Origin of the sequence: Actinoplanes sp. NPDC023801 (assembly GCF_040639655.1) — a bacterium.
Taxonomy (GTDB): domain Bacteria; phylum Actinomycetota; class Actinomycetes; order Mycobacteriales; family Micromonosporaceae; genus Actinoplanes.
This window is the reverse complement of sequence record NZ_JBFAAI010000019.1, coordinates 57,672-163,271: the sequence shown is the minus strand read 5'-3', so window position 1 is coordinate 163,271 and position 105,600 is coordinate 57,672. Positions and strand designations below refer to the sequence as shown.

Below are 105,600 nucleotides of genomic sequence, written 5' to 3'. Positions count from 1 at the left end.
TTCTCCGGCTTCTTCCCCAGGGCGTTGGTCGTGACCCCGCACGACCCGCTGAACCCCCGGGGGGGGGCTACCGCCGTCTCAGCGCCGCTGAGACAGCGGTAGCGCCCAGCCCCGAAGATCCGGCTGTTCGTCAGGCCCGGCGACGGGTCCAGGAGAAGCCGATCAGGCCGGCGACCGCGGCCAGCACACCGCCGCCCGCCGTCCAGATCCAGCGGGACGAGAAGTCCGGCAGCCACGCCGTCGCGACCATGTCCTCGCCGTCCCCGGGCGCAGCCGGCGCCGTGGGGACCGGCGTCGTCAGGACCTTGCCGGGCTGGTTGACCGGCACCAGCGGGGCGGCCAGTTCGCCCTGGTCGGCGCCGGTGTCACCGGTAGGCGCGGTCAGCGCGAGCGACACCTCGACCGGCAGGCCCAGGTCCTTCTCCGGTAGTCGGGTGCTGGACAGCCGCACGTAATAGGTGCCCGGCAGCGGGTCACCGTCCCACGGCTCGGCCCACGATCGGACCTGCCGCAGCCGGCAACCGATCCGTACCTCGGAGACCGTGGTGGAAGCGACGGGGCTCTGCTCGCCGCCCACGCAGGCCTGGCGCCGGCGCAGGCCGTCGAAGACCTCGACCGTCCAGGACTGGTCTCCGGTCCGGCCCTCGTCCGGAAGGGCGACGTCGATCGCCAGCTCCGGTCGCTGTCCGGCGGTGGCCGGGAACTGCCAGTAGAGGTAGTCGCCGATTGCAGCGCCGACCTTGACCGGCTGCTCCGGAGCGATCGTGACCGCGTTGAGGAAGCTGGTGCCGGCGCTGCCGCCACCGGCGGGCTCCGGACCCGCGGAGGGGTCGGCCCAGGCGGGCACGGCGGGAAGGAGAGTGAGGCCGAGGGCGGCCCCCGCCAACAGGATCCGCATGATCAGTTCTCCTTCCACTTGGCGACCCACCAGCGGGTCAGCCAGCCGGCCAGCACACCGGCGATCAGCCCGGCGATCGCGAGTACGAACAGCAGCAGGAAGCCGCGGCCGAGCCCGGGGGCGTCCGGGGCCTGTGAGGCGGGTGCCAGGCCGATGGTCAGCTCGACCGGCATGCCCGGTGCGCCGGCCGCGGTGGCCGAGGCGAGCGAGTTGCTGACGATCAGGCAGATCTCGGAGATCGCGGAGAGCGCCGGTTCCTCGTCGCCGGACCAGCGCAGCCCGGCCGAGATGACGTCGGCCCGGCCACTGCCCGCGTCCAGGCCGCGGACCAGTTCACGGCCGTCCACGGTGGCCGCCTTGATCAGGACGCCGTAGTCCCGGTTCAGCGGGCGGTCCAGCGCGATGCTGACCGAGGCCCGCAGCTCGTCGCCCTCGGAGACGGCGACCCGGTAGAAGCGGTGCTCGCCGATCAGTTCCCGGTCGCTGTAGACGCCGGCGGCCAGCAGTGGCGCACCCGCGCAGTCCTTGGCACCGGCCACCACGGCCGGGGTGACCGGCGGCGGCAGCGCGGCCCGGTCGACCAGTTGCTTGATCCGGTCGGTCAGTTCCTCCTCGCTCTGCGCCGCGGCGTACGTGCCTCCGGTCGCCTGCGAGATGCAGACCAGTTGCTTGCGGGTCTTCTCGTCGGGTGCCAGGCCGAGCGTGTCAACGACCAGGTCGGTGCCCTGCGCGGCGAGTTCGCGGGCCACGTCGCACGGGTCGGGCGGGGTGCAGGTGTCCTCGCCGTCGGTGATCAGGACGATCCGGCGGGCGGTTCCGGCGCCGTCGAGGTCCTTCGCCGCCTCGCGCAGGGCCAGGCCGATCGGGGTGAATCCGGTCGGCTTCAGGGTGGCGATGGCGTTCTTGGCGGCGACCCGGTTGACCGGGCCGACCTCGACGATCTGCTGGGTGTCCCGGCAGCCCTGCCGCTTGCTCTTACCGCCGTAGGTCGCGCCGAGCACCCGGATGCCGAGTCTGGTGGTCTCCGGCAGCGCGTCGACGACGTCGTTGAAGGCGCGTTTGGCGACCGCCATCCGGGTCTCGCCGTCGATGTCGGCGGCCTTCATCGATCCGCTGACGTCGAGGACGAGCTCCACCACGGGTGGTTCGGTCCCCGTCCCGGGTTCGGCGTGCGCGGGGGAGACGCCGGGAACGGCGACCGCGATCAATCCTGCTGCTGCCACAATGGACAGCCTTTTGTGGATCACGCGGCAAGATCATAAACATGCTTCGCCGGTACGGAGCAGACGGGCACCCCTCCGGGCGGTGCGACCCATGGATGAACGTGTGATGAACAGCTCGCTCCGTGGTGCGCTTTGGCACTGTTTTCGGCGGAAATCTGACAGGCCCGGCGGTCGTACGATCCGGTCCCGAGCACCTCGATGCCGTCCGGAGTGGAAATGCCCGAGCAGAGCGGCCGCTATCAGAAGATCACGCTGCTGGGAAAGGGCGGCATGGGTGAGGTGTGGGAGGCGGTCGACGGCCACACCGGCCGCACCGTGGCCCTCAAGCTGCTCACCCCCGCCGCGCTGCTCGACCCGGAGCTGCGCGAACGCTTCCTGCGGGAGATGCGTCTGGCCGCCGAGATCGAGAACCCGTACGTGGTGGCCGTCTACGACTTCGCGGCGACGCCGCAGCCGTACATCGCGATGCGCCTGATCCGCGGCATCACCCTGGCCGAGGAGATCCGTACCGCCCCGCTGAACCCGGCCCGCGCCGTCGACATCGTGCAGCAGATCGCGTCCGCGCTGGCCGCCGCGCACGCCAAGGGCCTGCGGCACCGGGACGTCAAACCGTCCAACATCATGCTGGAGCGCGGGCACCGGCAGGGACACGACCACGCGTACCTCTTCGACTGGGGCATCGCGCACCGCATCGACACCGCCGACCCGGAGATCACCCGTGGCGGCCAGATCGTCGGCACGCCGTCCTACATCGCCCCGGAACGCCTGCTCGGCACCCAGTCCGACCACCGTGCCGACATCTACTCGCTGGCCGTCGTCCTCTACCAGGCGCTGACCGGCAAACTGCCGTTCGGCGACACCGGCATGCCGTTCCCGCTGCGGGCGCACCTCTTCGACCCGCCGCGGGCGTTGCCGCCGTCAATTCCGCCGGAGCTGCGCCGGGTGGTCGAGAGGGGCCTGGCCAAAGAACCCGATCAGCGGTACGCCAGCGCGGCCGAATTCGGTGAGGACGCGTGGGCGGCGCTGAACCCGGTGGCCGGGAAGCCGCTCCGGCTGTCGCGGGACGTGGCCTGGCCGGCCGGCGGCGGAGTGCTTGGCGCGGGAGCCGGAGCGGCGCTGGCCTCGGCCGGTCTCCTCGACGCGACGTCGGTGCTGTGGGCACTGCCGGCCCTCGCCGCGGCCGGCGCGTTCCTGAGCTGGGGTGTCCGGCCGGGCGCCGGTGGCGTGGACGACACCACCCGTGTGATCGGCCGGGGAGCCACCCGATGAGACTCCGCCTGGTCGCCGTCGCAGTCGCGGTGCTGCTCATCCTGGTCGTCGTCCGGCAGGTGACCAGCGGGGGCGAGACGGTCGCCGCCGGGGCGTGCGCCACGACGCGGACCGAGGTGAACGGCATCGTGGGCTCGGAGAAGGAGGCGTTCCTGAAGGACGCCCGGGTCGTCGAGGTGCTCGGATGTGCCGGCCTCACGCTGCGGATCGACGCGGACGGCTCGCGCGACATGGTGAGCCGGGTGGCGACCGGGTACGACTTCGCCTTCCCGTCCAGCACCCCGACCGCCGAGAAGATCATGCAGGCTCGCGGTGTCACCGAGTCGTACAAGCCGTTCTCGTCGGTGATGGGTGTGGCCACGTTCAAGCCGACGGTCGAGGTGCTGCGCGAGGCGAAGGCGGTGCGGACGGTCAAGGGCCGTGACGTCGTCTCGATCGCGAAGCTGATCGAGATGAGCCGGGCCGGCACGACCTGGAAGGCCGTCAACGACGGCTCACCGAACGGCAACGTGGTGATGTTGCGTACCACCGACCCGGCGGACTCCAACTCGGCGATCATGTTCCTCTCCATCGCCTCGGCGGTGCTCAACGACGGCCGGCCGGTCGGCGGGGCGGACACGCTGCCGGAGCTGCTGCCCGACCTGTGCCGGCTCGTCCTCGATCAGGGCACCAAGCCGAACACCAGCGGTGTGCTGTTCGAGGAGTACCTGACGGGCGGCCCGGAACGCATCCCGATGGCGCTGGTCTACGAGTCGCAGTTCCTGGACTCGGTCTCCGGGCAGAAGGTGCCGGCGGGCGGCGACCACGTGCTGCTGTTCCCCGATCCGACCGTCTACGCCTGGCACACCCTGGTGCCGCTGACCCCGGCCGGCAGCGACGTCGGCAAGCTGCTGCGCGACGACGCCACCCTCAAGGACATCGCCGCCGAGTACGGGTTCCGCCCGCAGGGCCGCACCCTCGTCGACCGCCCGAACCCGCCGGTGGTCGTCGAACCGCCCGACTACCAGGTGCTCGAAGCGATGCTCGACGCGCTGGCCGAACAGCGGAAGGCCGCCCGGTGCCCGAAGTGAGACGCGTCGCCGCCGCACTGGCCGCCATGGCACTGCTCACCGGCTGTACGGAACCGGCCGTCCCCCGGACACCGCCACCCAGCCCCGCCCCGGTGCTCTCCGGGCCGCCCGCCACGCTGCGGGTGCTGGCCGGCAGTGAGCTGGCCGACATGCAGCCGATCCTCGACGAGGCGGCGAAGGCGACCGGCGTCACCGTCCGGATGGACCTGATCGGCAGCCTGGAGGGCGCGGAACGGGTCGCCACCGGCGGTGCCGACGGCAGGTACGACGCGCTGTGGTTCTCCTCCAACCGTTACCTGGAGACGCTGCCCGAGGCGAAACAGCGGCTCGGCAACGCCACCCGGATCATGGGCTCGCCCGTGGTGCTCGGCGTCCGCCCGGCCACCACACAGCGCCTCGGCTGGACCGGTGGCACAGCGACCTGGAAGGACATCGCGGCCGCCGCCGGCCGGGGCGAGCTCACCTTCGCGATGACCGACCCGGCCAGCTCCAACACCGGCTTCTCGGCGCTCGTGGCGGTCGCCTCGGCCCTGGACGGCACCGGCCGGGCCCTCGACGCGGCCGCGATCGACCGGGTCGCGGCCCCGCTCACCGGCTTCTTCAGCGGGCAGCGGATCACCGCGGGGTCGTCCGGCTGGCTCACCGACGCGTTCGCCGGGCGGATGACCGGCGCCGATCCCGGCCCGGCGGTCGACGGGCTGATCACCTACGAGGCGTCGCTGCTGGAGCTGAATTCGTCCGGCAGACTGCCTGAGCAGCTCACGGTGATCCGGCCCGCCGACGGTGTGGTCAGCGCCGACTATCCGCTTACCCTGCTGACCGCGGCGTCGGCCGGGGCCCGCGACGCACACGAGCGCCTCGCCGCCCACCTGCGCGGGCGTGCGGCACAGGAGCGGATCGTGACGCGGACCTGGCGGCGTCCGGGCACCACCGGGGTCGTACTGCCGCCCGGCCTGCCTGCCGCACCGGTGGAACTGTCCTTTCCGGACACCCGCGAGGCGATCGAGGGGCTGCTCACCGCGTACCAGGACCGGCTCCGCCGGCCGTCGCGGACCGTCTACGTGCTTGACGTGTCCGGCTCGATGAAGGGCGCGCGGCTGGAACAGCTCAAGGCCGCACTCCAGGGCCTGACCGGGGTGAACACGTCACTGACCGGCGAACACTGCCGGTTCCGCAGCCGTGAGGAGGTGACCCTGCTGCCGTTCAGCTCGAAGCCGGCCGCACCGCAGCGGTACACCGTCGACGCGGCCGGGCCGCAGCCGTCCCGCGATCGGCTGCGCGACGCGGCCGGCCGGCTGCGGGCCGGTGGTGACACCGCGGTGTACGACTCCCTGATCGCCGCCTACCGGGAGATCGACCGGAGCGCCGGCGCCGGCCGGTTCACCAGCATCGTGCTGATGACCGACGGGGAGAGCAACCGCGGACGGGCCCTCGCCGACTTCGAGGAACACGTCCGGCGGCGCCCGGCCGGCGCCGAGCCGGTACCGGTCTTCCCGGTGCTGTTCGGTGAGGCGGCCGAGGAGCAGATGCGGCGCGTCGCCACGGTCAGCGGCGGTGAGCTGTGGGACGCCCGGGGCGGGGACCTCACGAAGGTGTTCTGTCAGATCCGCGGCTACCAGTAGCTGGGGTTCAGCGGTAGGCGGCGTGGCCGGTGAGGGCCTGACCGATCACCAGGGTGTGGATCTCCGAGGTGCCCTCGTAGGTGAGCACCGACTCCAGGTTGTTGGCGTGCCGCAGTGGCGAGTACTCCAGGGTGATGCCGCTGCCACCGAGGATGGTCCGGCACTCGCGGGCGATGGCCAGCGCCCGGCGCACGTTGTTCAGCTTGCCGACGCTGATCTGGTGCGGCTTCACGCCCCCGGCGTCCTTGAGCCGGCCCAGGTGCAGGGCGAGCAGGGCCGCCGTGTTCAGGTCGACCGCCATGTCTGCGAGTTTCTGCTGGGTGAGCTGGAAGGCGGCGATCGGCCGGCCGAACTGGACGCGGGCGTTCGCGTAGTCGATCGCGGTCCGCAGGCTGTCGAGGGCGGCACCGGTGGAGCCGAAGACGATGCCGAACCGGGCCTCGCTCAGGCAGCTCAGCGGCGCCCCGAGCCCCTGCGCGCCGGGCAGCTGCGCGGACGCCGGCAGCCGCACGTCGTCGAGGGACAGCTCACCGGTGATCGAGGCACGCAGCGACAGTTTGCGCTTGATGGTGCGGGTGGTGAACCCGGGCGTGTCCTTCGGGATCAGGAAACCGCGGACCCCTTCCTCGGTACGGGCCCAGACGGTCGCCACGTCGGCGATGCTGCCGTTGGTGATCCACATCTTGGAGCCGTTCAGGATCCAGTCGTTGCCGTCGCGTACCGCCCGGGTGCGCATGTTCGCCGGGTCACTGCCGAAGTCGGGCTCGGTGAGTCCGAAGCACCCGATCGCCTCGCCGGCCGCCATCCGCGGCAACCATTCCTGTTTCTGCTCCTCCGACCCGTACTTCCAGATCGAGAACATCGCGAGTGAGCCCTGCACGGACACGAAGCTGCGCAGCCCGGAGTCGCCGGCCTCCAGTTCCAGGCAGGCCAGGCCGTACGCCACCGCGCTGGTGCCGGCGCAGCCGTAGCCCTCCAGGTGCATCCCGAGGACGCCGAGCTTGCCCAGCTCGGGGGCGAGTTCGCGGGGGAAGGTGCCGGCCTCGAACCAGTCCGCGACGTGTGGCCGCACATGCTCGGACACGAACCGTGCCACCGTCTCGCGGATCTGCCGCTCCTCGTCGCTGAGCAGGCTGTCGAAGTCGAGGAGATCGAGCGGATCGGTGATGGTCATGCCCTCGATTCTGCACCGCCGGGCTCGTCAGCGTTCTCTCAGAGGCCATGATCTAGCCTTTTGATCATGGCGGCCTCGATACCTGGACTCAGCGACCTCGTCGATCCCGGCGTCCGCGATGCGGTCGCGGCTTTCCTGACAGACGTGGAGGACGAGTTGCGGGCCGCCGTGACGAGCCCCGACCCGCTGATCGACGAGGCCGCCGCGCACCTGGTGCGGGCCGGCGGCAAGCGCTTCCGGCCACTGACCGTCTCGCTCTGTGCCCAGCTCGGCGATCCCACCCGGCCCGAGCTGCTGCCGTCCGCGGTGCTCATGGAACTCACCCACCTGGCCACGCTGTACCACGACGACGTGATGGACGAGGCGCCGTTGCGCCGGGGTGCCGCAAGCGCGAACTCGCGGTGGAGCAACCGGATCGCCGTGTACGTGGGTGACTTCCTGCTGGCCCGTGCCGCGCAGATGGCCGCCGGTCTGGGCGACGAGGCGGTCCGGCTGCAGGCGCGCACTCTCGCTCAGCTGGTGCGGGGGCAGCTGGCGGAGACCGTCGGCCCGCGCGGCGGCGACCCGATCCGGCATCACCTGCGCGCGGTCGAGGACAAGACCGCCTCGCTGATCGCCACTTCGGCCCGGTTCGGTGGCCTCTTCTCCGGTCTGCCGGCACACCACGTCGAGACGCTCGCCGAGTACGGCACCGCGATCGGCATCGCTTTCCAGCTCTCCGACGACCTGCTCGACATCGCCTCGGAGACCGCCCAGTCCGGCAAGACGCCCGGCACCGACCTGCGGGAGGGCGTGCCCACCCTGCCGGTGCTCTACGCGCTGTCCGATCCGTCGGCCGGCAATCCCCGTCTGCGGGAACTCCTCTCGAAGGGCCCCCTCACCGACGATGAGGAGCACGCCGAGGCGCTCGGCCTGCTGCGGGAGTCGGCGGCGCTGAAACAGGCCCGGGAGACGGTGCACGGCTATGCCGGGGCGGCAGTTCGCAGCGCCGGCACCCTGCCCGCCGGGGCGGCCCGCCGGGCACTGGAGCAGCTCTGCGAGTACATCGCGGATCGCACAGGCTGAAACTCTCCACTCCCGCGGCCCCCTGCCGATGGAGCCCGTAGGCAGATTCATGCCTTCGGACCAGCGGGGGAGTCAGATGCGCGGCGAACGTGTCGGCAAGCATGGCGATGAGGGCTTCAGCCTCATCGAGATGCTGATGGCGCTGACTGTGCTCAGCGTCACCATGACCGGGCTCGGCACGGTCTTCGTGAACGGCTCGCTGGCCGTCGCCCAGCAGCGTGACCAGCGCAACGCCTCAGTGATCGCCAGCAACGTACTCGAGCAGATCCGCGCCCTCGAAGAGTCCGCGCTGCTCGACGGCCGCGGCCAGACGCTTGTCGACAAACAGTTCCAGGACGCTTCCACCGGCCCCTTCAAGGACAAGCTGAAGCCGTACTTCGACAACATGAAGGCCGATGGGATCGCCGGTGTCACCGGCGGCGAGAACGCGGCTCTGCCGACCGAACGGAAGACGTCGTTCGTCAGCGGCACCGAGTTCGGGAGGACGGTCTTCGTCGGCCCGTGCGAGGTCTACCTGGACCTCGACGACGACAGCTGTGTCCGGCCACTGGAGGCCGGCAACCCGAAGCGGCCGGACGACCTGTGGATCCTGCAGTACTTCCGGGTGGTCGTGCTGATCGACTGGAAGAACAACGGCTGCACGGCGAACGCCGAGCGGACCTGCGTTCACATCGCCTCGACGCTCATCTCCCGCAAGGCGGACGAAGGGGCGTTCAGCAACAAGCGCAGCTGGCCGGACATCTGGCCGCCGTACATGAAGACCTTCTACCGGAACTTCGACAAGATCAACGTCAAGATGAACGTGCGTGGTGGCAACCTGCCCAACCACTGGACTGCCGTCAACCTGCCCGACGGTCTGAAGATCGACGAGCTGACCGGCAACATCACCGGGACTCCGACGAAGGTCGGCACCTGGTCGTACGCCACCACCGGCACCTACCTCAGGGTGGTCGAGAACGAGGCACCCGCCGGTTCGGTGTCCCCCCGGGCCGACCAGGACACCACGTTGACGTGGAAGGTTGTCGACCTGCCTGCCCTCACCCTCGCCACGGCGCCGACGAACAAGGTCGGCGACGCGGTGAACCTGAAACTGCTGACCGGTGGGGTGGGACCGTTCACGCTCGCCGCCGAGCCGGCGCTGCCGGCCGGGCTGACACTGAACCCCGACGGCTCGATCACCGGCACCGCGACCCAGACCTACACCACCACCGTCACGGTGGCCGACTTCAACGACATGACGGCGTCCCTGACCTTCACCCACACCGTTCAGCAGCAGCAGCAACAGCCGCCGCTGGCCCTCACCCCGGTCCCGGACAAGCAGGTTCCGGTTCTCTCGACGGTCAACATCCCGGTGGTCGCCACGGGCGGGGACGGCACGTACACGTACAGCGCCACCGGTCTTCCGGCGGAGCTCGCGATCAACCCGGCCACCGGCGTGATCACCGGGCTGCCGGTGCTCACACCGGGCCGGTACCTGCCGGTCGTCACGGTCAAGGACGGGCAGGGCGTGACGGCCACCGGCACCTTCGTCCTGGAGGTCACCTCGGCGGGCGGTCTGAAGTTCACCGCGCCGACGGGCAACGTGACCACGCCCCGGAACCAGCCGGTCGATCTGACGGTCGCCACCAACGCCATGGAGATCGGCGCGTATGCCACCCAGGTCGACGTGGTCAGCCTGTTGACACTGCCGCCGGGCGTGACGTGGAACAGGGGCACGAAGACCTTCACCGGCACACCGACCGTTCCCGGTGCCTACGTCGTCACGTTGACGGCGAACAGTGTGGCCCCGGTCACGGCGAACGCCCTCTACACCTTCGTCTGGACAGTCAGTTGAGCGGGGAGGAGACCCGGATGCGGCAGTGGACACGCCGGCGGCCGTCCGGCGACGAGGGTTACTCGCTGACGGAGATCGTGGCCGCGATGGCCGTCATGTCCGTGGTGATGGCCGTGGTCACGACCTCGCTCGTCCGGATGTTCGCCGACGTCAAGCGGACCGAGCAGATCTCGTTCGCCGCCGACCAGCTGGATGTCAGCATGGGCCGGCTCGACCGGGAGCTGCGGTACGCGATCCACGTGTCCGCCCCGGCGCTCGGACTGGACGGGACCCGCTGGTACATCGAGTACGCGATCCCCGGGCAGAAGCTGCCCAACGGCACCGTCAGCCAGGCACGTTGCCGGCAGCTCCAGCTCGACACCACGAGGAACGTCCTGCGGCTGGCGACGTGGGACCTGCCCAGCCTGACGCCGACCGCACCGGCCACCCTCGCCACCGGGATCTCCCTCGACAACGGCGCGCGACCGTTCACCGTCTACCAGCCGCCGAGTGACAAGGTCAAGACGCCTGCGGACGGAGTGATCACCGCGAGCGGCAACAAGTACTCGTCGGTCCAGCTCCGTTTCAAGGCGACGAACGGCACCGTGGAGCAGCCGGTCGACATGACCTTCACCTCCCAGAACATCACCAGCGAAAACCTCGACGGCGAGACGACGGAGAAGCGATGCACCGGAGCAGCGAGGCCGTGACCATGACGAAGCGGCATGGAATCGACGACGACCGTGGATCGCTGACCATGGCGATGCTGGCGGTCTCCATCGGACTGGTCCTGTCGGTGGCCCTGCTGCCGGTGGTGGTCCGGCAGGTCCAGAGCTCACGAGTGGTGAAGGACCGCGCCGTCGCTCTCGCCGGTGCCCGGATCGGCCTGGACGTCGTGATGGCCCAGGTCGCGGCCGCATCGTACGGCGAGCCCGACGAGAAGACCGGCCTGCTGGAAAACCTTCCCGACTGCCGCAAGCCCATCGAGGGCGACGCCGGCGTGAGCGGGGAGAAGCTTCCGTACAAGGTCACCGTCACGTACTTCGCGGAGGACGACCGGAAGCTGGAATGCCCGCTCAAGGAGGCCCCGAAGCGGGCGGAACTGCACTCGGAGGGTCTGGGAACCCTCAACATGGCACCCGCGGGCACCGACCCGAGCAAGCCCTACTACATCACCCGCGGCCTGGACGCCAAGTACACGTTCAAGCTCGACAACCGGAACCTGCAGAGCACCGGCGGTGTGATCCGGATCGACTCCTCCACCACCGGCTTCCTCTGCATGGACGCGGTCACGAACTACCCCTTGCCGGGCGCGCCGCTCAAGATGCGGACCTGCAACGGCTCCACCACACAGCAGTTCGAATACACCAAAGAGCTCTACATCAAGCTCGTCAACTCCGCCTCGACCAACTACCCGAACGGCATGTGCGTGTTCGCGGCGACCGCTCACGCCGTCGGCAGTCAGCTGGGCTTCCAGCATTGCCCGAGCCCGAGCGCGACCATCAACCCGCTCTACCAGTGGAGCCTCGACAACAGCAGCTTCCTCAAGTCGACGAGCGCCGACCGGAAGGTGGAGAACTACTGTGCCAGCCTGACCACGCCCAACAACGTCGACTCCAACGTCCAGCTGGGCACCTGCAGTTCCAACGGCGCGGTGAACGTGTGGCGCTTCGACGCCGGGGTCGGCGCCGGCATGGCCGGTGAGGAGACGTACCAGCTGGTCAACTACGCCCAGTTCAGTCGCTGCCTGGACGTCACCAGCCGGAGCACGAGCTCCTCGTACATGATCGCGTGGTTCTGCAAGCAGGACCCCAACGGTGTCGTCGACTGGAACCAGACCTGGCTGCACCCGGTCCCGGTCCTCCCGGCGGTCGAGAAGAAGGGCGTCATCTACATCATCACCGACGGCTCCCGGTTCTGCCTGAGGTCGCCGAGGGTGGCCACCTCCACCAGCTGGGTGACGGTGACGAAGACCGGATGCCCGCAGGCGAACGCCACCAGCCTCACCGGGATCCCCAGCGAGCTGATCTGGAACGTGCGCCGCAAGACCAACAGCTACACCACCAGCTACCGCATCGAGGACAGCGCGGGTCTCTGCCTCCAGCCGACCGACTTGAAGGGCGGGGTCAAGGGCGTCGACCTGCACGGCGACGGCACCAGCAGGGTCAAGGTCGCCACGTGCAGCAGCTCCGAGCTGCAGAAGTGGAACGCCCCGCCGAACATCAGCAACTCCAGCCCGATCACCGACATCATCGAGAACTGATCCGGGTCCACCACACGCGAGCCTGACGTCAGTGCTGTCTTCCACCGCGGGAGACAGCACTGACGCGTGGTGGGGCGTATGGCGAAGGTCAGCCGGTGGGTGGGAAATCGCCCTGGACGGCCACGTTTCCGCCGGCGGCCGTGGCGACGGCCCGGTAGGTGTCGCCGCCGGCGTCGCGGCCGCCGGACGGGTACGTGTACCTGGCCGTGAACGTGTATGTGCCGGGGTCGAGGGTGTCGGCCGAGGAGAGCGTGAACCGGTAGAGGTAGGCGCCCGCCTCCTCGGTGACCGTGGCGGTGACGCTCGCCCCGGGGGTCTGCTTCGTGCCGCCCCGGGAGGTCAGTCCGTCGGTCCGGGCCACCCGGATCACCACGTCCAGAGCGGTCAGCTCCTGGGTCGTCTTCAGGGTGACGACGCTTGCGCCCGTCGTGTCGCCGCTGTCCGGGTCGATCGAGCCGTCGGACCACAGCGGGCCCTGGCTGACCCCGGTCCTGGGGGGCCGCTCACGCGTGGGGCTGGATGACGGCGTCGCGGTCGCCGGTGTGCCGGGCCGCTCCGAGGGGGTACCGCGGGACGGGACCGGCTTCGTCGGGGCGGCTGACGGCGTGGCACCGGCGGGGGTCGTGCCGCCGGGACTCGGCGTGGTCGCGGTCGTGGTCACCGGGAGGGCCGGGTTCACCGGGCCGCGGTCCCCGGCCCCGGTGAGCGCCCACGTGCCGACCCCGCCGCCACCGAAGATCGCCACGACGGTGGCCACGACGGCGCCCGTCCGGCCGCGCAGGCTCAGCATGCGGCGGGCGTGACCGGTGTCCCGCATCGCGGCCATGGTGATGCGATCGAGCATGGCGTCACGGTCGGGGCGGTGCGAGGCCGCCTCGGCCCGCAGTGCGGCCCGCAGCCGGTCGTCGGAGAACTTCATCGTGCCGCCTCCCAGCCGTCGATGCGGACGTGTTCCCCCAATAGTCCGGCAAGCTGTTTCGCGCCGCGGGACGTCGCGCTCTTGACCGCGCCCACGGAGATCCCGAGTATCGCCGCCACCTCGCGTTCCGGCAGGTCGAACGCATAACGCAGGACCACGCAGGCGCGCCGGCGATGCGGCAGCCGGCGCAGCGCCCCGCGTACGTCGAGGACGGCCGGCACGTCGGTGTCACGGCCCCGGCGCAGCGGCTCGAACGACAGCAGCCTCTCCCGGCTGCGGCGGCGCACCCAGTTCCGGGCCAGGTTCATCACGATGCCGTGCCCGTAGGCGGCCGGGTCATCGGCCGCGGTCACCCGGTCCCAGTGCCGCCACACCTCGGTCAGCGCGTCGGCCGCCAGGTCGTCGGCGATTTCCGACTCGCCGGTCATCAGGTAGGCAAGACGGGACAGCGAGGCATGATGCCGCTCGAAATACGCGCGGAACGCGTCGTCGCGCACGGTTGCCCCCTCCTCGTTCCCCTCGGACCGGACGACGTTAGAGATCTTGCCAGGTCAGCGGCAAGGGCTGTTCAGGCGATACCTACCTTCCCCATGGGTCATATTGACGTCGCTCCGGAGTGGATGATCAGATGCGACATGGCCCGGAAATCGCTCCCCTTCCATGTCCTGACCGCCGTCCTCGCCGCATTCGTCCTGTTCATTCCCGCCGTACCGGCCGCTGCCGCGCTGCCTTCCGCAGCCGTGGCGCTCGGCGACAGCTTCATCAGCGGCGAGGGGGCCGGCGCCTACCAGCCGGTCCCCGACGCCAACGGCGTCGCCCAGGGATTCCCCGGTTGGTCCGCCGCCAACTCCAACGCCTACTTCTGTCACCGATCGGCGAACGCGTCGATCTTCCGGGCCGAACTGCCCGGCATCGCGGCCCGGTTCAACCTCGCCTGTTCGGGTGGCCGCCCGTACGACATCGCCTCAGCCTCCGGCACCCGGACCGGCGGCCGGCAGGTCGCCTCGCAGATCGAGCAGTTGCGGGCCGTCGCGCAGACCCACGACATCGACCTGGTGCTGCTCGGGATCGGGTCGAACAACAGCTCGTTCACCTTCGGCGACGTCGCGATCGAGTGCGCCAACCGGTTCATCGCCGACGCCTGGACCGGCTGGTGGGAGTTCTGGGCCTACATCAACGGGCCCGTACCGCAGCAGCCGTGCGCGCCGGACGACCTGGCCACGGCGGCGCAGCTGCAGTCGGCCGCGGCCGAGACCACCGCCGCGGTCCGTGAGCTGCTGACCGTCCTGGACCAGATCGACCCGGACGGGCAGCACCGGGTGGTGCTGCAGGACTACACCAATCCGCTCGCCACGGACGTGCTGCCGGGCCTCGTCGAGGAGGACGGCCGCGCCGACGACCGGGACAAGTTCCGGGCCCTCGGTGCCGAGCGTTACCGGGCCGGCTGCCCCATCCACCGGGCCAGCCTGCCGGCCGGGCACGCGTTCTCCACCTCCCTCGGCGGGCTGGTGACCTCGGTTCACGAGTCGCTCAAGGCCGACTTCCCGCAGCTGGTGAAGCTGAACGTGCAGAGGGCGTTCGACGGCGCCCGGCTCTGCGAGGCGAGCACCGACCCGGCCGCGACCCTGGCCACCCCGATCCGGGTGCAGGACGGCACGACCGGGGTCTTCGTCACCGACCTGGGCGGCTACGACAAGCTCGCCATCCAGCGGTTCGCCAACACCTGTGTCACCTACTACCAGACCTGCCAGGAGTCGTGGCATCCGAACGCGGCCGGCCACGGTGTGCTGGCCCGCTGCCTGACCGGTGCCGCCGCCACCGCGGCACGGGAGGTGAGCTGCGTCCGCGCGGCCGGCGGAGCGATCACCGTAGGCTAGTTTATCGATCATGGAAATAGGAATTACCGGCTTGCTGGCCGGCTTCCTCATCTCGATCGTGACCGCGCCGGTGGGAGTCTCCGGCGCGGTCTTCCTGCTGCCGGTCCAACTCAGCGTCCTGCACGTGCCCAACCCGGCGGTCACCCCGACCAATCTGCTCTACAACGTCGTGGCCGGGCCCGGCGCGCTCCTGCGATACCTTCGGCAGGGCGGCTTTGATCGTACGCTGACCAGGCTCTTGATCCTCGGAACGCTCCCCGGCGTGATCATCGGTGCGTTCGTCAGGGTCTTCGCCCTGCCCGGACCGAGAGTGTTCCGCATCGTCGTCGCCGCGGTGCTGCTTCCCCTCGGACTGTGGCTGTGCCTCCGCGCGTGGCGTCCGGCCCGGCCCCGGCAGCGGAACATCCCGGTCATCCCGCTCGGGGTGGGAGTGGGCGTCATCGGCGGGATCTACGGCATCGGCGGCGGTTCGCTGCTCGGCCCCGTCCTCGCCGGCGGCGGCATCCCGATGGCCACGGTCGCCCCCGCCGCACTGGCGTCCACCTTCGTCACCTCGATCGCCGGCGCCGCGACGTTCGGGCTGATCGCCCTGATCACCGGTGAGGGTCAGATCGCCCCGCACTGGGCGCTCGGTCTGCTGTGCGGCCTCGGCGGTCTGATCGGCGGCTACCTCGGCGCACGGCTGCAACGGCACATCCCGGAGGCCGCGCTACGTTTCCTGCTCGGCGCCCTCGCCGTGGCGCTCGCCATCTCCTACGTGTCCCCCTGGCAGATCCGGTGATCTTGCGCCAGGCATGACTCTCGCCGTTCCGACCGCTGGTGGGCGCGTGATCAGGCGAGGCGACCCAGGAAGCGGGCCGGGTCGGTCAGGAAGGCGCGGGTCATGGCGACCGGCTCGGCCTGGTCGAATGCGACCGGTTCGATGCCGCCACCGGCGCCGATCTCCAGGATTGTCGCACCCGGACAGGCCAGCAGGATGGGCGAGTGGGTGGCGATCACGAACTGACTGCCGTCCGCCACCAGGTCGGCGATCCGCAGCAGCAGTGCGAGACAACCCTGCACCGACAGGGCGGCCTCCGGCTCGTCGAGCAGGTAGAGACCGCCCGGCCCGAACCGGTGCGCGACCAGGTCGAGGAACGACTCACCGTGCGACCGCTGGTGCGGGGAGACGCCGCCGTACGAGCCGGTGACGCCCAGACGTTCGATCTCGGTCGCCACGTTGTAGTAGGACTCGGCGCGCAGGAAGAAGCCGGTACGCGGTTTACGCCCGGCGGTCCGGACCAGGGTGAGATGACCGCCGAGCGACGACTCGGTGGGCCGGGTCGCGAAGTTGAAGGCGGTGGTGCCGCCCTCCGGGTTGAACCCGGCCGCCACCGCGATCGCCTCGATCAGCGTCGACTTGCCGCTCCCGTTGTCACCGCACAGCAGCGTCACCGGCGTGGGAAACCGCAGCTCCCCGCCGTCCGCGAGCGCGCGGACGGCAGGGAGCTCGAACGGATAGCCGTCCCGTGGTGCCCCGTCCAGCCGGATCGCCTTGATGAACAGCGTCAGTCCTCGTGCGGGACCGGGACCGGGGCGACCCGCCAGATCCGGGCCGCGTAGTCGGAGATGGTGCGGTCCGCGCTGAAGAAGCCACTGTGTGCGGTGTTCAGGATGGACATCCGGGTCCAGCGGGCCGGTTCGCGCCAGGCCCGTTCGACCTCCTCCTGTGCCTCGATGTATCCGCGGTAGTCGGCGAGGGTCAGGTATTCGTCCCAGCCGAGAAGACTGCCGGCGACCCGGTGGCCGACTTCGCCGAAGATGCCGGAGGCGAGCGTGTCGAGGGCGGCCCGCAGTTCCGCGTCGTGCTCGTAGAAGTGCCGCGGGTCGTACCCGTTGATGCGGGTCTGTGCGGCCTGGTAGGCGTCCATGCCGAAGAGGAAGAAGTTCTCGGCGCCGACCCGGGCGCGGATCTCGATGTTGGCACCGTCGAGGGTGCCGATCGTGATGGCACCGTTGAGGGCGAGTTTCATGTTGCCGGTGCCGGAGGCCTCCTTGCCGGCGAGCGAGATCTGCTCGGACAGGTCGGCGGCCGGGATGATCCGCTCGGCCAGGGTGACGTTGTAGTTCGAGGGGAAGACCACCTTGAGGTACGGCGAGACGACCGGATCCGCCTCGATCCGGGCCGCGACCGTGGCGATGAGCCGGATGATGTCCTTCGCCGCGTGGTAGGCGGGCGCGGCTTTCCCGGCGAACAGGATGGTCCGCGGGATCCAGTCGCCGCCCGGGTTCGCCCGGATCCGGTGGTAGAGGGTGATGACGTGGAGCAGTTTGAGCTGCTGCCGCTTGTACTCGTGGAAACGCTTGATCATCACGTCGGTCAGCGAGTCGGGGTCGCCGAGGGCCAGGTCGACCTTGTTGGCCCGCTTGATCGACCGCCAGCGTTCGGTGAACGAGGCGTCACCGGCGAGGTATTCGAGTTCGGTGAGCCGGTCCAGGTCGCGCAGCCAGCCCTCGTCCCCGAGGCCCTCGGTGATCAGGTCGGACAGACGCGGGTTGGCGAGCTTGATGAAGCGGCGCGGTGAGATGCCGTTCGTGACGTTCTGGAACTTGGCCGGCCACAGTTCGGCGAAGTCGTCGAGCACGGTCTCGCGCAGCAGCTTGGAGTGCAGCTCGGCGACGCCGTTGACGGCCTCGGTGCCGACCACCGCGAGGTGTGCCATCCGGACCCGGCGCTCGCCCTCCTCGCCGATGATCGACATCCGGCGGAGCCGGTCGTGGTCGCCCGGGAAGCGTTCCTCGACCTCACGCAGGAACAGCATGTTGATCAGGTAGATGATCTCCAGGTGGCGGGGCAGGAGCCGCTCGAACATCTTTACCGGCCAGGTCTCCAGCGCCTCCGGCAGCAGGGTGTGGCAGGTGTAGGCGAACGTCTTGCGGGTGATCTCCCAGGCCCGGTCCCAGTCCACCTCGTACTCGTCGACGAGCAGCCGCATCAGCTCGGGGATCGCGATCGTCGGGTGCGTGTCGTTGAGCTGGATGACCGTCTTCTCGGCGAACGTGTCCCAGCCCTCGTTACGCAGCCGGAAGCGCCGCACGATGTCCCGCAGTGAGCAGGAGACCAGGAAGTACTGCTGCTTGAGTCGCAGTTCCCGGCCGAGTTCGGTGCTGTCGTCGGGGTAGAGCACCTTGCTGATGTTCTCGGCGCGGACCGCCTCCTGGACGGCTTCGGCGTACTGCCCGGCGGAGAAGCGGCTCAGGTCGAAGGACGCCTCGCTGGCCTTGGCGCTCCACAGTCGCACGATGTTGACCGTCTCGGTGCCGTAGCCGGGGACCAGCATGTGGCTCGGCTCGCCGAGGACGATCTCGCCGGGTACCCAAATCTTGCGGGTCTGCGAGCCGGGGATCGGCTCGGTGTGGCCGTAGAAGCCGACGGTCTGCCGGTCGTCGGGCGCCGGGAACTCCCACGGGTTGCCATGGAAGGCCCAGTCGTCGGGCAGTTCGGTCTGCCCGTTCTCGGTGATGACCTGACGGAAGATGCCCAGGTCGTAGCGGATGCCGTAACCTACCGCCGGGATGTCGCGGGTCGCCAGCGAATCGACGAGGCAGGCGGCCAGCCGGCCCAGGCCGCCGTTGCCCAGACCAGGCTCGACGTCGAGGTCCTCGAGGTCCTCGAGGCTGAAGCCGAGGGCCTTGACCGCCTCGGCGGCGAGGTCGCCGGTGCCGGAGTAGAGCAGATTCTGTTCGAGCTGGGCGCCGAGCAGATACTCCGCGGAGAGGTAGTAGACCCAGCGCGGGTTGCTGGCGTAGTGCGCGGCGGCGGTCCGCGCCCGCCGCTCGGCGAGACGGTCGCGGACAGTGAGGGACAGCGTCTCGTACGCGTCGCGCGCACTCGCCGATTCCACGGTCGTACCGCGCCGGTAGAAGAGGTTGCTCAACAGGTCCTGCTGGAACTCATCGGCGGTCTTGCCCAGTTTGCGCAGTCCGATGCCCTGTCGAAGATCCATGCCGCCATTGTGCCTCTCCGACGTTTCGGATGACCCCCCTTCCTTCAACGCCGGATCCGCGCAAGTGCGGCGCATCCCCCGGGTCGGTTCGCCGGCCCGGTGCGGGAGTGGATCTCCGCTTCCGGTACGCGTGCGCCAGCGGTGATCGACAGCCGGGGAACCCGTGCCGGAGCGCGCGGGGGCGGGTGGGAGACTTCTGCGGTGCTGGGATCGCTGCTGCCGCCGCCGACCGTCACCGCCGAGGCCTTCACCGACGACCCGGACGAGTCGTGTTTCCCCGGCGAGGAGGACCTGATGGCCACCGCCGTCGCCAGCCGCCGCCGGGAGTTCGTCACCGCTCGCCGCTGCGCCCGCGAGGCCCTGGCCGGGCTCGGATTCGCGCCGGTGCCGATCCGGACCGGCCCGCGCCGCCAACCGCTCTGGCCGCGCGGGGTGGCCGGCAGCATCACCCACTGTGCCGGTTACCGGGCGGCCGCCGTGGTACGCACCACGGACGTCGCGAGCATCGGCATCGACGCCGAGACGCACGCCCCGCTGCCGCCGCGGGTGATCCCGGCGGTCACCGCCCCCGGCGACGTCGAACATCTCGCCGAACTGGCCGGGCGCGACCCGTCCGTGCACTGGGACCGGCTGCTGTTCTCCGCCAAGGAGTCCGTCTACAAGGCGTGGTTCCCGGTGACCGGCCGCTGGCTCGGTTTCGAGGAGGCGGCACTGACGATCGACCCGGTGGAACGGACGTTCCGGGCCCGGTTGCGGGTGGACGCGCCGTGGGAGGCCCTGCACGGCCGGTACCTGGTCACGGACGGGCTGGTGCTGACCGCGGTGGCGATTCAGGAGTAGTGCCGCAACCGCGGCCAGATCGTGGACCACGGCTCGGACAACCGGCACACGTAGACGCGTACGCCGTTCTCCTCGTTCTCGACGCCGGCCGCGTTGCGCAGCACCGCCTTCGGTGTGCAGCTGCCGAGCAGCTCGTCGGCCCGTTCCGGCGGGGCGTCCAGCACCGCCACGGCGACGGTCATGGCGTCCGGCGGCGGACCGTACCGGTGCAGTTCGTTGTGTCCGCTGTAGACCGCCGGCAGGCGCAGCGACGGCCCGTACCGGTCGAGTGCGCCGGCCTCGCCGTAGTTGCCGGTGAACAGCACGGACCGGCCCTGGTCGGCGAGCGGCAGATCGGCGTACACCATGCCGACCTGCCAGACGTACCCGCGCCAGCCGACCTGCTCGGGAATCGTCTGGTTCAGCTCGGCCGGCAGCGACCCGGCCAGTTCCTCCTCCGGGATCACCGGCAGCGCGGACGCCACCGCGGCGACCGAGGTGATCACCACCGCGCCGCCGAGCAGCGCCAGCCGCGCACCGCGGCCGACGACCCAGCGTTCCACCGGCACGGTGCCGATCGCGTACAGGCCGAGGAGCAGACCGACGGTGTAGTACGGCTGCCCGGCGGTCACCAGGACCAGAACCAGCATCATCGGGTACGCCACGGCGAGCGCCCGGATCCGCCGCAGCCGCGGGTCGCGTACCAGCGCCACGAGCCCCGCGATCCACACCGGAGGCAGCGCCAGCAGGGCGAACTGCAGTGGCAGCATCATGGTCCGGGACTCGGCACCCTTGTCCGCCGCGATCGCCGCCGCCATCTCGGCCTGCGGGAACCCGTTCACCACCTGGTAGATCAGGTTCGGTGCGCCGATCACCACGGCCAGTCCGGCGCCGATCCACAGGTGCCGTGAACGCAGCTCGGCCCGTGGCCCGGCCAGGAGCAGTGCCACCGCGAGACACAGCAGCAGGATCAGCACCAGATGTTTGTTGTAGAACCCGAGCCCGGCCACGACACCCGCGCCGAGCCACGCCCGCGGCCGCCGCCACAGCAGCGCCCGGGTGGCGAAGAAGAGCACACCCAGCCAGATCGGCAGGTCGGTCGCCGTGGTCGATGTGACGTGTGCCGAGGACAGCGGGAAGGCGCCGAGCACCCCGGCGGCGGCCAGCGACTGGGCGATCGAGCCGCCGCCGGCCTCGCGGGCCAGGGCCGCGGCCAGGATCGCGGTGAGTCCGAGCAGGACGGCGGCCGGAACCCGGATCGCCCACAGGGTGTCGCCGAACGTCTCGATGCCGAGCCGGACGAGCAGCGGCGTGAACGGTGGCTGGTCGGCGTACCCCCATTGCAGGTGCTGGCTCAGCAGGCGGAAGTACAACTCGTCGCGGTGGTAGCCGTACCCGTTCGCGGTGATCAGAAGCAGTAGCGTGGTGCCGGCAGCGATCAGGCCGACCGGCCACCAGGCGATCGGTTGGCGGGCTGAATCCATACGCTGTGTTTCGCTGACATCACTGAGCGCATCGACCACGGTCCCACCGTAGCAACGTCACCGCGTCCAGTCCGACCCCAGAATGCACGTTCCGCAGCCGCGGCAGGCACCGTCGCCGTCGACCGTCCCGTCCGTACGCAGCGAGTATGGGCAGGGCTCCCCGGTGGGTGTCGGATAACGGCGATCCGGCTCGACCCTGCGTTGCTGTTCCGGAACGGTCGTGGTGGTCATACCTCCATTGGCACACGGCACCCCGTCCCCGGTCGCGTGCCGAAAGTCCCGCCGCCCCGGGAATGCCGGCCCCCGGACGGGCTGTGCGGCACCGCTGTCTCCGGGCCCCGGAGGCAGCGGCTGCGCACAGCCGGGAACTGCCGTCGGCCGGGAGTGACCGTCAGATCTGGCGGTTCCGGCCCGCGGCCATGCCGGCGGCGATCTGCGGGACCATCAGAGCGGCCATCAGGGCCAGCGGGAGCCGCCAGCCGCCCGAGGCGTCGTGGAGGGCGCCGACCAGGATGGGACCGGGAATGGCGAACAGGTAGCCGACGCTCTGGGCGAACGCGGACAACCGGACGACCGTGCCCGCGTTGCGGCCGCGGAGAGCGATCATGGTGAGGGCCAGCGGGAACGCGGCGTTGACGACACCCAGCAGGATCGCCCACAACCACGGCGCGGCGGCGGGGGAAGCCCACAGGCCGGCCCACCCGGCTATCCCGAACAGTCCCAGGACCAGGGCGATGCCGCTCTGCGAACGGAGCCTGCCGGCGTAGGCGGAGAGCAGGAACGACAGCGGCACACCGAGCAGGGACGTGACCGCGAAGAGAACACCGGCGAGCGACGGGGAGAGGCCGGCGTCGCGGTAGATCTCCGGGAGCCAGCCGATGATCACGTAGGCGGAGGTGGACTGCATGCCGAAGTACACGGCCAGGGCCCACGCCACCGGGTGGCGGCTCACCCGTACCGGATCGGGGTCCGAGGCCGCCGGACCACCGGTGACGCCGCGCGATCGGGCCAGCAGCAACCACGGCGGAAGGGCGAGAACCGCCGCCAGGGACCAGCAGGCCAGGCCGAGCCGCCAGTCGCCGTCGAAGGTCTCGGTGATCGGAACGGTCGCGGCGGCGGCCGTAGTGGCGCCGATGTTGAGCGCCACCGAGTAGAGGCCGGTCACGGTGCCGACCCGGTCCGGGAAGCGGTCCTTGACGATCGACGGCAGCAGCACGTTGACAAGCGCGATACCGGCCAGGGCGACCGCGCTGAACAGCAGGAACGGCGCCGAGCCGCCGGTGTAGGGCCGGATCGCCAGGCCCGCGGTCAGCAGCGCCAGGCCGATCAGGATGACGCGAGCGGTGCCGAGACGCTGGGCGAGCCGGGGCGCGGCCAGGCCGATCGAGGCGAAACACAGCACCGGCACCGAGGTGAGCAGACCGGCGACGGTGGCGCTCATGCCGAGACCGGCCCGGATCTCGGTGAGAACCGGGCCGATGCTGGTGACCGCGAGCCGGAGGTTGACCGCGGCCAGCAGGAGGCCGGTCAGCGCCAGCAGCCCGCCGGCGCGCGTCTTCTCGTCGATCACCACAGCACCCATGGTATTGGGTGATCGGCGTTACACCCCTTACACCGTCGTTCCGGCCGCGGTGGCGGACTCCTGCTCACGCTCGGTCTGCTCGTTCCACTCGCGCTTGCTCGACTGCCAGCCGTCCTCGTTCATGCCCCGCCGCCAGTAACCAGAGATGGAAAGCTGACTCATCGGGAGCCCCAGCTCGACACGGAGAAACGCGCGCAACGACTTGACCAGGTTGGCCTCGCCGTGAACGAACGCCTGAACCGGCCCCTCCGGGAACTCCAGCCCACGGACGGCAGCGACAAGCAGTTCGCCGACCGGCCGGTCACCGCGGTGCAGCCAGGTGATCTCCGCGTCGGTCTCGATCTTCTGCTCCTCGTCGGGCCCGGAGACCTCGACGAACGCCCGGACGGTAGCGCCCTCGGGCATCCGCTCGAGCGCGGCGGCAATGGCCGGCAGCGCACTCTCGTCCCCGGCCAGCAGATGCCAGCCCGCGTCGGCGCTCGGCGCGTAGGCGCCACCGGGACCCATGAACCGGAACGGGTCACCGGGCCGGGCCCGCGCCGCCCACGGACCGGCGACGCCTTCGTCACCGTGCACCACGAAGTCGACCCACATCTCGCCGGCCTCGGGCAGCCACTTACGGACCGTATAGGTGCGGGTGCAGGGCCACTGATCGCGCGGCAGACTCTCGCGGATCGCGGCCTGATCGAACGGCTCCGGATAGACGACTCCCGGCGGCGGGAACAGCACCTTGATGTAATGGTCGGTGAACTGCCCCGCCTCGATACGGGTGAGAGCCTCACCGCCGACCACGACGCGCACCATGTGCGGGGTCAGCTGCTCCACGCGGGTGACCACACCCTCGTGGGCCGGTCGCGCGGGTCTGTTCGCCATGGAGTGCACCTCACTGCCGGTGGGACGATCTCGCTAAGTAAGGCTACCCTTATTTCTGGCGATCTACCGTCCCGCCTCTGCTTTCGCGCAAATTCCCCAACCTACGGCCGACTCTGGCCCCCGAGCAGCGGATACGCAGCGTATTCGGCCCCCGGGGGCCGGTAAAGACGCCCATGCCCCTTCGCCATTGCTCCGGTCCCACGACGCCTTGGATTTCGCTCCGCTCCTCAGCCGTCGCCCGCCGCGATGCACTCCCGCGATCCGGCCCACCGCTTCCCCATGCGGTACGGCTACGCGTGCCGCCGCCCGCGGATCCCACCCGTCCGCCCGTGTGCGCTGAGAGTTGCCGCCGCGGGCGACCGGGATGGCGAAACGAGCGGTGTGACGTTAGCCGGAGAGTCGCGGGATCTGGCCGGGCTTCAGGGAATGCGCGCCGGCGGAGGCCGCCATGGGGGAAGCGCGGCGGAACACGCGAGGGACACGAAGGGCGGGCGGTGGGGCAGGGAAAGGCGGACGGCCCCCGGTGAAAAGGCAGGCATGGCGAAGGCGGCAAGGCGAAAGGGCGGAGCGGCACGAACGGCAATGCGGGCCGGTCGCCGGCGGGGAGGAGAAAGGCCGCTTGGAGACGTGAAAGGCCGGCGGGGAGGTGAAAGGCCGGCCGGGAGGCGAAAGTGCGGCCGGGAGGCGAAGGGGCGGCGGGAACGCGAAAGCGGGCAGGACCGTCAGGTCCTGCCCGCTCAAGCGGAGCGCGTCAGCGCCAGTTGTTCCGAGGCCGTGTCCGGAGGAACGCCGCGATCAGGAGGCCGATCAGGACCGTCACCGCACCGCCGCCGATCCAGGCGAGGTTGCTGCTGATCAGGTTGGTCGAGACTTCCTGGGTGGCGGGCGGTTCGGCGAGGGTGTCGCCGGTGCTCTCCGGGTTGTCGGGTGCGCCGTTGCCGGGGTCGTTGGCGAGCGCGGGGCCGTCGGTGTCGGTGGCTTCGGGGTCGGCCTGGTCGAACTCGGTGTTCGCGGCCGGTTTCTTCGTCGTCTTGGTGGTCGGCGCCTTGGTCTCCGACTCGGTGGCCGATTCTTCAGAGTCTGAGGAATCGGACGTTTTGGTCGGCCGCGCTGTGGCCGTCGGCTTCGCGGTCGAGGTCTGGCCGGAGGTGGTCGCCTCCTCCTCGTCCTCGCGGTCCGTCGTGGTCACGTTGGTACGCGGGGTCGCGGTCACCGTGGTGTTGTTCGGCTTGGCAGTCGCCGGCTTCGTCGAGGCGGGCTTGCCGGTAGCGGTCGCTGTGGGCGTCGGCGCCGTGGGCTCGACCTCACCACCGTTGCCGCCGCCGGTCTGACCGCCGCCGGTCTGACCGCCGCCGGTCTGGCCGCCGCCGGTCTGGCCGCCGCCGGTGTTGCCGCCGCCGGTCTGGCCGCCACCGGTGTTGCCGCCCCCGTTCTGACCACCGCCGTTGTTCCCGCCACCGCCGTTGTTGTCGGCCGCGCGCACGGTGATGCGGACCGAGTCGAGGGCCGGTGTCTGGTTGGCGCGCTCCATCATCGGGATGCGGTGCGAGCCGTCACCCGCCCACGACGAGCACTGGGCGGTGCCCTCCTGGGGCAGGCCGGGCACCTGGATGGTGACGGTGTCCGGGTCGGCGCCACCGCGGCTGTCCTCGGTGGCGACGAAGAACGCCGGCACCGGTGCGGACTCGGGCGCCTCGTCGGTGCTGGTCAGCATCCGGCAGGCGGTGTGGAAGTGGCCGCGGACCAGGCCGTTCTGCAGAACGCTGCTCTCCACGTAGTAGCCGCCCTGCCCGGCCGCGAGGAAGCGGTCCCGGATCAGGTTGCGGGTGCTGATCCGCAGCGTGAACGGCGTGGCCACGGTGACGTCGCGTGGCGCCTGCGTGATCAGCAGGGTGGGGTTGTTGGCCGCCGCCCCGACCTCACCGAACTCGGTGGACACGCATCGCTCGCCACGCTGGAAGCCGTCGTGTGCGGGGAGATCGCTGTCCACGCAGGTGTCCGTGAGGATGGTCAGGTTGTTGCCGACCACCTTGCCGGCCCCGCTCTCGCCGGCCTTGGTGCTGTTGTCGGTGTCCGCCGCTGAGGCGAACTGGGTGAACCCGATCACTCCGCCTAGGGCGGTGAGCACGGCGCCGGCGGCTAGCAGCCGGGTACGTCGTTGACCCGAGCTTCGCATGACGAGACCTTCTTTTCCCAAAATTCCGGTCGCTTCGGCGCCGCATCCGGCGCCGACGTCCAGACGTTAGGTGCGGGTCTCACAGAAAGCAATTCCGGAACTTTGTTTGAAGATTTACTGCGGCGCGCCTAAAGAAAAAATATGGAAGAGACCTCGAACCCCAAGCATCCTCCGAACGGCTGATGTCCGGGGTTCATGCGATCTTGGACGCGCGTCGCTGAGCAGGGAGAGTAGCTTACGGTCCGGTGGGCGGCCAGATGCTCAGAGCGACCACAAACCGCGGGCCGTATAGACGTCGCGGAGTACTTCAATGCGGTCGGTCATGATGCCGTCGACGCCCATGTCGAGAAGGCGATTCATTTCATCGGGATCGTCGACCGTCCACACGTGGACCGCTAATCCGAGCCGGTGCAGATAGGCGATGAATCGCGGCGTGAGCACGGTGAGGCGCCCGTGCCGGACCGGGATCTGGGCGGCCGCCACCGACTCCGGCAGCGGGAGCCGGATGCCGGCGGTGCCGGCGACCCACAGCCGGGCGACGGCGCGCATCCCGAGGGAGGTGGCTACCCGCGGGCCGGCCAGCGCACGGATCCGGGCCAGCCGCCGGTCGCTGAACGAGGCGAGCAGTACCCGGTCCTCGGCGCCGGCCGCGCGCACCGATCCGACGGCGGGCTCGGCGGCCTGGTCGGACTTGACGTCGATGTTGAAGCGGATCTTCGGCCAGGCGTCGAGGACGTCGTCGAGGCGGGGGACCGCGGCGGCACCGCCGACCCGTACCGTCGACAGGTCCGCCCAGTTCAGGTCGGCGACCCGGGCGGACTGCCCGGCCAGCCGGTCGAGGTGGGCGTCGTGGATGACGACCGGCACTCCGTCGCTGGTGGCGTGCACGTCGGTCTCGACGTACCGATAGCCCATGTCGATCGCCCGCCGGAACGCCTCGGCCGTGTTCTCGTCGCCGTCTGCCGCGCCGCCGCGGTGGGCGAAGGCCAGCGGTCCCGGATGATCCAGGAAGCGGTGAATCGGGGAATCTTTTTCTGCCTGGCTCCGAGCCGGGCGCCGTGGCCTGTACCAGGCCCGATGACCCTCGCCACGGGGAAAAAGATTCACCAGGGCAGTATGCCGGGCTTGTTGCACTGAAGTAAAAGAAGTCCGAAGGCATTGACCGTGGCCGCAGCGATGAAGATCATTGTCCGCGCAGTGTGACCGCGGCCTCACGGAAGGGGCGCGAAGCTGGAGACTTTTGAGTACGACGTGGTGATCATCGGTGGTGGCACCGCCGGATCGGTGGTGGCAGCACGGCTCTCGGCTGACCCTGACCTGCGGGTCTGTGTCATCGAGGGCGGACCTTCGGACGTCGGTGACGAGCGCGTCCTGAAGCTGCGCAACTGGCTCAACCTGCTCGAGACCGAGTACGACTACGACTACCCGATCGTGGAACAGCCGCGCGGTAATTCGCACATCCGCCATTCCCGTGCGCGGGTGCTCGGCGGTTGTTCCTCGCACAACACCATGATCAGTTTCCTGCCGCCACCGGAGGACTTCGCCGACTGGGTGGCCGCCGGGGCGACCGGCTGGTCGTACGACGAGATGCTGCCCTACTGGAAACGGCTCGCGATCAATATCAGTCCGGTGGGGGAGGCCGATCGCAATCCACTGACCGCGGACTTCGTGGCCGCCTGCCACACCGCGCTCGGGGTGCCGGTGCACGAGGACTTCAACGCCGGCCCGTTCGCTGACGGGACCGGGTTCTTCCCGGTGGGCTACCACCCGGAGACCGGCATCCGTTCGTCCGCCTCGGTCGCGTACCTGCATCCGCACCTGGACCGTCCGAATCTGACCATCAGGACCGAGACTTGGGCGTACCATCTCGATCCTGATCGTGGGGTGACCGTGCGCGACGCCGAAGGTGTCAAGCTGATCCGGGCCGCCCGCGAGTACGTGCTGGCCGCGGGCGCGATCGACACCCCCCGGCTGCTGCTGCTCTCCGGCATCGGACCGGCCGCCCACCTGGCGGAGCTCGGCATCGGGGTGCGCGCCGACCTGCCGGTGGGCGAGCACCTGCTCGATCACCCGGAGTCGCTGATCCTGTGGGAGGCGAGCCGGCCGATCCCGCCGATGTCGGCGATGGATTCCGACGCGGGACTCTTCGTGCGGCGGGATCCGGCCGCCACCCGGCCGGATCTGATGTTCCACCTCTACCAGATCCCGTTCACGTTCAACACCGAGCGCCTCGGCTACGACGTGCCGGAACACGGCTTCGGCATGACGCCGAACGTGCCCCGGCCGCGCAGCACCGGCCGCCTCAAGCTGGCCTCCGCCGACCCGTCGGTCAAACCGTTGCTCGACTTCGGCTACTTCACCGACCCGGAGGGGTACGACGAGCGCACCATCGTGGACGGCTTGCGGCTGGCCCGCGAGGTGGCCGCCACCGAGCCGTTCGCCTCGTGGATCAAACGGGAGATCGCCCCCGGCCCGGCGCTGCGCACCGACGAGGAGCTGTCGGCGTACGGCCGCGCCGCCCACCACACCGTCTACCATCCGGCCGGGACCTGCCGGATGGGCGCGGCCGGCAGCCCGGAGTCGGTGGTCGACCCGGAGCTGCGGCTGATCGGCTTCCCGAACGTGCGGATCGCCGACGCCTCGGTCCTGCCCACGATGACGTCGGTGAACCCGATGGTCGCGGTGCTGATGATCGGCGAACGGGCGGCCGATCTGATCGGACGGGGGCCCACCGGGTGAGCGGCGACCCAACCCCGGGCGACCGGCCTGATCCCGCGGGAGCCGGCCGGGTGAGCGGCGACCAGGCTCCGACGATCGCGGTCGATCGGCTGTGGAAGGTGTTCGGGCCGCGGGCCGGGAGGGTTCCCGGCTCTCCGCTGGCCGAGCTGTCCGCGGCCGAGCTGCGGGAGCGGACCGGCTGCCTGGTCGCGTTGCGGGACATCAGCTTCGCCGTGCCCCGCAACGAGGTCTTCGTCGTGATGGGGCTGTCCGGCAGCGGCAAGTCGACCCTGGTCCGCTGCCTGACCCGGCTGATCGAGCCGACCAGCGGCGAGGTCCGGATCGACGGCGAGCCGGTCGGTGCCATGTCCCCGAAACGGCTGCGCGACCTGCGCCGCCACCGGGTGGCCATGGTCTTCCAGCACTTCGGCCTGCTGCCGCACCGCCGGGTGCTGGACAACGTCGGCTACGGACTGGAGATCCAGGGTGTCGGGCGGGCCGAACGGCACCGGCGGGCGGCCGAGATGCTGGAGCTGGTCGGCCTCACCGGGCATGAGCGGCAGCTGCCCGAGCAGTTGTCCGGCGGCATGCAGCAGCGGGTGGGGCTGGCCCGGGCGCTGGCCACCGACCCCGAGGTGCTGCTCTTCGACGAGCCGTTCAGCGCGCTCGACCCGCTGATCCGCCGGGACATGCAGGCCGAGGTGCGCAGGCTGCACGCCGAGGTCGGTAAGACGATGCTCTTCATCACCCACGACCTGGCCGAGGCGCTGACCCTGGGCGACCGGATCGCGGTGCTCCGCGACGGCCGACTGGTCCAGGTCGGTACCCCGGAGGAGCTGGTCGGGGCGCCGGCCGACGACTACGTGGCCGACTTCGTCCGGGACGTGCCGAGAGCCGATGTGCTGACGCTGCGCTGGATCGTCCGGCCCGCGGTGGACGGCGAGGAGCACGAGGACGCGCCGCTGCCGCACGACACGGTGATCCGGGACGCGGTGTCCCGGGTGCTGCGGGCCGGACGACCGATTCTGGTCACCGAGGGTGGTGCGCCGATCGGCGTGGTCGACGCGGAGCGGCTGCTGCCCGCGTTGCTCGGGCACCGGCGTCAGGTGCCGGTGTGACCGCGGTCGTGACCCGGGTGCCGGTCCGTCCCGGTGGGACGGACGCGGGGCGCCGCGGGGTCACGGGGCCGTGGTTCTCCCGTACCCTCGCGGCGGGTTTGATCGTCGTGGTGACCGTGGCCTATCTGGTGTTCCGCGGCGAGCCGGCCGCGGAGAACACGGATGCCGCGGCGTTCCGGTTCTTCACCGGGGTGCGGGACTGGGTGGACGAGAACCGGGACAGCCATCCGGCGTTCCTGTTCGGGGTGAACTACCTGCGGCTCGGGGTGCGGCTGCTGACCGGCTCGGTGGGCGCGGCACTGACCGGGCTCGGGTTCGCCGGGCTGGTCGCGGTGGCCGGGGCGGTGGCGTTCGTGCTGGCCGGCTGGCGGTACGCGGTTCTCGCGGTGGCCGGTTTCCTGAGTTTCGCGGTGCTCGGGCTGTGGACCGAGAGTGTGGAGACGCTGTCGCTGACGTTGTCGGCGGTGCTGCTGTCGGTGCTGCTCGGCGTGCCGCTGGGGGTGCTGGCCGCGCGGGTCCGGTGGTTCGGCGCGGCGATCCGGCCGGTGCTCGACGTGATGCAGATCCTTCCGGCGTTCGCCTACCTGGCGCCGATGACCTTGCTCTTCCTGATCGGTTCGCCGGCCGCGGTGGTCGCGACCCTGATCTACGCGGTGCCGGTGACCATCCGGATCACCGAGCTGGGCATCGCCGGGGTGCCGCCGGTGGTGGTCGAGGCGGCGACCGCGCAGGGCTCGACCCGGTGGCAGCTGCTCGCGAAGGTGCGGCTGCCGATGGCCCGGCCGGTGCTGGTCCTCGCGGTCAACCAGACGATCATGATGGCGCTCTCCATGGTGGTGGTGACCGCCCTGATCGACGCGCCGGGACTCGGCGAGAACATCATCCGGGCGCTGGAGCGGGTCAACGTGGGCGCGGCCTTCGACGCCGGTCTGGCCATCGTGATCATGGCGGTGGTGCTGGACCGGGTGACCACGGCCGCGTCCCGCCGCCGCCCGGCCGGCTGGCGGGTGTCGGTGCCGGTGCTGGCCGCCGCCGCGGTGGTCGCCCTGCTGCCGATCGGCGACGCGGTTCCCCGGGTGAGTACCGCGGAACCGGTCAACCGGATCACCGCCTGGGTGGAGCTGCACTGGTACGACGCGACGGAATGGCTGCGCAACACCGTCAGCACCGTACTGCTGAATCCCCTCGAGACCCTTCTGACGACCACCCCGTGGTGGCTGTTCGCGCTGGTCGTGCTGGCGGTGGGGTTCCTCGCGGCGGGCTGGCGGGCCGCGCTGATCGCCGGGACCGCGGCCGCCGGGGTGGCCGGGCTCGGACTGTGGGTGCACGCCATGCAGACCCTCGCCACGGTCCTGGTCGCCACGGTCCTGACGCTGCTGATCGGCGCCTGGGCGGGGGTGCTGTGCGCCCGCCACGACCGGCTGGCCACGGCGGTCCGCCCGCTGCTGGACGCGGCGCAGACCATGCCGTCGTTCGTCTATCTGCTCCCGGCTGTCGCCCTCTTCGGCGCGAGCCGGTTCACGGCGATCGTTGCGGCCGTCATCTTCGCGGTCCCACCGGTGGTCCGGCTCGTCGAGCGAGGCGTCCGCGACGTGCCGGCCGCCGTCGTGGAGGCCGCGGTCTCGGCCGGTTCCACCCCGCGCCAGCTGCTGTGGAAGGTGCAACTGCCGCTCGCCCGGCCGGGCCTGCTGCTCGCCGCCAATCAGGGGATCGTCATGGTCCTCGGCATGGTCGTGGTCGGTGGCCTGGTCGGGGCCGGCGCGCTCGGTTACGACGTGGTCGCCGGCTTCTCGCAACGCGAGGACTTCGGCCGTGGCCTGGCGGCCGGCTTCGCCATCGTTTTGCTCGGCATCCTGCTCGACCGTCTAACCCCCCGGAAGGCTGAAGTATGAAGAAGATTCCCGTCATTGCGGTGTTCGGGCTGCTCCTGGCAGGTTGCCAGGGAGCGACCTCTGATGCGGGCGGTACACCGCCGCCGAGCGCCGCCGCGAACAAGGGCACCGTCAACCTCGCGATCAACCCCTGGGTGGGGTACGAGGCGAACGCCGCGGTGATCGAGTATCTGCTCGAGAAGAAGCTCGGGTACACGGTCGAGACCAAGAACCTCAAGGAGGAGATCTCCTGGCAGGGCTTCGAGACCGGTGAGGTCGACGCGATCGTGGAGAACTGGGGCCACGACGACCTGAAGAAGACCTACATCGAGGAGAAGAAGGTCGCCGTCGACGCCGGGCCGACCGGCAACACCGGTGTGATCGGCTGGTATGTCCCGCAGTGGATGGCCGACCAGTACCCGGACATCACCGACTGGAACAACCTGAACAAGTACGCCGGCCTGTTCAAGACCTCCGAGTCCGGCGGCAAGGGACAGTTCCTGGCCGGTGACCCGTCCTTCGTCACCAACGACGAGGCACTGGTCGCCAACCTCAAACTGAACTACAAGGTCGTCTATTCGGGCAGTGAGGCGGCGATCATCAAGGCCGCGCAGCAGGCGAACGCGCAGAAGAAGCCGCTTCTCTTCTACTTCTACGAGCCGCAGTGGCTGTTCGCGAAGGAGAAGTACGCGCGGGTCAAGCTTCCGGCGTACAAAGCCGGCTGTGACGCCGACCCGAAGAAGGTCGCCTGCGACTACCCGGACTACGTGCTCGACAAGGTGGTGAGCAAGAAGTTCGCCGACACCGGCGGGGCCGCGTACGAGCTGGTCAAGAACTTCAAGTGGACCAACGACGACCAGAACCTGGTGTCCGACTACATCACCAACCAGGGCCTGAGCGCCGAGAAGGCCGCCGAGAAGTGGGTGGCCGAGCACGAGGCCACCTGGAAGCCCTGGATCCCGGCCGGGAGCTGACGATGCCCGGACCCGCGGTCGTGATCATCGGCGCCGGGATCGTCGGCTGCGCGCTCGCCGACGAACTCACCGGACGCGGCTGGACCGACGTCACCGTCCTGGAACAGGGGCCACTGTTCGAGACCGGCGGGTCCAGCTCGCATGCGCCCGGACTGGTCTTCCAGACCAATCCGTCGCGAACCATGGCCAGGCTCGCCCGCTACACCGTCGAGAAGTACTCCGAGCTGGGCTGCTTCTCGGCGGTGGGCAGTCTCGAGGTGGCGACCACCCCGGCTCGTCTCGCCGAACTGCACCGGCGATTCGGGTACGGACAGTCCTGGGGAGTGCCGTCATCGGTCCTGGATCCGGACGCCTGCTTCGCGCTATTCCCATTACTGAACAAATCATTAATTACGGGCGGGCTTCATGTGCCGTCCGACGGGCTGGCCTCAGCGGTGCGTGCCGCTGAGGTCCAGGCGGCTCGGGCGATGTCACGCGGGGCGCGTTTCCTGGGTGACATGCCGGTCTCGGCGGTGTTGCGGGCGGCCGGCCGGGTCACCGGGGTCCGCGCCGGGGAGACCGATTTCCGCGCGGACATGGTCGTCAGCTGCGCGGGCTTCTGGGGCCCGGCGATCGGCGCGATGGCCGGAGTCGCGATCCCGCTGCTGCCGATGGCCCACCAGTACGTCCGCAGCACCCCGGCCGGCGCGGCGGACACATTGCCGATCCTGCGCCACCAGGACCGGGACCTCTACTTCCGGGCGCACGGCGACCGTCTCGGCATCGGCTCCTACCTGCACGAGCCGATGCCCGTCGACCTGGCGGACCTGCCCGGCGACGCGCACCCGTCGAAGCTGCCGTTCACTCCGGCCGCCTTCAAGACGTCCTGGTCGGCCGCGTCGGAGCTGATCCCGGCGCTGCGCGGCGCCACCGTCGAGGACGCGTTCGACGGTGTCTTCTCGTTCACCGCCGACGGCTTCCCGCTGCTCGGCGAGTCCGCCGGCCTGCGCGGCTTCTGGACCGCGGAGGCCGTCTGGGTGACCCATTCGGCCGGCGCCGCGAAGGCCGTCGCCGAGTGGATGATCGACGGCCGGCCCGCGATCGACCTGCACGAGTGCGACCTCAACCGGTTCGACGCGGCCCAGCTGGCCCCCGACTACGTGCGTAGACGCGCGATCCGCAGCTTCGTCGAGGTCTACGACATCATCCACCCGGCCGATCCGCCGTCGGTGCGCAATGTCCGGGTCAGCCCGTTCCACCCCCGCCAGGTCGAGCTGGGCGCGGTCTTCGGCGAGGCGGCCGGCTGGGAACGACCCCTCTGGTACGCCACCAACCCGCCCCCGGACGCGCCCCGGCCTCGCGACGAGTGGTCGGCCCGGCACTACTCACCGATCGCCGAGACCGAGGCCCGGCTCACCCGCCGCCGGGTCGCCCTCTACGACATGACCCCGCTGACCCGGATCGAGGTGACCGGCCCGGTCTCGTTCCTGGCCGGCCTGGTCGCGGGCAACATCGACCGCAAGGTCGGCGCGGTGGTCTACACCTTCCTGCTCGACTCGGCCGGCGGGGTGCGCAGCGACATCACCGTCGCCCGGCTCGCCGAGAACCGCTGGCAGATCGGCGGCAACGGCCCGCTCGACGTCGACTGGCTGCGCCGGCACGCGCCGCCCGGCGTGTCGGTTCGCGACATCACCGGCGGCACCTGCGGCGTCGGGCTGTGGGGGCCGGCCGCCCGGGAACTGGTCGCCCCGCTCACCGACGTCGACGTGTCGGCCGAGGCGTTCAAGTACTTCCAGTGCCGGCGCGGGCACATCGGCACGGTTCCGGTCACCATGCTGCGGCTCTCCTACGTCGGCGAGCTGGGCTGGGAGATCTACACCGAGGCGCAGTACGGGCTGCGCCTGTGGGACACCCTCTGGGAGGCTGGGCGGGAGCACCAGCTGATCGCGGCCGGGCGGATCGCCTTCGACAGCCTGCGCCTGGAGAAGGGCTACCGCGCCTGGGGCCGCGACATGACGGCTGAGGACGACCCGTACCAGGCCGGGCTGCTGCCGGCCGGCGACCACGAGCCGGACCGCCGGCTCACCTGCCTGATCCTCGCCGACACCCCTGACCTGCCGCGCGGCCGGGAACCGGTGTACGCCGGTGGGTTCCCGGTCGGGCACGTGACCAGCGCGGCGTACGGCTGGTCGGTCGGTGCCCCGATCGCGTACGCCTGGCTGCCGTCCGCGCTGTCCGAGCCCGGCACGCAGGTGGAGATCGGATACTTCGACCGGCTGCTCCTGGCCACGGTGGCGGCCGAACCGCTGTTCGATCCGAAGCACGAGCGCCTCCGGCGCTGACAGACGCGAGGGAGCCGGCATGGCCGCATTCGATGTGATCGTCGTCGGACTCGGTGGCATGGGCAGCGCCACGGTCCACCAGCTGGCCGCCCGCGGGCACCGGGTCCTCGGGCTGGAGCGGTTCGGGCCCGGTCATGACCGGGGAGCCAGCCACGGCGGGTCCCGGATCACCCGGCAGTCCTACTTCGAGGGCCCGGAGTACGTTCCGCTGCTGCTCCGGGCATACGAGCTGTTCGACCGGCTGGCCGCCGACTCCGGGCAGGACGTGATCACTCTGACCGGCGGCGTGATGGTCGGGCGGCCGGAGTGCCGTACCGTCTCCGGCGCGCTCGAGAGTGCTCGCCTGCACGGCCTGGAGCACGAGTTGCTCGACGCGGCCGAGCTCCGGCGGCGGTTCCCGACCATGGCGCCGCGCGACGACGAGGTCGCCCTCTTCGAGGCGAAGGCCGGTTTCGTACGCCCCGAGCGCACCGTCCTGGCGCAACTCGGCCTGGCCGCCCGGCACGGTGCCGAGCTGCACTTCGACGAGCCGATGCAGGCGTGGAAGCCGGACACCGGTGGCGGCGTGCGGGTGCGGACCGCGACGGGCGAGTACACGGCCGGCCAGCTGGTGATCACTCCCGGACCGTGGGCGCCCGGGCTGCTGGCCGACCTGGGCGTGCCGTTCCGGATCGAGCGTCAGGTGCAGCACTGGTTCGCCCCGCGCGGCGGGGTGGAGCCGTTCCTCGCCGACCGGCACCCGATCTACATCTGGGAGCCGGCCGAGGGGCACCAGATGTACGGCTTCCCGGCGATCGACGGCCCGGACGGCGGCGCCAAGATCGCGTTCTTCCGGCGCGGCACCGAGACGACTCCCGAGGCCCTGGACACCGGCGTGCACCCCGGCGAGATCGCCGAGATGGCGGCGGGCGCCGGCCGGATCCTGCCCGGCCTGCCGGGGCAGTGGCTGCGCGGTGAGCCCTGCCTGTACAGCACCACCCCGGACGAGCACTTCGTGATCAGCCGGCACCCGGCCCACGAGGCGGTCACCGTGGCCTGCGGCTTCTCCGGGCACGGCTTCAAGTTCGTACCGGTGGTCGGCGAGATCGTCGCGGACCTGGCGACCACCGGCTCCACCCGTCACCCGATCGACCTGTTCCACCCCTCACGCCGGTAGAGCGCCTGTTGGAGTGATGAAGATGTCGTCGCTGCTGCCCACCCTTCCCGGTCACTACTACACCGACCCGGCGGTCTTCGCTGCCGAGCAGGAAATGATCTTCGAGCGGATGTGGTTCTGCGTCGTCCGGGGCTCGGACGTGGCGAATCCCGGCCAGTACCGCACGGTGACCGTGGGGCGGGAGAGCGTCCTGGTCACGCGGGCCCGTGACGGTGCGGCGCGGGCGTTCCTCAACGTGTGCCGGCATCGGGGGGCCCGGCTGTGCGGCGACGAGGCGGGTGCGGTCAAGCGGACCTTCCGCTGCATGTACCACGCGTGGTCGTACGACCTGGACGGTCGTCTCGTGGCGGCGCCGAACCTGGTCAAGATGCCGGACGTCGACCGGGTGGAGTTCGGTCTGCGGCCGCTCGCCGTACGCGAATGGCTCGGCTATGTCTGGGTGTGCCTGGCCGATGATCCACCCTCCTTCGAGGAGGACGTGATGGGGGCCTTCGTGGAGCGACTCGGCGACCTGGCGGCGATCGACCGGTACCGGGTGTCCGACCTGCACGTCGGCCGCCGGATCCGGTACGAGGTCCGGGCCAACTGGAAGCTGATCGTCGAGAACTTCATGGAGTGCTATCACTGTTCGACCATCCATCCCGAACTGGTCCACGTGCTGCCGGAGTTCGCCGGCGGGTACGCGGCCCAGTACTACGTGGGCCACGGCGCCGAATTCGGGTCGGACATCTCGGGATTCACCGTCGACGGGGGACCCGGTGTGACTACCATCGAGACGATCAGCACCGATCAGGACCGGCGCTACTACGCGATCACCGTGAAGCCACAGGTCTTCGTCAACCTGGTCCCGGACCACGTCATCCTGCACCGGATGTTCCCGCTGGCCGCTGATCACACCGTCGTCGAGTGCGACTGGTTGTTCCGCCCGGACGTCATCGACTCCGGCGCGGATCTCGGTCCGTCGGTGGAGCTCTTCGACCGGGTGAACCGGCAGGACTTCGAGGCCTGCGAGGCGTGCCAGCCGGGGATGGCGTCCCGGTCGTACGCCGGCGGCGGAGTGCTGGTGCCGAGCGAGCACCACATCTCCGCATTCCACGGGTGGGTCCGGGATCGCCTCGGAAACGAAACCGTCGGGGGTAAATAACGGGACTCGCTCACACGGCTTCGCGGACTGCCCTAGCTTAGGCCAGGTCTAAGTCGGGCAAATCCGTATGAAGTGGAGTTAGTCGTGCGCTGTTTCCGCTCGTCCAGAGTCGCGAGGGGCGGTCTCTGGGCCTCAGCCCTGCTCTCCGTAGTGGCCGCGGTGAACTCGCCAGGAGCATTTGCGGCCGACACCGAGCCCCCGTACAACCCGCCGCTGTCCCTCAACGGCACCGCCTCGCTGATGTGGCGCGCCGGCGACGACGAGCGGGTCATCCGCCTCACCGACGGTGGTTACCGGCAGGCCGGCTCCGCGTGGAGCACCCAGCCGGTCGACCTGACCGAGTCGTTCGAGACCCGGTTCACCGCCCACCTGCGCAGCGGGAAGACCGGCGCCGACGGCATCGCCTTCGTGGCGCAGGGCCAGGGCCCCCGCGCGCTCGGCGGCTGGGGCGGTGGCCTCGGTTACCGCGGGATCCGCAACAGCGTGGCCGTCGAGTTCGACATCTACCAGAACCAGCCCGACCCGAGCGGCAACCACCTCGCGGTCTCGTTCTCCGGCAACCCCGACCGGCACTCCTCGGCCGCCGAGTCGTCCATCCCGCTGTACGGCAAGCCGTTCCAGGTCCGGGTCAGGTACGACGCCGACAACTGGCGGCTGCAGGTCCACGTGCGCGCCCTCACCCCCGGCGCGACCGAGGAACTGATGCTCGACCAGGAGGTCAGCCTCAGCGACCGCATCGGCACGACCAGTGGCTGGATCGGCTTCACCGGCTCCACCGGGCACCTCACCGCGCGCCAGGACATCTACGAGTGGACGGTCGCCACGCCGCAGGAGTGAGCACCACCTCCCGGCCGGGGCCAGTGTCCCGGCACCTTCCCACGTTCCGGCCCGGACCGGGCCGACTCATGCCCGATCGGAGAACGACATGCCCACGGTCGACCGTGTGCTCCCCGGCGAGACCGACGCCGTCATCGACATCCCGGCCATCCCGGCTGTCCCGGCGATCCCCGACCTGCCGGACGACCCGGACGACGGCGCCGAACCGGAACCCCGGATCAGCGTCATCGTCCCGGCGCTGAACGAGGCCCAGAACCTGCCGCACGTCTTCGCACGACTCCCGCAAGTGGACGAGATCGTCCTGGTCGACGGTGGCTCCACCGACGACACCGTGGCGGTGGCCCGGCGGCTGCGCCCCGACATCCGCGTGGTCAGGCAGAACCGCAAAGGCAAGGGCAACGCTCTGGCCTGTGGTTTCGCTGAGGCGACCGGAGACATCATCGTCATGATCGACGCCGACGGTTCGACCGACCCGATGGAGATCCCCCGTTTCGTCGAGGCACTGCGCGAGGGCGCCGACTTCGCCAAGGGGTCCCGGTTCCGGCCCAACGGCGGCAGCGCCGACATCACCCGGCTGCGGCGGGCCGGCAACAAATGCCTGAGCATGCTGGTCAACGTCATGTTCCGGACCCGGTACAGCGACCTCTGCTACGGCTACAACGCCTTCTGGGCGCACTGCCTGGACGTCTTCGACCTGGACAGCACCTCGCCGGCCCCGGACAACGCGGACGGGCGCCTCTGGGGAGACGGGTTCGAGATCGAGACCCTGCTCAACCTGCGCGCGGCCCGCGCCGACCTGAAGATCACCGAGGTCGCCAGCTTCGAGCACAACCGGATCCACGGCGTCAGCAACCTCAACGCCCTCACCGACGGCGTACGCGTGCTGCGTACCATCGCCCGCGAATGGCGACCCCGGCAAGCCGGCGGCCGACGGGTTGCGGAACGGCAGGCCCGATGAGGATCGGCATCGTCTCGAACGCCTACCACCCCGACATCGGCGGGGTGGAGACCCACGTGAAGCGCCTCTGCGCCGGCCTCGCCGCGGCCGGGGACGAGGTCGAGGTGATCACCCAGCACGCCGTCCGGTCCGTGGAGACCGTGGACGGCGTGCTCGTCCGCCGTTTCCCGCTCACCGTCCCGGCCGGCAACTACCGCCTGTCCGTCCCGCTCTGGCGCTGGCTGCGCGCCCACGCCGGTGAGTACGACGTCCTGCACGCACACAGCTACCACGCCCTCGCCGCGCTCTGCGCCGCACTGGGCAACCGCGCTCCGCTGGTGTTCACGCCGCACTACCACGGCACCGGGCACACCCGTTTCCGCGCCGCGTTGCACCCGCTCTACCGGCCGCTCGGCCGGACCATCATGACCCGGGCCTCGGCCGTCGTGTGCGTCACCTCGGCCGAACGTGAGCTCGTACTGCGTGATTTCCCCGAGGTCGGTACCCGGGCCGTGGTCATCCCGAACGGCACCGACCCGCGTCCGGCCCGCGGCGCCTCGTCGCCCCGGACCCGCCGCATCCTCTGCGTCGGACGCCTGGAGCAGTACAAGCGCGTCGACCGGGTGATCCGGGCGATGACCCGGCTCGGCCCCGAACACCGTCTCGACGTGGTTGGCACCGGCCCGGCCGGGGACCGCCTGCGCCAGCTCGCCGCCAACCTCGGGCTGGCCGGGCGGGTCGTCTTCCACGGCCGCCTCGACGACGCCGCGTTCGACACGTGCATCGCGCACGCATCGGCGGCCGTCTCCGCCTCCGAGCACGAGGCCTTCGGCATGGCCGTGGCGGACGCGCTCGCCGCGGGACTGCCCACCGTGGCCACCCCGATCCCGGCACACCGCGAGGTCGCCGGGCTGGCCGGGGACAGCGCGTGGCTGCGGTTCGCCGACCCGGACGACGAGAACGCCCTCGCGGCCGCTCTCAAGGACGCCGCCGCGCTCGGGCGGACCCGCCCGGCCATGCTGCCGACCTGGCCGGACGTGGTCAGCGCGACGCGCAACGTCTACGCCGCGGTCGCCCGCCGCACCGTCGGTGCCGGCGCCGTCGCCCGATGAGCGCTGCCACGACCAGTCCCATGATCGAGCAGCAGGACGGCCGGGACCCGGCGCCGGCGCCGCGCGCCTGGACCGGGCCGGTCGTCGCCGGCATCACCCTCACGGTCACCGGCGCCGCCGGAGCCGCCGCCCTGGCGGTCGGCTACCGGCGCGCCGAATGGGGACAGGACGGCGCGTTCACCTGGTTCTGGGCCGGCATGCTGGTGTTCAGCCTGCCGGCGGCGTACTGGGCGATCCGTCGTTCCTCCAGCGCCCGGCTGCGCCTCGCCGTCCTGATCGGCTACGCCTGCTTCACCTACCTGCCGAAACTGCTGCGTAACCCGACCGGCCCGCTGTACCACGACGAGTACGCCCACTGGGGACAGAGCCGGGACATCGTCCTCGACGGACTGCTTTTCCAGCAGAATCCGATCATCCGGGTGATCGGCGACTACCCCGGACTGCACGCGTGCGTCGCCTCGCTGGCGACGCTCACCGGCGTCACCGTCTGGCACGCCGCACTGTTCGTGCTGATCCTCGCGCACGTACTGCTTACCCTCGGCGTCGCCGTACTGGCCGGGCAGCTCTGGCCGGACCCGCGGATCGCTGCCGCGGCCGCCGTCATCTACAGCCTGAACAGCTCGTTCCTCTACTTCGACACCCAATTCGGCTACGAGTCGCTGGCCATCGGTGTGATGGTGTGGGCGCTGGCCGCCGCGCTGTGCGCCGTCCGGGCCACCGGTGCCCGCACCCGGGCCGGCTGGTCGGCACTCATGCTCCTGCTCACCGTGGCGATCACCGCGACACATCACCTGACCGCGCTCTGGCTCACCGGGACGCTCGGACTCGTCGCGCTGACCTGCACCGTCCTCAGAGCGCCGGCCCGTACCGCATGGGTGCTGACCGCGCTGGCCGGCACCTCGGTCGCGACCTGGATGGCCGCCGTCTCGCCGCGCACCGGCGGCTACCTGGAGCCGTACCTGGGCCGGGCGCTCGGCCAGTTCAGCGGTCTGGCCGGCGGCGGCTCCGGTGGCCGTACCCTGTTCAGCCAGTCGGTCGCCCCGTGGTGGGAGCAGTACGCCGCCTTCGCCGCACCCGGCGCCGCCCTGGTCGCCATCACCGGCGCGGCCGTCCTGTGGTGGCGCCGCCGCGCCGTCACCGACCCGGTCACCCGGGCCTGCTCGGGCGCGATGCTGCTGCTCGGCGCCCTGTACTTCCCGGCGACCCTGCTGATCCTCACCCCGAGCGGAGCCGAGGGCGCACGCCGGTCGTGGGCGTTCAGCTACCTCGGTATCGCCGTGGCGACCGCCCCGTTGATCATCGCACTGCTGGAGCGGTCGCGTCGCCGGATCAGCGGATCCGGTGTACTACTTCTCGCCGCATGCGCGCTTGTCATGGTCGGTAACACGGCAGCCGGCATGAACCCGTCCTACCGGTTCCCCGGTCCGCCGGTCTTCGGCGCCGACACCCGGGCCGCCACCCCGGAGCTGCTGGCCGCCTCGGACTGGCTCCGCGAGACCCACGGTCGCGGGGCCCGCCTGGTCGCCGACCGCTACTCCGGACTGATCTTCGGGTCCTACGGGGAGCAGGAGCCGACCACCGGATCGGAGAGCTTCCCGACCTACCAGCTCTACCTGGCCCGCCCCGGCCGTCCGATGCCACCGGCACTGCTCGAACAGCTGCGCGCCTGGCGCTTCGAATATCTCGTGGTGGACCGCCGGATGGCCGAACAGGTACCGGAGATCAAGATTTACTTCGAGACGAACGAGCCGATCCCGCACGACGGCCGGCCCGGCTTCACCCGGGCCCAGCTGACCAAGTTCGACACCCTGCCCTGGCTGATCAAGGTCTACGACGGACCGCACATCGCGATCTACCGCTTCGACTTCGACAGTCTCGGGCAGCGCATCCGCATGGGGGCCCGATGACCTACCGGCTGCTGCTCGTCGCGTACCTCGGACTCGCCGGCCTCCTCCTCGCCGAGGACCGCCCCTGGCTCGCCCTACCCCTGTGTCTCGCCGCGACCTTCGCCACCGGCGCCCTCTGGACCCGGGCCATCCCCGTCAGCTTCACCGGGACCGGTATCCCCGCGGTCCGCGGTGGCCTCGCGGCCGTCGCCGGGCTCGTCACCTGGCCGCTGCTCGCCCTCGTGCTGCATGCGGCCGGGCAGCCGGTGCGGCCGGTGCCGCTGATCGCCGGGTGCGCGATCCTGATCACCGTGCTCGGCGGGGCCGCCGTCCTGCGGGCCCGCCGCCGCACCATGCGCCGGGCCGACGCCCGCGTCGGCCTGCCGGTCCAGCGCCGGCACGCTCCCGCTCCTTCCCCGGCCGATCGCCCTTCGTCCGCAGACATCCCTGCGTCTCCCGGTGATCCCTTGCCTGCCGGCGGTGGTTCGCCTGCCGGCGGTGCTTTGGTTGCCGGCGGTGCGCTGCCCGCTGGCGGTCCTCTGGCTGCCGGCAATCCTTCGCCCGTCGGCGGCCCGCCATTCTCCGGCGACTTGCCGGTCTCGTCCTCCGGCGGCGGGTTCGCGGACGGCGGCGTCACTTCCCGAACCCCGCGGCGGTACGCCCGGACGACCGCGGCAGTGACGATCCCGGTGGTCCTGGCGGTGGGCGTGGGAGGCGTGACGGTTCGCGGCTATCTGGGCGCGTCCCGCCCGGCCGAGCCCGGCTACCTGAGCATCGCCCTCAACGGCTGGGCCGCCGCCATCGACCGCCCGGTGACCGTCCCGGCCGGAGGCATCGTCGTCCCCGTCCGGGTCACCAGCGCCGGCATCGGCACCACCACGCGCCTGCTGCGGTTGCGGGTCGGCGGACAGGTCGTGGCGAGCCGCCCGATGACGGTGGCCGCCGACTCGGTGCGGTCCCTCACCGTCTACGTGCCGGCGCTCCCGGCCGACGGCTGCCTCCGCCCGGTCGACATCAGCGTCGGCGACACCAGCACCGGGTTCTACGCCCGCGGCCAACTGGGCGCGGCCCCGGGCCGGCGTACCACTGCGGGCGCTGCGATCACCGGTCCCGGTATCCGCCCGCGCAGCGCCGCCGGTTCCGTTACCGGTCCCGGTATCGCCGGTCCCGGTGTCGGCGGTTCCGGTGTCGCACGTTCCGGTATCGCTGGTGTCGGCGGTTCCGGTGTTGGCGTTTCTGGTGTCGCACGTTCCGGTATCGCTGGTGTCGGCGGTTCCGGTGTTGGCGTTTCTGGTGTCGCCGGCTCCGGTATCGCTGGTGTCGGCGGTTCCGGTATCGGCCGCCGCGCCGCCACTGAGACCACGGCGCCGGCACCGGCCGGTGGCCGGGGCTCGGCGGTGCGGCGTGGTGCGGCGGCAGCGGAGCCGGCCGCGTGCTGATCAACGCGGTTCGCCGGCTGTCCGGGGACTCGCTGGCCCGCAACAGCCTGCTGATCATGGCGACCACCGTGAGCAACGGCGGGCTCGGCTACGTCTACTGGATGCTGGCGGCCCGGTCCGTCCCGCCGGAGCGGATCGGGACCGCGACCGCCGTCATCTCCGCGGCCACCGCGGTCAGCATGATCGCGAACCTCGGTGCCGGACACATGTTCATCCAGCGCCTGCCCGGCAGCGACACCGTGACCTGGTCCCGGATCGTCGGTGCCGGTCTGCTCCTCAGTTCGGCCGCCACCGCTGCCGCCGCCACCGCCGCCGCTCTGGTGGTCCCGATCCTCTCCGGCAACTTCGGATTCCTCACCGGCCCGGGCGGTACGGCCGCACTGGTCGCCGCCGCGATCGCGGTCACCCTGACCACGCTGCTGGACAACCTCTACGTCGCCCACCGGGCCGGCCACGGCATGCTGATCCGCAACCTGGCGGTGGCCGCCAGCAAGATCATCACCCTGTTCGCGGTGCTGGCCGCCGGGATGGGCGGCGCCGGCGCGGTCCTCGTCTCCTTCGTCCTGCCCACCCTGTTGATCAGCTTCGCCACCATGGCGATCGGCCCGCGCCGCCTGCGGCCGGCGATGTCACCGAGCGACCCGGGACCGCAGGCCACCCGACCCGGATCGCAGGCCACTGAGCCCGGATCGCGGGCTACCGAGCCCGGACTGCGGGCCACCGAGTCCGGACCGGGCTTCTCGTGGCGGGTGACAGCGCGCGGCCTCCGGGCCGAACTCCCGCACGTGCGAGCCGCCATCACCGGCCACCACCTGATCAATCTGACCCAGGCCGGGCCGGCCGCACTGCTGCCGGTGCTGGTCACCGCCCGTCTGGGGCCGGACGCGAACGCCCACTTCTATCTGGCCTGGATGACCGCGTCGATGCTGTTCATGGTGTCCCCGGCGGTGGCCTCGGCGCTGTACGCGGAACGCACCAACGCCGCCACGGTCAGCGTGACCCGGGCCGCGGTCGTGGTGCTGGCCGTCGTCGGTGTGCCGGCCGCTGTCCTGTTGCTCGCCGGGGAGAGGATCCTCGGTCTGTTCAGTGCCGGGTACGCGATCGAGGGTGCCCCGCTGCTGCGGATCCTGGTGCTGGCCGCGCTGCCCGACGCGGTGGCGAACCTGGCGGTCGCGCACTGGCGTTCACAGGGCAAGTTCCGCCTCTGCCGCCGGCTCAACCTGGTCCGCGCGGTCACCTGCATGGTCCTGGCCTGGCTGCTGCTGCCCACCGCCGGGGTGACCGGGGCCGGCATCGGCTGGCTGGCTGGTCAGTCCGCCGCCGCCCTGCTGGTCGCCGTCGTGGTTCTGGCCCGCCGCAAACCCGCAGCTGTCACGCACCGCTGTCTCACCGAGCCCGAGAGAGCGGTGCGTGACAGCCGAGTGTCGGCGGCTGTGCCGGACTGCTGTCTCAGCGAGCCCGAGACAGCGGTTCGTGACAGCCGGGGTTTGGGGGCTGTGCAGGGCCGCTGTCTGGGTGGGGCTGAGACGGCGGAGTGTGACGGCCGGGACCTGACGGGTGAGCGGCGCGCGGTGGACGTACCCCAGGAGGCCGGGAAGCGGCGGAAAGCCGGCGGCGAGGCACCCACCGGGAGGAAACGATGAAGATCCTGCATCTGTCGAACCTTTACGCGCCGGTGATCGGCGGACTGGAGCGCAGCATCGCGACAAGCGGTGAGGAGATGGTGCGGCGCGGCCACGAGATCACCGTCCTCACGCTGGCGACGCCGGAGGCGCCCCACGACGAGATCATCAACGGGGTACGGGTGATCCGCGTCCGCAGCGTGGCGAACACGTGCGCCCCGGGACTGAACCGGGATCCGCGCAAGCCGTTCCACCCGACCGTGGCCGACCCGCTGACCATGGCCGCGATCGCGCGGGTGCTCCGGGCCGGCGACTACGACCTGGTGCACAGTCACGACTGGCTGATGTACAGCTACCTGCCGCTGCACCGGACCTCGCTGGGCCGGCCGCACGTGCACACCGCGCACGACTTCGGGCTGACGTGTGTGCGCAAGACGTTCGCCCGTCAGGGCCGCCGCTGTGACGGGCCGAGCCTCGGGCGCTGCGTCCCGTGCGCGGCCGGCCAGTACGGCACACCGAAGTCCGCCCTGCTCACGGTGGGACTGCGGGCACACCGGCACGGCGACATCGACTGTCTCACCGCGATCTCGAACTCGGTGGCGTCGGCACTGAACCTGGCTCGTATCCCCACGGACCTGCCGATCCAGGTGATCTCCAGCCTGGTTCCGGACGGACTGGACGAGCTGGCCCGTACGACACCGCGGCCGGACTGGCTGCCGGAGCGGCCCTACCTGCTGTTCGTCGGGCAGCTCGGTCCGCACAAGGGCGTCGACGTGCTGTTCGACGCCTACCAGAAGCTCTGCGCCGACTGGCCCGGCCCGGACGCGCCGCCCGAGTTGCTCTGTCTCGGCACCTGCCGGGAGGACACACCACCGATCCCGGACGGCGTGCGGGTACGTACCGACGTGCCCCACCCGCAGGTGATGTCGGCCTGGCGGTATGCCGCCGCCGGGGTGGTCCCGTCCCTGCTGGAGGGCATGGGTCAGGTGGCGGTCGAGGCGATGCTGGCCGGGGTACCGCTGATCGCCTCCGCCTCGGGCGGGCTGCTCGACGTGGTCCGCGACGACGGGGTGAACGGCCTGCTGGTGCCGCCCGGCGACGCGGAAGCTCTGCACGCCGCGCTCCGGCGCGTACTCACCGACGATGACCTGGCGGCGCGGCTGCGCGCCGGCGGGTACCAGCGTGGCCTCGACTTCACCGCGGCCCGCGTCGTTCCCCAGATCGAGGAGGTCTACCGTGCCTGCATCGCCGCCGCCGCCCGCTGAGGGTCATGCCGAGGCCAGGGCCTACGCCGAACTGCTGGCCACCGGTCCGCGGATCCTGGTGGTCGGCTCCGGATGGCACTTCCTGTCCGGCATCAGCTACTACACCTGCCGGCTGAGCAACGCGCTCGCGGAACGGTACGAGGTCGGCGCGATGCTGATGCGCCGGCTGCTCCCGGCCCGCCTCTACCCGGGCCGGGCACGGGTCGGTCAGTCGCTTGCGGAACTTCGCTACGCCGAGGACGTACGGGTCTTCGACGGCGTCGACTGGTGGGCGCTGCCGAGCCTGCTCCGGGCCGTGACGTTCCTGCGCAGTTTCCGGCCGGACGTGCTGGTTCTGCAGTGGTGGACCGGCGCGGTACTGCACTCCTACCTGGTCCTGGCGCTCGCCGCACGCCGGCTCGGGATCCGGGTCGTCGTCGAGTTCCACGAGGTGCAGGACACCGGGGAGGCGCGGCACCCGTGGGCGGCCCGGTACGTGCGCCGGTGCATCCGGCCGCTGCTGCGCCGCACCGACGGGGTGGTGGTGCACTCCCGGTTCGACGAGGCGGCACTCACCGAGGCGTACGACCTGGCGGCGGTGCCGGCCGAGGTGGCGCTGCACGGGCCGTTCGACCACCATCTGCCGGACCGGCCGATCCGCGAACCCGGCGACGACGTGTGCCGGCTGTTGTTCTTCGGCACGATCCGGCCGTACAAAGGTCTCGAGGATCTGATCGAGGCGTTCGCCGATCTGGGCCCGCAGTACCACCTCACGGTGGTGGGGGAGACCTGGGAGGGCTGGACCCTGCCCGCCCGGCTGATCGAGGAGTCCCCGGTCCGCGACCGGATCCGGTTCGTCAACCGGTACGTCGCCGACGCCGAGGTCAACGAGTTCTTCGCCCGCGCCGACGTGGTGGTGCTGCCGTACCGGCGCAGCTCGGCCAGCGGCCCGCTGCACATCGCGATGAGCCACGGGCTGCCGGTCGTGGTGACCGCGGTCGGCGGCCTCGTCGAGGCAGCCGAACCCTACAGCGGAACCGTCTTCGCGCCGGCCGGGGAACCGTCCGAACTGCGTGAGGCGATCGTGCACGCCGCCGGACTGGCCGGCCGGCGACATGCCGATCCCTCCTCCTGGGGGCGTACGGTCGACGCGTACAGCCGCCTGCTGTCCCGGATCGGGATCGCTCAGGACCCGCCCCCGGCCGACAGGTCGACGTCGTCGAACCAGACGCTGCCCTTGTTGTCGCCCGACTTGAGGTGAAGCTGCACGCTTGTCGCCCCGGCCGGGGCGACCGCGTCCACGGTCAGCCTCGTCCACCCGCTGTCACCCTTGGCGACCTGCTGGGACGAGGCCTGGCCGAGCCACCGGTCGTTGATGTCGAACCAGCTCAGCGCGATCTCGTTGGAGCCGGTCACGCCGGCGCCGCGGGCCCACGCCTCGGCGTGCCAGGTCTGCCCGGCGCGGACCGGGTCGATCGGCGACGTGCGGATCGACGGCAGGCTCGAGCCGGTGCGCACGGTCTGGGAGAACCGTGCCGAGGCGCCGCCGGTCCGGGCGGTGCTCCAGTCGCGGTCCGCGACCGCGGTGGGGGACAGGTACGGCCGCCACGGCGAACTGTTCGGCCCCGCCTCGAAGCCGAGGTCCAGCAGGCCGTTGGTCAGCGCGCCGCCGGTCCACGCGGTACGCACCACCGACGCGGCGAACTTGGCCGTGCCGTCGGCCCGGTACAGACCGTATTTGTACTGTGCAGGAACCTTCGACACCTGCGAGTTCGACGGGATGGCGCCGTCCGCGAAGTCGTACAGCGTCCACGGCGCCACCGACCGCACATCGGCCTGACGCGCCGCCGCGAACACGCGGGCCAGATAGGCGCCCTGCTCACCTTCGCTGGTCACAGCGGTGCTCAGCCCGGTTTCGCCGATCACGATCGGGTCCGGGGCCACCGCCTCCTGGGCCCGCCGGATCTCGGCCAGCGCCCGCTCCGAGTTGCCGTAGAAGTGGTAGTCGTAGTAGTCGAGCGGCGTGTCCGGAAGTGACGACTTGATCCGGGCCAGCCCGGTCGCGCCGCTCTGAGCGTCCACCGACAGAGTCAACGGCATCTGCGGTACGGCTTCGCGCACCGCCGGGATCAGCTGCCGGACCCACGCCACGGCGGCCGGGTCGGTCGAGACGAACTCGTTCTTCAGCTCCACCGACAGGACCCGGGGGTCGTCGGCGTACGGCGTGAGTACGGCCTTCGCCCAGGCGGCGCTGCCGGCCGCGTCCGAGTAGCCGGACCACCAGTCGAACAGGGTCAGCTTGACGGTCAGGCCCTGCGAGTCGGCGATGCTGATGAACTTGCGCAGACGCTCGGCGTACTCGGCCCGGGGGCGGGGGAATCCGAAGGACTGCGGGAAGATGATGATCCGTACGTTGTCGGCGCCCAGCTCGGCCGCCTTGGCCATGTCGGCCTCGATGCGGGCCGGGTCGAACGCGGTCCACATCGCCGACCAGCCGGCGTTCGACGGGTAGTAGTTGATGGTCCGGGCGGCCGTCACCGCAGCGAGCCGGGACTTCAACGTCGCCGCGGGCCCGCTCTCCACCGTCACCGGCGCGAAGTCACCGACCGGGAGCACCGTGGCCCGGGGGGAGGGGTGGGTCCTGGTCGCGGCATCTGAACCGGAGGCCGGCGCCGCAACCGCGAGCAGGAGCGATGAGGCCACGATGGCCGCAGCACGGGTGCGAGCAGTACGCATGGGGGTTCGTCAGCCCTTCGATCGGTCCGGTGTTGGCCCCTCACATCGGTTGCCGGACCCCTGTTGATCAGGGCTGTGTCGATGCAGTGCGGTTGCGGTTCAGGGGCGTGCCGGGTACACGCCTTCATTCCTGTGGCGGCGGCCGATGGTCCCCCTCGTGCCATCGACCGCCACCGTGTCAGCCCGGGAAAGTGCCGCGGTTTCAGCCGGGGTAGTGCCGCGGGGTGAAGACGGCCGTCGTGCCGTCGCCGCGGGTGACCGCCCGGGTCTGCGACGAGCCGATGATCAGCAGGCAGCGCATGTCGACACTGTTCGGGTCGAGCGCGGACAGCGTGGTGATCCGGACCGACTCCTCCCGACCGCCGACGTCCCGGCCGACCACCACCGGCGTGGCCGGGCCACGATGGGCGCGCAGCAGCTCCAACGCCCGGACCAGCTGTTCACGCCGGGTCTTCGAAGCCGGGTTGTAGACGGCGACGACCAGGTCGGCGGTGGCCGCGGCCCGCAGCCGGGACTCGATCACCGACCACGGCTTGAGCCGGTCCGACAGCGACAGGATGCAGAAGTCGTGGCCGAGCGGAGCCCCGGCTCGGCTCGCCACCGCCTGCGCGGCGGTCAGTCCGGGCAGGACCCGGATCGGCACGTCCCGCCACTGCGGATCCTCGGCGACCTCCAGAACGGCGGCGGCCATCGCGAAGACACCCGGGTCACCGGACGAGACGACCGCCACCCGGCGGCCGCGTTTCGCCAGGTCCAGTGCGAAGGCGGCCCGCTCGGCCTCGACCCGGTTGTCCGAGGGGTGCCGGCGCTGACGCGGATTCGGCGGGACCCGGTCCACATAGGGCCCGTATCCGACCAGATCATCCGCGGCCGCCAGCGCCTCCTGCGCCTCCGGGGTGAGCCAGTGCCGGGCGCCCGGTCCGAGCCCGACGACCGTCACCCCGCCGGTACGCCGTTCGTCGCCGGCGTCGATCCCGCTTACCGCCGTGGCGCCGGCGTCCTGCAGGCTGACCAGGCCGGTCGCGGGTTCGGCCGGGACCGGGCTGCTGAGAACGTCGAGTCCGCCGCCGGTCACACCCGGGCCGTCCGTTCCCCGCTCCGCGGAGAAGGCGGTCGCGGCCGGGCTCGGCAGCAGGGCCAGCGAGAAGTACGGCACGGTGGCCGGATCGACCTCGCGCAGCGGGGCGGACCGCTCCCGGGTGGTGGTGGCCCGCTCCACATACCAGGCGTCGTCGAGCCGGCCGGCCTGCTCCAGAGCGTCCCGGACGCCCTCGAAGGTGCGGCCCAGCTTCATCACGGCGGCCGAGTCGGTGGCCGCCAGGCGCGCGGCCAGTTCCTTCGGTTCCAGCGTGCCGGGCAGGACGGTCAGCACCTCGTCGCGCTCCATCAGCGGACGGCCCAGCACAGCCGAGGCCGCGCTCACCGAGGTGACACCGGGCACGACCGTCGCCTCGTACCGGCCGGCCAGCCGCTTGTGCATGTGCATGTAGGAGCCGTAGAAGAACGGGTCGCCCTCGGCGAGCACCACCACGTCGCGCCCGGCGTCCAGGTGTGCCGCCAGCCGGGCCGCCGACTCGGCGTAGAAATCGTCGATCGCGCCCTGGTAGCCGCCCGGATGGTCGGTCGTCCCGGTCGTGACCGGATAGATCAGGGCTTCCTCGATCTGGCCGGCCCGCAGGTAGCCCTCGGCGATCGCGCGGGCGTTGCTGCGCCCGTGCCGGGCGGCGTGGTAGGCGACCACGTCGGCCGCGCCGATCAGCCTCGCCGCCTTGACCGTGACCAGTTCGGGGTCGCCGGGGCCCAGCCCGACCCCGAAGAGCCGCCCGGTCCGGCCCGGGATCCGCGCGTTGTCAGCCGCCGCGGTGTCGCCGCGGGCTACGTCGTTCGTCATTTTTTCCGTTCCGGCCTATTCGGCTTCCGAAGCGAGCGCGTTCAGTGCGGCCGCGGTGATGGCGCTGCCACCCCGGCGTCCGCGGACGATCAGGTATTCCAGGCCGGACTCCGCCAGCGCCTCCTTCGACTCGGCCGCACCGATGAACCCGACCGGGACACCGATCACCGCGGCCGGCCGGGGCGCACCCGCCGCGACCATCTCCAGCAGGCGGAACAGCGCGGTCGGCGCGTTGCCGATCGCCACCACGGCACCACCGAGCCGGTCACCCCACAGATCCAGCGCCGCCGCGCTGCGCGTGTTGCCGATCTCCGCGGCCAGCGCCGGAACGGCCGGGTCGCGCAGTGTGCAGATCACCTCGTTGGCGGCCGGGAGCCGGGTCCGCGTCACCCCCGACGCCACCATCTCCGCGTCACACAGGATCGGTGCACCGCCGAGCATCGCCTTGCGCGCCGCCGTGACCACGCCCGGACTGAACCGGACGTCCTTCACCAGGTCGACCATCCCGCAGGCGTGGATCATCCGCACCACCACCCGCGACACGTCCTCCGGCAGCCCCGACAGATCCGCCTCGGCCCGGATCGTGGCGAACGACCGCCGGTAGATCTCCGCGCCGTCGCGTACGTATTCCATGTCTCAGGGCCTCCTCGCCACAGCCACCGCGTCCTCCAGCCCACCCACCCGGGCACGCCCCGGAGCCAGCACGCCGGTAGCGGCTGGTTCCGGGGCCGGCACCTGGGTGACCGGCCCGTCCGTTCTGGTTCGACCCAGGGCCCGCACGTCCGTGACCAGCCCGTCCGTCACCGGCTGGTCGTCGTCCGCACGAGCCTTGACCAGCCCGTCCGGCACCGGTCTGTCCGCCCCGGTGTCGGCCGGGAACGGAACGGCGTGGCCGATCCTTGGTGATCCGGCGGCCCGGGTCGATGGCCCGACCGGTCCGGATTCCCCGGCTGTCGGGCGTGGCCCGCCGCCCGGCCGCCCGGCCGGGACGTGCACGGCCCGAGCGTCGCCGGTGACCGGAAAGCGGGTGATCAGGTAGCCGTCGCCGGTGGCCTCGGCGCGTACGTGCCGGCCCGCCGGACTGCCGCACGCACGGGCGCAGCCGACCCAGTGCACCGGCAGACCGTCCACGAACCGGGTCGTGGCGGCCGCGTCGGCGCGCACGTCGGCAAGCGATTTCGCGCAGCCCGGACGGCCGGCGCAGGCGGTCACCCCGGACCACGGCGAACCGGGCGACACCGCCAGCCCGGCTCCGGCGAGGCGGTCCGCCCAGGTGGACGCCGCCTCCGGCGGCACGTCGGCCACCACGATTCCGCGCCACGGCGTCACGACCAGCAGATCCGCCTCTTCCAGAACCCGCATCGGTACGCCGGCCAGCCGGCCCAGCGGCACCAGGGCGGCGACCGCGGCGAGCCCGTCCTCCTGAGGCACGACTCCGATCAGGTCACCGGGTTCCGCGTTGCCGGCCGGCGTCCCGATCGGTGCCGGAACAGGCGTCAGGCCGGTGGCGGCCACCACCCGGGCGGAGACGCGGGCCGGTCCGTCGGTCAGCTCCCGCAACCGCCACGCCGCGGCGCCGTCACCGCCCTGCGCCGCGCGCTCCGCCAGGAACGCGTGCGCCGCCGCGATCAGCACGGGCACCACGTCGTCGAACCCGGCCAGGAGCCCGGTGTCGTGCCCCGCGAACCGGATCGCGAAAAGCTCACCGTCCGCCCCACCGTCGGAACGCTGGGCCGGGATGACGGCCCCGGGCGGGCCGGCGGTGCCGGGCGAGTCGACGATGCCGGACGGGCCGGCGGTGTTCGGCGGGATGGCGGCGTCCGGCGGGATGGCGGCCACGTCGGCGGCGAGCGGGACCCGGCCGACGGCGAACAGGAACTTGCCGGGCAGGCGGGCCAGACCGGCGTCCGCCTGGAGCGCCAGGTCGAGCCGGGCCACGAGAGTGCGGAGCGGGGCTCCGGACAGGGGCGGCGCCGCGATGTTGCGTACGTTGTCATGGGTTGTCGAGGGCAGCAGACCGGCCGACCGCAACCGGGCGGCCAACGCTGCGGAATCGCCCTCTTTCACTGCCCTGAGCTGCAGGTTGGCTCGGGAGGTCAGCTCCAGATGACCGTCACCGAACTCCTCGGCCAGCTCGCGCAGCGCGCGCAGCTGAGCACCGGACAGCATCCCCCCGGGCAGCCGGACCCGGGCCAGCAGGCCGTCGGCCGCGGCATGCAGCCGCAGCGCGCCGGGGCAGGCGTCGGTGTCGGAGGAACGGGGAGTCATGGCCCGGATACTACGTCCGGCCCCCGACACGAATTCACCTCCGTCGTGCCGTGGGTCGGGAGCGTCACAGCTCCCGTTCCCCCTTGACGCGGGACACCGGGGTTCGGAAAGGTGAGGGGTCAACGAGCGGCGACGCCGCGGAGGAAGCCGGTGCGACTCCGGCGCGGTCCCGCCACTGTCACCAGGGATGCCCTGGGAGCCAGGAACTCCGGTCGCCGTGGAATCCGTCTACCCGGGGCGCGGACCCCGAGGGGGAGTGCGCGCGTGTTCCTGCTTCTGTCGACCTCCGACACCGACCTGCTCAGCGCCCGGGCCAGTGGCTCGGCGTGGCGCCCGGCCAATCCGGCCCGCACCTCGGTCTCCGATCTTCCCGCCCTGCTCGACGGGGTCGATCTCGTGGTGGTGCGCATCCTGGGTGGCCGCCGCGCCTGGGAGGAGGGCCTCGACGCGCTGCTCGCGAGCGGTCTGCCGGTCGTCGTCCTGGGTGGTGAGCAGGCGCCCGACGCCGAGCTGATGAAACTCTCGACGGTGCCGGCCGGTGTCGCCGCCGACGCGCACACCTACCTGGCGCAGGGCGGCGCGGAGAACCTCGCCTCGCTGCACGACTTCCTCTCCGACACGGTGCTGCTGACCGGCAACGGGTTCGCCCCGGCGGCCGAGACCGCGCAGTGGGGCCTGCTGCCCCGCGAGGCGCCGGACCAGGGCCGGGAGACGGTTGCGGTGCTCTATTACCGCGCCCACCACATGGCCGGCAACACCGCGTTCGTCGAGGCGCTCTGCCGGGCGATCGAGGCCAAGGGCGGCCGGGCGCTGCCGATCTACACGGCGTCCCTGCGGACCGCGCCGCCCGACCTGCTGGCCGAGCTCCGCAAGGCGGACGCGCTGGTGGTGACCGTGCTGGCGGCCGGTGGTACCCGCCCCGCGACCGCGTCGGCGGGCGGCGATGACGAGGCGTGGGACGTGGGCGTGCTCGCCGATCTGGACGTGCCGATCCTGCAGGGCCTGTGCCTGACCAGTTCCCGGGCCGCCTGGGAGGCCAGCGACGACGGCCTGACCCCGCTGGACGCGGCGACGCAGGTGGCGATTCCCGAGTTCGACGGGCGGATCATCACGGTGCCGTTCTCCTTCAAGGAGATCGACGAGGACGGGCTGTCGGTCTATGTGGCGGACCCCGAGAGGGCTGCCCGCGTCGCCGGGATCGCGGTGGCGCACGCGCGGTTGCGGCACGTCCCACCGGCCGAGCGCCGGGTCGCGCTGATGCTCTCGGCCTACCCGACGAAGCACTCCCGGATCGGCAACGCGGTGGGCCTGGACACACCGGCCTCGACGGTCGCGCTGCTCGCGGCGATGGCCGGCGAGGGTTACCGGATCGGGGACTTCGGGTCGTACGACGGCGACGGGCTCATCCACACGCTGATCGCAGCGGGCGGGCAGGACCCGGACTGGCTCACCGAGGAACAGCTGGCCGCCAACCCGGTGCGGATCTCCGGCGAGCGGTATGCGGCCTGGTTCGCCACCCTGCCGGAGGATTTCCGGGAGCGCGTCGAGCAGCACTGGGGGCCGCCGCCCGGCGAGCTCTACACCGACGGCGGCGACATCGTGCTCGCCGCTCTCCGCGACGAGAACATCGTGGTCATGGTGCAGCCGCCGCGCGGCTTCGGAGCCAACCCGGTCGCCATCTACCACGACCCCGACCTGCCGCCCAGCCACCACTACCTGGCCGCCTACCGCTGGCTGGCCGACGACTTCGGCGCACACGCGGTCGTGCACGTGGGCAAGCACGGCAACCTGGAGTGGCTGCCCGGCAAGAACGTCGGCATGTCCGCGTCGGACGGCACCGACGCGGCCCTCGGTGACCTGCCGCTGATCTACCCGTTCCTGGTCAACGATCCGGGCGAGGGCACCCAGGCCAAGCGGCGGGCCCACGCCACCCTGGTGGACCATCTGATCCCGCCGATGGCCCGCGCCGAGTCCTACGGCGACATCGCCCGTCTCGAGCAGCTGCTCGACGAGCACGCCAACATCGCGGCCCTCGACCCGGCCAAGCTGCCGGCGATCCGGGCACAGATCTGGACCCTCATCCAGGCCGCCAAGATGGACCACGACCTGGGCCTGCAGCACCGGCCGGATGATGAGGAGTTCGACGACTTCATCATGCACATCGACGGCTGGCTGTGCGAGATCAAGGACGTGCAGATCCGCGACGGCCTGCACGTGCTCGGTGCGGCGCCGGTCGGCGAGGCGCGGATCAACCTGGTGCTTGCCATGCTGCGGGCCCGGCAGATGTGGGCCGGCCAGGTCGCCGCGCTGCCCGGTCTGCGGGAGGCGCTGGGCCTGGCCGAGGACGCGTCCACCGCGGAGACCGACCGGGTCGAGACGATGGCCCGTGAGCTGATCACGAAGATGGAGGAGGCCGGCTGGCCGGCGGAAGTCCCCGACATCTCGGACAACCTCCAGGTCAAGAAGGTTCTTGAGTTCGCCGCCACCGAGGTCGTGCCGCGACTCGCCCGGACCACCGACGAGCTCACCCACGTGCTGCACGCGCTCGGCGGCGGTTACGTCCCGGCCGGACCGAGCGGCTCACCGCTGCGCGGTCTGATCAACGTGCTGCCGACCGGCCGCAACTTCTACTCGGTCGACCCGAAGGCCATTCCCAGCCAGCTCGCCTGGGAGACCGGCCAGGCGATGGCCGAGTCACTGCTCGACCGCTACCGCGCCGACCACGGCGACTGGCCCCGGTCGGTCGGCCTCTCCGCCTGGGGCACCAGCGCCATGCGGACCGCCGGCGACGACATCGCCGAGATCCTGGCGCTGATCGGCGTGCGCCCGATCTGGGACCCGGCGTCCCGGCGGGTCACCGGCCTGGAACCGATCGCGGCCGCCGAGCTGGGCCGGCCACGCGTCGACGTGACGGTCCGCATCTCCGGCTTCTTCCGTGATGCGTTCCCGCACGTCGTGGCCATGCTCGACGACGCCTTCAAGATGATCGCCGAGCTCGACGAGCCGGACAACTTCGTCCGCGAGCACGCGCTGCGCGACCAGGGCGAACACGGGGACTGGCGGCGCGCCACCACCCGGATCTTCGGGTCGCGGCCGGGGGCGTACGGCGCAGGCATCCTGCCGCTCATCGACAGCCGGAACTGGCGCGACGACGCCGACCTGGCCGAGGTGTACGCGGTGTGGGGCGGGTTCGCCTACGGCCGTGACCTGGACGGGGTACCGGCCCGGGGCGACATGGAGAACGCGTACCGCAGGATCGACGTCGCGGCCAAGAACATCGACACCCGCGAGCACGACATCGCCGACTCCGACGACTACTTCCAGTACCACGGCGGCATGATCGCCACGGTGCGCGCGCTGACCGGTAAGGCGCCGGCGGCGTACATCGGTGACTCCACCAACCCGGACCAGACACGCACCCGCAGCCTGACCGAGGAGACCGCCCGGATCTTCCGGGCCCGGGTGGTGAACCCGCGCTGGATCGCGGCCATGCGGCGGCACGGCTACAAGGGCGCCTTCGAGCTGGCCGCCACCGTCGACTACCTGTTCGGCTACGACGCGACGGCCGGCGTGGTCACCGACTGGATGTATGAGCAGCTCGCCGCCAGTTACGTGCTCGACGCCGAGAACCAGGCGTTCATGCGGCAGTCCAACCCGTGGGCGCTGCACAGCATCACCGAGCGGCTGCTGGAGGCCGCCGACCGCAAACTGTGGGACTCGCCGGTGCCGGAGACCCTGGCCGCCCTCCAGGAGCTCTACCTGGAGGCGGAGGGCGACCTGGAGGACGGCCCGGCCTGAGACGTCACCGGTCCCCGCGACGCAGCAGGTATGTGTCCATGATCCAGCCGTGCTGCTCGCGGGCCTCGGTGCGCGTCTTGACGATCTCGTCGGCGACCTCGGCGACCCGGCCGGAGGCGAGCAACTCGTCCGGGGTGCTGACGTAAGCGCCCCAGTAGATGTCGGCGTCCGGGTGCGCCCTGAAGGCCTGCTGGGCGTCGAGCATCACCACCACGTCGTCGACGCCCTCCGGCCAGCCCTCGGCGAGCCGCCGGCCGGTGGTGACCTGGAACGGCTGCCCGACCCGGTTCAGCCCGATCCGGTGCTTGGCCGCGAGGGCGGACACGCTGCTGATACCGGGGATGACCTCGAACTCGAACTCGACCTTCCCGCGTTCCAGGATCTCCTCGAGGATCGCGATCGTGGAGTCGTACAGCGAAGGGTCGCCCCACACCAGGATGGAACCGGTCTCGTCGTCGCGCAGGTGCTCGACGATCAGCTCCTCCAGGACCAGGGAACGCCGGTGCCGCCAGTCGGCGACGGTGCCGGTGTAGTCGGCGGGTGTGCGGTCACGGTCGGGGTCACGGCCCTCGACGATCCGCTTCCGCGGCTGCGAGTAACCGCGGATCAGCCGTTCCCGGAGCTCGATCAGGCTCGCCTTGGTCTCGCCCTTGTCGAGCAGGAAGAAGACGTCGGTACGCCCGATCGCCTTGGCCGCCTGCAGGGTCAGATGGTCCGGGTCGCCCGCGCCGATCCCGACTACACAAATCTTCCGCACGCGGAGAAGTCTGCCTCACCCGTGGTGGCGCGGCGCCGCGAGGCCGCTGCGGTGGGCGATGGCCACCAGTTGCGCGCGGCTTCCGGCCTCCAGTTTGGCAAGGATCCGATGGACGTACGTCCGGACGGTCTCCGGGCTGAGCGAGAGCACCCGGGCGACGGCCGCGTTGTCGTCGCCGTCGGCGAGCGCCGCCAGCACCTCCCGTTCCCGGGCGGTGAGCCGGTCCAGCCGCGGATCAGCGGCCGGGCGGGGCGCTGCCGCCGCGTGCGCCATGACCTGCCGGGTCACCCCGGGGGAGAGGACCGCCTCGCCGCGGCCGGCGGCCCGGACAGCGGCCCGGAGCGGCTCCGGCGCGGTGTCCTTGAGCAGGTATCCGTCGGCGCCGGCCCGCATCGCGCCGAGCACCTCGTCGTCGGTGTCGAAGGTGGTGAGCATCAGGATCGCAACGTCCGGGCACGCCGGGTCGGCACGGATCTCCCGGACCGCCGTGATGCCGTCGCCACCCGGCATGCGGATGTCCATCAGGACGACGTCGGGCCGGAGCCGCCGGACCAGGGCGGCCCCCGCCACCCCGTCGGTCGCCTCGCCGGCCACCTCGATGGGTTCGCAGCCGTCGTCGTCGCCCTTGAGCAGCGCGGTGATACCGGCCCGGACGAGGGACTGATCATCGACGAGGACGACACGGACCGGGTTCATCGGACGGCCTCCAAGGGTAGTGCGGCGCTGACCCGCCAGCCGTGACCGGCGGGCCCCGCGTCGAGCCGGCCGCCGAGGGCGGTGACACGTTCCCGTAGCCCGGTCAGCCCCGCTCCGGCCGGTTCCGGTCCGGCCGGGGCGCCGTCGTCGGCCACACTGATCAGCAGCATGCCGCCGGACTCCCGGATCTCGACCTCGATGCTGTGGCCGCCCGAATGGCGCAGCACATTCGTGATCGCCTCCCGGACCAGCCGGTACGCGGTGACCGTGGCCGGGCCGTCGCCGACCGCCCCGATGTCGGCGCGAACCTGGAACCCGGCGGCCCGCGCGGTGTCCATCAGGGTGCCGAGGTCCTTGAGTGAGGGGCCGGCGCGCAGGTTCCGGACCGTGGAGCGGAGTTCGGCAAGCGCGTCGGAGAGGGCGCGGGCCACGTGATCGAGGGCGTCGACGGTGGCGCGGGGATCGCGCGGCGCCTCCTGGCGGGCGACGTTGGCCTGGATGGCGGCGACGGTGAGCGCGTGCCCGATCGAGTCGTGCAGTTCCCGGGACAGTTCCTGGTTGTGCTCGTGGATGCGGCGTTCGGCTTCCAGCTCGATCTGCCGGCCGGTCAGCGCGGTGATCCGGCGGCGCGCCCGGATCAGCTCCCCGAGGACGATCGCGGCGGCCATCAGGGCGAGGTGCCCGACCCCGTCGTAGAGGACCACGAAGCCGAAATCCTGTCCCTCCCGGAGCCGGAACGTCACGGAGACGACGAGAGCGACGAGTGCCGCGGCGGCGGCGGAGCGGCGATGACCCGCTTCGGCGGCCGAGTACAGGGCGGCGGCGACCGGGACGGCGACGCCGATCGCCGGGAAGCCGGCCGCGTAGTAGGCGAACAGGCCGGACACGGTCAGAACGAGGACGGTACGGGAATGGCGGCGGCGCCACAGCATCAGCAGGCCGAGGGCGGCCGCCCACAGATACGCTTCGACCCCGCCCTGGCCGTCGCCGAGGCCGGCCATGGCGATCAGCGCGAGCAGCCCGGCGACACCGGCCGCGACCGCGACGTCCCCCAGCAATCTGCGCACCCTCTGATGCTAGGCAGCCTTCTCCGGGGCCGGGTACGCCGGAAGGCGACACCTTCCGACGCCGCGGGCCGGATTCGGCGCCGCCTCCGGTTCCCTAGCGTCGATTCCATGCGCAAGGATCTCCTCCTGATGCTCGCCCTGGGGCTGCTGGCGGCACCCCGTGCGGTGTTGCACGACCTCGGCCTGATCCATGAGGGCACCGGGGCTCAACGCCCTGTTCGTCTTCGTGCCGCTGCTGATCTGGGTCGTGGTGGCGGTGACGCGTTCGCCGGCTCCGGTCCGGTTGCTGCTCGGTGCGGGCCTGGTGTCTACGGCATCTGCCTTGCTGTCGTCCACAACCTGCTGTGGAACGGCGAGACGACCGTCGCCGAGCCGGTCGCCCGCATCGCGATGGTGCTGTCCAGCCTGGGAACCGGACTGGCCGTGGGTGCGCTCTGCGGCGGCCTGGCCTGGCTGATCGTGCGGTCCCGCAGCGGACCCGCCGACCGGAATCAGGCCGCACACGGCGGACCAGCCGCGCGACGGTAACGGACCGGCCGAACCGAAGCCGGCCACACGCCGCGGGTCGGCCGGGCGGCGGTGCGGACGCCGGGTCAGTCGGACAGGATCGGCACCGAGGGCGAGATCTCCCGGCCGATCATTGCGGCCCGGCGCAGGGCCCCCGAGCCGAAACGGTCCCGGACCCGGTCGACCGCGGCGTCCAGCCCGTCCGCCCGCGGTGGTTCGAACGGCAGCTCCATCTGCACGGCGCCGTCGCCGTCGAGGTTGCTGACCGCGACGCCGACCAGGGTGAGACCGCGTTCGCCGATCATCGGCCAGGCCTCGTGCAGCAGGCCGACAGCGGTCCGCAGGACCTCGCCGGTCTGCATGGTCGCCTTGAGCAGGCTGCGGGAGCGGGTGGCCCGGCTGAAGTCCCCGAACCGCAGGCGCAGGGTGATGGTGCGCCCGGCACGGTGGGCCCGGCGCATCCGGTGGGTGACCCGATCGACCAGGGCCCCGAGCACCGCCTCGACCTCGGGGAACTCGCGTGACCGGGCCCGGCCGAGCGCACACTGGGCGCCGATCGAACCGCGTCGCCGCCCGGTCTCCACCCGGCGCGGGTCGCGGTTGTGGGCGAGTGCGTGCAGGTGCCGGCCGGCGTTGCGGCCGAGCATGGCGATCAATGCGGCCTCACCGATCCGGGCGACGTGACCGACCGTGTGGATCTGCCGCTCGCGCAGTTTGGCGGCGGTGACCGGACCGACGCCCCACAGTTTCTCCACCGGCAGCGGGTGCAGGAACTCGAGCTCGCCACCGATCGGCACGACCAGCAGCCCATCCGGCTTGCCGGCCCCGCTGGCGACCTTGGCCAGGAACTTGGTGCGGGCCACCCCGACGGTGATCGGGAGGCCGGTGCGCGCACGGACGTCGGCGCGCAGCTGCCGGGCGATCTCCTCCGGTGTGCCCCTGATCTTCCGCAGGCCGTCGACGTCGAGGAACGCCTCATCGATGGAGATCGGCTCGACGAGCGGTGTGGTGTCCCGGAAGACCTCGAACACCGCCTTGCTGGCCGCCGAGTAGGCGCTCATCCGCGGTGGCACCACGACGGCGTGCGGGCAGAGGGCCCGGGCCCGGGCGAGAGGCATGGGGGTACGGACGCCGAACGCCTTGGCCTCGTAGGAGGCCGCGAGCACCACCCCACCGCCGACCAGCACCGGCCGGCCTCGCAGCGCCGGATCGTCGCGCTGCTCGACCGACGCGTAGAACGAGTCCAGGTCCGCGTGCAGGATCACGCCGTGAGCTTAGTACACACGTTCGAAGACTGAGGTCACAAAGCGATGGGGAATCGCGCCGGGGACCGTGCCGTTCTCCGGGATCGAGTAACCCATGCTCAAGAACCGAGGAGCCACCCATGTTTCTCACCAGCCCGGCCGTGCGCGACACCAGTCCGGCCGTGCGCGACACCAGCCCGGCCGTGCGGGATCTCGAGCGCCTCACCGCCCGCGTCTTCGAGACCTCGGCCCGCAGCTCCGGTGCCCGGCTCGACGCCTACCGGGAGGACGACACCTTCTACCTCGACGTCGACCTGCCCGGCGTCGACCCCGCCTCGATCGACATCACGCTCGACGGCAAGGTGCTGACCGTCCGAACCGAGCGCAAGCGTCCCGGAACCGAGGGCCGCCGCCTGGGGATCGCCGGGCGCCCGAGGGGCACCTTCAGCCGGCAGGTCCACCTGTCCGAACGGCTCGACACCGACCGGCTCGAGGCCCGTTACGACAACGGCGTGCTGACCCTGCGCATCCCGGTCCTGGAACCCAGGCCGCACGGGATCGAGCTCGCCGCCGCTTGAGAGTGACGCCGTTCCTTCGAAGTGACGCCGCCGCCTGACAGCGACGGAGAAGGAGGCCGGCGGTCCTTCTCAGTGCTCGAACCGCAGCCAGTTCAGGTTGACGAAGTCGCCACCGTCGTTCGCGGTGAACGTGAGGAACACGGTGTGTACGCCGGTCACCGGCTGGAGCACCGCGGTGCCCGTACGCCAGTTCTGCCACCCACCGGTGTTCGTCACCGAGAGCTCGCCGGCCAGCGGCGCATCCCGGCTGTCGAGCCGGATCTGGATCCGGCCGCTGATCCCGGAGTCGGACGCCAGCCGCAGGTTCACCTTGGTGGCCGGGACGGCGCCGAAGTCGAAGTTGTCGAACCGCAGGTGGTCGTCGCGGTTGATCCAGCCGACGTAGTCGCCGCCGCCCTCGTCCTGCGCGCCCTCGGTGTCGACCCCGGCCAGTTCGGTGGCGGACTCGGCCTGCAGGACCGCGTACTCGATCGGGGGCGCCGCGGGCGGGGCGGACGTGGCCGCCTCGGTCGGCCGGGGATCCGGCGCCTGCGCCGCGGGCGTGCCGGTGACGGCGGCCTGCGGGCTGATCACCGGATCGGCCGGGGTGTCCTGCCAGCGGCCGAGCAGGTAACCGGTCAGCACGAGGCCGGCCGCGGCGAGCACGGTCACCACCCGGCGCCGGGTCTGCCAGGACTTCGTGCGATAGACGGTGGGGGATAGCTGATCCACCCGGACAGGGTAAAGCGAACCGCCTCCCGCGCCGGAAGCGCGGGAGGCGGTCGATGATCACCGAGGGGTCAGCGAACGACGCCGGACTCCGGGAAGTGGCAGGCCGCGATCGAACCGTTCGGGTTCGGCGCCAGCTGCGGTGCCTCCGCGGAGCACTTCTCCTGCGCCTTCCAGCAGCGGGTGTGGAAGACGCAGCCGGACGGCGGGTCGATCGGTGACGGGACGTCACCTTCCAGCTTGATCCGGCCGTGGCCGCCGAGCTTCGTCACGTCCGGCACGGCGGAGAGCAGGGCCCGGGTGTACGGGTGCGCCGGGTTCTCGTAGATCTGCTCCCGGGTGCCGACCTCGACCATCCGGCCCAGGTACATGACGGCGATCCGCTCACAGAAGTGCCGGACCACCGCCAGGTCGTGAGCGATGAAGACGAACGACAGCCCGAGGTCGCGCTGCAGCTGACGGAGCAGGTTGACCACCTGCGCCTGGATCGACACGTCCAGGGCGGACACCGGCTCGTCGGCGACGATCAGCTTCGGCTTGAGTGCCAGCGCGCGGGCGATGCCGATGCGCTGCCGCTGACCGCCGGAGAACTCGTGCGGGTAGCGGTTGTAGTGCTCCGGGTTCAGGCCCACCGTCTCCAGCAGCTCCTGGACCCGCCGCTTCACGCCACCGGGCGGTTCGATGCCGTTGACCTGCAGCGGCATCGCGACGATCCGGCCGACCGTGTGCCGCGGGTTCAGCGACGCGTACGGGTCCTGGAAGATGATCTGGATGTCCTGGCGGAGCTTGCGCAGCCGGTTGCCCTTGGTGTGGGTGATGTCCTCACCCTCGAAGGTGATCTTCCCGGCGGTCGGCTCCAGGAGACGGACCAGCATGCGGCCGGTCGTGGTCTTGCCACAGCCGGACTCGCCCACCAGGCCGAGGGTCTCGCCCGGCGCGACCTCGAAGTTCACGTTCTCCACCGCGCGGACCACGGTGGGCTTGCCCCACAGGCCGGACCGCACCGGGAAGTGCTTGGTCAGGCCCTCCACCTTGAGCAGTGGCTCGCGAGCCGGCGTGGTCGTGGTGGCCGGGCTCGCCGTGGAGCCTGCGAGATCAGTCATTGGGCCACTCCTGCGTGCGCGATGTCTTCTGCGTAGAGCCGCTGCCGGGTCTCGAAGGACATGTGGCAGGCGACGTTGTGCCCCGGCTCGCCGGCCGGGCGGAGCTCCGGAACCTCGGAGAAGGAGCGGTTGCCGTTCTGGCCGGCATAACGACAGCGCGGGTTGAACGCACAACCCGTGGGGAGGTTGATCAGGCTGGGCGGGTTGCCCTTGATCGGCACGAGGTCGACGCTCGCGTCACCGTGCAGCGACGGCACGCTGGCCAGCAGACCCCAGGTGTACGGGTGCTGCGGCCGCCTCATGATCTGCTCGACCGAGCCGGTCTCGACGGGCCGGCCGCCGTACATCACCAGCACGTCGTCGGCGACCTGGGACACCACACCGAGGTCGTGGGTGATCATGATGATGGCCGAGTGGAACTCGCGCTGGAGGTCTTCCAGCAGTTCCAGGATCTGGGCCTGCACGGTCACGTCCAGGGCGGTGGTCGGCTCGTCGGCGATCAGCAGCGCCGGGTCGTTGACCAGAGCCATCGCGATCATCGCGCGCTGGCGCATACCGCCGGAGAACTCGTGCGGATACTGGTTCGCGCGCCGCTGCGGCTGCGGGATGCCGACCCGGTCGAGCATGTCGACCGCCCGGGTGGTGGCCTCCTTCTTGCTCGCCGACGGGTGGTGCACCTTGTACGCCTCGGCGATCTGCGCACCGACCTTGTAGTACGGGTGCAGCGCGGACAGCGGATCCTGGAAGATCATCGCCACGTCCTTGCCGCGGAGGCGCTGGATCTGCTCCTCCTTCATCCCGACGATGTTCTTGCCACCGATCGAGATCTCACCGGTGATCTTCGTCCGGGCGGGATTGTGCAGGCCGAGGATCGACATGCTGGTCACGCTCTTGCCGGAACCGGACTCACCGACGATGCCGAGGGTCTGGCCGCGGCGGACCGAGAAGGTCACGCCGTCCACCGCGCGAACCAGGCCGTCCTCGGTGGGGAACTGCACCCTGAGATCACGCACCTGCAGGTAGGCGTCCGGGTCCACGGCGTCCGCAGCAGGGCTGGTCGAGGTCGTCATATCGCTCTTTTCCACGTCAGCTCTGGACGGCTCAGCCGAGTCGTACGCGGGGGTCGATCACCGCGTAGAGCATGTCGACGATGATGTTCATGGCGACGATGAAGAACGCCGCGATGAGTACGGTGGCCATGACCACCGGCAGGTTCAGGTCGTTGACCGCCTTTGCGGCCTCGCGACCGATACCGTTGAGACTGAAGACGCTCTCGGTGATGACCACGCCGCCGAGGTAACCACCGAGGTCGACGCCGGCGATCGTCACGATCGGGGTAATCGCGGCGCGCAGCGCGTGGCGGCGGGTGACAGTCCGGGCCGGCAGGCCCTTGGCGCGGGCCGTCCGGACGAAGTCCTCCTGCAGCGTCTCGATCATCTGGGCGCGGGAGAGCCGGGCGTACAGCGCCGAGTTGATCAGACCGAGGGTGATCCAGGGCAGCAGCATGCCGCCGGCCCAGGCGACCGGGTCCTGGCTGATCGGTGTGTACGAGGGGTTGGGCAGCAGTCCGGTCGTGTAGACGAAGAGCAGCAGCAGCACGCCACCGAGGGTGTAGGTCTGGGTGGAGGCGAAGCCGACGGAGGCGCCGATGGCGAACCGGTCGAAGACCGTGCCCTTCTTGAGCGCAGCCAGCATGCCGAGCCCGATGCCGACGGTCAGGAAGACCACCATGGCGCCGACCACGATGCTGAGGGTGATCGGCAGCGAGCGGGTGATGGTGTCGGTCACCGGCTCCTTGCTGCGGAACGAGTATCCGAGGCAGGGGGCTTCGCACTCACGGATGGTGCCGGCGTCGTCGATCGTACGGCCGACGAAGATGCCCTGGACGAAGTCTGTGTACTGCTTGTGGATCGGCTGATCGAGGCCGAGGCTCTTCTCGACCTGGGCGATCCGCTCGGGGGAGCAGTTCCGCCCGCACATCGTCCACGCGGGGCTGGTGGGCACCGCGAAGAAGAGCAGGAAAGTGACGATCGAGATGGCCACCAGCGTGGTCGACGCCAGTAGCAGGCGCTTGATCAGGAAGCGGAGCACGGTTCTCTACATTCCTTCGACAGGGGCCACGGCCGGTGGGATGACCGCGGGTAAGCGGTCATCCCACCGGCGTGACTTGGAGAGTTGTTACGGCTTGACGAACATGCTGTTGAGGGTCATGTGACCGTACGAGTCGCTGAGGTAGGTCCCGCCGATCTTGGAACCGTGAACCTCGTAGTTGCCGATGTAGTACCACGGCACGACCGGTGCGTACTTCTCCATGATCATCTTGTCGAGCTTGGCCCACTCGGGAGCGGCCTCGTCGACCTTCAGCGCGCCGATGCGGTCGAGCTCGGCGTTGATCTCCGGCTCGTTGATGTACGAGAGGTTGTTGTTGCCCTTCTCGCGGATGTTACGGCCGTCGAAGAGGGCCGGGAACACCGTCGAGGCGCTCGGCCAGTCAGCACCCCAGCCGCCACGGACCAGGTCGTACGAGTGGCCGCGGGTACCCACGGTCTCGTAGTAGGTGGCCGGGTCGAGCGGGGTCAGGACCAGGTTGATGCCGGCCTTGGCGTAGAACTCCTTGGCCTTGGCAGCGAGCTGCTGGCGGACCGGGCTGTTCGGGAAGGCGTAGGTCAGCTCGACCGTCTTCCCACCGAGCAGCTTCTTGGCCTCCTCGGCGTTGCCGGTCGGGCCACCGTCGTAGGCGTTGTAGTTCTGGTAGCCGGTGATGGTCGGCGACATCAGCGTGGCGCCGAGCTGGTCCACGCCACCGCGCAGCTTGATGATCGAGTCACGGTCCATCGCGAGGTTCAGGGCCTTACGGACGTTGATGTCCTTGACCCGCTCGGTGTTGATGTAGGTGTACTCGACGTACTGCGACGGGCCGGCCTTGACCTGCTGCGCGAACTCCGGGGCGCGGGTCTTCGGCAGCACCGCGGCCGGAACGTTGGCCCAGATGAAGGCGGTCTGGTCAGCGGCGTCGTTGGCGACGATCCGGTTGGCGCCGGTCTCGGCGGTGATGCCGAACTCGACGCGGATGCCGTCCGGGTACGCGTTACGGATCGGGTCCGTGTTGGCGTCCCAGTTGGGGTTGCGCACGAAGTCGATGAACTGGTCGTACGCGTGCTCCTTGATCATGTACGGACCAGAGGAGACGGGCTTCTTGTCGTAGTCGGCCTTGGTGTCCTTGGCGGCCGGCACCGGCGACGAGGTCGGCATGGCCACCGCGTACGGGGTCTCACACCGCGGCTTGGCGAAGGTGAAGGTGATGGTGTTGCCCTCGACCTTGACACCCGGAACCGGCGCACCGGCGCTCTTGAACGGGCCCTTGTAGTCGGTGTTGTACTCGACCTTGTCGGCCAGCCACTGCTGCAGGTACAGCGGGCCGTCGCCCCAGTCCGGGTCGAACGAACGCGAGATGCCGTACTCGACGTCCTTCGCGGTGATCGGGGTGCCGTCCTCGAACTTGAGGCCGTCCTTGAGGGTGTACTTCCAGGTCTTGCAGTCGCCGTTGACGTCCTCACCGGCGTTGGTCGCCAGGTCGCCGACAAGCTTGAGGTTGCCCTTGCCGTCTTCCTTGTACCCGGTGAGGGTACGGGCGAACTGGGTCGCGATGGACAGGGCGTCCGAGACGTAGATCTTCTGAGGGTCGAGGTGTGCGAACTCCGCCTCGTGGAGGAGCTTCACGGTGCCACCCTTCGTGGCGCCCTCGACAGCCTTGGCCGGACCCTGCGACTCCGCGGGGTCGGTTGCGATAGTGCCGGTCTGCACCCGGTTCTGCTGGTCGCCGCCGCCGGTGTTCGAGTTCGTGGTCTCCGAACATCCGCTGGCAACAAGGGCAACCGCCAGAACGCCGACGGACAGCGCTCCGAACTTGCGTCGCACTTAGTTCTCCTTCTCTCAACCGAAACGTGCCTGGGCCACAACGACCCTCCGCGGCACGAGCGGAAGTACACGGTGTTTAGTTGTGGATCACTTCTGGGCAGTCACTTCGACGACTTCGGGTCGAGCGCGTCGCGAAGGGAGTCACCCAGGAGGTTGAAGGCGAGGACCAGGATGAACACGGTCGACGCGGGAATCATGAAGTACGCCCAGTCTGGGGTGCCCAGCCACTGGCGCGCGGAGTAGACGAGGCGGCCCAGGTCAGGGATGGGCTCGACCACGCCGATGTTGAGGAACGACAGTGCCGCCTCGGCCGCGATGAAGCCGGGGAGTGCCAGCGAGAAGGAGACCAGGATCGGTGCCCAGATGTTCGGCAGCAGCTGCTTGAAGAGAATGTGCCCGTTGCCGGCGCCCGCGGCGCGGGCGGCCTCGACGTACTCACGCTCGCGCAGCGACAGGACCTGACCGCGGACCAGTCGTGCGGTGGTCATCCAGCCGAACAGTGCGAACACCGCGATGATGACACCCATGCGGAACGAGGCGGGAACCTCTTCGCCGACGTCGTACGCCGCGGTGTTGATGATCGGGATGACCGCGAGGGCGAAGACCAGGAACGGGAAGGCCAGCGCGAAGTCGGTGAACCAGGTGAGCGCCTGGTCGACCCAGCCGCCGAAGTAGCCGGAGACGATGCCGACCACGACGCCCATCACGATCGAGAGGATCGCGGCCGAGAAGGCGATGATCAGGGAGGTCCGCATACCGAAGATGAGCTGCATGAACAGGTCACGGCCGATGCCCGCCTCGAGGCCGAGCCAGTGCTCGCTCGAGATGCCGCCCATGTAGCCCAGCGGCAGTCCCTCGAAGTTCAGCTTGTCGCTGAAGCCGTCGGTGGGCGACATGCCGTAGAGCCGGGAGATCACCGGCGCGAACAGCGCGACCAGGATGACCACGGCGACCGTGACGAAGCTGCCCAGCGCGGTCCGGTCCCGCTTGAGGCGGATCCACGCGAGCTGACCCGGCGAGCGGCCGACGAAGGCTTTCGTCGCCGTCTCCGGTTGGAGTACCGCTACCGCCGTGTCCTCGGTGCCTGGTGAGCGTGAGTCGGCGGTGGCCGGGGTGTTGCTCATGTGCGGTGTCTCCTCGTAGCGGACTTCGATCGCGGAACGAACCTGTCACTCGCGGTGGCGAGGCGGGTCCTGCCCGGTCCCGGGCGGGTCGACTCGGCCCGTCGTAGCGACGGCGCACGCTCGATGCGCGTCAGGATCGTCAGCATGCGGCCGGGGTCGATACTTGGTTGTACCACGCACCAATCCCTCCCCCGATGACGTGCCCCGCTGCGGCGTATGTGAGCGGTATTCGTCTGCCGCGGTTCAGAAATTTATCCGAGATCCGAGGGTCGAGAAATGTGTTGACGCATCGATCCGGTAACGGAACGGGTTCGTAGCCATAAGGCCTAGGTCATATCGTGACGGGTCGTCGAGGGTCATAAGAGCCCATTTTGGGGGTAAAAGCGTCATCTTGCATGCGGCGAAACGGCCTTCATGCTGGGAATGTCGGGTTTACCGTGCTTATGCGTTCTCGCAGTTGCAGAGAGTTACTGTCCCTGGTGGGGCGAAGATGCCGCGCTTCTGTTTCCCGGCGGTTTCCGATTTTGAACGCCCATCGGCGCCAGTTGATGCGCGTTCAACGGCCTCCGGAAGCATCAAGATCAGCCATTTATCGCCGTTCGATTACGTTCCGTTAATTGAGATCTTTCAAAGGTTCGGAGCGAGCCCGGCAAGAACCTCGGCACCGAGCTCCGCGGCCGCCCGGGGGTCGGCGTCCGGCCCGCCGATGCGCGGATCCCAGTTCGGTTCATAGAACAGTTCGGTCACGCCCGCTTCAGCGTACCTCTCCGAGCCCGCACGGATCTGGGCCCAGTCACCGGAGAGCGGCATCGTGTCGTCGCGCCGCCCGGCCCGCACGACGCCGCGAACCACGATCCGCAGCGAAGCGGGGTCCCGCCCGGCTGACTCGGCGGCTTCCCGGACGATCCGGACACCGCGCGCGATCTCCGGCAGGGTGGTCCGGCTGCTGCTCACCCATCCGGCCGCGATCCGGCCGGCCCGGCGCAGTGCCGCGTCCGCTGTCCCGCCGAGCAGCACGGGCGGGCCACCCGGCTGGACCGGGGACGGGGCCATCCGGCTCGGCGGTACCCGGTAGAAACGCCCGGTGAACTCCGTCTCGCCCTCGCTGAACAGCGCTTTCAGGGCCTCCAGGTATTCCTCGGTGCGGGGACCGCGCGGGTTCGGGTCGGAGCCGGTCGCCTCGAACTCGGGCTCCGACCAGCCGGTGCCCAGACCGAGATCGAAACGGCCGCCGGACAGCCGGTCGAGGGAACCCGCCTGCTTGGCCAGATACGCCGGCGAGACGTACGGCAAGTTGATCACCGAGACGCCGAGGCGGATCCGCGTCGTCGCGGCTGCGGCCCAGGTCAGCGCGACGATCGGGTCGAGCACCTCGTGATAGACCGGGGCGAGATCCTGACCACGGCCGACGAGCAGCCGCTGGAATGCCCAGAGACCGTGGTAGCCGTACTCCTCGGCCTGCCGCGCGATCGCGGTCAGCGTCTCCGGCTGGGCCCACGCGCCCGAAACCGGGCAACCGAAACTGATCAGCATGCAGGCAACGTAACCGGCCGTCCGGCGCGAGATCGGTCAGGTTCCCGGATAGATCCGGGACGGGGTGATCAGCACCGCGGCCCGTCGTTGCCCGACCATGGTCCGGTCGTATCCGGGCCAGTCGTCGTGGGTGCCGCCGGCCGCCGTGAAGATCTCGCGCAGCAGCAGCCGGAGCCGTTCCGGGTCGAGCCACGGCTGCGGGTCGTCCGGCCCGGCCAGAAGCGCCCGGCCCTCGACAGTCGCGTAGCGCCAGCCGCTGCGGAACGCCACCGCGATCTGCGGGCGCTCCCGCAGGTTGCGCAGTTTCACCGCGCCGTAGGTGACGAACGCCAGCACCGGCGACCCGTCCGCCGGGTGCTCGATCAGAGCCGTGTTGACCAGTGTGGACTGGACGGTCAGATCGGCTCGCACGGTCGAGACGATCGCCAGCCCGGTCTCCGCCCGGCTCAGTTCCCATGCGTCCTGCAGCGCGCCCATCACCCGACCCTACTGCGGCGCTCACCCGGCCAGAACCCAGCGCCGTATCGGGGATCCTGATACGGCGCTGGGTTCTGGCCGGGGTTCAGACGGTCGCGCCTTCCAGGAAGAGCAGACCGGCCTCGGCCGCGGGGACCGGGCGCGAGAAGTAGTAGCCCTGCGCGAAACCGCAGCCCATCTCCCGTAGCGCGGCGAGCTGACCGAACTCCTCGATGCCCTCGGCCACCGTGGCCATGCCCAGGCTCTTGCCGAGACGCACGATGGTGTCGGTGAGCGCGGTGTCGTCGGCGATCACCCCGAGCCGCTCGACGAACGAGCGGTCGATCTTGAGGGTGTCGACCGGGAACCGGCGCAGGTACGCCAGCGACGAGTACCCGGTGCCGAAGTCGTCGATGGCCAGGGTGAGGCCGAGGGCCTTGAGCCGCAGCAGCTGCTCCAGGTTGGCGTCGGTGTCGGTCATCAGGACGCTCTCGGTCATCTCCAGGCACAGCCGGTCGGCGGGCATGCCGGTGTCGGCGAGTACCGCGGCCACCATCTCGGCGAGGTCGGCCCGGTCGAACTGGCGTACCGAGACGTTCACCGACATCTTCGGCGGCCCGCCGTCCCCGGCTGCACCCCACTCGACGGCCTGACGGCAGGCCTCGTGCAGGACCCAGCGGCCCAGCGGCACGATCAGGCCGGTGGCCTCCGCGATCGGGATGAAGTCCAGCGGATTGATCATGCCGCGCACCGGGTGCGGCCAGCGGACCAGCGCCTCGAAACCGATCACCCGGCTGGTGGCCAGGTCCACGGTGGGCTGGTAGTGCAGGCGCAGGTCGCCGTTCTCCACCGCCGCGCGCAGGTCCGACTCCAGCTCCAGCCGTTCGACCAGGCCCTCGCGCATGCGGGGACGGTAACCGGAGCAGACGCCGCCCCCGGCCGCCTTGGCGTGGTGCATTGCCAGGTCGGCGTTGCGCATCAGTTGCTCGGCCTGGTCCCCCGGGTTGTCGCTCTCCGGAAGTTGTCCGGCGTCGGCCAGGCCGATGCTGGCGCGGACGTGGATCTGCCGGGCGCCCGCCGAGATCGGCGCCTCGAGGTCCTCCAGGATCCGCCGGGCCACCCGTTCCGCGCCGGCCTCGTCCTCGCCGAGCAGCAGCACCCCGAACTCGTCGGCGCCGAAGCGGGCCACCAGGTCGCCGTCGCGCACACAGCCGCGCACCCGGTCGGCGACCTGGACCAGCAACTGGTCACCGGCAAGGTGGCCGAGACTGTCGTTGACCCGTTTGAAGCCGTCCAGGTCGAGATGCAGCACCGTCACCGCACCGCTCGCCCGCAGAGCCGACCGGGCCCGGTCCCGGAACAGCGCCCGGTTCGCCAGCTGGGTCAGCGAGTCGTGGTACGCCTCGTGCATGAGCTGTTCCTGCAGCTCCTTGCGGTCACTGATGTCCCGGGTGTTCAGCACGAAGCCGGCCACGTGCGGGTCGTCCACCAGGTTCGTGATGATGACCTCGGACGGGCGCTTGCCGCCGTCCCGGTGGGTGTGCACCACCTCGAGCGTGACGTGCGCGAACGGGCGGGCCGCGACCTGCCGCATCGCCTGGGCCAGCCGCATCGCCACCTCGGCGTCGACCAGGTCGGTGTACCGGCGGCCGAGGAACACCTCCGGCGGGTATCCGAAGACGCGCCGCATCGACTCGCTCTGGTAGCGGATCATCCCGTCCGCGTCGATCACCGTGACCACGTCCGAGCTGTGCCGGATCAGGGCGTGGAACCGCTGCTCCCGGGCGTTGAGCTCGCCGGTTCGCTCGGTGACCCGGCTCTCCAGGGTGCGGGTCAGCGCCCGGCTCTCCAGCTGGGTGAGCAGCTGCCGGACCACGATCAGCAGGATGAGCAGCGAACGGGTACCGGCGATGAACGTGTGGCTGTGCCCGGTCTGCGCGTAGAACATCACGCTCGAGCCGAGTGCGGCCAGCACCGCGGCGTACGGCGCCAGGACGGCGCCGCTCCGGACCCCCGGTGGCAGGTCGAGCGGTGCGGACTCGCCGTCGCGGGGCCGGAGGGCACCCATCACGATCAGGGCGTAACCGGTCAGCGTGGCCAGGTTCACCACCGGCGCGGCGTCGAACCGCCCGAGCAGCTCCAGGTAGACGTGACCCACGTCGGCGACCGCGAACGCGGCCAGGCCGGTGCCGAGAAACGCCAGGTCGGCTCCGCATCCGTGGCGGCGACGCTGCGACGGCAGCATGTAGGCGACCATGGTGGCGAGGACGATGTCGGTGAGGGGGAACATCAGCGCGCCGTAGAAACCCGCGCCGTGCGCGCCCGGCTCCAGGTGCCGGTCGATCACGAAGACCCAGGCCACCAGGGCCAGGGAGGCGGCGATCAGCAGCCCGTCGAGGATGCTGCGCAGACGGTTGACGAGAGGCTGCGACGCGCTGGGCATGATCAGCAGGCCGGCCGGGATCAGCACGACCAGACCGATCACGCCGGGACCGCCGAACAGCGGTGACAGGCCGTCCGGAGCGCCGGCGACCGGCGACCGGGCGAGCCAGGAGAACTGGCCGGCCCCCCACAGCAGCAGACCGGTTCCGAGGACCGCCCAGGCCCAGCGGCCCCGGCCGGTGAATCCGCGGGACCGCCACACACAGGCACCGGCCGCGGCCGCTGCTGCGGCGAGCAGGGCCCAGGACGAGACGGTGTGCGCGGTGCGGGGACCGCCGTAGCCGCTCACGACGAGCGCGACGATCGCGGCCAGGACGACGCCGGCGGCCACGCAGAGGCGGGCCCAGCGGCGCGCCGCGCGCGGGTCGGGGACTGCCGTGCCGACTGTCATCCGCTCGCCCTTCGCAGGTGGCCACCCGGGACGGGTGGACACCGGGACATCGGGCCGGCGGTAGCGGTCCTGAGAGAATCCTGACGATCAGTTACCGCCGACGAGGCCGTCCTCGTAGGCGACGATCACCAGCTGTACCCGGTCCCGGACGCCCAGCTTGGCGATCGCCCGGGTCACATGCGTCTTGGCGGTGAGCGGGCTGATCACCAGGGCGCGGGCGATATCGTCGTTGGACAGGCCGGTCGCGACCAGGCGGACCACCTCCCGCTCCCGCTCGGTGAGTACCGACAGCCGGTCTCCGGACGGCGTGGCAGCGGCCGGGACCGGACGGTGTGCGAACTGGCCGACGACACGGCGGGTGACGCTGGGGGAGAGCAGCGCGTCACCGCCGGCGACCACCCGGACCGCGGTGCGCAGCCCGTCCGGATCGATCTCCTTGGTCAGGAATCCGCTGGCGCCGGCGGCCAGGGCGGAGAAGACGTACTCGTCGGTCTCGAACGTCGTCAGGATGATGATCCTGGTGTCCTGACCGGCGAGGATCTCCCGGGTCGCCGTGATGCCGTCCATGCCCGGCATCCGGATGTCCATCAGGATCACATCGGGGCGATGCGTACGCGCGGCGCGCACCGCCTCGTCACCGGTGGACGCCTCGCCGACCACCGTCAGGTCGCGTCCGCGTCGCAGCAGGCTCCGGAAACCGGCCCGAACCAGGTGCTGGTCGTCGGCGAGGAGTATGGAGATGGGCATGCTCACTCCGTGATCGGGATGCTGGCTCGTACCGTGAAACCGGTTCTGCCGGGGCCGGCGGTGAGTGCCCCGCCGAGCGCCGCCACCCGCTCCCGCATCCCGGCGATGCCGTGGCCGTCGGCGGGCTCGCCACCGGTCCCGTCGTCCCGCACGTCGACGAGCACGCTGTCCGGTGCGTAGCGGACGGTCACCACGACCCGGCGCGCCCCGGCGTGCCGGACCGTGTTGGTGAGCGACTCCTGCACCACCCGGAAGACGGCGGCCGCGACCGGTGCCGGCACCGCGACCGGGTCGCCGAACTCGTTGAACGACACCTCCAGCCCCGCCGCCCGGACCCGGTCGAGCAGCCGCTCCAGACTTTCCAGAGCCGGCAGCTCGCCGTCACGCAGCACCCCGACCAGCGTTCTCAGGTCGGTCATGGCCCGGCCCCGGACGTCCTGGGCCAGCCGCAGCGAGGCCTTGGCCTCGTCCGGCTCGGTGTCGAAGGCGTCCAGCGCCACGTTGAGGTGCACGCCGACGACGGCGAGGGTGTGTGAGACCACGTCGTGCAGGTCACGGGCGATCGCCACCCGTTCCTCGGCCCGCCGGCGGCCGGCCTCGAGTTCCCGCTGCTCCTCGTCGCGGGCCAGCCGGTGCGCGACCTCGGCACGCCAGCGCAGCGTGTTGCGGTACGCCGTGGCGGCGGCCAGCACGGCGGCCACCCACAGCGCCTCCCCGCCGACGTGGATGAGGACCCAGTCCGGCCCGTGCGGTTCGGCGAACGCGTCCCAGGTGAACCCGCAGAGCAAGAAGAACATCGCGATACCGAGCGCGACCCGGAGCCGGCCGTCCAGCACCAGAGCCACCAGGGCAGCGGTCGCCGGCCACACCCAGCCCGACTCGATCAGGTGCGCGACCCGCCAGGCGTACACGGTGAGCGCGGTGAACAGCAGAACACCGAGCGGCCATCGGCGGGTCAGCAGGACCAGCCCGCTCAGGGCCGTGGCGAGCGCCGTGGTCATCACGGTCTGGACGTTGCCGCCGGTGAGTGCGAGCCCGGCCGGCACACCGACGAGGGTGAGCGCCGCGGCTGCCCGGGTGGAGTTCTTCGTCATGCCGGGGACGCTAGGTCCGGCGGGCGGGGCGGCGCGTCGTCCCGCCGCTGTCACCCGCATCGACGCCTCCCGTGTAGGCCGTACACCGTTCGAGGTAGTTCCTCAGGCCTCTCCGGCCGCCTCGCGGCGGGCCCGCGCCCGCCGTTTGCCCTCGTGCATGGCCTGAACCCGGGCGACCGGAATGGTGTGGCCCTCGGCCACCAGCCCGGCGTCCAGTTTCTGCGGAGCGGGCATCGTCTCGGCCCACGGGTCCCGCTCGCCGAGCAGCCCCGGAGCGGTACGCACGGTGAAGTCGGCTGGTACGACCTGATCGAGATCGGACCAGTCGACAGGGAACGACACGGGTACGCCCGGCCGGGCCCGCGGGCTGTACACGGCCGCCACGGTGGCGCCGCCGGCCCGGGTGGCGTCCAGGAACACCTTGCCGTGGCGGTCCTCGCGGATGAAGGCGGTGGTGGCCAGTTCCGGATCGATCCGCTCGGCCCGGGCCGCCACCGCGCGCTGTGCGGCCGCCACGTCCTCAGGCAGCGGATCGCCGGTGAGCGGCACGAAGACGTGCACGCCCTTGGCGCCGCTGGTCTTGACCGCGCCGGACATGCCGGCGTCGGCGAGGGCCTGCCGGACCAGCCGGGCGGCGGCCACGGCGAGACCGAAGCCGCCGTCCTCCGGCGGGTCCAGGTCCATGATCAGGTGGGTGGGATGCGGCGACCCGGCGAGCATCAGCGCCGGGTGCAGCTCCACGGCCCGCTGGTTACCCAGCCAGAACAGCGTCCGGCGGTCGTTGGCCAGGGCGTACGTGACCTCGCGGTGCGACGCCTCGGCCCAGACGGAGGCCCGCGGCACCCAGTCCGGCGTGTACTTGGGCAGATTCTTCTGCATGAACCGGTCCTGGCCGCGGAGCACCCGGATGACCGACAGCGGCCGGTCCCGCAGAACCGGCAGCAGCCGGTCCGCCATCGCGTCCAGATAGTCGACCAGGTCGCGCTTGGTGGCACCGGCTCCGGGGAACAGCTCCTGATCCAGATTGGTCAGTGGTACACCGTCGCGTTCCTCACCCATGCGCCCATCGTGCCGGAAGAACCGGCCACGCGCCCGCCCCGGCCGCGACATCCGCCGCGATCGGGCCCGGGGCCCGCAGTGCCGCGATCAGACCTGGCGGATGAACTGCTTCGCGGCCGCGGCCAGCGCGGTCTGCAGGGCGGCGGTGTCACCGGAGGTGGAGAAGGCGCCGATCGCGGCGTTGGCCGCGTTCTGCCAGGGCTGGGAACATCCCGAGCCGTGCGCGCAGGACGGCACCGCGACACCCGACTTCCAGTCCGCGGCGGCCTCCAGCTGGTAGTCGGAGAAACCGGTGGTCGGTGCGTCGGTGCGGGCCGGGATGGAGCCCTTCTTCGCGCTGAACGCCTGCTGTCCCTCCGGCGACGCGACGGTCTGCAGCCAGCATGTCCCGCCGGCCGGGTTGGCGGCGCGGGCCGGGAGCACGAAGGAGTCGGCGAGCCACTGGAAGGCCTTGCCGTTGCCGGGGAACGGGAACGCGTCGTACCCGCTGAAGTTGTTGGCCTCGAGATCCGCCGCGACCCAGTCGCCCATCAGCTGGTATCCGGCCTTGCCGTCGATCAGCAGCCGCTCCGCCCCGGGCCAGTCCAGCGAGTCGCGGTCGGCGTTGCTGAAGTCGAGGATCGTCTGGTAGTCCTGGATCGCGGCGCGGACGGCCTTGCTCTCCCACTTGGTGGCGCCGGTGAACAGCCCGGTGAACCGTTTCGGCCCGAGAGCGCTGATCAGCACCGCCTCGAGCAGCATCAGCTGGGTCCAGTCACGGCCCAGCGCCAGCGGGGACTCGACGCCGCCGCGGCGCAGCCTGGCCAGGTTGCCGATGAACTCCTTGAGGTTCTTCGGCGCGGTGAGGATGCCGGCGTCGGCGAGCACCTGGTCGTTGGTCCACACCACGTTCGCGCGGTGCACACCGGCCGGCACCGACCAGAGCTTGCCGTTCACCGTGAGGGTCTCGACCAGGCCCTCCGGCAGCGTGCCGGTGAGGCCCCACGACGAGAACTCCGCGGTCAGATCGCGGATCTGGCCCGCGTCGATGTGATCGAGCAGCTCGGCACCCGCGTGCACCTGGAAGACGTCCGGCGGGTCGTTCTGCGCCAGACGCGCGTTGAGGACCTGCTTGGCGTTGATCCCGGCGCCGCCGGCGACCGTGCCGCTGGTGAACTCCTGTCCGGGACAGGCGGTGGCGAACCGGCTGACGAGGGCGTCCAGGCCCGCCTTCTCCTCGCCTTCGGCCCACCAGGTGAAGACCTCCACCCGCGAGGCGGCGGCGTCGTCCTCCCCGGCCCCGCAGGCAGACGCCACCAGCAGTGCGGCGGCGCTGACGACGGCCGCCAGGGCGCGTCGTGTGGTGCGCATGCCTTCCCCAATCATCGGCGAGCCCGTCGGTGTCGCGTGGACAATAGGAAGTAACCGTGCCGCCGCGCGCTCAAAGGTGTCAACTCGTGACCTATCACCGCTTCAGCGTCATTTCGATCTTGACCTGGGCGGATGCCGCGCGGGAGTCTGGGGGCTGTGCTGAATGTAACTCACCGTTAGTGCGAGCGTGGCGGGTGACCCAGTTCAGGCACGGGAGAGAAGCATTCGCGGCCACCGAATGATTACATAAAGTGAGTTGAGCCTTCGACCTAATTCCTCCGGGGTAGGTCAAACGGGCCATAGCTACCGGTCTATCCCGTTCGTCACAATCGGAACATGACCGCACCGGGCGACATCGTTCTTCTCATCGTTCTGGCCGCCGTCCTGACGGCTTGCGCCGGGTACGCCGCCGGTCGGCTCCACCAGCGCCGGCAGAGCGGGCCAGACATGCGCGAGGCCTACAAGAGCGGCTACGAGGCGGCGACCCGGAACGTCTTCAGCATGGCGGCCCGCGCGGCCGGGCGCCGTCCGGTGGCCCCCGAGGTCGTCACCGACGTGGCCGACGTTCCCAAGGCCCCCGAGCTCGTCACCGACGCGGCCGACGTTCCGGAGGTGGCCGCTGTTCCGGAGGTGGCCGGCGTGCCTGCCCAGCGTGAGGGCCGGCACACCGTGCCGGACGAACTGGTACGCGCCGCGACGTACCGGCTCCCCGCCGACCGCGTGGCCCGCGCCAAGGTGCCCCGCCCGCGCGACTGAGCTCAGGCCACCGGAAGCCTCAACCCCGCTGGGCCGCCTCGACCGCCTCGCGCAGGCCCCGGGCGGCCAGCCGGTCGGCCCGCTCGTTCTCCGGGTGTCCCGCGTGACCCTTCACCCAGTGCCAGGTCACCTCGTGACGGCGGACCGCCTCGTCGAGCCGTTTCCACAGGTCGACGTTCTTCACCGGCTGCCGGGCCGCGGTCATCCAGCCGTTGCGCTTCCAGTTGTGCATGTACTGCGTGATGCCGTTACGGACATAGACGCTGTCGGTGTAGATCTCCACGGTCAGCGGAGCCCGGTTGAGCGCCTCCAGCGCCCGGATCGGGGCCATCAGCTCCATCCGGTTGTTCGTGGTCGGGTCGGCCTCACCACCGCAGAGGTCCTTCTCCGCGCTGCCCCAGCGCAGCACCGCCCCCCAGCCACCCGGTCCGGGATTGGGCGCACAAGCCCCGTCGGTGTAGATCTGCACGACACCCATACCCGGGGACCCTACGGCCTGGCCCCGAGTACGAGCGGGAGCGGCCCGCGGGAGGAGGCGGGCGCCATGTGCGCGGGGGAGGCTGGCCGAGGACTCCGATCGGCCACCGTATGGTGGCGTTGGCGGACGTAATGGCGAATGGGCGGACTCATGGTGGGTGGCGACGCGGCCGCGGTCGAGGTCAGAGATGTCGTGGTGCGCTACGGCGACACGACGGCCGTCGGCGGGGTCTCGCTGACCCTGCCACGCGGGCGGGTCCTGGCCCTGCTCGGGCACAACGGCGCGGGCAAGACCAGTCTGCTGCAGGTCTGTGAGGGCTTCCGCCGGCCGGACGACGGCGTGGCGCGGGTGCTCGGGCTGGACCCGGTCGGCGACCACGACGCGCTGATGCCCCGGCTCGGCATCATGCTGCAGTCCGGTGGCGTCTACCCGTGGGCCACGGCCGGCGAGATCCTGCGGCTGTTCGCGTCGTTCGCGGCGAACCCCCTCGACACCGACATGCTGCTCGACCGGCTCGGACTGCGGAAGTTCGAACGGACCCGGTTCCGCCGGCTGTCCGGCGGCGAGCAGCAGCGGCTCAGCCTGGCGGTGGCCCTGGTCGGCCGCCCCGAGCTGGTCTTCCTCGACGAGCCGACAGCCGGCATGGACACCGAGGCCCGGCACACCACCTGGCAGCTGATCGAGGAGCTGCGCACCGACGGCGTGTCCGTGCTGCTCACCACCCATCTGCTGGACGAGGCGGAGCGGCTCGCCGACGATGTGGTGATCATGCGCGCCGGGCAGGTCGCGGCGACCGGCACCCCGGCCGAGCTGACCTCGGCGGCCGCCATCGAGGTCCTGGAACTGCGGGCCGATCCAGGCCTGGACACGACCGGACTGGGCGCCCGCTGGACGGCGACCGAGCCCGCACCCGGGCAGTATGCGATCTCCGGCGCCCTGGACACCGCCGGGCTGGCCGACGTGCTGGCCTGGTTCGCGAGGGTGGGCGCCGACGTGACCGCGGTGAACACCCGCCGCCGCACGCTCGAGGACGTCTACCTGTCCCTGACCACGCAGACCCCGGTGGGAGCAGCCAAGTGAACACCTTCGCCCCCGCGCCGGGCCGGGCCCCCATGCGTACGATCCTGGCCTCCCAGATCCGGATGGAGCTGCTGCTGACCGCCCGGCGCGGCGAGGCCGTGGTGCTCACCATGGGTGTGCCGCTGCTGGTGCTGCTCGGTGCCGGGCTCTTCGACGTGACGAACCTGCCGACCGCCGATCGTCTCGGGTACGTGGTGCCCGGTGTCCTGGCGCTGACCGTCATGTCGGTCGCGTTCACCGGACAGGCCATCACCACCGGGTACGAGCGCAGTTACGGCGTACTGAAAAGGCTCGGTGCCTCGCCGCTGACCCGGCCCGGCCTGCTGCTCGCGAAGACCGCCGCCGTGCTGGTCCAGATCGTCGCGCAGGTGCTGGTGCTGGCCCTGGTCGGCCTGGCCGTCGGCTGGCGCCCGGAGGCCGGCGCCCTGCTTCCCGCGTTCGGCGTGACCGTGCTGGCCACCGCCGGCTACAGCGGCCTGGCCCTGCTGCTGGCGAGCATGCTGAAGCCGGAGACGACGACCGGCGCGGCCACCCTGATCTACGTGGTGATGCTGTCCGTCGGCGGGATCATGTTCAGCGCCCCCGACCTGGGCACGGCCGGCTGGTTCCTGCTGCCGCTCGCGGCACACGCGGAGGCTCTGCGTGAGACGCTGATGCACGGCGGCCCGGTCCCGGCCGGTGTGTGGCTCGCCCTCGCCGCCTGGGCGGTCGTCTGGCCGGCTCTGGCCGCCCGCAAGTTCCGCTGGGAATGAGGTCTGTCCATCGATCGGTGGACAGCCGATGACAGCCGCGTGGTCGTCGTTTTCCTGATCGGACAACGGCACGATCAAACGCATGGAAGCCATCGAGGTAACCGGACTTTGTAAGACATACGGCGGACGGGACGCGGTCGCGGGTATCGACCTCGTCGTCGCCCGCGGCGAGATCTTCTCCCTGCTCGGCCCGAACGGCGCCGGTAAGACGACCACCGTCGAGATCCTGGAGGGCCACCGCAAGCGGACCGCCGGCGACGTGCGGGTGCTGGGCGAGGACCCGGGCCGGGCGGGATCGGCCTGGCGGCAGCGGATCGGCATCGTGCTGCAGGACGCCGACGACGCTGCCGACCTCACCGTGCGCGAGATGGTCCGGCACATCGCCGGGTTCTACCCCGATGGGCGTACGGCCGACGAGGTGATCGAGCTGGTCGGCCTCACCGGCAAACGCAACAGCAAGATCCGTACGCTCTCCGGCGGCCAGCGCCGCCGGGTCGACGTGGCCCTGGGCATCGTCGGCCGTCCCGAACTGCTGTTCCTCGACGAGCCGACCACCGGGTTCGACCCGGAGGCCCGCCGCCAGTTCTGGGACCTGATCCGCACCCTCGCCGCCGACGGCACCACGATCGTGCTGACCACCCACTACCTGGACGAGGCGGAGGCGCTCGCCGACCGGCTCGCCGTGGTGGCGGCCGGCCGGATCGTCGCCGAGGGCACCCCGGCCACGCTCGGCGGCCGGGCCGCGGCCGAGGCCCGGGTGAGCTGGACCGAGAACGGGACCGCCCGTACCGAGCAGGTCCCCGACCCGGCCGATCTCATCCGGCGCCTGCTCCGGGACGGTGTCGACCTCACCACCCTGACCATCACCCGCCCGACTCTCGAAGAGACCTACCTGAGCCTGATCGGAGCCACCCGATGATCGCCGTCAGCCTGAGCCGCGGCCACGTGGAGCTGCTCCAGTTCCTGCGCGACCGGACCGCGGTGATCTTCACGTTCTTCTTCCCGGCACTGCTCCTGCTGCTGTTCGGCACCATCTTCGGCAGCGAGTCCACCGACGGCGGTGTGGCGGTGAGCCGGGTCTTCACGGCCAGCATGATCGCTTACGGCATCCTGAACACGGCTTTCGTGACGATGGGGGCCGGACTCGCGATGGATCGTGAGGACGGGACCCTCAAGCGGCTCCGCGGAACGCCGATGCCCGCGTCGGCGTACCTGATCGGAAAAGGTCTTCTCGTCCTTGCCCTGAGCGTCGCCGAGGTGGCCGTGCTGATCCTCGTCGGGGTGCTGGTCTTCGACATGCCGTTGCCGGACGCCGCGCACTGGCTGACCTTCGGCTGGATCTTCCTGCTCTCGGTGTTCGCCTGCTCGACGCTCGGCATCGCGGTGAGCGCCCTGGTGAAGAGCGCCCGCAACGCGGGCGCCGTCCTGAACGTGCCGGTGGTGGCGCTGCAGTTCGTCTCCGGCGTGTTCATCCACCCGATGAGCCAGCTGCCGGACTGGCTGGAGAACCTCGCCTCGATCTTCCCGGTCCGCTGGATGGCGCAGGGTTTCCGGTACGTCTTCCTGCCCGACGAGGCGAAGGCGCAGGAGATCGGCGGCGCCTGGAACCTCGGCACGGTGGCGATGGTGCTCGGCGTGTGGTGTGTGATCGGATTGATCCTGTGCATGGTGACGTTCCGGTGGAGCGGTCGCGACAAGTGAGCGAGTCACAGTCCTCCTACTGGCTGTGGGAGCTGTTCTTCGCGGTGACTGTGGTCGCGGTCGGCGCCTCGATGGTGATCGTGGACGGTTACGACCTGTGGCGGCGGGCGATCGCGCTCGCCGCCATCGGCACGATGCTCCTGCTGCACGTGTTCGTGGGCCGGCCGCTGATCCACCGCAACGCCGAGAACACCGCGGCACTGCTGACCATTCTCGGCCAGCTCTGCCTCTTCGGCGTCGCGGTGTGGTCCGTGCCGCTGGCCACCTGGCTGATGTTCGCGGTCATCCCGGTGATCTTCCAGATGGTGCCGGTACGCGTCGCGATCGGTCTCGTGGTGGTTGCCAACCTGATCCCGGTCGGGGTCGAGTACTCGTACGATCCGGCCGGCATCGGTATGGACCTGGTAATCGCCGTCATCTCCATCGGCGCCGGGATCTGCATCGGACTCTGGATCCTCAAGACCCTGGCGGAGAGCGAGCAGCGGGCCACGCTCATCACCGAGCTGGAGGAGAGCCGCGCCGAGGTGGTCCGGCTCTCCCACGAGGCGGGCGTCGCGGCCGAGCGGGCCCGGCTGGCCGGCGAGATCCACGACACCCTCGCACAGGGCTTCACCAGCATCATCACGCTGGTCCAGGCCGCGGACCCGTCGCTTCGCGACGAACGTCTGGCACTTGCCGTGCGTACCGCCCGGGAGAATCTCGCGGAATCCCGGGCCATGGTGGCGGCCCTCTCACCCACCGCGCTTGCTTCGGCGTCACTACCCGATGCGGTACGCCGGAGCGCCGCACGTTTCACCGAGGAGTCCGGTGTGCCCGCTTCCGTCCGCGTCACCGGCGACTACCGGGACCTGCCGACCCGGCTCGAGGTGGTGCTGCTGCGTGCCGCCCAGGAGTCGCTCACGAACATCCGCCGGCACGCTCACGCCAACGAGGCCGGCGTCCTGCTCTCCTACGCGCCGTCGTCGGTGCGCCTCGTGGTCCGCGACGACGGATGCGGGTTCGACCCCGGCAGCCCCGGCGGGTTCGGGCTCCCCGGCATGCGGGCTCGCGCCGAGCAGGTCGGCGGCCGCCTGACCATCCGCAGCGACGCCGACACCGGCACCACCGTCGAACTGGAGATTCCCGAGTGATCCGCATCCTGCTCGTCGATGATCACCCCGTCGTGCGGATGGGGCTGCGGGGGATGCTCGACGCCGAGTCGGACCTGACCGTCGTCGGTGAGGCCTCCTCCGGTGCCGAGGGTTTCGAGCAGGCCCGCGCCCTGACGCCGGACATCGTGCTGATGGATCTCCGGATGCCGGGCGGCGACGGGGTGGAGGCCACCGGGCGCATCCTCTCGGCCGTACCCGGGACGCGGGTCATGGTGCTGACCACCTACGAGTCCGACCGTGACATCCTGCGCGCCATCGAGGCCGGAGCCTCCGGCTACCTGTTGAAGGACGCCTCTCCGGCAGAGCTCGCGGACGCGGTCCGGGCCGCGTCCCGCGGCGAGACGGTGCTGGCACCGAGCGTGGCGTCGACCCTGGTCCGCCAGGTGCGCAGCCCCGCCCCACCGGCCCTGTCGGCCCGGGAGACCGAGGTGCTGAAACTGGTGGCCGGTGGCCTGACCAACGCCGAGATCGGCAGACGGTTGTTCATCAGCGAGGCCACCGTGAAGACCCACCTGCTGAGGGTCTTCAACAAGCTCGACGTCGCGGACCGTACGGCTGCGGTGACCACCGCGATGCGGCATGGCCTTCTGGGTCCCTGACCGCAGATACGCGAAATCCTGTCATAAGCCGCTATCCGGGCGGATACATTACCGACGGCGCAGCCTGTTCCGGCAGCTCAAAGCGCCTCTCGCCACCGGTAGTCGCTGAAGGAGACAGGACGCCATGCCCGCACGCTCGGCCCACCAGGCACCCTTCCGGTTGTGGGCACCTGCCCGGTTCCGGGCGCTCGTCTCCGTCGTCGCCGCGGCCGCGGCCGGTCTCACCCCGGCGGCGGCCGTCCTGCTTCCGGCCACCCCCGCATACGCCGACGCCGGCGACATCATCATCGAGGCCGACATCGAGGACGCCGAAGCCGGCACCTTCACCTTCGAGATCCGCCGGGTCGGTCCTACGACTACCCCCTTCACGCTGACTTACACGACCGCGGCGGTTCCGGGCGCCGCGCACCCGGCGACCGCGGGGGAGGACTTCACCGCGATCTCCGGCAGTACCACGTTCACCGCCAGCAGCCGGGACTCGATCAAGCGAATCACCGTCACCGGCCTGACCGACACCAAGGACGAGAACGACGAGGTGTTCGGGCTGTCCCTGACCAACGTCACGGACCCGCTCAACAACCTGGCGATCGGCACCCTCAGCGACGACGACCTGCCGCCGACCTACTCCTTCAGCGCGAACGAGGCGGTGGACGAGAGCGTCGGCACCGTGACGACCACGGCGACGCTCGGCTCGCTCTCCGACTTCCCGATCACGATCCCCTGGGAGACCGCGAACGGCAGCGCCGTCACACCGGGCGACTACACGAGTGGCTCGGGGACGCTGGCGTTCGCGCCGGGCGAGAGCACCAAGAACATCACCACGGCGGTCACCGACGACGTCCTGGACGAGTCGAACGAGACCTTCACGGTCGCCGCCACCGGGTCACCGACCGGCGTCACCACGTCGGTGGCGTCCCGGACCGTGACGATCAACGACAACGACGCCACACCGGCCGTGTCGATCGCGAACGCCACCTCGGTCCGCGAGGGCGACACCTTGAACTTCCCAGTCTCCCTCGACGCCGTGTCCGGCCAGGCCGTCACTGTCGTCGCCGACACCGCCAACGGGACGGCGAGCGCCGCGTCAGCCGACTACACCGCGGTGACCGCGCAGACAGTGACCATTCCGGCCGGGCAGACCAGCGTGAACCTGCCGGTGACGACCCTGAGCGACCAGGTCAGCGAGCTCAGCCCGGAGGACTTGACCGTCACCCTGAGCAGCCCGGCCAACGCCACCCTGGGGACGTCCTCGGCGACCGGCTCGATCGTCGACTCGGTCGCCACGATCACCCCGACGACGGTGGTCTCCGAGGACAACAGCGGAAGCCACAACCAAGTCTTCGACGTCACGCTCAGCGCCGCGGCGCAGGCTCCGATCGAGATCGGCTACTCGGTGGGCGGCGGCACCGCCACGGACGGCGCGGACTACGACGCGGTCAGCGGCACCCTCACCTACGCCGCCGGCGACACCGTCGAACAGATCACCGTGCCGATCCGGGGCGACACCCTCTACGAGGGCAACGAGGACTTCGACATCACCCTCACCAACGCCGGCGGCGAGGTGACGGGCGGGCTCGGCGCCACTGCGATCACCCTCCCGGACGACGACGCGGCGCCGACCGTCGCGTCGGTCAGCGCAGTCTCCGTGGCCGAAGGGAGCGGCAACCACACCGAGACGTTCACGGCGACTCTCAGCAATCCCAGCAAGGAGGCCGTCACCCTCGACGTGACCGCGGTGGACGGCTCGGCTGTCGACGCCGGAGCTGGGGAGGGCAGTGACGACTTCAACATCATCGACACCAGCGTCGAGGTTCCCGCCGGAGCCACGACCGTGCCCATCCAGGTGCAGGTGAACGGTGAGGCGGTCTACGAGGGCAACGAGACCGCGAACATCGTCGCGACGGTGGCCGGTGGCGAGACCGGCGCCACGGTGGGAAGCAACGCCTCCGGAACTCTGACGCTCACCAACGACGACGTGGTCCCGGTCGTGACGGTAGGCAGCACCAACGCGGGCGAGGGAACCGCAGCCCACCCCGTGACGGCCTCGATCGTCGGCACCGCCCAGGCGAGCCTTCCCTTCACGGTGGCGGTGACCGACGGCACCGCGCAGCCTGCGGACTACGACGCCGGCAACGTGTCGTTGTCCGGGAACATCACCCCGGGTGCGTCCTCACTGAACCTCGGCACGATCGAGCTGCTCGACGACACCGTGGACGACGCGGCCAACGCCGTCGACGTGACGTTCACGGCGGCCGGACTGGCGTCGAGCACCGGAACGGTGACCATCAATGACGCGAGCGACGACACCGCGCCGAACGTGGTGGGAACGGCCTCCGTGCCCGTCAACGAGAGCGCCGGACTGGTCAACGTGCCGGTCACCCTGGACTTCGCCGCCGCCGGCAGCGTGGCTACCAGTACCGAGAACCCGATCTCGGTCGACTACTCGACGGTGGCCGGTGACGCGAAGGCGACCCTCGACTACACGGCCGTCTCCAACAGCACCGTGACCTTCGCACCGGGACAGACGTCGAAGAACGCCGCCGTGACCCTCACCGACGACAACTACTTCGAGGTTCCCGAGGACTTCACGGTCGTCCTCTCCAACCCGGTCGGTGCCGCCGCTCTGCAAGCGGACACCGCAACCGTGACGGTGTCCGACAACGACGGGTCGCCGCCTCTCTTCACGGTCGCGCAGACCGGGACCGCCACCGAAGCGGGTACGGCCACCTTCACGGTCACGATGGCCGCGCCCGCCGCTGTCAATACGGTCTTCGACATCACCGCGTCCGGCCTGACGGCGGAGAGCGACGACTACACCGATCCGGCCGGAAGCACGGTGACCGTGCCGAAGGATCAGACCACCGCGACGTTCACCGTGCAGACCGCGACCGACACCGTCCACGAGGGAAGTGAGACGGCGACCATCACGGTCACGCCGGTTTCCGGAGTCAGTGTTGATCCGGGTGCTGTCGGAGCGACGCTGACGATCACCGACGACGACCCGGTCCCGACCCTCGTGCTCACCACCAGCGATCACAACGAGAGCGACGGCGCGTTCAACATCACGGCCACGAGTACCGGGGTGGCCGAGGCCGACATGGAGTACACGGTGACGGTGGCGGGGTACGGTGCCGACCCCGCGGAAGGCGGCGACTTCACCGGTACCTCGGCGACGGTCACCAGGAGCGGTGGTACACCGGCCGGCACATCGACGACGCTGATAGCCGTCACCCCCGTCGGCGACACCATCGACGAGAACACCGAGACGATCCGGGCGAGCGTCAACAACGACACCCTGGGCACCCCGGACGCGCAGGAGACCTACGGGATCACCGACGCCGCCACGAACCTGTCGCCGAAGTTCGAGTTCGGGGCACCCGTCACGGTGGCGGAGAACGCCGGTCCGGCCGTCGTCCCGGTCACGAAGACCTGGACGGGAGTCGGCGGTGACGCTGTCTCCACTGAGAAGACGATCACCGTGCAGTACGACACGGTGGACGGCACGGCTACGGCGTCGAACGACTTCACGGCCCTCAGTGGTCAGACGCTGTCCTTCGCGGGCGGCGAGACGAGCAAGGACATCTCGGTCGTCCTCACCGACGACAGCGTGTACGAGCTGAACCAGGACTTCACGGTCCGGCTCTCCTCGCCCAGCGGTGATGCCACCGTACCGTCGCCCGATCAGACCGTCACCGTCACCGACGACGACAACACCGCGCGGCCGACCTTCTCGGTGGTTCCGGTGGACACCGACACGGTGGCCGAGGGCGACAGCATCGATTACCAGGTGGTGCTGAGTGCCGCCGCGGTGTCCGACACGACGTTCGATGTCTCGTTGTCCGGTGGTACCGCGCAGACCGGTGGCATGAATCCGGGCCAGAACGACTACACCGCGCCGGCTGGGACGGTCACGATCACGGCGGGTCTGACCGAGGGGACGATCTCGATCCCGGTCGCGGCGGACAACGTCTACGAGGGCGCGGAGACGCGTGTTCTGAATGTGGCGCTCGCGGGCGGTGAGTCCGATGTGACCGGGTCCACGGCGACTCCGACGATCAACATCACCGACGGTGACTCGATCCCGACGATCGCGCTGAACGGCGGGACCGCCGCGGAGGGCGGATCGGTGTCGGTCGAGGCAACCCCGACCGGGGTCGCCCAGAACACCATGACGTACACGCTGACGGTTGCCGGAGATGCCACCAACAGCGCCGACCCGGCCGAGAGCGGCGACTACAACCACGCGCTCACGACGGTCACCGTGCCCGGTGGATCCACCTCGGGCGTGGCGGTGCCGTGGGGGTCGATCTCGCTCACCGGCGACACGATCGACGAGAACACCGAAACCTTCAAGATCACCGCCCGTAACGACACCTACACCACCACTCCCGACGTGTCCGGGCTCTACACGGGCACCGACGACGCGGCCGACACGGCTCCGGCGGTGACCTTCGGCTCCGGGATCCCGGTGGCCGAGGCCGGCACGGATGTGACGGTTCCGGTGACGCTCGACTTCTCCGGCAGTTCGGCGCAGACCACGGAGAAGACGGTCACCGCCACGTACACGACCCAGCCGGGCACCGCCACCGCCGGCGTCGACTACACCACCACCACGGACACCGTGTCGTTCACGCCCGGTGACAACGCGGCGAGCTTCATGGTGCCGATCACCTCCGACGAGGTGTACGAGACGGACGAGACCTTCACCGTCGCTCTCTCGAACCCGTCGGACGCCACCCTGGGCACCTCGACGAACACGGTCACGATCACCGACGACGATTCGGGCGCGATCCCCTCGTACACCGTCTCCCAGGCCGTGACCGTGACCGAGAACGGCGGTCTGGCCGCCGAGTTCACGGTGACGCTGGGCAGTGCGGCAGCGGAGGCCATCGACTTCGACGCCACGATCACCGACGGCGAGACCACCGACGGCGGCACCGCGAACCTCGGCAAGGACGACTACACGGCCCCGGGTGCCGACTTCCAGATCGCGAAGGACGCGACCGAGGCGACCGTCAGCATCCCGATCACGAACGACACGGCCTACGAAGGCACCGAGACGTTCAGTCTGCAGATCGCGCTGGACTCGGGGGAGAACCGTGCCACCGGGGGACCGGTCACCCGTACCGTCACCATCACCGACGACGAGAACGTGCCCACCCTGACGCTGGCCGGCGCGGCAGCGGCGGAGAACGCGGCGGTGGACGTGGTCGCCACCACCGACGGGCTCGCCGAGCGGGCCATGGACTACTCGCTCACCCTGGCCGGCGACTCCGCGAACAGCGCGAACCCGGCCGAGTCCGCCGACTTCACCGACAGCGGACTGACCGCACAGGTCGCCGCCGGCACCGCCTCGGGCTCCACGGTCACCCTGCGTTCCGTTCCGCTGCTGGCGGACACCGTCGACGAGCCGGCCGAGACGTTCAAGGTGACCGCCACCAACGACACCTACACCACCACTCCGACGGTGTCGGGGCTCTACACGATCACCGACGACGCGCAGGACACCGAGCCCGCGGTGACGTTCGGGTCCGCTGTCACGGTGGCCGAGGGCGGCACGAACGCGACGGTACCGGTGACCCTCGACTTCACCGGTAGTCAGGCGACCACCACGGAGTGGCCGGTCACCGCCCAGTACGCGACGAGCTCCGGCACGGCCTCGACCGGCACCGACTTCACTGCCGCAACCGGCACCGTGTCGTTCACACCGGGCGACAACGCGTCGAGCTTCACCGTCCCGATCGAGTCCGACGCACTGTACGAGACCGACGAGACGTTCACCGTGAACCTGTCGAGCCCGGCGAACGCGACGCTGGGCACGGCATCGAACACCGTTGAGATCACCGACGACGACTCCAGCGTCATTCCCGGCTTCACGGTGACACCGGCGGTGCCGGCGACCGAGGGCGACGGTGCCACAGCCGAATTCACGGTCACGCTGGGCAGCCCGGCGGCGGAGACGATCGACTTCGACGCGACGATCGTCGATGGTGGGACCACCGATGCCGGGACGGCGGATCTGGGCAAGGACGACTACACGGCGCCGCCGGTGAACTTCACCATCGCCAAGGACGCGACCACCGCGACGGTCACCGTCCCGATCACGAACGACCCGGCCTACGAGGGCACCGAGACCTTCGACCTGGAGGTCTCGCTCGATCCGGGAGAGACCCGCGCCATCGGCGCGCCGACCACCGGCACCGCCACGATCGCAGACGACGAGTCCGTGCCCACCTTGACGATGGTCACCGCGCAAGGGGCCGAGAACGCGTCGGTGGGGGTCACCGCCACCGTCGACGGGGTCGCCGAGCGGGACATGGTCTACTCGCTGTCCCTGGCCGGTGACGCTGCCGGTGGCAACGCCGCCGAAGCCCCGGACTTCACCAACAGCCCCTCCCCGACGACGGTGCCCGGCGGTACCGCCGACGGGAGCACGGTCAACCTGGGATCGATCCCGCTGCTGGCGGACAAGGTCGACGAGCCGGTCGAGACCATCAAGGCAACTGCCGCCAACACGACCTACCCCAGCACTCCGGCGGCCTCGGGCCTCTACACGATCACCGATGACGCGGCCGACAAGCCGCCGTCGGTGTCGCTGGGCGCGGCGAACGTCGCGGAGGACGCCGGTAACGCCGCGGTGCCGGTCACTCTGACCTTCCTGCCCGGTAACGACGCCACCTCCTCCGAGCAGGCGGTCTCGATCACGCCGCAGGCCCTTCCGGGTACGGCCGGCATCGACGACTACGGCCAGCCGGCTACCCAGTCGATCGCGGCCGGGGCGGCGACCGGCTCGATCACGGTGCCGATCCTCGACGACACGACACCGGAGAGCGAGGAGACGTTCCAGGTCCGGGCCGCCTCGGTGGGTCCGGCGGGCGCGACGACCGGTACCGACACGGCCGTCGTCACGATCACCGACGACGACCGGAACGCCGTCAAGCCGTCCTTCAGCGTCGATGCGGTGCCGGTCAGCGAGGGCGCCGGCTCGGCCACCTTCACCGTCACTCTGAGCGAGGCCGCCAGGGCCGACGTCGACCTCACCGTGAGCAGCGACGACGGCACCGCGAAGGAGGCCGCCGGCGGGGTCGGCGGCGACGACTACGACCGTCCGTCCGGCACACTGCGGATCGGGTCGGGCAGCCGGACCGGCACGTTCACCGTCCCGGTCAAGCAGGACTCCGTCTTCGAGAACGATGAGACGGCCCGTTTCACGGTCGCCCTCGCCACCGGCGAGACCGATGCGACCGGCCCCGCCAAGGACGCCACGCTGACGATCACCAACGACGACACCCGTCCGGCCCTGGCCCTGTCCCCGTCGGCGAGCGGGACCGAGGGTGAGGTCACCTTCCTGACGGGGAGCATCGACGGGATCACCCAGGTCGACGTCAACTACGGAAGCCTCGAGGTCAGCGGTACGACCAGCGGCGACCCGGCGGAGACGGCCGACTACAAGCTTCTCGGCGGCGGTGTCGTGGTGCCCGGCGGTACCACGGCCGGCATCCGGGTCGACGTCGCCTCGATCGACCTCCTCGGTGACACCGTCGACGAGCCGGTCGAGACGTTCGACCTCGCTCTCGGCGCCGCACGGGCGACCGTGCGGATCAACGACGATCCGGCCGACGCCCCGCCGACGGTGTCGGTGAGTGACGAGTCGATCCGGGAGAACGAACAGAGCGTCGACGTGCGGGTGGCGCTGGACTTCGCCGCCGGGACCACCGGCACCGAGCGGAAGATCTCGGTGCCCTGGCGCACGGTCGCCGGCACGGCCGAGGCCGGCGGAGACTTCACGAACTCCAGCGGTACGGCCACGTTCGACCCGGGAACGGACTCCGTCACCGTGAACGTGCCGCTCGTCGGCGACTCGGTGCGTGAGGGCGACCAGAGGTTCGTGGTGCGCCTGGAGACCCCGGCCCCGAACGACGTCAAGGTCGAGAAGGCGGACGGCACCGTCACGATCGAGGACGACGACACCGCGGTACGGCCCACACTCACCATCGCCTCGGCGATCGTCACCGGCGAGCAGCGGGTCCGCCTCAGCGGCACGGCCGCGCCCGGCACCGATGTGGAACTGCTGACGGCGGCCAACTACTCCGGCAGCGGCGGCTACCGGGTGGTCCTCACCACCGAGACGGGCGACGACGGCAAATTCAGCTTCAACCCCAACTTCACCCAGGGCTACCGGCTGTACGTACGGGCGAGCGGCCTCGTCTCGCCGGTGCGCACGGTGCAGGTGCGGCAGGAGCCCGCGATCAGGACGGTCTCCAATGCCGCCGGAGCGGCGACGATCACCGTGACCGGCGACCCGGACAAGGCCGGGCAGACGGTCCGGGTGCAGCGGCTGGTGGGTGGCGAGTGGGACACGGTCGCGACCGGCAAGCTCACCGCGGCGGGCACCTACACCACCACCGAGCGCAGGCTGCGGTCGGGACGGTCGGCCACCTACCGGGCGGTGATCTCGGCGACGCCGTCGCTGGGCATCCTCGCCGGAACGTCGCCGGCCCGCTCGGTGCGGGTCCGCTGACCGGCCGTCTCCGTTCGCAGGTCCAGGTCCGCTGATCAACACAAAGGAACGAACCGATGCGTAATCGACGGACCGAACGCTCGTCCGGAGACGTCCCGTTCCGGTTGTGGGCACCGGCCCGCTTCCGCGCCGCCGTGTCGATTGCGGCCGCCACCGCCGCCGGCCTGGTCCCGACGGTGGCGGTCCTGCCGGGCCCAGCCCACGCGGCCGTCGTGCCCTCGGTCAGTGTCAGCGGCGCCGGGGACACCGCCGAGGGGGAGGCGGTCCGGTTCGAGTTGACCCTCAGCGAACCCGCCGACACCGACGTCACGGTGCAGGTGAGCACGACGGGCGGGAACGGTGCCGCGACGGAGGGGGCCGACTACGCCGGGCTCTCGGCTGTCGACGTCACCATCCCGCAGGGACAGACCAGCAAGATCGTCGAGGTTATGACGCTGGCTGATGGGGTCGACGACAGCATGGAGGTGGTCTATCTGGAGATCGTCGATCCCGGTACCGCGACGTTGGGGACCGGGACTGCTTCGGGCATGATCGTCGAGCCGGTCTTCACGGTTACCCCGGTCGGCGACATCGTCGAGGGGGACGCCGATCGCACCCAATACTTCGACATCTCTCTCAACTTCACCTTTCGGTCCGCGATCACCCTTGATTACTCGATCACCGCGGGCGCGGGCACTGCCACCGAGGGTGAGGACTTCGAGCCCGTAGTGGACGAGCGGCTCTACTTCGGGCCACAGGAGCCGTCGAAACGGGTCGCGATGACGATCCACGGCAATGAGGTGTATCGGGGCGCCGATCGAAGCTTCGCCTTCAGCCTGACCAACCTGGTCGGCGGGACCGCCCGGGGGATGCAGACCCGTACCTTCGACATCATCGACGACGAGGGTGTCCCGGAGATCGCGTCCGTGACGAGCGCGGCAGTCACTGAGGGCGCCAGCGGGTCCAAGACGGCCACCTTCACGGTGGCGCTGACGAATGCGACGCTGGACCCGGTCATTCTGAACGTCTCGGCGACCGGCGGTACCGCGACGAACTCGCCGGACACCGTGGGCGGCCTCGACTTCGGCGCCCCTGCGACGGTAACGGTCCCTCCCGGGGCGGAGACCGCCACCTTCGACGTGACCGTCCACGGTGACGACGTCTTCGAAGTGGACGAGACCGTCCCGATCGTCGTGAGCCCACCCTCGGGCAGCCAGGTCGTGACCGGCGCGGCCAAGTCGGGGACGCTGACGATCGCCAACGACGACGATATGCCGACTGTTGCCTTCGACGGGTTCGACCTTCCCGAGAGTTCCGGCAACGTCGGAGTCTGGTTCACCGTGACCGGCGACGCGCAGGCTCCCCTCCCGTGGACCGGCACACTCACCGGTGCCGCCGACGGCGGCAGCGACCCGGCCGAGAACGACGACTTCGCCGACGGCGATCTGGTGCGGTCCGGCACGCTCGCGCCCGGTGCCGACCGGATCGACATGGGCACCGTCAACCTGGACCACGGCAGTACCGATGAGTTCGACGAAACGGTCAAGGCCACCGTCGAACTGGGCGATGCCGCTCCGGTCAGCGGTTTCGCCACCATCCGGGACTTCCCCAGCCAGCAGGAGCCCAAGCTCATGGTCCCCCCGGCGGTGACCGTGCAGGAGGGATCCCCGGTTTGGATCCCGGTGAGCCTGGATTTCGCCGCCAACCCCAACAACACCGCGACCACGACCGAGAAACCCATCACGGTCCGATACACCGTGACTCCCGAAAGTGCGGCCCAGGAAACGGACTACGCCGCGGCGAGCGGCACGCTGACCATCAACCCGCCGGCCGGCTCCGCGAACATCGTGATCAACACGCTGCAGGACGTGATCGCCGAGGCAAACGAGACCTTCACCGTCACGCTGAGCAGTGCCGACAACGCCGTAGCCGACGGATCCCAGACGACCACGGTCACTGTCTCGGACGTCGACACCCAGCCCACGCCGACGGTCAGCATCGGGGATGCCGCGCCCGTTCCGGAGGGCAGGCCGCTCGTCTTCCCGTTGACCCTCAGCAATCCGAAGAGCACGCCGATCACGGTCCGGATCTCCACCACGGGCGGCACGGCCACGCCCAACGCCGACTATGGACCGCTCTCGGAGGTGGAGGTCACCTTCGCGGCCGGCCAGACCACAGCGACGGTCGAAGTCCCGACGAACCCGGACAACCTCTTCGAGCACGAGAACGAGACGGTCACCGCGCGGATCACCGACCCGGGCACCGCCAATCTCGGGGTGAAGGCGAACGCCCAAGGCGACATCGCCGACCCGGGGTTGCGGATCGGCACCATGACGATCGACGAGAACGCGAACCGTACCGCGGCCGTCGACATGGTCCTGAGCGTTCCGCTGGACACGCGGTTGCAGGCCTGGTTCGAGTTGCTGGTGGGCTCCGCGACCACGGGCGCGTTCACCCCGATCTCGTCCGGGCCGCTCACCTACGAACCCGGTCAGACGAGCCGGCAGATCTCCGGGACACTGCCCGCCGGCTTCGACGTCACCGCACCCGGCAGCATGCTGAAGGTCCGCCTCAACAACGTGTACACGGACTCCGGGCTGCCGGTCGTGGGTACCGGTGAGCACTCGACCATGCTCGGTGCACCGGTCGATCCCGGGGCTGTCCCGACGGTCGGCATCGGGAGCGCCGGGACTGTCGCGGAGGGCCGTCCGCTCCGGTTCCCGCTGACCCTCGACCGCCCGAGCAGCAGTCCCGTCACGGTTCTGGTCTCCACCGAGCCGGGGACGGCCACCCCCGGCGCCGACCATGCCGAGGCCTTCGGTATCCCCGTCACGTTCCAGCCGGGTCAGGTCACGGCCACCGCTGAGATCATGACGAACCAGGACGGCATCTTCGAGCACGACAGCGAGACGGTGCACGTACGGATCACGAATCCGGGCTCGGCAGTTCTGGGATCGGCGAGCTCGTACGGCAAGATCATCGATCCGGCGTTGAAGATCGGCACCATGTCGGTCGACGAGAACGCGAGTCGTGAAGCGGTCGTCGACATGGTTCTCAACGTCCCGCTGGACACGCGCCTGCAGGCCGGCTACGAGCTGTTGCTGGGATCCGCGAGCACCAACGTGTTCACGCCGATCTCGTCCGGCACGCTGACCTACGAGCCCGGCCAGACGAACCGGCAGATCTCCGGGCCGCTGCCCGGTGACTACAACGCCGGCGCACCCGACCGGATGCTGAAGGTCCGGTTGTACAACCTGTTCACCGACTCGGGACTGCCGGTCATGGGTACCGGCGAGCACTCGTCCGTGCTCGGTGGGTCCGGCGATCCGGGCTCCGTGCCCACGGTCCGGATCTCCGAACCCGGCACCGCCCTGGAAGGGCGCCCGCTCCGGTTCCCGCTGACCCTCGACCGCCCGAGCAGCAGTCCGATCACCGTGCGGATCTCCACCGGCGCGGGTACGGCCACTCCCGGCGCCGACTATGCCGAGGCCTTCGACATGCCCGTCACGTTCCAGCCGGGTCAGGTCACGGCCACCGCCGACATCATGACGAACCAGGACGGCTTCTTCGAGCACGACAGCGAGACCGTCAACGCGCGGATCACGGATCCGGGATCCGCCGCCCTGGGTTCGCCGCCCAGCTCGTACGGCCGGATCGTCGATCCGGTGTTGAAGATCGGCACCATGTCGATCGACGAGAACGCGAGCCGCGACGCCGTCGTCGACTTGGCCCTCAACGTCGCTCTGGACACGCGGCTGCAGGCCGGCTACGAACTGTCGCTGGGTTCCGCGAGCACGGGCGTGTTCACCCCGCTCTCGTCCGGAGTGCTGTTCTACGAGCCCGGGCAGACCAGCCTGCAGATCTCGGCGCCGCTGCCCTTCGACTTCAACGCCGCCGCCCCAGGCAAGATGCTCAAAGTGCGGCTGTACAACCTGTACACCGACAACGGGCTGCAGGTCATGGGCACCGGCGAGCACTCCGCCATGATCGGCGGAACCGGTGGTACGCCGACGATCGCGTCGGTCACCTCCCTGCCGCAGAGCGAGGGCGACGGCTCGGCGCAGGTCACGTTCACGGTGCAGCTGAGCGGTCCGGCGGCCGGGCCGGTCACGCTTGACGTGTCCGCTCTGGACGACAGTGCGGTCCGCTGGGGTTCGGGTCCCGGCAGCAACGACTTCTCCGTACCCGCCGAGGTCTTCATCCCGGAAGGCCAGACCCAGGGAAACTTCACGGTGACCGTCAACGGTGACGGGGTCTTCGAACCGGACGAGCAGGCGTGGATCACCGTGACGCCGCGGCCGGGCGACCCGAACGTGACCGGCCCGATGCAGCAGTCGATGCTGAAGATCTACAACGACGACGCCGCTCCGGCGCTGACCTTCGGCGGCTTCGACCTGACCGAGGGCGCCGGCGGAGGGCTCTGGTTCGACGTCGCCGGCGTGACCCAGAATCCGCTGCCCTGGACGGCCACGGTCCGCGGCGCCTCGGACGGCAGCTCCGACCCGGCCGAGCCGAACGACTTCGAGGGCGGCGCTCTCGTGCTGTCGGGCACCCTGCAGCCCTACGCGACCCGCATCGATCTGGGCTCGGCCGGCATTCCGGCGGACTCCGCCGACGAGTACGACGAGACGATCGAGGCGTCCGTCGAGGTCGGCGGGCAAGCGCCGGTCACCGGCTACGGCCTCATCCGTGACTCGTACTCGAACATGCCGCCCCGCCTGCGGGTGCCGGACCAGACGACGGTGATCGAGGGGGAGGTGGCGGACCTGCCGGTCGAGCTGGACTTCAGCTCGGTGCCCGGCAACACCGCCACCAGCACCGAGAAGCTGGTCACCGTCGACCACACCACCACCGGCGGTACGGCCACCGCCGGCACCGACTTCACCGGAGCGTCCGGCACGCTCGTCTTCACGCCACCGTCCACCAGCCAGGCCGTCACCGTCGCGACGCTTGCCGACACGACGGCCGAGAACGACGAGACGCTGTCGGTCAACCTGTCGAACCCGTCGAACGCGGAGCTCGGCGGATCGCCGGCCACCGTGACCATCAAGGGTGACAACGCCGCGGACTTTCAGGTGCAGCCGGACGTCACGGCGACTGAGGGACAGGGTTCCGTCGCGGTCACCGTCTCGCTGGCCCGGGTCGCGGCCGGCCCGGTCGACTTCACGATCAGCACCGGCGACGACACCGCCCGGCGCGGGCAGACCGGTCCGGGCGGCGACGACTACGGGTCGCCGCCGCCGACCCTCACCATCCCGCAGGGGCAGACGTCCGCCACCGTCACGGTGCCGATCGTCGACGACCAGGTCTACGAGGAGACGGAGTCCGCGAAGATCACGGTGGCCCTGGCCTCCGGCGAGACGGATGCCACCGGGCCGGCCCAGTCCGGCGTGCTGACGATCACCGACGACGACCCGGCTCCCACCATCACCCTGAACTCGGTGAACGCCACCGAGGGCGGCACCGTCGACGTGATGGCGACCCCGTCCGGAGTGGCCGAGGACCCGGTCGGCTTCCAGCTCGGCCTCACCACCGGTGGCCCTCGCAACGACCCGGCCGAGAGCGAGGACTACATCGACAGCGGCGCGCCGGCCGTCCTGCCCGGCGGCAGCACCGGCCCGGTCCTGCTGCGGTCGATCCCGCTGGCCGCCGACACCGCCGACGAACTGACCGAGTCGTTCACGGTGACCGCCACCAGTCAGGGGACACCCGCCGCGACGTCAGTCTCGGCCGTCTACGGCATCCTCGACGATCCGAACGACCTGCCGCCGTCCGCTGTCGTCCTTCCCGCGAACGTACGCGAGGAACTGGGCTACGCCGAGGTGCCGGTGGCGCTCGAGTTCACCGGAGGCAACGGCGCCACCCGTACCGACCAGCCCGTCACGGTCTACTTCGAGGTGGTGCCCGGCACCGCCACCAGCGCCGACATCGGCACACCGGCCGGCAACCAGCTGTTCTTCCCGCCCGGCCAGAACTACGCCGTCATCCGGGTGCCGATCGAGAACGACCGGCGCCGGGAGCCCGACGAGGCCTTCGAGGTCCGGCTCGTCGCTGTCGAGCCGTTCGGCAGCAGCATCGCCCGTGCCAGCAGCGACGTCGTCATCGTCGACGACGACCAGAACCTGCCGGTGCCGTCGTTCACCGTCAGCGGTGACGTCACCGCCCGGGAGGGCGACAGCTCGGCGACGCTGACGGTCACCCTGAGCGAACCGGCGCAGGGCGACGTCGACCTGGTCGTCGAGGCGCAGCCGGGCACCGCCACGCCGGACGACTACGGGCCGCCGGCCGCGAGTCTGCGGATCCCCGAGGGCAGTGTGAGCGGTTCGATCACCGTTCCGATCCAGCAGGACACGGTGTACGAGGGCGACGAGACCGCCCGCATCGCGGTGTCACTGGCCGCCGGCGAACTGGACGCGGCCGGCAAGGTCCAGGAGGGGCGGCTGTTCATCACCGACGACGACCGGGCGCCCACCATCACCCTCGACCCGACCGCGGGCACCGTCGACGAGGGCGACACGATCGAACTGTCCGGCACCGTGACCGGAACCGCCCAGCGCGACTTCGAGATCAGTACCGCGGCCGCCGCCGGGATCGCCGCCGACGGCGAGGACGCCGGTCCCGACGACTTCGAACTGGACCGGGTCACGGTCACCGTGCCCGGTGGTACTCCGGCCGGCGCCAGGTTCCGCGTCGGCACGATCGAGTTCCTCGACGACGCCGTCGACGAGAACACCGAGACGGCGACCGTGTCACTGGCCGGCGGGAGCCGTACCTTCCGCATCAACGACGACCCGGACGACACGCCGCCGGCCGTCTCGATCACCGACGCGTCCGTCGGCGAGAGCGCGGGCACCGTCCGGCTCAACGTGTCGCTGCAGTTCACCGGGGGTGCCGTCAGCACTTCGCGCACCGTCACCGTGCCCTGGTCGACGGTGGACGGCACGGCCGACGCGGGCAAGGACTACACCAGATCAGCCGGTACGGTGACGTTCACACCGCAGTCGGAGACGGCCACCATCAGCGTCCCGATCCTGCCGGACACCAAGGACGAGGCCGACCAGACCTTCACCGTGCGACTCGGCACCCCGTCGCCGGCCGACGCCAGACTGGCCGCCGCCGAGGCCGAGGTCGTCCTCGAGGACGACGACAAGCCCAAGCCGCCGACCGTGACCGCGCCCGCCACCAGCACCGGCGAGGGACGGATCACGATCACCGGCACCGCGGCCCCCGGTACCAGGGTGGAGCTGCTCACCGCTCAGGGCGTCTCTGGCGGGACGTTCAAGGTGGCCGCCACCACCACGGCCGACGACGACGGCGCCTACTCGTTCAGGCCCAACTTCACCAAGGGCTACCGGGTGCAGGTCCGGGCCGCCGGACTGACGTCGCCGGTCCGCACCATCCAGGTCCGCCAGGACGTGGAGCTGGCGGTGGCCTCCAACGCCAAGGGCGCCGCGACCCTCACGGTCACCGGCGATCCCGGCGAACCGGGGCAGAAGGTCACAATCCAGCGTCAGGTCAAGGGCGGCTGGGACGAGATCGAGGACGGCAAGCTGGGTACGAACGGCAAGTTCACCACCACGGTGCGTTCCCTGAAAGCCGGCAACCATGTGTTCCGGGCCGTGATCTCCGCGACACCGGCACTGGGCATCACCGCCGGGACCTCACCGGCCCGATCGGTGCGGGTGAAATAGCACCGAACAGCCAGGGAAGGGCGGTCCGATGGGGCCGCCCTTCCGCCGTTTCCCGGGACGGGACGTTTCGCCGCGGGTACAGTTCGCCGCTGGTCAGGGTGCTTTCGCGGGGTTGCCAGCCTTCGCGTCAAGGCGGAATCCCGGCTATGTGAAGGACTTTCTACCGAAAAACCCGTTCCGCCGCTAACAGGGCGATACGCCGGTTAGATTGCAGTTGGCGCCGCCCCACGCGGATCTTCGCATCCGGTGTTTGCGCTGCTGAGGGCCGGTCAAGACCGGCACCCCCAACCGCCCTAGGTGCGGTACCCGAACAGGCAAACCCGTCGCGAGACGGGGACGCAAAGCCAGGGGCCTCCCCGCTGGAGGTAGCCCAGCCGCCGAAGGAGACAGGAAGAGAATGCGTCATCGACCCATCCAAGCGGCGCCGCGAGAGCGGGTGCCGTTCACGCTCTGGGGACCAAAGCGAATCCGGCATGCCCTGGCCACCGCCACCGCCGCCGCCATCGGCCTGGTCCCCGCAGTTTTCGTCGCCTCACCCGCCTACGCGGCGGCCAACGATTACCTGACCATCACGGCGACCTCCAACTGGGAGGGCGGTCCGCTCTCCTACAAGTTGAGCTACACCGGAACCGTCGAAGCGAAGTTCGAGATCACCTTCGCCGGGACCGCGACAGGTGCTGTCGTCCCGGACGCGTCTGTCACGAACAAGGACTTCGGCAACCTTTACGGTCCCAGGGATCTCAACGCGGACAACGACACCGCCGACGCCGGAGAAGCTGAGGCGCCCTCCGTGGTTACCTTCCCGGCGTCCAGCACGTCATCGCCGACCACCATTACGGTCTCCGTGCCAACGGTCGCTGACGGCGACACCAGCGATGAGACCGTCATCCTTCGGGCGACGAACATCGACTTCGGTGCTGACGATGATGGTGACGCCACCTACAAGGAAGCCACCGCCACGATTTGGGGCGCGCCTGCCAACCAGCCGACGCTGACCCTGTCCGTTCCCGCGACGGTTCCGGAGAGCCAGGGCACGGTTCCGATCGTCGCGAGCCTGTCGGGCATCCTCCAGAACGACATCACGGTTCCCATCGCAGCCGCGGGTACTTCGACCACGCTGCTCGGCGCGACCGTCTCGGGGGCTGTCACCACCGGTGGTGTCACCCGGGACTTCACTGCTCTGGCAGCGGACGCGACGATCACCATCCCGGCCGGTCAGCTCACCGCGGCGGTCAATCTCGCTATCAACGACGACATCGTCGATGAACCGGACCTTCAGTACATCCGGCTGACCACCACGGGCCCGGCGGTGTCCGGTGTCGTCGCCGGCGCACCCGCCACGGCGGACCTGGCCATCGAGGACAACGACGCCGCGCCGACGGTCAGCATCGACAACGCGCCGGCCGTCAACGAAGGTGGCAACGCCAGCTTCCCGATCAGGCTCTCCGGCCTCTCGGAGAAGACCCTCAAGGTCGACTTCACCGCCTCGGCGGGTACCGACACCGCCACCGCCCGAGGCGCCGCGACCACGGACTTCACCGCGGGCACCTCGACGGTCACGTTCGACCCGCTGAGCCAGACGGTCTACAAGACCGTGGCGGTCGGCGGCGACTCGATCGTGGAGGGTACCGAGACCTTCAAAGCGGCTCTGAGCGTCACGCCGTCGGTGACAGGACCCGCGGTCGCGGCAGCGCTGGGCACGACGACAACGGCGATCGGCACGATCAGGGATGTCGAGACGCTACCGACCCTCGAGGTCACCGACCTCACCTCCGCTACGCCGGGCACCGTCGATGTCTTCTACGACGAGGGTGCCTCCGGGGACTCCGCGAAGTTGGTCCAGGTCAAGGTCGACGTCAGCGGCACCACAAGGGAGACTCCGCTCAAGCTCGACTACGCGTTCACCGGCGGTACCGCCACGAACGGCACCGACTACCGGGGCACGAACGGCACCATCACCATCCCGACCACCGAGACCGGCACGGCGGGCATCGTCACCGTCAACATCCCGGTGACGATCGTCGGTGACACGACCTACGAGGGGACCACGTACGGATCCGGCCGGGCCGAGTCCTTCGATCTGGTTCTGAGCAGCTCGAACGCGACCATCGACCCCGCGGATCTCGGTACGCAGACGGTCTACATCGTCGAGGGCGCGGACGACTCGAAGGCGACGTGGACCACCTCGGACGTCGCGGTGGTCGAGGGTAACGAGGGCGTCACGACGGTCAAGGTGCCGGTCGCGCTGAGCGCGCCGGTCGGCACGGACACCGTCCTCACCCCCGTTTTCGGTCAGACGCCGGGCAGCGCCACCGAGACCGGTGTCAACGCCGGCGCCACGGTCGGAGACAACGACTTCGACCTGCCGACCGCCAACACGGTGACCATCAAGGCCGGTCAGACGACCGGAACGGTCGAGATCCCCATCAACGGGGACGCCGTCTACGAACGTGACGAAGCGTTCGTCGTCGACTTCACGGTCGCCGGCACCTCGGTAGAGGCGGGGCTGACCGCGGACGTCCAGCACAGCGCGCGCGTCACCATCTCCAACGACGACGCGAAGCCGACGGTGAAGATCAACGAGATCGCCGGCGCTGAGGGCACGACCGTCCGGGTCGTGGGAACACTCACCGGAGTCTCCGCATACCCCTATTCGCTGGGCCTCACGGTTGCCGGCACCGGGGACAACCCCGCGACCCCGGGGAAGGACTTCGAGGTTCCGGCGACGCTCGCCACCACCAGGATCGACATCGCCAAGGGGCAGACCGCGTTCGCCGACTCGAGGCTGGCAGAGTTCTACCTGCTGCCGGACGATGTCGACGAGCCCACCGAGACCTTCGGTGTCACCGTCTCTGAGACGAGTGCCGCGCCGCAGGGCTTCGCCTCGACGACCGGCAACTTCCGGATCACGGACGACCCGGCGGACCTGCCGCCGGCGGCCTCGGTCCAGGACGAGTCGATCGGTGAGTGGGAGCAGTCGGTCGACGTCGACGTCACGTTCGCCTTCGACGAGAACACCAAGGAGACCTCGCAGACTGTCACCATCCCGTGGCAGACCTCCGACGGCTCCGCCAAGGCGGGCGAGGACTACCAGTTCACCAAGGGTGTCATCACCCTCAAGCCGGGCGACCTGACCGCCAAGGTCAACATCCCGGTGATCAACGACAAGATGAAGGAGGGCGACGAGAACTTCTACGTCAAGCTCCTCAGCGCGTCGCCGACCGGTGCCTCGATCGCCCGGGGTGTCGGCGAGGTCATCATCAAGTCGGAGGACAAGGCCGACGCGGTCACGCCGACGCTGACCGTCTCCGGTCCGGCCAAGGGTGTCGGCCTGGCGACCTTCCGCGGCACCGCGGCTCCGAACACGACGGTCGAGCTGTGGGGCGCTCCGCTCCCGGAGACCAACCCGGCGAACTTCAAGTACCTGTCCGAGACCGACGCTGACGACGACGGCTACTTCCAGCTGAACTCGCGGTCCCTCTCGACCGGCTGGTCGTTCGTGGCCCGGTCGCAGGAGATCAACTCCGCGGTCAAGACCGTCAAGGTCACGCAGCTGCCGTCCTTCTCGGCGAGCTCGCCCTCGAGGGGCAGGCTGAGCGTCTCGGTGGCGGGCAACCCGCGGGCGGCCGGCCAGGCGGTCACGGTGCAGCGCTGGTCCGGCGGCAAGTGGGTGAACGTCGGTAAGGGCACCACCACCGCGACCGGTTGGAAGGGCACCTTCAGCTTCAAGTCGAAGACCAAGCTGACGCTGCGCGCCACAGTCGGCGGCAACGCGGCCGCCGGCATCAACACCGGCTACTCCGGCAACAAGACGGTGACCATCAAGTAGCGGTCATCAGTTCGACGAGACGGGGGCGGCCTGACGGCCGCCCCCGTTCCGCGTATCCGCGGCATCTTCGTGGCCGCCGCAAGCAGCGGTCCCACGGCAAGCGTCAATCGCGCCGCAAGCAGCAGTCCCACTGCGGGCATCAATCCCGCCGCAAGCAGCCCCGTCCCGCACGTTGCAGGACGCCGGTACGGTCAGTCGACCTCGACGACTGCCTGGGCGAACTGGGCGGAGTACAACCGCGCGTAGGCCCCACCCGCCGCCAGCAGCGACTCGTGAGTCCCCTGCTCGACGATCGAGCCGTTCTCCATCACCAGGATCACGTCGGCGTCGCGGATGGTGGAGAGGCGGTGGGCGATGACGAAGCTGGTCCGGCCGGTGCGCAGGGTGGCCATCGCGCGTTGGATGAGCACCTCGGTACGTGTGTCGACGGAGCTGGTGGCCTCGTCGAGGATCAGGATGCTCGGCTCGGCGAGGAACGCCCGCGCGATGGTGACCAGCTGTTTCTGGCCGGCGCTGACGTTGGACCCCTCCTCGTCGATCTTCGTGTCGTAGCCGTCGGGCAGCATCCGCACGAACCCGTCGACGTGGGCGGCCTCCGCCGCCGCGTGGATGGCCGGGAGGTCGGGTGACGAGGCCCCGTATCCGATGTTGTCGGCGATGCTGCCGCCGAACAGCCATGTGTCCTGCAGGACCATGCCGATCTGCGAGCGCAGCTGTTCACGCGGCATGGTGGCGATGTCGACCCCGTCGAGGGTGATCCGGCCGCCGGTCACGTCGTAGAACCGCATCAGCAGGTTGACCAGGGTGGTCTTGCCGGCGCCGGTGGGTCCGACGATGGCCACGGTCTGTCCGGGTTCGACGCTCAGGTTCAGGTTCTCGATGAGCGGCTTGTCCGGCAGGTAGCGGAACGACACGTTCTCGAACGCGATCCGCCCGCGGACAGTGCCGAGGTCCACCGGCGGCGGCTCCTCCGAAAGAGAAGAAGCGTCGAGCAGGGCGAACACCCGTTCGGCGGAGGCCACCCCGGACTGGACGAGGTTCGCCATGCTGGCCACCTGGGTGAGCGGCTGGCTGAACTGGCGGGAGTACTGGATGAACGCCTGC

72 protein-coding genes, 1 pseudogene and 2 riboswitches (1 of these 75 cut by a window edge) are annotated in these 105,600 nt (G+C 70.4%); of the genes and pseudogenes, 38 read left to right on the top strand and 35 right to left on the bottom strand.

What is annotated here, in order from left to right:
- Positions 1–130: 130 nt before the first annotated feature.
- Both AB0G04_RS29695 and AB0G04_RS29690 read right to left on the bottom strand, forming a co-directional pair.
- Positions 131–898 carry a peptidase gene (locus tag AB0G04_RS29695; RefSeq protein WP_360989131.1) on the bottom strand — a complete coding sequence of 256 codons (768 nt, stop codon included), beginning with the start codon at positions 896–898 and terminating at the stop codon, positions 131–133.
- Positions 899–900: 2 nt separating this feature from the next.
- The gene (locus tag AB0G04_RS29690) at positions 901–2,145 is read right to left on the bottom strand and encodes a VWA domain-containing protein (RefSeq protein ID WP_360989129.1); all 1,245 of its coding nucleotides are present in this window, start codon (positions 2,143–2,145) and stop codon (positions 901–903) included.
- Positions 2,146–2,337: 192 nt separating this feature from the next.
- Here AB0G04_RS29690 and AB0G04_RS29685 point away from each other — a divergent pair, with 192 nt between their 5' ends.
- Genes AB0G04_RS29685 through AB0G04_RS29675 form a run of 3 tightly spaced genes read left to right on the top strand, consistent with a single transcriptional unit; the run spans position 2,338 to position 6,082 of the window.
- Positions 2,338–3,390: a serine/threonine-protein kinase gene (locus AB0G04_RS29685; RefSeq protein WP_360989127.1), complete on the top strand. Its 1,053-nt coding sequence runs from the start codon at positions 2,338–2,340 to the stop codon at positions 3,388–3,390.
- A complete protein-coding gene (locus tag AB0G04_RS29680; protein WP_360989124.1) occupies positions 3,387–4,460 on the top strand; it encodes a hypothetical protein in 1,074 nt (357 codons plus the stop codon). Before AB0G04_RS29685 ends, AB0G04_RS29680 begins: the two co-directional genes overlap by 4 nt.
- Positions 4,457–6,082, top strand: coding sequence for a substrate-binding domain-containing protein (locus tag AB0G04_RS29675; RefSeq protein WP_360989121.1), 1,626 nt, complete (start codon positions 4,457–4,459; stop codon positions 6,080–6,082). Before AB0G04_RS29680 ends, AB0G04_RS29675 begins: the two co-directional genes overlap by 4 nt.
- Before the next feature lie 7 nt (positions 6,083–6,089).
- Here AB0G04_RS29675 and AB0G04_RS29670 read toward each other — a convergent pair whose 3' ends face one another.
- Entirely contained in the window at positions 6,090–7,256 is a 1,167-nt protein-coding gene (locus AB0G04_RS29670; RefSeq protein WP_360989118.1) for an acyl-CoA dehydrogenase family protein, read from the bottom strand.
- 66 nt (positions 7,257–7,322) lie between these two features.
- Between AB0G04_RS29670 and AB0G04_RS29665 the strand changes: the two genes are divergently transcribed.
- The 4 genes from AB0G04_RS29665 to AB0G04_RS29650 all read left to right on the top strand — a co-directional run bounded on the left by AB0G04_RS29665 (position 7,323) and on the right by AB0G04_RS29650 (position 12,397).
- Positions 7,323–8,321 (top strand): polyprenyl synthetase family protein, encoded by a 999-nt coding sequence (locus AB0G04_RS29665; RefSeq protein ID WP_360989116.1) that lies wholly within the window; start codon positions 7,323–7,325, stop codon positions 8,319–8,321.
- Between the two features lie 76 nt (positions 8,322–8,397).
- Positions 8,398–10,155 carry a putative Ig domain-containing protein gene (locus AB0G04_RS29660; protein WP_360989114.1) on the top strand — a complete coding sequence of 586 codons (1,758 nt, stop codon included), beginning with the start codon at positions 8,398–8,400 and terminating at the stop codon, positions 10,153–10,155.
- Positions 10,156–10,172: 17 nt separating this feature from the next.
- Positions 10,173–10,844 (top strand): prepilin-type N-terminal cleavage/methylation domain-containing protein, encoded by a 672-nt coding sequence (locus AB0G04_RS29655; protein ID WP_360989112.1) that lies wholly within the window; start codon positions 10,173–10,175, stop codon positions 10,842–10,844.
- A complete protein-coding gene (locus tag AB0G04_RS29650) occupies positions 10,820–12,397 on the top strand; it encodes a hypothetical protein (RefSeq protein ID WP_360989109.1) in 1,578 nt (525 codons plus the stop codon). The genes AB0G04_RS29655 and AB0G04_RS29650 overlap by 25 nt, the downstream gene beginning before the upstream one ends.
- Positions 12,398–12,485: 88 nt before the next feature.
- Here AB0G04_RS29650 and AB0G04_RS29645 read toward each other — a convergent pair whose 3' ends face one another.
- Together AB0G04_RS29645 and AB0G04_RS29640 are read right to left on the bottom strand one after the other, a co-directional pair.
- Entirely contained in the window at positions 12,486–13,316 is an 831-nt protein-coding gene (locus AB0G04_RS29645; RefSeq protein WP_360989106.1) for a hypothetical protein, read from the bottom strand.
- Positions 13,313–13,813, bottom strand: a complete 501-nt coding sequence (locus AB0G04_RS29640) for a SigE family RNA polymerase sigma factor (protein ID WP_360989103.1) — start codon at positions 13,811–13,813, stop codon at positions 13,313–13,315. The genes AB0G04_RS29645 and AB0G04_RS29640 overlap by 4 nt, the downstream gene beginning before the upstream one ends.
- A 138-nt stretch (positions 13,814–13,951) precedes the next feature.
- Here AB0G04_RS29640 and AB0G04_RS29635 point away from each other — a divergent pair, with 138 nt between their 5' ends.
- Together AB0G04_RS29635 and AB0G04_RS29630 are read left to right on the top strand one after the other, a co-directional pair.
- Complete coding sequence (locus AB0G04_RS29635; protein ID WP_360989100.1) at positions 13,952–15,193, top strand: hypothetical protein; 1,242 nt, start codon at positions 13,952–13,954, stop codon at positions 15,191–15,193.
- A gap of 10 nt (positions 15,194–15,203) precedes the next feature.
- Entirely contained in the window at positions 15,204–15,974 is a 771-nt protein-coding gene (locus tag AB0G04_RS29630; RefSeq protein ID WP_360989097.1) for a sulfite exporter TauE/SafE family protein, read from the top strand.
- A gap of 50 nt (positions 15,975–16,024) precedes the next feature.
- Here the strand turns inward: AB0G04_RS29630 and AB0G04_RS29625 are convergent, their stop codons facing one another.
- Positions 16,025–16,717, bottom strand: a complete 693-nt coding sequence (locus AB0G04_RS29625; RefSeq protein WP_360989140.1) for an AAA family ATPase — start codon at positions 16,715–16,717, stop codon at positions 16,025–16,027.
- 23 nt (positions 16,718–16,740) lie between these two features.
- On the bottom strand, positions 16,741–19,179 hold the full coding sequence (locus tag AB0G04_RS29620; RefSeq protein ID WP_360989095.1) for a glycogen/starch/alpha-glucan phosphorylase: 2,439 nt from the start codon (positions 19,177–19,179) through the stop codon (positions 16,741–16,743).
- 201 nt (positions 19,180–19,380) lie between these two features.
- Here AB0G04_RS29620 and AB0G04_RS29615 point away from each other — a divergent pair, with 201 nt between their 5' ends.
- On the top strand, positions 19,381–20,019 hold the full coding sequence (locus AB0G04_RS29615) for a 4'-phosphopantetheinyl transferase superfamily protein (protein WP_360989092.1): 639 nt from the start codon (positions 19,381–19,383) through the stop codon (positions 20,017–20,019).
- Here the strand turns inward: AB0G04_RS29615 and AB0G04_RS29610 are convergent.
- The 5 genes and pseudogenes from AB0G04_RS29610 to AB0G04_RS29590 form a co-directional block, all read right to left on the bottom strand.
- A complete protein-coding gene (locus AB0G04_RS29610) occupies positions 20,010–21,482 on the bottom strand; it encodes a glycosyltransferase family 39 protein (protein WP_360989089.1) in 1,473 nt (490 codons plus the stop codon). The two genes, AB0G04_RS29615 and AB0G04_RS29610, sit on opposite strands and share 10 nt — an antisense overlap.
- A gap of 391 nt (positions 21,483–21,873) precedes the next feature.
- Complete coding sequence (locus AB0G04_RS29605) at positions 21,874–23,055, bottom strand: MFS transporter (RefSeq protein ID WP_360989087.1); 1,182 nt, start codon at positions 23,053–23,055, stop codon at positions 21,874–21,876.
- Positions 23,056–23,091: 36 nt separating this feature from the next.
- Positions 23,092–23,937: a siderophore-interacting protein gene (locus AB0G04_RS29600; RefSeq protein WP_360989083.1), complete on the bottom strand. Its 846-nt coding sequence runs from the start codon at positions 23,935–23,937 to the stop codon at positions 23,092–23,094.
- Positions 23,938–25,417: 1,480 nt separating this feature from the next.
- Positions 25,418–25,951: pseudogene (locus tag AB0G04_RS29595) on the bottom strand (Pecanex-like protein 1); the annotation flags it as partial.
- A 423-nt stretch (positions 25,952–26,374) separates the two neighbouring features.
- On the bottom strand, positions 26,375–27,133 hold the full coding sequence (locus tag AB0G04_RS29590) for a glycerophosphodiester phosphodiesterase (RefSeq protein WP_360989137.1): 759 nt from the start codon (positions 27,131–27,133) through the stop codon (positions 26,375–26,377).
- A gap of 234 nt (positions 27,134–27,367) precedes the next feature.
- Here AB0G04_RS29590 and AB0G04_RS29585 point away from each other — a divergent pair, with 234 nt between their 5' ends.
- The 15 genes from AB0G04_RS29585 (at position 27,368) to AB0G04_RS29515 (ending at position 47,753) form a co-directional block, all read left to right on the top strand.
- Positions 27,368–28,852, top strand: a complete 1,485-nt coding sequence (locus AB0G04_RS29585; RefSeq protein ID WP_360989080.1) for a GMC oxidoreductase — start codon at positions 27,368–27,370, stop codon at positions 28,850–28,852.
- A 50-nt stretch (positions 28,853–28,902) separates the two neighbouring features.
- On the top strand, positions 28,903–29,949 hold the full coding sequence (locus AB0G04_RS29580) for a glycine betaine/L-proline ABC transporter ATP-binding protein (protein ID WP_360989077.1): 1,047 nt from the start codon (positions 28,903–28,905) through the stop codon (positions 29,947–29,949).
- Complete coding sequence (locus AB0G04_RS29575) at positions 29,946–31,841, top strand: ABC transporter permease subunit (RefSeq protein WP_360989074.1); 1,896 nt, start codon at positions 29,946–29,948, stop codon at positions 31,839–31,841. Before AB0G04_RS29580 ends, AB0G04_RS29575 begins: the two co-directional genes overlap by 4 nt.
- Positions 31,838–32,794 (top strand): ABC transporter substrate-binding protein, encoded by a 957-nt coding sequence (locus AB0G04_RS29570; RefSeq protein WP_360989071.1) that lies wholly within the window; start codon positions 31,838–31,840, stop codon positions 32,792–32,794. Before AB0G04_RS29575 ends, AB0G04_RS29570 begins: the two co-directional genes overlap by 4 nt.
- Positions 32,795–32,796: 2 nt before the next feature.
- Positions 32,797–35,115 (top strand): FAD-dependent oxidoreductase, encoded by a 2,319-nt coding sequence (locus AB0G04_RS29565; RefSeq protein WP_360989069.1) that lies wholly within the window; start codon positions 32,797–32,799, stop codon positions 35,113–35,115.
- 19 nt (positions 35,116–35,134) lie between these two features.
- Positions 35,135–36,271 (top strand): N-methyl-L-tryptophan oxidase, encoded by a 1,137-nt coding sequence (gene solA / locus AB0G04_RS29560; RefSeq protein ID WP_360989066.1) that lies wholly within the window; start codon positions 35,135–35,137, stop codon positions 36,269–36,271.
- Positions 36,272–36,287: 16 nt separating this feature from the next.
- Positions 36,288–37,415: an aromatic ring-hydroxylating dioxygenase subunit alpha gene (locus AB0G04_RS29555; protein ID WP_360989063.1), complete on the top strand. Its 1,128-nt coding sequence runs from the start codon at positions 36,288–36,290 to the stop codon at positions 37,413–37,415.
- 159 nt (positions 37,416–37,574) lie between these two features.
- On the top strand, positions 37,575–38,252 hold the full coding sequence (locus AB0G04_RS29550) for an L-type lectin-domain containing protein (RefSeq protein ID WP_360989060.1): 678 nt from the start codon (positions 37,575–37,577) through the stop codon (positions 38,250–38,252).
- Positions 38,253–38,340: 88 nt separating this feature from the next.
- Complete coding sequence (locus tag AB0G04_RS29545; protein WP_360989057.1) at positions 38,341–39,210, top strand: glycosyltransferase family 2 protein; 870 nt, start codon at positions 38,341–38,343, stop codon at positions 39,208–39,210.
- The gene (locus AB0G04_RS29540; RefSeq protein WP_360989055.1) at positions 39,207–40,301 is read left to right on the top strand and encodes a glycosyltransferase family 4 protein; all 1,095 of its coding nucleotides are present in this window, start codon (positions 39,207–39,209) and stop codon (positions 40,299–40,301) included. Before AB0G04_RS29545 ends, AB0G04_RS29540 begins: the two co-directional genes overlap by 4 nt.
- Complete coding sequence (locus AB0G04_RS29535; RefSeq protein ID WP_360989052.1) at positions 40,298–42,208, top strand: hypothetical protein; 1,911 nt, start codon at positions 40,298–40,300, stop codon at positions 42,206–42,208. The genes AB0G04_RS29540 and AB0G04_RS29535 overlap by 4 nt, the downstream gene beginning before the upstream one ends.
- Positions 42,205–43,626 (top strand): hypothetical protein, encoded by a 1,422-nt coding sequence (locus AB0G04_RS29530; protein WP_360989049.1) that lies wholly within the window; start codon positions 42,205–42,207, stop codon positions 43,624–43,626. Before AB0G04_RS29535 ends, AB0G04_RS29530 begins: the two co-directional genes overlap by 4 nt.
- Positions 43,620–45,269, top strand: a complete 1,650-nt coding sequence (locus tag AB0G04_RS29525; RefSeq protein ID WP_360989046.1) for a sugar transporter — start codon at positions 43,620–43,622, stop codon at positions 45,267–45,269. The genes AB0G04_RS29530 and AB0G04_RS29525 overlap by 7 nt, the downstream gene beginning before the upstream one ends.
- Complete coding sequence (locus AB0G04_RS29520) at positions 45,266–46,513, top strand: glycosyltransferase family 4 protein (RefSeq protein ID WP_360989043.1); 1,248 nt, start codon at positions 45,266–45,268, stop codon at positions 46,511–46,513. Before AB0G04_RS29525 ends, AB0G04_RS29520 begins: the two co-directional genes overlap by 4 nt.
- The gene (locus tag AB0G04_RS29515) at positions 46,485–47,753 is read left to right on the top strand and encodes a glycosyltransferase family 4 protein (RefSeq protein ID WP_360989041.1); all 1,269 of its coding nucleotides are present in this window, start codon (positions 46,485–46,487) and stop codon (positions 47,751–47,753) included. Before AB0G04_RS29520 ends, AB0G04_RS29515 begins: the two co-directional genes overlap by 29 nt.
- Here the strand turns inward: AB0G04_RS29515 and AB0G04_RS29510 are convergent.
- From AB0G04_RS29510 to AB0G04_RS29495, 4 genes are all read right to left on the bottom strand, one after another.
- Positions 47,678–49,228: a glycosyl hydrolase gene (locus tag AB0G04_RS29510; RefSeq protein ID WP_360989039.1), complete on the bottom strand. Its 1,551-nt coding sequence runs from the start codon at positions 49,226–49,228 to the stop codon at positions 47,678–47,680. The genes AB0G04_RS29515 and AB0G04_RS29510 overlap by 76 nt on opposite strands.
- Positions 49,229–49,430: 202 nt before the next feature.
- Positions 49,431–51,119 (bottom strand): precorrin-2 C(20)-methyltransferase, encoded by a 1,689-nt coding sequence (locus AB0G04_RS29505; protein ID WP_360989037.1) that lies wholly within the window; start codon positions 51,117–51,119, stop codon positions 49,431–49,433.
- A gap of 15 nt (positions 51,120–51,134) precedes the next feature.
- Positions 51,135–51,752 (bottom strand): precorrin-8X methylmutase, encoded by a 618-nt coding sequence (locus AB0G04_RS29500; protein WP_360989033.1) that lies wholly within the window; start codon positions 51,750–51,752, stop codon positions 51,135–51,137.
- A gap of 3 nt (positions 51,753–51,755) precedes the next feature.
- A complete protein-coding gene (locus AB0G04_RS29495) occupies positions 51,756–53,387 on the bottom strand; it encodes a precorrin-3B synthase (protein WP_360989030.1) in 1,632 nt (543 codons plus the stop codon).
- Between the two features lie 140 nt (positions 53,388–53,527).
- A riboswitch (cobalamin riboswitch) is annotated at positions 53,528–53,596 on the top strand.
- A gap of 55 nt (positions 53,597–53,651) precedes the next feature.
- On the opposite strand from AB0G04_RS29495, the gene cobN reads away from it, so the two are divergent.
- Entirely contained in the window at positions 53,652–57,185 is a 3,534-nt protein-coding gene (gene cobN / locus AB0G04_RS29490) for a cobaltochelatase subunit CobN (RefSeq protein ID WP_360989027.1), read from the top strand.
- A 4-nt stretch (positions 57,186–57,189) separates the two neighbouring features.
- Here cobN and cobF read toward each other — a convergent pair whose 3' ends face one another.
- From cobF to AB0G04_RS29475, 3 genes are read right to left on the bottom strand one after another with little or no spacing between them, the layout of a single operon-like run.
- Positions 57,190–57,942 carry a precorrin-6A synthase (deacetylating) gene (gene cobF / locus AB0G04_RS29485; protein ID WP_360989025.1) on the bottom strand — a complete coding sequence of 251 codons (753 nt, stop codon included), beginning with the start codon at positions 57,940–57,942 and terminating at the stop codon, positions 57,190–57,192.
- A 15-nt stretch (positions 57,943–57,957) separates the two neighbouring features.
- On the bottom strand, positions 57,958–58,638 hold the full coding sequence (locus tag AB0G04_RS29480) for a response regulator transcription factor (RefSeq protein WP_360989022.1): 681 nt from the start codon (positions 58,636–58,638) through the stop codon (positions 57,958–57,960).
- Positions 58,635–59,705 carry a histidine kinase gene (locus AB0G04_RS29475; RefSeq protein ID WP_360989019.1) on the bottom strand — a complete coding sequence of 357 codons (1,071 nt, stop codon included), beginning with the start codon at positions 59,703–59,705 and terminating at the stop codon, positions 58,635–58,637. The genes AB0G04_RS29480 and AB0G04_RS29475 overlap by 4 nt, the downstream gene beginning before the upstream one ends.
- Positions 59,706–59,813: 108 nt before the next feature.
- On the opposite strand from AB0G04_RS29475, the gene AB0G04_RS29470 reads away from it, so the two are divergent.
- Positions 59,814–60,233 (top strand): hypothetical protein, encoded by a 420-nt coding sequence (locus AB0G04_RS29470; RefSeq protein WP_360989016.1) that lies wholly within the window; start codon positions 59,814–59,816, stop codon positions 60,231–60,233.
- A gap of 65 nt (positions 60,234–60,298) precedes the next feature.
- Here AB0G04_RS29470 and dinB read toward each other — a convergent pair whose 3' ends face one another.
- Positions 60,299–61,477: a DNA polymerase IV gene (gene dinB, locus AB0G04_RS29465; protein ID WP_360989013.1), complete on the bottom strand. Its 1,179-nt coding sequence runs from the start codon at positions 61,475–61,477 to the stop codon at positions 60,299–60,301.
- A gap of 119 nt (positions 61,478–61,596) precedes the next feature.
- Between dinB and AB0G04_RS29460 the strand changes: the two genes are divergently transcribed.
- Positions 61,597–62,034, top strand: coding sequence for an Hsp20/alpha crystallin family protein (locus AB0G04_RS29460; RefSeq protein WP_360989010.1), 438 nt, complete (start codon positions 61,597–61,599; stop codon positions 62,032–62,034).
- Between the two features lie 69 nt (positions 62,035–62,103).
- Here the strand turns inward: AB0G04_RS29460 and AB0G04_RS29455 are convergent, their stop codons facing one another.
- The 13 genes from AB0G04_RS29455 to AB0G04_RS29395 all read right to left on the bottom strand — a co-directional run bounded on the left by AB0G04_RS29455 (position 62,104) and on the right by AB0G04_RS29395 (position 77,959).
- Positions 62,104–62,745 (bottom strand): carbohydrate-binding protein, encoded by a 642-nt coding sequence (locus tag AB0G04_RS29455; protein WP_360989007.1) that lies wholly within the window; start codon positions 62,743–62,745, stop codon positions 62,104–62,106.
- 68 nt (positions 62,746–62,813) lie between these two features.
- Positions 62,814–63,845 (bottom strand): dipeptide ABC transporter ATP-binding protein, encoded by a 1,032-nt coding sequence (locus AB0G04_RS29450; protein WP_360989004.1) that lies wholly within the window; start codon positions 63,843–63,845, stop codon positions 62,814–62,816.
- Positions 63,842–64,915: an ABC transporter ATP-binding protein gene (locus tag AB0G04_RS29445; protein ID WP_360989001.1), complete on the bottom strand. Its 1,074-nt coding sequence runs from the start codon at positions 64,913–64,915 to the stop codon at positions 63,842–63,844. The genes AB0G04_RS29450 and AB0G04_RS29445 overlap by 4 nt, the downstream gene beginning before the upstream one ends.
- A 31-nt stretch (positions 64,916–64,946) precedes the next feature.
- A complete protein-coding gene (locus AB0G04_RS29440) occupies positions 64,947–65,936 on the bottom strand; it encodes an ABC transporter permease (protein WP_360988998.1) in 990 nt (329 codons plus the stop codon).
- Positions 65,937–66,023: 87 nt separating this feature from the next.
- The gene (locus AB0G04_RS29435) at positions 66,024–67,763 is read right to left on the bottom strand and encodes an ABC transporter substrate-binding protein (RefSeq protein WP_360988995.1); all 1,740 of its coding nucleotides are present in this window, start codon (positions 67,761–67,763) and stop codon (positions 66,024–66,026) included.
- A gap of 101 nt (positions 67,764–67,864) precedes the next feature.
- Positions 67,865–68,887, bottom strand: coding sequence for an ABC transporter permease (locus tag AB0G04_RS29430; protein WP_360988992.1), 1,023 nt, complete (start codon positions 68,885–68,887; stop codon positions 67,865–67,867).
- A 627-nt stretch (positions 68,888–69,514) separates the two neighbouring features.
- Positions 69,515–70,420, bottom strand: coding sequence for a TIGR03619 family F420-dependent LLM class oxidoreductase (locus tag AB0G04_RS29425; RefSeq protein WP_360988989.1), 906 nt, complete (start codon positions 70,418–70,420; stop codon positions 69,515–69,517).
- Between the two features lie 36 nt (positions 70,421–70,456).
- Entirely contained in the window at positions 70,457–70,897 is a 441-nt protein-coding gene (locus tag AB0G04_RS29420; protein WP_360988987.1) for a TIGR03618 family F420-dependent PPOX class oxidoreductase, read from the bottom strand.
- An 85-nt stretch (positions 70,898–70,982) separates the two neighbouring features.
- Positions 70,983–73,709 (bottom strand): EAL domain-containing protein, encoded by a 2,727-nt coding sequence (locus AB0G04_RS29415; RefSeq protein ID WP_360988984.1) that lies wholly within the window; start codon positions 73,707–73,709, stop codon positions 70,983–70,985.
- A gap of 87 nt (positions 73,710–73,796) precedes the next feature.
- On the bottom strand, positions 73,797–74,456 hold the full coding sequence (locus AB0G04_RS29410) for a response regulator transcription factor (RefSeq protein ID WP_360988981.1): 660 nt from the start codon (positions 74,454–74,456) through the stop codon (positions 73,797–73,799).
- 2 nt (positions 74,457–74,458) lie between these two features.
- The gene (locus AB0G04_RS29405; RefSeq protein WP_360988978.1) at positions 74,459–75,550 is read right to left on the bottom strand and encodes a histidine kinase; all 1,092 of its coding nucleotides are present in this window, start codon (positions 75,548–75,550) and stop codon (positions 74,459–74,461) included.
- A 102-nt stretch (positions 75,551–75,652) separates the two neighbouring features.
- Positions 75,653–76,609 carry an ATP-dependent DNA ligase gene (locus tag AB0G04_RS29400; RefSeq protein WP_360988975.1) on the bottom strand — a complete coding sequence of 319 codons (957 nt, stop codon included), beginning with the start codon at positions 76,607–76,609 and terminating at the stop codon, positions 75,653–75,655.
- Between the two features lie 87 nt (positions 76,610–76,696).
- Positions 76,697–77,959: an extracellular solute-binding protein gene (locus tag AB0G04_RS29395; RefSeq protein ID WP_360988973.1), complete on the bottom strand. Its 1,263-nt coding sequence runs from the start codon at positions 77,957–77,959 to the stop codon at positions 76,697–76,699.
- A gap of 336 nt (positions 77,960–78,295) precedes the next feature.
- Between AB0G04_RS29395 and AB0G04_RS29390 the strand changes: the two genes are divergently transcribed.
- The gene (locus AB0G04_RS29390; protein WP_360988970.1) at positions 78,296–78,715 is read left to right on the top strand and encodes a hypothetical protein; all 420 of its coding nucleotides are present in this window, start codon (positions 78,296–78,298) and stop codon (positions 78,713–78,715) included.
- A gap of 19 nt (positions 78,716–78,734) precedes the next feature.
- On the opposite strand, the gene rnhA is transcribed toward AB0G04_RS29390, so the two are convergent.
- Positions 78,735–79,193, bottom strand: coding sequence for a ribonuclease HI (gene rnhA / locus AB0G04_RS29385; RefSeq protein WP_360988967.1), 459 nt, complete (start codon positions 79,191–79,193; stop codon positions 78,735–78,737).
- Between the two features lie 138 nt (positions 79,194–79,331).
- Here rnhA and AB0G04_RS29380 point away from each other — a divergent pair, with 138 nt between their 5' ends.
- The 9 genes from AB0G04_RS29380 (at position 79,332) to AB0G04_RS29340 (ending at position 104,496) form a co-directional block, all read left to right on the top strand.
- On the top strand, positions 79,332–80,273 hold the full coding sequence (locus AB0G04_RS29380) for an ABC transporter ATP-binding protein (RefSeq protein WP_360988965.1): 942 nt from the start codon (positions 79,332–79,334) through the stop codon (positions 80,271–80,273).
- Positions 80,270–81,025 (top strand): ABC transporter permease, encoded by a 756-nt coding sequence (locus AB0G04_RS29375; RefSeq protein ID WP_360988962.1) that lies wholly within the window; start codon positions 80,270–80,272, stop codon positions 81,023–81,025. The genes AB0G04_RS29380 and AB0G04_RS29375 overlap by 4 nt, the downstream gene beginning before the upstream one ends.
- Before the next feature lie 82 nt (positions 81,026–81,107).
- Entirely contained in the window at positions 81,108–81,944 is an 837-nt protein-coding gene (locus AB0G04_RS29370) for an ABC transporter ATP-binding protein (RefSeq protein ID WP_360988960.1), read from the top strand.
- A complete protein-coding gene (locus AB0G04_RS29365; RefSeq protein ID WP_360988957.1) occupies positions 81,941–82,726 on the top strand; it encodes an ABC transporter permease in 786 nt (261 codons plus the stop codon). Before AB0G04_RS29370 ends, AB0G04_RS29365 begins: the two co-directional genes overlap by 4 nt.
- Positions 82,723–83,856: a sensor histidine kinase gene (locus tag AB0G04_RS29360; protein ID WP_360988954.1), complete on the top strand. Its 1,134-nt coding sequence runs from the start codon at positions 82,723–82,725 to the stop codon at positions 83,854–83,856. The genes AB0G04_RS29365 and AB0G04_RS29360 overlap by 4 nt, the downstream gene beginning before the upstream one ends.
- Positions 83,853–84,476, top strand: a complete 624-nt coding sequence (locus AB0G04_RS29355; protein ID WP_360988952.1) for a response regulator transcription factor — start codon at positions 83,853–83,855, stop codon at positions 84,474–84,476. Before AB0G04_RS29360 ends, AB0G04_RS29355 begins: the two co-directional genes overlap by 4 nt.
- A gap of 124 nt (positions 84,477–84,600) precedes the next feature.
- Positions 84,601–92,997, top strand: coding sequence for a Calx-beta domain-containing protein (locus AB0G04_RS29350; RefSeq protein ID WP_360988949.1), 8,397 nt, complete (start codon positions 84,601–84,603; stop codon positions 92,995–92,997).
- A 56-nt stretch (positions 92,998–93,053) separates the two neighbouring features.
- A complete protein-coding gene (locus tag AB0G04_RS29345; RefSeq protein WP_360988946.1) occupies positions 93,054–100,667 on the top strand; it encodes a Calx-beta domain-containing protein in 7,614 nt (2,537 codons plus the stop codon).
- A gap of 303 nt (positions 100,668–100,970) precedes the next feature.
- Positions 100,971–101,049, top strand: a riboswitch (cyclic di-GMP riboswitch).
- A gap of 15 nt (positions 101,050–101,064) precedes the next feature.
- The gene (locus tag AB0G04_RS29340) at positions 101,065–104,496 is read left to right on the top strand and encodes a Calx-beta domain-containing protein (RefSeq protein ID WP_360988943.1); all 3,432 of its coding nucleotides are present in this window, start codon (positions 101,065–101,067) and stop codon (positions 104,494–104,496) included.
- A gap of 191 nt (positions 104,497–104,687) precedes the next feature.
- Here the strand turns inward: AB0G04_RS29340 and AB0G04_RS29335 are convergent, their stop codons facing one another.
- On the bottom strand, positions 104,688–105,600 hold the 3' portion of the coding sequence (locus AB0G04_RS29335) for an ABC transporter ATP-binding protein (protein ID WP_360989134.1). Its footprint extends 1,001 nt past the window's final position; the window shows 913 of its 1,914 coding nt (coding positions 1,002–1,914); its start codon lies off the right edge, out of view; it ends in the stop codon at positions 104,688–104,690.

Excerpts from the sequence above, each read along its gene's own strand:
- AB0G04_RS29695 (WP_360989131.1), bottom strand. The coding sequence starts at position 898 with ATGCGGATCCTGTTGGCGGGGGCCGCCCTCGGCCTCACTCTCCTTCCC.
- AB0G04_RS29685 (WP_360989127.1), top strand. The coding sequence starts at position 2,338 with ATGCCCGAGCAGAGCGGCCGCTATCAGAAGATCACGCTGCTGGGAAAG.
- AB0G04_RS29680 (WP_360989124.1), top strand. The coding sequence starts at position 3,387 with ATGAGACTCCGCCTGGTCGCCGTCGCAGTCGCGGTGCTGCTCATCCTG.
- AB0G04_RS29670 (WP_360989118.1), bottom strand. The coding sequence starts at position 7,256 with ATGACCATCACCGATCCGCTCGATCTCCTCGACTTCGACAGCCTGCTC.
- AB0G04_RS29665 (WP_360989116.1), top strand. The coding sequence starts at position 7,323 with ATGGCGGCCTCGATACCTGGACTCAGCGACCTCGTCGATCCCGGCGTC.
- AB0G04_RS29660 (WP_360989114.1), top strand. The coding sequence starts at position 8,398 with ATGCGCGGCGAACGTGTCGGCAAGCATGGCGATGAGGGCTTCAGCCTC.
- AB0G04_RS29655 (WP_360989112.1), top strand. The coding sequence starts at position 10,173 with ATGCGGCAGTGGACACGCCGGCGGCCGTCCGGCGACGAGGGTTACTCG.
- AB0G04_RS29650 (WP_360989109.1), top strand. The coding sequence starts at position 10,820 with ATGCACCGGAGCAGCGAGGCCGTGACCATGACGAAGCGGCATGGAATC.
- AB0G04_RS29645 (WP_360989106.1), bottom strand. The coding sequence starts at position 13,316 with ATGAAGTTCTCCGACGACCGGCTGCGGGCCGCACTGCGGGCCGAGGCG.
- AB0G04_RS29635 (WP_360989100.1), top strand. The coding sequence starts at position 13,952 with ATGGCCCGGAAATCGCTCCCCTTCCATGTCCTGACCGCCGTCCTCGCC.
- AB0G04_RS29630 (WP_360989097.1), top strand. The coding sequence starts at position 15,204 with ATGGAAATAGGAATTACCGGCTTGCTGGCCGGCTTCCTCATCTCGATC.
- AB0G04_RS29620 (WP_360989095.1), bottom strand. The coding sequence starts at position 19,179 with ATGGATCTTCGACAGGGCATCGGACTGCGCAAACTGGGCAAGACCGCC.
- AB0G04_RS29610 (WP_360989089.1), bottom strand. The coding sequence starts at position 21,482 with ATGGATTCAGCCCGCCAACCGATCGCCTGGTGGCCGGTCGGCCTGATC.
- AB0G04_RS29600 (WP_360989083.1), bottom strand. The coding sequence starts at position 23,937 with ATGGCGAACAGACCCGCGCGACCGGCCCACGAGGGTGTGGTCACCCGC.
- AB0G04_RS29570 (WP_360989071.1), top strand. The coding sequence starts at position 31,838 with ATGAAGAAGATTCCCGTCATTGCGGTGTTCGGGCTGCTCCTGGCAGGT.
- AB0G04_RS29565 (WP_360989069.1), top strand. The coding sequence starts at position 32,797 with ATGCCCGGACCCGCGGTCGTGATCATCGGCGCCGGGATCGTCGGCTGC.
- solA (WP_360989066.1), top strand. The coding sequence starts at position 35,135 with ATGGCCGCATTCGATGTGATCGTCGTCGGACTCGGTGGCATGGGCAGC.
- AB0G04_RS29555 (WP_360989063.1), top strand. The coding sequence starts at position 36,288 with ATGAAGATGTCGTCGCTGCTGCCCACCCTTCCCGGTCACTACTACACC.
- AB0G04_RS29545 (WP_360989057.1), top strand. The coding sequence starts at position 38,341 with ATGCCCACGGTCGACCGTGTGCTCCCCGGCGAGACCGACGCCGTCATC.
- AB0G04_RS29540 (WP_360989055.1), top strand. The coding sequence starts at position 39,207 with ATGAGGATCGGCATCGTCTCGAACGCCTACCACCCCGACATCGGCGGG.
- AB0G04_RS29535 (WP_360989052.1), top strand. The coding sequence starts at position 40,298 with ATGAGCGCTGCCACGACCAGTCCCATGATCGAGCAGCAGGACGGCCGG.
- AB0G04_RS29530 (WP_360989049.1), top strand. The coding sequence starts at position 42,205 with ATGACCTACCGGCTGCTGCTCGTCGCGTACCTCGGACTCGCCGGCCTC.
- AB0G04_RS29520 (WP_360989043.1), top strand. The coding sequence starts at position 45,266 with ATGAAGATCCTGCATCTGTCGAACCTTTACGCGCCGGTGATCGGCGGA.
- AB0G04_RS29510 (WP_360989039.1), bottom strand. The coding sequence starts at position 49,228 with ATGCGTACTGCTCGCACCCGTGCTGCGGCCATCGTGGCCTCATCGCTC.
- AB0G04_RS29505 (WP_360989037.1), bottom strand. The coding sequence starts at position 51,119 with ATGACGAACGACGTAGCCCGCGGCGACACCGCGGCGGCTGACAACGCG.
- AB0G04_RS29500 (WP_360989033.1), bottom strand. The coding sequence starts at position 51,752 with ATGGAATACGTACGCGACGGCGCGGAGATCTACCGGCGGTCGTTCGCC.
- AB0G04_RS29495 (WP_360989030.1), bottom strand. The coding sequence starts at position 53,387 with ATGACTCCCCGTTCCTCCGACACCGACGCCTGCCCCGGCGCGCTGCGG.
- AB0G04_RS29480 (WP_360989022.1), bottom strand. The coding sequence starts at position 58,638 with ATGAACCCGGTCCGTGTCGTCCTCGTCGATGATCAGTCCCTCGTCCGG.
- AB0G04_RS29470 (WP_360989016.1), top strand. The coding sequence starts at position 59,814 with ATGCGCAAGGATCTCCTCCTGATGCTCGCCCTGGGGCTGCTGGCGGCA.
- AB0G04_RS29460 (WP_360989010.1), top strand. The coding sequence starts at position 61,597 with ATGTTTCTCACCAGCCCGGCCGTGCGCGACACCAGTCCGGCCGTGCGC.
- AB0G04_RS29450 (WP_360989004.1), bottom strand. The coding sequence starts at position 63,845 with ATGACTGATCTCGCAGGCTCCACGGCGAGCCCGGCCACCACGACCACG.
- AB0G04_RS29445 (WP_360989001.1), bottom strand. The coding sequence starts at position 64,915 with ATGACGACCTCGACCAGCCCTGCTGCGGACGCCGTGGACCCGGACGCC.
- AB0G04_RS29430 (WP_360988992.1), bottom strand. The coding sequence starts at position 68,887 with ATGAGCAACACCCCGGCCACCGCCGACTCACGCTCACCAGGCACCGAG.
- AB0G04_RS29425 (WP_360988989.1), bottom strand. The coding sequence starts at position 70,420 with ATGCTGATCAGTTTCGGTTGCCCGGTTTCGGGCGCGTGGGCCCAGCCG.
- AB0G04_RS29420 (WP_360988987.1), bottom strand. The coding sequence starts at position 70,897 with ATGGGCGCGCTGCAGGACGCATGGGAACTGAGCCGGGCGGAGACCGGG.
- AB0G04_RS29415 (WP_360988984.1), bottom strand. The coding sequence starts at position 73,709 with ATGACAGTCGGCACGGCAGTCCCCGACCCGCGCGCGGCGCGCCGCTGG.
- AB0G04_RS29410 (WP_360988981.1), bottom strand. The coding sequence starts at position 74,456 with ATGCCCATCTCCATACTCCTCGCCGACGACCAGCACCTGGTTCGGGCC.
- AB0G04_RS29405 (WP_360988978.1), bottom strand. The coding sequence starts at position 75,550 with ATGACGAAGAACTCCACCCGGGCAGCCGCGGCGCTCACCCTCGTCGGT.
- AB0G04_RS29400 (WP_360988975.1), bottom strand. The coding sequence starts at position 76,609 with ATGGGTGAGGAACGCGACGGTGTACCACTGACCAATCTGGATCAGGAG.
- AB0G04_RS29395 (WP_360988973.1), bottom strand. The coding sequence starts at position 77,959 with ATGCGCACCACACGACGCGCCCTGGCGGCCGTCGTCAGCGCCGCCGCA.
- AB0G04_RS29390 (WP_360988970.1), top strand. The coding sequence starts at position 78,296 with ATGACCGCACCGGGCGACATCGTTCTTCTCATCGTTCTGGCCGCCGTC.
- rnhA (WP_360988967.1), bottom strand. The coding sequence starts at position 79,193 with ATGGGTGTCGTGCAGATCTACACCGACGGGGCTTGTGCGCCCAATCCC.
- AB0G04_RS29380 (WP_360988965.1), top strand. The coding sequence starts at position 79,332 with ATGGGCGGACTCATGGTGGGTGGCGACGCGGCCGCGGTCGAGGTCAGA.
- AB0G04_RS29370 (WP_360988960.1), top strand. The coding sequence starts at position 81,108 with ATGGAAGCCATCGAGGTAACCGGACTTTGTAAGACATACGGCGGACGG.
- AB0G04_RS29365 (WP_360988957.1), top strand. The coding sequence starts at position 81,941 with ATGATCGCCGTCAGCCTGAGCCGCGGCCACGTGGAGCTGCTCCAGTTC.
- AB0G04_RS29350 (WP_360988949.1), top strand. The coding sequence starts at position 84,601 with ATGCCCGCACGCTCGGCCCACCAGGCACCCTTCCGGTTGTGGGCACCT.
- AB0G04_RS29345 (WP_360988946.1), top strand. The coding sequence starts at position 93,054 with ATGCGTAATCGACGGACCGAACGCTCGTCCGGAGACGTCCCGTTCCGG.
- AB0G04_RS29340 (WP_360988943.1), top strand. The coding sequence starts at position 101,065 with ATGCGTCATCGACCCATCCAAGCGGCGCCGCGAGAGCGGGTGCCGTTC.